General features: G+C 71.9%; 111 protein-coding genes and 2 tRNA genes (1 of these 113 cut by a window edge). 50 read left to right on the forward strand and 63 right to left on the reverse strand.

Annotation, left to right across the window (positions count from 1 at the left end; all coding sequences use genetic code 11):
- The 4 genes from ASG32_RS02995 to map all read right to left on the reverse strand — a co-directional run.
- Window positions 1–260, reverse strand: partial view of an alpha-E domain-containing protein gene (locus tag ASG32_RS02995; protein ID WP_056522445.1) — the start only. 688 nt of this gene lie to the left of the window's left edge; only the first 260 of its 948 coding nucleotides appear in the window; its start codon is at window positions 258–260; its stop codon lies off the left edge, out of view.
- A gap of 65 nt (window positions 261–325) precedes the next feature.
- Complete coding sequence (locus tag ASG32_RS03000; protein WP_020093520.1) at window positions 326–1759, reverse strand: circularly permuted type 2 ATP-grasp protein; 1434 nt, start codon at window positions 1757–1759, stop codon at window positions 326–328.
- A gap of 96 nt (window positions 1760–1855) precedes the next feature.
- Window positions 1856–2602, reverse strand: coding sequence for a DNA repair protein RadC (radC, locus tag ASG32_RS03005; RefSeq protein ID WP_020093519.1), 747 nt, complete (start codon window positions 2600–2602; stop codon window positions 1856–1858).
- Between the two features lie 6 nt (window positions 2603–2608).
- Window positions 2609–3436, reverse strand: a complete 828-nt coding sequence (gene map / locus ASG32_RS03010) for a type I methionyl aminopeptidase (protein WP_056522448.1) — start codon at window positions 3434–3436, stop codon at window positions 2609–2611.
- A 200-nt stretch (window positions 3437–3636) separates the two neighbouring features.
- Between map and ASG32_RS03015 the strand changes: the two genes are divergently transcribed.
- The 5 genes from ASG32_RS03015 (at window position 3637) to ASG32_RS03035 (ending at window position 5779) form a co-directional block, all read left to right on the forward strand.
- Window positions 3637–3894: a zinc-finger domain-containing protein gene (locus ASG32_RS03015; RefSeq protein ID WP_020093518.1), complete on the forward strand. Its 258-nt coding sequence runs from the start codon at window positions 3637–3639 to the stop codon at window positions 3892–3894.
- Window positions 3895–3906: 12 nt separating this feature from the next.
- Entirely contained in the window at window positions 3907–5100 is a 1194-nt protein-coding gene (locus ASG32_RS03020; protein WP_056522450.1) for an FAD-dependent monooxygenase, read from the forward strand.
- A 33-nt stretch (window positions 5101–5133) separates the two neighbouring features.
- Window positions 5134–5220, forward strand: a tRNA-Leu gene (locus ASG32_RS03025).
- A gap of 25 nt (window positions 5221–5245) precedes the next feature.
- Window positions 5246–5428, forward strand: a complete 183-nt coding sequence (locus ASG32_RS03030; RefSeq protein ID WP_020093516.1) for a hypothetical protein — start codon at window positions 5246–5248, stop codon at window positions 5426–5428.
- 102 nt (window positions 5429–5530) lie between these two features.
- Entirely contained in the window at window positions 5531–5779 is a 249-nt protein-coding gene (locus tag ASG32_RS03035) for a hypothetical protein (RefSeq protein ID WP_056522453.1), read from the forward strand.
- Here the strand turns inward: ASG32_RS03035 and ASG32_RS03040 are convergent.
- The 4 genes from ASG32_RS03040 to ASG32_RS03055 form a co-directional block, all read right to left on the reverse strand.
- Complete coding sequence (locus tag ASG32_RS03040) at window positions 5769–6467, reverse strand: YoaK family protein (protein ID WP_056522456.1); 699 nt, start codon at window positions 6465–6467, stop codon at window positions 5769–5771. The genes ASG32_RS03035 and ASG32_RS03040 overlap by 11 nt on opposite strands.
- Window positions 6468–6579: 112 nt before the next feature.
- A complete protein-coding gene (locus tag ASG32_RS03045; protein WP_056522459.1) occupies window positions 6580–6951 on the reverse strand; it encodes a hypothetical protein in 372 nt (123 codons plus the stop codon).
- Between the two features lie 107 nt (window positions 6952–7058).
- On the reverse strand, window positions 7059–7292 hold the full coding sequence (locus tag ASG32_RS03050) for a hypothetical protein (RefSeq protein ID WP_056522462.1): 234 nt from the start codon (window positions 7290–7292) through the stop codon (window positions 7059–7061).
- Between the two features lie 150 nt (window positions 7293–7442).
- The gene (locus ASG32_RS03055) at window positions 7443–8090 is read right to left on the reverse strand and encodes a hypothetical protein (protein WP_056522468.1); all 648 of its coding nucleotides are present in this window, start codon (window positions 8088–8090) and stop codon (window positions 7443–7445) included.
- Between the two features lie 185 nt (window positions 8091–8275).
- Here ASG32_RS03055 and hrpB point away from each other — a divergent pair, with 185 nt between their 5' ends.
- From hrpB to ASG32_RS03090, 7 genes are all read left to right on the forward strand, one after another.
- Window positions 8276–10741, forward strand: a complete 2466-nt coding sequence (gene hrpB, locus ASG32_RS03060) for an ATP-dependent helicase HrpB (RefSeq protein ID WP_056522471.1) — start codon at window positions 8276–8278, stop codon at window positions 10739–10741.
- A gap of 41 nt (window positions 10742–10782) precedes the next feature.
- Window positions 10783–11220, forward strand: coding sequence for a PaaI family thioesterase (locus tag ASG32_RS03065; RefSeq protein ID WP_056522474.1), 438 nt, complete (start codon window positions 10783–10785; stop codon window positions 11218–11220).
- A gap of 74 nt (window positions 11221–11294) precedes the next feature.
- On the forward strand, window positions 11295–12518 hold the full coding sequence (locus ASG32_RS03070; RefSeq protein WP_056522477.1) for an SMP-30/gluconolactonase/LRE family protein: 1224 nt from the start codon (window positions 11295–11297) through the stop codon (window positions 12516–12518).
- Window positions 12519–12608: 90 nt separating this feature from the next.
- Complete coding sequence (locus ASG32_RS03075; RefSeq protein ID WP_056522480.1) at window positions 12609–13193, forward strand: DUF1285 domain-containing protein; 585 nt, start codon at window positions 12609–12611, stop codon at window positions 13191–13193.
- The gene (locus ASG32_RS03080; RefSeq protein ID WP_056522483.1) at window positions 13190–13861 is read left to right on the forward strand and encodes a CoA pyrophosphatase; all 672 of its coding nucleotides are present in this window, start codon (window positions 13190–13192) and stop codon (window positions 13859–13861) included. The genes ASG32_RS03075 and ASG32_RS03080 overlap by 4 nt, the downstream gene beginning before the upstream one ends.
- Window positions 13862–13870: 9 nt before the next feature.
- A complete protein-coding gene (locus ASG32_RS03085; protein ID WP_056522486.1) occupies window positions 13871–14128 on the forward strand; it encodes a DUF6111 family protein in 258 nt (85 codons plus the stop codon).
- Window positions 14125–15363 carry a CCA tRNA nucleotidyltransferase gene (locus tag ASG32_RS03090; protein ID WP_056522488.1) on the forward strand — a complete coding sequence of 413 codons (1239 nt, stop codon included), beginning with the start codon at window positions 14125–14127 and terminating at the stop codon, window positions 15361–15363. The genes ASG32_RS03085 and ASG32_RS03090 overlap by 4 nt, the downstream gene beginning before the upstream one ends.
- Before the next feature lie 7 nt (window positions 15364–15370).
- Here ASG32_RS03090 and ASG32_RS03095 read toward each other — a convergent pair whose 3' ends face one another.
- The 7 genes from ASG32_RS03095 to ASG32_RS03125 all read right to left on the reverse strand — a co-directional run bounded on the left by ASG32_RS03095 (window position 15371) and on the right by ASG32_RS03125 (window position 22265).
- On the reverse strand, window positions 15371–15772 hold the full coding sequence (locus ASG32_RS03095; protein ID WP_020093503.1) for a F0F1 ATP synthase subunit epsilon: 402 nt from the start codon (window positions 15770–15772) through the stop codon (window positions 15371–15373).
- Window positions 15773–15912: 140 nt separating this feature from the next.
- A complete protein-coding gene (gene atpD, locus ASG32_RS03100; protein WP_020093502.1) occupies window positions 15913–17367 on the reverse strand; it encodes a F0F1 ATP synthase subunit beta in 1455 nt (484 codons plus the stop codon).
- A 42-nt stretch (window positions 17368–17409) separates the two neighbouring features.
- Window positions 17410–18300 (reverse strand): F0F1 ATP synthase subunit gamma, encoded by an 891-nt coding sequence (locus ASG32_RS03105; protein WP_056522491.1) that lies wholly within the window; start codon window positions 18298–18300, stop codon window positions 17410–17412.
- A 134-nt stretch (window positions 18301–18434) separates the two neighbouring features.
- A complete protein-coding gene (atpA, locus tag ASG32_RS03110) occupies window positions 18435–19967 on the reverse strand; it encodes a F0F1 ATP synthase subunit alpha (RefSeq protein ID WP_056522494.1) in 1533 nt (510 codons plus the stop codon).
- 54 nt (window positions 19968–20021) lie between these two features.
- A complete protein-coding gene (locus tag ASG32_RS03115) occupies window positions 20022–20594 on the reverse strand; it encodes a F0F1 ATP synthase subunit delta (RefSeq protein WP_020093499.1) in 573 nt (190 codons plus the stop codon).
- A 216-nt stretch (window positions 20595–20810) separates the two neighbouring features.
- A complete protein-coding gene (locus ASG32_RS03120) occupies window positions 20811–21509 on the reverse strand; it encodes a DsbA family protein (protein ID WP_056522497.1) in 699 nt (232 codons plus the stop codon).
- 129 nt (window positions 21510–21638) lie between these two features.
- Window positions 21639–22265: a 2-hydroxychromene-2-carboxylate isomerase gene (locus ASG32_RS03125; protein ID WP_056522500.1), complete on the reverse strand. Its 627-nt coding sequence runs from the start codon at window positions 22263–22265 to the stop codon at window positions 21639–21641.
- A 212-nt stretch (window positions 22266–22477) separates the two neighbouring features.
- Here ASG32_RS03125 and ASG32_RS03130 point away from each other — a divergent pair, with 212 nt between their 5' ends.
- Entirely contained in the window at window positions 22478–23716 is a 1239-nt protein-coding gene (locus tag ASG32_RS03130; protein ID WP_020093496.1) for an argininosuccinate synthase, read from the forward strand.
- A gap of 49 nt (window positions 23717–23765) precedes the next feature.
- On the opposite strand, the gene ASG32_RS03135 is transcribed toward ASG32_RS03130, so the two are convergent.
- On the reverse strand, window positions 23766–24410 hold the full coding sequence (locus tag ASG32_RS03135; protein WP_056522503.1) for a hypothetical protein: 645 nt from the start codon (window positions 24408–24410) through the stop codon (window positions 23766–23768).
- Window positions 24411–24472: 62 nt separating this feature from the next.
- Entirely contained in the window at window positions 24473–25123 is a 651-nt protein-coding gene (mtgA, locus tag ASG32_RS03140) for a monofunctional biosynthetic peptidoglycan transglycosylase (RefSeq protein WP_056522505.1), read from the reverse strand.
- Window positions 25124–25278: 155 nt separating this feature from the next.
- Here mtgA and ASG32_RS03145 point away from each other — a divergent pair, with 155 nt between their 5' ends.
- Window positions 25279–26250, forward strand: coding sequence for a polyprenyl synthetase family protein (locus ASG32_RS03145; protein WP_026604982.1), 972 nt, complete (start codon window positions 25279–25281; stop codon window positions 26248–26250).
- 211 nt (window positions 26251–26461) lie between these two features.
- On the opposite strand, the gene mmsB is transcribed toward ASG32_RS03145, so the two are convergent.
- From mmsB to ASG32_RS03165, 4 genes are all read right to left on the reverse strand, one after another.
- Window positions 26462–27679, reverse strand: coding sequence for a multiple monosaccharide ABC transporter permease (gene mmsB, locus ASG32_RS03150; protein WP_056522508.1), 1218 nt, complete (start codon window positions 27677–27679; stop codon window positions 26462–26464).
- The gene (mmsA, locus tag ASG32_RS03155; protein WP_056522510.1) at window positions 27676–29211 is read right to left on the reverse strand and encodes a multiple monosaccharide ABC transporter ATP-binding protein; all 1536 of its coding nucleotides are present in this window, start codon (window positions 29209–29211) and stop codon (window positions 27676–27678) included. The genes mmsB and mmsA overlap by 4 nt, the downstream gene beginning before the upstream one ends.
- A 99-nt stretch (window positions 29212–29310) precedes the next feature.
- Entirely contained in the window at window positions 29311–30384 is a 1074-nt protein-coding gene (chvE, locus tag ASG32_RS03160; RefSeq protein WP_107351914.1) for a multiple monosaccharide ABC transporter substrate-binding protein, read from the reverse strand.
- A 545-nt stretch (window positions 30385–30929) separates the two neighbouring features.
- On the reverse strand, window positions 30930–31679 hold the full coding sequence (locus ASG32_RS03165; protein ID WP_056522513.1) for an SDR family oxidoreductase: 750 nt from the start codon (window positions 31677–31679) through the stop codon (window positions 30930–30932).
- A 210-nt stretch (window positions 31680–31889) separates the two neighbouring features.
- Between ASG32_RS03165 and ASG32_RS03170 the strand changes: the two genes are divergently transcribed.
- The 5 genes from ASG32_RS03170 to mutS all read left to right on the forward strand — a co-directional run bounded on the left by ASG32_RS03170 (window position 31890) and on the right by mutS (window position 38288).
- Window positions 31890–33623 carry a patatin-like phospholipase family protein gene (locus tag ASG32_RS03170; RefSeq protein ID WP_056522516.1) on the forward strand — a complete coding sequence of 578 codons (1734 nt, stop codon included), beginning with the start codon at window positions 31890–31892 and terminating at the stop codon, window positions 33621–33623.
- 127 nt (window positions 33624–33750) lie between these two features.
- Window positions 33751–33954 carry a hypothetical protein gene (locus ASG32_RS03175; protein ID WP_020093487.1) on the forward strand — a complete coding sequence of 68 codons (204 nt, stop codon included), beginning with the start codon at window positions 33751–33753 and terminating at the stop codon, window positions 33952–33954.
- Between the two features lie 70 nt (window positions 33955–34024).
- Complete coding sequence (locus ASG32_RS03180) at window positions 34025–34882, forward strand: alpha/beta hydrolase (RefSeq protein ID WP_056522519.1); 858 nt, start codon at window positions 34025–34027, stop codon at window positions 34880–34882.
- Window positions 34883–35119: 237 nt separating this feature from the next.
- Window positions 35120–35428: a hypothetical protein gene (locus tag ASG32_RS03185; protein WP_026604979.1), complete on the forward strand. Its 309-nt coding sequence runs from the start codon at window positions 35120–35122 to the stop codon at window positions 35426–35428.
- A 142-nt stretch (window positions 35429–35570) separates the two neighbouring features.
- On the forward strand, window positions 35571–38288 hold the full coding sequence (gene mutS / locus ASG32_RS03190; RefSeq protein WP_056522522.1) for a DNA mismatch repair protein MutS: 2718 nt from the start codon (window positions 35571–35573) through the stop codon (window positions 38286–38288).
- A 40-nt stretch (window positions 38289–38328) separates the two neighbouring features.
- Here the strand turns inward: mutS and ASG32_RS03195 are convergent, their stop codons facing one another.
- Both ASG32_RS03195 and ASG32_RS03200 read right to left on the reverse strand, forming a co-directional pair.
- Window positions 38329–38766, reverse strand: a complete 438-nt coding sequence (locus ASG32_RS03195; RefSeq protein WP_056522525.1) for a response regulator — start codon at window positions 38764–38766, stop codon at window positions 38329–38331.
- Between the two features lie 57 nt (window positions 38767–38823).
- Window positions 38824–39900: a histidine kinase dimerization/phosphoacceptor domain -containing protein gene (locus ASG32_RS03200; RefSeq protein WP_082557723.1), complete on the reverse strand. Its 1077-nt coding sequence runs from the start codon at window positions 39898–39900 to the stop codon at window positions 38824–38826.
- Between the two features lie 203 nt (window positions 39901–40103).
- On the opposite strand from ASG32_RS03200, the gene ASG32_RS03205 reads away from it, so the two are divergent.
- The 3 genes from ASG32_RS03205 (at window position 40104) to ASG32_RS03215 (ending at window position 43195) form a co-directional block, all read left to right on the forward strand.
- Window positions 40104–41489 (forward strand): AmpG family muropeptide MFS transporter, encoded by a 1386-nt coding sequence (locus tag ASG32_RS03205; RefSeq protein WP_056522528.1) that lies wholly within the window; start codon window positions 40104–40106, stop codon window positions 41487–41489.
- A 25-nt stretch (window positions 41490–41514) separates the two neighbouring features.
- Window positions 41515–42453 carry an EcsC family protein gene (locus ASG32_RS03210; protein ID WP_082557724.1) on the forward strand — a complete coding sequence of 313 codons (939 nt, stop codon included), beginning with the start codon at window positions 41515–41517 and terminating at the stop codon, window positions 42451–42453.
- A gap of 82 nt (window positions 42454–42535) precedes the next feature.
- Entirely contained in the window at window positions 42536–43195 is a 660-nt protein-coding gene (locus tag ASG32_RS03215; protein WP_082557725.1) for an MgtC/SapB family protein, read from the forward strand.
- 34 nt (window positions 43196–43229) lie between these two features.
- Here the strand turns inward: ASG32_RS03215 and ilvA are convergent, their stop codons facing one another.
- The 5 genes from ilvA to ASG32_RS03240 form a co-directional block, all read right to left on the reverse strand.
- A complete protein-coding gene (gene ilvA / locus ASG32_RS03220; protein ID WP_348271881.1) occupies window positions 43230–44846 on the reverse strand; it encodes a threonine ammonia-lyase, biosynthetic in 1617 nt (538 codons plus the stop codon).
- Between the two features lies 1 nt (window position 44847).
- The gene (locus ASG32_RS03225) at window positions 44848–45195 is read right to left on the reverse strand and encodes a diacylglycerol kinase (RefSeq protein WP_020093477.1); all 348 of its coding nucleotides are present in this window, start codon (window positions 45193–45195) and stop codon (window positions 44848–44850) included.
- Window positions 45192–46250, reverse strand: a complete 1059-nt coding sequence (locus ASG32_RS03230) for an AbrB family transcriptional regulator (protein ID WP_056522537.1) — start codon at window positions 46248–46250, stop codon at window positions 45192–45194. Before ASG32_RS03230 ends, ASG32_RS03225 begins: the two co-directional genes overlap by 4 nt.
- Window positions 46251–46360: 110 nt before the next feature.
- Window positions 46361–47851, reverse strand: coding sequence for an argininosuccinate lyase (locus ASG32_RS03235; protein ID WP_056522539.1), 1491 nt, complete (start codon window positions 47849–47851; stop codon window positions 46361–46363).
- A gap of 90 nt (window positions 47852–47941) precedes the next feature.
- Window positions 47942–48877: a LysR substrate-binding domain-containing protein gene (locus ASG32_RS03240; RefSeq protein WP_056522542.1), complete on the reverse strand. Its 936-nt coding sequence runs from the start codon at window positions 48875–48877 to the stop codon at window positions 47942–47944.
- Window positions 48878–49013: 136 nt separating this feature from the next.
- On the opposite strand from ASG32_RS03240, the gene ASG32_RS03245 reads away from it, so the two are divergent.
- Window positions 49014–50603 (forward strand): catalase, encoded by a 1590-nt coding sequence (locus tag ASG32_RS03245; protein ID WP_056522549.1) that lies wholly within the window; start codon window positions 49014–49016, stop codon window positions 50601–50603.
- 85 nt (window positions 50604–50688) lie between these two features.
- Entirely contained in the window at window positions 50689–51165 is a 477-nt protein-coding gene (locus ASG32_RS03250) for a cupin domain-containing protein (RefSeq protein WP_056522552.1), read from the forward strand.
- Here ASG32_RS03250 and ASG32_RS03255 read toward each other — a convergent pair.
- The 11 genes from ASG32_RS03255 to ASG32_RS03305 form a co-directional block, all read right to left on the reverse strand.
- Window positions 51117–52361, reverse strand: a complete 1245-nt coding sequence (locus ASG32_RS03255; RefSeq protein ID WP_056522556.1) for an MFS transporter — start codon at window positions 52359–52361, stop codon at window positions 51117–51119. The two genes, ASG32_RS03250 and ASG32_RS03255, sit on opposite strands and share 49 nt — an antisense overlap.
- Window positions 52358–53989, reverse strand: coding sequence for an apolipoprotein N-acyltransferase (lnt, locus tag ASG32_RS03260; protein WP_244491784.1), 1632 nt, complete (start codon window positions 53987–53989; stop codon window positions 52358–52360). The genes ASG32_RS03255 and lnt overlap by 4 nt, the downstream gene beginning before the upstream one ends.
- Before the next feature lie 88 nt (window positions 53990–54077).
- Window positions 54078–55211, reverse strand: coding sequence for a hemolysin family protein (locus ASG32_RS03265; protein WP_056522559.1), 1134 nt, complete (start codon window positions 55209–55211; stop codon window positions 54078–54080).
- A 36-nt stretch (window positions 55212–55247) separates the two neighbouring features.
- A complete protein-coding gene (gene ybeY / locus ASG32_RS03270; protein WP_056522561.1) occupies window positions 55248–55727 on the reverse strand; it encodes an rRNA maturation RNase YbeY in 480 nt (159 codons plus the stop codon).
- Between the two features lie 2 nt (window positions 55728–55729).
- Window positions 55730–56746, reverse strand: a complete 1017-nt coding sequence (locus ASG32_RS03275) for a PhoH family protein (protein WP_244435166.1) — start codon at window positions 56744–56746, stop codon at window positions 55730–55732.
- A 127-nt stretch (window positions 56747–56873) separates the two neighbouring features.
- The gene (gene miaB / locus ASG32_RS03280; protein ID WP_020093466.1) at window positions 56874–58211 is read right to left on the reverse strand and encodes a tRNA (N6-isopentenyl adenosine(37)-C2)-methylthiotransferase MiaB; all 1338 of its coding nucleotides are present in this window, start codon (window positions 58209–58211) and stop codon (window positions 56874–56876) included.
- Between the two features lie 154 nt (window positions 58212–58365).
- A complete protein-coding gene (locus tag ASG32_RS03285; RefSeq protein ID WP_056522564.1) occupies window positions 58366–60102 on the reverse strand; it encodes an L-lactate permease in 1737 nt (578 codons plus the stop codon).
- Window positions 60103–60445: 343 nt separating this feature from the next.
- Window positions 60446–61312 (reverse strand): lysophospholipid acyltransferase family protein, encoded by an 867-nt coding sequence (locus ASG32_RS03290; RefSeq protein ID WP_056522567.1) that lies wholly within the window; start codon window positions 61310–61312, stop codon window positions 60446–60448.
- A gap of 4 nt (window positions 61313–61316) precedes the next feature.
- Window positions 61317–61832 carry a GNAT family N-acetyltransferase gene (locus tag ASG32_RS03295; protein WP_056522568.1) on the reverse strand — a complete coding sequence of 172 codons (516 nt, stop codon included), beginning with the start codon at window positions 61830–61832 and terminating at the stop codon, window positions 61317–61319.
- Window positions 61829–62503 (reverse strand): tRNA (adenosine(37)-N6)-threonylcarbamoyltransferase complex dimerization subunit type 1 TsaB, encoded by a 675-nt coding sequence (tsaB, locus tag ASG32_RS03300; protein ID WP_056522714.1) that lies wholly within the window; start codon window positions 62501–62503, stop codon window positions 61829–61831. The genes ASG32_RS03295 and tsaB overlap by 4 nt, the downstream gene beginning before the upstream one ends.
- Before the next feature lie 288 nt (window positions 62504–62791).
- A complete protein-coding gene (locus ASG32_RS03305) occupies window positions 62792–63358 on the reverse strand; it encodes a NifU family protein (RefSeq protein ID WP_056522571.1) in 567 nt (188 codons plus the stop codon).
- A gap of 190 nt (window positions 63359–63548) precedes the next feature.
- On the opposite strand from ASG32_RS03305, the gene ASG32_RS03310 reads away from it, so the two are divergent.
- The 4 genes from ASG32_RS03310 to ASG32_RS03325 all read left to right on the forward strand — a co-directional run bounded on the left by ASG32_RS03310 (window position 63549) and on the right by ASG32_RS03325 (window position 65767).
- Complete coding sequence (locus ASG32_RS03310) at window positions 63549–64016, forward strand: hypothetical protein (RefSeq protein WP_056522717.1); 468 nt, start codon at window positions 63549–63551, stop codon at window positions 64014–64016.
- Window positions 64017–64125: 109 nt separating this feature from the next.
- Window positions 64126–64551 (forward strand): DUF2934 domain-containing protein, encoded by a 426-nt coding sequence (locus ASG32_RS03315; protein ID WP_056522574.1) that lies wholly within the window; start codon window positions 64126–64128, stop codon window positions 64549–64551.
- A gap of 154 nt (window positions 64552–64705) precedes the next feature.
- Window positions 64706–65371, forward strand: a complete 666-nt coding sequence (locus ASG32_RS03320) for an HAD family hydrolase (RefSeq protein WP_056522577.1) — start codon at window positions 64706–64708, stop codon at window positions 65369–65371.
- Between the two features lie 189 nt (window positions 65372–65560).
- Window positions 65561–65767, forward strand: coding sequence for a hypothetical protein (locus ASG32_RS03325; RefSeq protein ID WP_056522580.1), 207 nt, complete (start codon window positions 65561–65563; stop codon window positions 65765–65767).
- Between the two features lie 15 nt (window positions 65768–65782).
- Here the strand turns inward: ASG32_RS03325 and ASG32_RS03330 are convergent, their stop codons facing one another.
- The 3 genes from ASG32_RS03330 to ASG32_RS03340 form a co-directional block, all read right to left on the reverse strand.
- A complete protein-coding gene (locus ASG32_RS03330; RefSeq protein WP_056522583.1) occupies window positions 65783–66070 on the reverse strand; it encodes a hypothetical protein in 288 nt (95 codons plus the stop codon).
- Between the two features lie 104 nt (window positions 66071–66174).
- On the reverse strand, window positions 66175–66480 hold the full coding sequence (locus ASG32_RS03335) for a hypothetical protein (protein WP_056522588.1): 306 nt from the start codon (window positions 66478–66480) through the stop codon (window positions 66175–66177).
- 171 nt (window positions 66481–66651) lie between these two features.
- Window positions 66652–67032, reverse strand: a complete 381-nt coding sequence (locus tag ASG32_RS03340) for a DUF6481 family protein (RefSeq protein ID WP_020093455.1) — start codon at window positions 67030–67032, stop codon at window positions 66652–66654.
- 767 nt (window positions 67033–67799) lie between these two features.
- Here ASG32_RS03340 and ASG32_RS03345 point away from each other — a divergent pair.
- The 9 genes from ASG32_RS03345 (at window position 67800) to ASG32_RS03385 (ending at window position 76999) form a co-directional block, all read left to right on the forward strand.
- Window positions 67800–67994: a DUF4089 domain-containing protein gene (locus tag ASG32_RS03345; RefSeq protein ID WP_020093454.1), complete on the forward strand. Its 195-nt coding sequence runs from the start codon at window positions 67800–67802 to the stop codon at window positions 67992–67994.
- Window positions 67991–69391, forward strand: a complete 1401-nt coding sequence (locus tag ASG32_RS03350) for an AtzE family amidohydrolase (RefSeq protein WP_056522591.1) — start codon at window positions 67991–67993, stop codon at window positions 69389–69391. The genes ASG32_RS03345 and ASG32_RS03350 overlap by 4 nt, the downstream gene beginning before the upstream one ends.
- Window positions 69388–69771, forward strand: a complete 384-nt coding sequence (hpxZ, locus tag ASG32_RS03355) for an oxalurate catabolism protein HpxZ (RefSeq protein ID WP_056522594.1) — start codon at window positions 69388–69390, stop codon at window positions 69769–69771. Before ASG32_RS03350 ends, hpxZ begins: the two co-directional genes overlap by 4 nt.
- A gap of 107 nt (window positions 69772–69878) precedes the next feature.
- Window positions 69879–71501, forward strand: coding sequence for an ABC transporter substrate-binding protein (locus ASG32_RS03360; RefSeq protein WP_056522598.1), 1623 nt, complete (start codon window positions 69879–69881; stop codon window positions 71499–71501).
- A gap of 160 nt (window positions 71502–71661) precedes the next feature.
- Complete coding sequence (locus ASG32_RS03365) at window positions 71662–72615, forward strand: ABC transporter permease (RefSeq protein WP_056522601.1); 954 nt, start codon at window positions 71662–71664, stop codon at window positions 72613–72615.
- Window positions 72616–72629: 14 nt separating this feature from the next.
- On the forward strand, window positions 72630–73565 hold the full coding sequence (locus tag ASG32_RS03370; RefSeq protein WP_056522605.1) for an ABC transporter permease: 936 nt from the start codon (window positions 72630–72632) through the stop codon (window positions 73563–73565).
- Window positions 73562–74617: an ABC transporter ATP-binding protein gene (locus ASG32_RS03375; RefSeq protein ID WP_056522610.1), complete on the forward strand. Its 1056-nt coding sequence runs from the start codon at window positions 73562–73564 to the stop codon at window positions 74615–74617. Before ASG32_RS03370 ends, ASG32_RS03375 begins: the two co-directional genes overlap by 4 nt.
- 8 nt (window positions 74618–74625) lie before the next feature.
- Window positions 74626–75651 carry an ABC transporter ATP-binding protein gene (locus ASG32_RS03380; protein WP_082557727.1) on the forward strand — a complete coding sequence of 342 codons (1026 nt, stop codon included), beginning with the start codon at window positions 74626–74628 and terminating at the stop codon, window positions 75649–75651.
- 88 nt (window positions 75652–75739) lie between these two features.
- Window positions 75740–76999 (forward strand): hypothetical protein, encoded by a 1260-nt coding sequence (locus ASG32_RS03385; RefSeq protein ID WP_056522614.1) that lies wholly within the window; start codon window positions 75740–75742, stop codon window positions 76997–76999.
- On the opposite strand, the gene ASG32_RS03390 is transcribed toward ASG32_RS03385, so the two are convergent.
- Entirely contained in the window at window positions 76971–78476 is a 1506-nt protein-coding gene (locus ASG32_RS03390; protein WP_056522617.1) for a PLP-dependent aminotransferase family protein, read from the reverse strand. The two genes, ASG32_RS03385 and ASG32_RS03390, sit on opposite strands and share 29 nt — an antisense overlap.
- A gap of 98 nt (window positions 78477–78574) precedes the next feature.
- Here ASG32_RS03390 and ASG32_RS03395 point away from each other — a divergent pair, with 98 nt between their 5' ends.
- Together ASG32_RS03395 and ASG32_RS03400 are read left to right on the forward strand one after the other, a co-directional pair.
- On the forward strand, window positions 78575–79201 hold the full coding sequence (locus tag ASG32_RS03395) for an FMN-binding negative transcriptional regulator (protein ID WP_056522620.1): 627 nt from the start codon (window positions 78575–78577) through the stop codon (window positions 79199–79201).
- Window positions 79198–79914: a GNAT family protein gene (locus tag ASG32_RS03400; RefSeq protein WP_056522622.1), complete on the forward strand. Its 717-nt coding sequence runs from the start codon at window positions 79198–79200 to the stop codon at window positions 79912–79914. Before ASG32_RS03395 ends, ASG32_RS03400 begins: the two co-directional genes overlap by 4 nt.
- A gap of 6 nt (window positions 79915–79920) precedes the next feature.
- Here ASG32_RS03400 and ASG32_RS03405 read toward each other — a convergent pair whose 3' ends face one another.
- Together ASG32_RS03405 and ASG32_RS03410 are read right to left on the reverse strand one after the other, a co-directional pair.
- Entirely contained in the window at window positions 79921–81468 is a 1548-nt protein-coding gene (locus tag ASG32_RS03405) for a GMC family oxidoreductase (protein ID WP_056522624.1), read from the reverse strand.
- Window positions 81465–82892, reverse strand: a complete 1428-nt coding sequence (locus ASG32_RS03410) for an alpha/beta hydrolase (protein ID WP_056522627.1) — start codon at window positions 82890–82892, stop codon at window positions 81465–81467. The genes ASG32_RS03405 and ASG32_RS03410 overlap by 4 nt, the downstream gene beginning before the upstream one ends.
- A 125-nt stretch (window positions 82893–83017) precedes the next feature.
- On the opposite strand from ASG32_RS03410, the gene ASG32_RS03415 reads away from it, so the two are divergent.
- The gene (locus ASG32_RS03415; RefSeq protein WP_056522630.1) at window positions 83018–83770 is read left to right on the forward strand and encodes a GNAT family N-acetyltransferase; all 753 of its coding nucleotides are present in this window, start codon (window positions 83018–83020) and stop codon (window positions 83768–83770) included.
- A 49-nt stretch (window positions 83771–83819) separates the two neighbouring features.
- On the opposite strand, the gene xseA is transcribed toward ASG32_RS03415, so the two are convergent.
- The 7 genes from xseA to ASG32_RS03450 all read right to left on the reverse strand — a co-directional run bounded on the left by xseA (window position 83820) and on the right by ASG32_RS03450 (window position 89881).
- The gene (gene xseA, locus ASG32_RS03420; RefSeq protein ID WP_056522633.1) at window positions 83820–85520 is read right to left on the reverse strand and encodes an exodeoxyribonuclease VII large subunit; all 1701 of its coding nucleotides are present in this window, start codon (window positions 85518–85520) and stop codon (window positions 83820–83822) included.
- Window positions 85521–85631: 111 nt separating this feature from the next.
- Complete coding sequence (locus ASG32_RS03425; RefSeq protein ID WP_020093438.1) at window positions 85632–87104, reverse strand: MDR family MFS transporter; 1473 nt, start codon at window positions 87102–87104, stop codon at window positions 85632–85634.
- Between the two features lie 182 nt (window positions 87105–87286).
- Window positions 87287–88603 carry an MFS transporter gene (locus ASG32_RS03430; protein ID WP_056522636.1) on the reverse strand — a complete coding sequence of 439 codons (1317 nt, stop codon included), beginning with the start codon at window positions 88601–88603 and terminating at the stop codon, window positions 87287–87289.
- Window positions 88603–88809, reverse strand: coding sequence for an Rmf/CrpP family protein (locus ASG32_RS03435; RefSeq protein WP_056522640.1), 207 nt, complete (start codon window positions 88807–88809; stop codon window positions 88603–88605). The genes ASG32_RS03430 and ASG32_RS03435 overlap by 1 nt, the downstream gene beginning before the upstream one ends.
- A 67-nt stretch (window positions 88810–88876) precedes the next feature.
- Window positions 88877–89134 (reverse strand): catalase, encoded by a 258-nt coding sequence (locus tag ASG32_RS03440; protein ID WP_020093435.1) that lies wholly within the window; start codon window positions 89132–89134, stop codon window positions 88877–88879.
- A 104-nt stretch (window positions 89135–89238) separates the two neighbouring features.
- Window positions 89239–89502, reverse strand: a complete 264-nt coding sequence (locus ASG32_RS03445) for a hypothetical protein (RefSeq protein ID WP_056522641.1) — start codon at window positions 89500–89502, stop codon at window positions 89239–89241.
- A 148-nt stretch (window positions 89503–89650) separates the two neighbouring features.
- On the reverse strand, window positions 89651–89881 hold the full coding sequence (locus ASG32_RS03450; protein WP_020093433.1) for a hypothetical protein: 231 nt from the start codon (window positions 89879–89881) through the stop codon (window positions 89651–89653).
- A 161-nt stretch (window positions 89882–90042) separates the two neighbouring features.
- On the opposite strand from ASG32_RS03450, the gene ASG32_RS03455 reads away from it, so the two are divergent.
- Together ASG32_RS03455 and ASG32_RS03460 are read left to right on the forward strand one after the other, a co-directional pair.
- Window positions 90043–91059 carry an NAD-dependent epimerase gene (locus tag ASG32_RS03455; protein WP_056522644.1) on the forward strand — a complete coding sequence of 339 codons (1017 nt, stop codon included), beginning with the start codon at window positions 90043–90045 and terminating at the stop codon, window positions 91057–91059.
- A 210-nt stretch (window positions 91060–91269) separates the two neighbouring features.
- The gene (locus tag ASG32_RS03460) at window positions 91270–91635 is read left to right on the forward strand and encodes a cytochrome c family protein (RefSeq protein WP_020093431.1); all 366 of its coding nucleotides are present in this window, start codon (window positions 91270–91272) and stop codon (window positions 91633–91635) included.
- A gap of 63 nt (window positions 91636–91698) precedes the next feature.
- On the opposite strand, the gene ASG32_RS03465 is transcribed toward ASG32_RS03460, so the two are convergent.
- The 3 genes from ASG32_RS03465 to ASG32_RS03475 all read right to left on the reverse strand — a co-directional run bounded on the left by ASG32_RS03465 (window position 91699) and on the right by ASG32_RS03475 (window position 93440).
- Window positions 91699–92217 carry a MarR family transcriptional regulator gene (locus ASG32_RS03465; RefSeq protein ID WP_199866071.1) on the reverse strand — a complete coding sequence of 173 codons (519 nt, stop codon included), beginning with the start codon at window positions 92215–92217 and terminating at the stop codon, window positions 91699–91701.
- A 129-nt stretch (window positions 92218–92346) separates the two neighbouring features.
- Entirely contained in the window at window positions 92347–93291 is a 945-nt protein-coding gene (locus ASG32_RS03470; RefSeq protein ID WP_056522647.1) for a site-specific tyrosine recombinase XerD, read from the reverse strand.
- Complete coding sequence (locus ASG32_RS03475; protein WP_012317685.1) at window positions 93288–93440, reverse strand: hypothetical protein; 153 nt, start codon at window positions 93438–93440, stop codon at window positions 93288–93290. The genes ASG32_RS03470 and ASG32_RS03475 overlap by 4 nt, the downstream gene beginning before the upstream one ends.
- A gap of 244 nt (window positions 93441–93684) precedes the next feature.
- Between ASG32_RS03475 and ASG32_RS03480 the strand changes: the two genes are divergently transcribed.
- From ASG32_RS03480 to ASG32_RS03515, 8 genes are all read left to right on the forward strand, one after another.
- Window positions 93685–94308 carry a shikimate kinase gene (locus tag ASG32_RS03480; protein WP_020093428.1) on the forward strand — a complete coding sequence of 208 codons (624 nt, stop codon included), beginning with the start codon at window positions 93685–93687 and terminating at the stop codon, window positions 94306–94308.
- A gap of 19 nt (window positions 94309–94327) precedes the next feature.
- Entirely contained in the window at window positions 94328–95467 is a 1140-nt protein-coding gene (aroB, locus tag ASG32_RS03485; protein WP_056522650.1) for a 3-dehydroquinate synthase, read from the forward strand.
- Window positions 95468–95576: 109 nt separating this feature from the next.
- Window positions 95577–95652 (forward strand) — tRNA-Thr (locus tag ASG32_RS03490).
- A gap of 59 nt (window positions 95653–95711) precedes the next feature.
- Window positions 95712–95969, forward strand: a complete 258-nt coding sequence (locus ASG32_RS03495) for a hypothetical protein (RefSeq protein WP_056522653.1) — start codon at window positions 95712–95714, stop codon at window positions 95967–95969.
- On the forward strand, window positions 95966–96172 hold the full coding sequence (locus ASG32_RS03500) for a hypothetical protein (RefSeq protein WP_056522657.1): 207 nt from the start codon (window positions 95966–95968) through the stop codon (window positions 96170–96172). The genes ASG32_RS03495 and ASG32_RS03500 overlap by 4 nt, the downstream gene beginning before the upstream one ends.
- 2 nt (window positions 96173–96174) lie before the next feature.
- Complete coding sequence (locus ASG32_RS03505; RefSeq protein ID WP_056522661.1) at window positions 96175–96360, forward strand: hypothetical protein; 186 nt, start codon at window positions 96175–96177, stop codon at window positions 96358–96360.
- A gap of 9 nt (window positions 96361–96369) precedes the next feature.
- Window positions 96370–96660 (forward strand): hypothetical protein, encoded by a 291-nt coding sequence (locus ASG32_RS03510; RefSeq protein ID WP_056522664.1) that lies wholly within the window; start codon window positions 96370–96372, stop codon window positions 96658–96660.
- Window positions 96657–96887 carry a hypothetical protein gene (locus ASG32_RS03515; protein WP_056522667.1) on the forward strand — a complete coding sequence of 77 codons (231 nt, stop codon included), beginning with the start codon at window positions 96657–96659 and terminating at the stop codon, window positions 96885–96887. The genes ASG32_RS03510 and ASG32_RS03515 overlap by 4 nt, the downstream gene beginning before the upstream one ends.
- Here ASG32_RS03515 and ASG32_RS03520 read toward each other — a convergent pair.
- The 8 genes from ASG32_RS03520 to ASG32_RS03550 form a co-directional block, all read right to left on the reverse strand.
- Window positions 96839–97207, reverse strand: coding sequence for a hypothetical protein (locus ASG32_RS03520; RefSeq protein WP_056522670.1), 369 nt, complete (start codon window positions 97205–97207; stop codon window positions 96839–96841). The two genes, ASG32_RS03515 and ASG32_RS03520, sit on opposite strands and share 49 nt — an antisense overlap.
- Window positions 97208–97333: 126 nt before the next feature.
- Window positions 97334–98575 carry an ATP-binding protein gene (locus tag ASG32_RS32090; RefSeq protein ID WP_199866072.1) on the reverse strand — a complete coding sequence of 414 codons (1242 nt, stop codon included), beginning with the start codon at window positions 98573–98575 and terminating at the stop codon, window positions 97334–97336.
- A gap of 209 nt (window positions 98576–98784) precedes the next feature.
- Entirely contained in the window at window positions 98785–99141 is a 357-nt protein-coding gene (locus tag ASG32_RS03525; protein WP_056522673.1) for a hypothetical protein, read from the reverse strand.
- Between the two features lie 50 nt (window positions 99142–99191).
- Entirely contained in the window at window positions 99192–99614 is a 423-nt protein-coding gene (locus ASG32_RS03530; RefSeq protein ID WP_056522676.1) for a hypothetical protein, read from the reverse strand.
- The gene (locus ASG32_RS03535; protein WP_024828275.1) at window positions 99614–99880 is read right to left on the reverse strand and encodes a hypothetical protein; all 267 of its coding nucleotides are present in this window, start codon (window positions 99878–99880) and stop codon (window positions 99614–99616) included. Before ASG32_RS03535 ends, ASG32_RS03530 begins: the two co-directional genes overlap by 1 nt.
- A 1-nt stretch (window position 99881) precedes the next feature.
- Window positions 99882–100577, reverse strand: coding sequence for a hypothetical protein (locus tag ASG32_RS03540; RefSeq protein ID WP_056522680.1), 696 nt, complete (start codon window positions 100575–100577; stop codon window positions 99882–99884).
- A gap of 13 nt (window positions 100578–100590) precedes the next feature.
- The gene (locus ASG32_RS03545) at window positions 100591–100938 is read right to left on the reverse strand and encodes a septal ring lytic transglycosylase RlpA family protein (protein WP_056522683.1); all 348 of its coding nucleotides are present in this window, start codon (window positions 100936–100938) and stop codon (window positions 100591–100593) included.
- 71 nt (window positions 100939–101009) lie between these two features.
- Window positions 101010–102392, reverse strand: a 1383-nt coding sequence (locus ASG32_RS03550) for a hypothetical protein (protein ID WP_199866073.1), incomplete at its 5' end; no start/stop codon positions are given.

Genomic DNA, 102392 nt, shown 5'->3' on the forward strand with positions numbered 1-102392 from the left:
CGGATCGAGGACGGGTTGTGCGGGCTGAAGGCCAGGAAGTCGCAGACCGTGTCGGCGTTGACGGCGCTGTAATGGGTCTTGAACGCGTCGGGGTCACCGGCCGAGGCGAGGGCCGATTCCCACTCGTTGCTCCCGCCGCCGCCGTAGCTCGTCGGCAGAGACGCGAATCGGTGCGCCGCGTCGAGGATGCGGGCGACGAAGTCGGCGCGCTCGACGTAGCGGGAGAGCCAGAAGAGGTTGTCGGCAGTCCTGGAGAGCATCGGTCTTCAGCCAAGTCGTGCGGACCACGGTGTCCGCGCCTCGGAACGTCCGGATATCGCGGAGCTCAGGCGTCGAGCACCCAGGTATCCTTGGTGCCACCGCCCTGGCTGGAATTGACCACCAGGGAGCCTTCCTTCAGCGCCACCCGGGTCAGGCCGCCCGGAACGATGCGGATCTTGTCGGCCCCGCACAGCACGAAGGGCCGCAGGTCGACGTGGCGGGGCGCGACGCCCGAGGCCACGAAGGTCGGGCAGGTGGAGAGCGACAGGGTCGGCTGGGCGATGAACCCGTCCGGGGCGTGCTTGAGCTTCTTGGCGAAGTCGTCGAGCTCGCGCTTGCTGGCATGCGGCCCGACCAGCATCCCGTAGCCGCCCGAGCCGTTGACCTCCTTCACCACCAGGTCGGACAGGTTGTCCATCACGTACGCGAACGCGTCCTTCTCGCGGCACCGATAGGTCGGCACGTTGTGCAGGATCGGCTCCTCGCCGGTGAAGAACTTCACGATCTCCGGCATGTAGCTGTAAACCGCCTTGTCGTCCGAGATGCCGGTCCCAACCGCGTTGGCGAGGGTGACCGAACCGCGCTCGTAGGCGTTCATCAGGCCGGGCACGCCGAGCACCGAGTCCGGGCGGAAGACCAGCGGGTCGAGGAAGTCGTCGTCGAGGCGGCGGTAGATGACGTCGACCTTCCGCGGCCCCTCGGTGGTGCGCATGTAGACGACGTCGTCCTTGGTGAAGAGGTCGGACGCCTCCACCAGCTCGACGCCGAGCTTGTCGGCCAGGAACGAGTGCTCGTAGAACGCGGAATTGTAGCGTCCGGGGGTCAGCAGTACGACGGTCGGGTCCCGGGTCGCCGAGCCCGGCGCGAGGCTGCGCAGGGTGGCGAGCAGGGCGTCCGGGTAGTTCTCCACCGGCGCGACCCGGTGCTTCGAGAACAGGTCCGGGAACAGGCGCAGCATCACCTCCCGGTTCTCCAGCATGTAGGAGACGCCCGACGGGATGCGGGCGTTGTCCTCCAGGACGAAGAAATCGTTCTCGCCGGTCCGGACGATGTCGATGCCGGCGATGTGCACGTAGAGGTCGTGCGGCACGCGGAAGGACCGCATCTCCATGCGGTAATGGGCGTTGCGGTAGACGAGGTCGGCCGGGATGATGCCGGCCTTGATGCATTCCTGGGCGCCGTAGATGTCCTTCAGGAACAGGTTGATGGCGGTGACCCGCTGCGTCAGCCCGCGCTCCAGGAAGGCCCATTCCGGCTTGGTGATCACCCGGGGGATGATGTCGAACGGGATCAGCCGCTCGGTCGACTCGTTGTCGCCGTAGACCGCGAAGGTGATGCCGATCCGGCGGAACAGCAGCTCGGCCTGGCTGCGGCGGGTGTTGAAATGCTCGGGCGGCGTGGAGTCGAGCCAGGCCTTGAGCTGGCCGTAGGCGTCGCGGACGGCCGCCGGATCGGCCGCGCCGATCCCGTTCATCTCGTCGAAGGCCGTCACCGCCATCTCGCTCCTCCCGTACGCTCCCGCTCTTGAGGCAAGAGGCGCGCCACCCGATCATGGCTATATCCGCGGGCGATAACGCTCAAGGCGGCCGGAGGATCAGATCAACTTCAGGCCTTTCAGGCTGGCGTGACCGTTTCGGCCGAGGATCACGTGGTCGTGGACCACGATCTTGAGCGGCGCCAGGACGGCCACGATCTCGCGGGTCATCGCCACGTCGGCCGCCGACGGGGCCGGGTCGCCGGACGGGTGGTTGTGGGCCAGGATGATGGCCGTCGCCGACAGTTCGAGCGCCCGGCGGGCGACCTCGCGCGGGTAGACCGGCGTGTGGTCGACGGTGCCGCGTCCCTGCACCTCGTCGGCGATGAGGTGGTTGCGCTTGTCGAGGAACAGGACGCGGAACTCCTCGCGCGGGGCGAACGCCATGGTGGCGCGCAGATACTCGTGCAGCGCGCTCCACGAGCCCAGGAGCGCGCGCTCGCGGATCGCGCCCCGGGCGAGCCGCCGCGCCGCGGCCTCGATCACCTTGAGGTCGGACGCAACCCCGGCGCTCACGCCCTCCACTTCCATGAGCCGCGCCGGCTCGGCGCTGACCACCTCGGCGAAGCTGCCGAACCGGGCGACCAGCGCCTTGGCGAGGGGCTTCACGTCGCGCCGGGGAATCGCCCGGAACAGGACGAGCTCCAGCAGCTCGTAATCGGGCAGCGCGTCGGGCCCCGCGGCGGAGAACTTCTCCCGCAGGCGGTCGCGATGGCCGTGGTAGTGCGGCGTCTCCTTCTCGACCGGCGACGGGGCGGCGCTGTCGGCGAACAGCCCCGCCTCACCGTCGTCCTGCCGCTCGGGCACGGTCGGTCAGGCGGCCGGGTTGACGGGCTGGTGCAGCCCCTTCGGCGAGATCGTGAAGATCTCGACGCCGGTCTCGGTGACACCGACCGTGTGCTCGAACTGGGCGGAGAGCGAGCGGTCGCGGGTCACGGCGGTCCAGCCGTCGCCCAGGACCTTCACGGCGGGCCGGCCCAGATTGATCATCGGCTCGATCGTGAAGAACTGGCCGGGTTTGAACGGCACGTCGTAGCTGGCCTCGACGTAGTGCAGGATCGTGGGCGCGTCGTGGTAGGTGCGCCCGAGGCCGTGGCCGCAGAAATCGCGCACCACCGAGCAACGCTCGCCCTCGGCGTAGGACTGGATCGCCCGGCCGATGTCGTTGGTCGATCCGCCGGGCTTCACAGCGGCGACGCCCCGCATCAGCGCCTCGTAGGTGATCTCGCACAGGCGCTGGGCCTTGCGCGGCACCTCGCCGACATAGGCCATCCGGCTCGAATCACCGTGCCAGCCGTCGAGGATCAGGCAGATGTCGAGGTTGACGATGTCGCCCTCGCGCAGCGGCTTGTCGTTGGGGATGCCGTGGCAGACCACGTGGTTGATCGAGGTGCAGATCGACTTCGGGTAGCCGCGATAGAGCAGCGACGCCGGATAGGCGCCGTGGTCCATGGCGAAGGTGTAGGCGAGCCTGTCGAGCTCCTCGGTGGTGACACCGGGCTGCGTCGCCTCCATCAGCAGGTCGAGGGCCTCGGCGGTGAGCCGCCCCGCCCGGCGCATGCCCTCGAAGCCCTCGGGACCGTGGATCGGCGGTTCCGGGGCGCGGCGCGCACCCTGCGCACTGGCCTGTTCCTGCTGCATGGTCGGGACTTTTTTCGCGGCGGCGTCAATCGGGCTTTGCCCTATGTACGGCGCGGGGCCCGCGAGTCCAAGCCGCATCGGTCGTAGGTCGGGCGAGGCTTGCGCCGGTCGCGGGGCTGGCGGCATAAGCGGCCGCGAGACGCCCGGGAGCGCGCTGGCAGATTCGCCGCGCGGTCAGTCGCGGGGCAGGCGAGGGCCGGATGGCAGGCAAGGCGGTACCGCACTTCCACAACGAGCCGGGCGTGCCGGTTATCACCGTGGGCGTGAAGGAGTTCATGTGCATCGGCGCGCTGCCGCCGTTCGACCACCCGCACGTGTTCCTCGACATGGGCGCCGACAGCGAGATCATCTGCCAGTACTGCTCGACGCTCTACCGCTACCGGGCCGGCCTGAAGGCCGACGAGGCGGAGCCGCAGGCCTGCGTGTGGCGGGACGACGCCAAGGTCGCGGCGGAGTAGGCGCCGCCCACCGTGCCTTCTGGCAGTCCATCACTGCGGATCGGGATCGTCGGGGCCGGGATCGGCGGCCTGACGGCGGCGCTGGCGCTGTCGGATGCCGGCCACGCCGTCACGGTGATCGAGCGCCGGACCGGCTTCAGCGAAGTCGGGGCCGGGATCCAGATCTCGCCCAACGCGAGCCGGGCTCTGGCGGGCCTCGGGCTCTCCGCGGCGCTGCGCCGGGCGGCGAGCGAGCCGCCCGCCGTCGAGGTGCGGGCCCTGGACAGCGGCCGCCGCATCGGCGGCGTGGCGCTCGGCGCGCAGGCGCAGAGCCGCTTCGGCGCGCCCTACTACGTGATCCACCGCGCCGACCTGCAGACGCTGCTGCTCGACGCGCTCCGGAGCCGCTCGACGATCCGCCTGCTGATGGGGCGCACCGTCACCGCCGTGTCCCAGACCGCGTCCGAGGCCGTCCTCACCGTCGAGGGCGCGAGCGGGGCCCAGCCGGTCGCCTTCGACCTCGCGATCGGCGCGGACGGGCTGAGGTCCCGGCTGCGCGCGCATCTCGATTCGGCGCCGCTCCGCCCGGGTCAGGCCGCGGCGTGGCGCGCGCTCATCCCGATGGAGGCGGTCCCGCAGGACCTGCGCGGCGGCGCCACCGGCCTGTGGCTCGGCCGCGGCCGGCACGTGGTGCATTACCCGGTGCGGGACGGCCAGTTCCTGAACGTGGTGGCGGTGGTGCCCGAGGCGGTGGGCGACGAGGGCTGGGGCCGGCTCGGGGAGCCGGCCGTGCTGCGCGGGCATCTGCGCGGCAGCGCCGCGCCGCTGCGCGACCTCCTGAGCCTGCCGGATTCCTGGCTGGTCTGGTCGCTCGCCGACCGGGCCGTGGCGCGCCCGCTCGCCCGCGACCGGCTCGCGCTGATCGGCGATGCCGGCCACCCGGTGCTGCCCTATCTCGCGCAGGGGGCCGCCCTGGCGATCGAGGACGCCGCAGTCCTCACGCGCGCCCTCGCGGACAACGCCGACGTTCCGGCCGCGCTCGCGGCGTATTCGGGCGCGCGGACCGCACGGGTGCGACGGGTTCAGAAAGCGGCGCGGAGCAACGGCCGAACCTACCACGCTGGCGGCGTGGTGGCGTTCCTGCGCAACGCCGTGATGGCCCGTCTCGGCCCAGACGGCATGCGCGACCGCTACGCCTGGCTGTATGGCTGGACGCCCCCCGCTTGATCGGACCCGCCGCCCCCGCTACCGAGGGTGCATGCGGACGTGGCGGAACCGGTAGACGCACGAGACTTAAAATCTTGCGGCCGCGAGGCCGTGCGGGTTCGAGTCCCGCCGTCCGCACCAGCACGCAGCGCGACGCCGGACCGGGATGCCGGAGGGGAATGGCGTGGTCTACGTGCTCATCATCATGCTCGCCGGCTCGGGCTCCGCGATCGGATCCGTCGAGTTCAACACGAAGCAGGCCTGCGAGGCGGCCGCGAAGCAGATCGCCGAGGCGGAACGGCCCTACGGCGGCGCCTCTCCGGTGACCGTGTGCGCGCCGAAGGGGTGAGGCGGACGCGGCGGCCGTCGCGCCGGATGGATCGCATTTGAGCGATCGCCGAAACCGGCCCTTGTCGTGTCCCTGCCAGAGTGGCGGCGGGGAGATTCCGGCATGATCGACGCCCTTCAGACCGCCGCGACCGGCATGACCCGGGCCACCAATCGGCTCGGGAAAGCGGCCGAGACCATCGCGGCGAGCGGCGCGCCCACCGGCGACACGGCCCTGCCGCCGGCCGCGCAGCTGGACCTGTCGGGCGCCGCGCTGGACCTGATCGGGTCGCGGTCGGCCTTCGCGCTAAACGCCGCGGTGGCGCGCTCCGCCGACCGCATGATGGGTCAGCTCCTCGACGTCACCGCCTGAGCGCCGGGAGGGCGAGGCCGGCCAGGATCGCGGCCGCCGCGAAGAGCAGGGCCACGCCGACGAGGCGGTAGGCCACGACCCCCACCACACCGCCCGCCAGGAAGGCGCCGACGGTCAGCAGGTACAGCCGCAGCCGCTCCGGATCGTGGGGCTTGAGTGGATCCGCGCCGGATGGGCCGCGGTCCAGCCAGCGCGCGAGCTCGATGCCGATGTCTGTGATCATGCCGGTCACGTGCGTGGTCCGCACCCGCGCCTCGGAGATCTTGGTCACGGCCGCGTTCTGAAGGCCCAGGACGAAGCTCAAGCCGAGCACCAGGGCGTGGCTCCGCGCCGGCTCCTCGAGCGGCAGCACGACCAAGCCGACGGCGACGAGGAGGATCGCCTCCGCGCAGACCCCGTAGGCGTAGGCGCCCGGTCGGTGCCCGCGGCGGCGGCGGCGGATCAGCAGCGTCGCGGTGGCGGCGCCGAGCACGAACAGGACGACGAGCAGCCCAGCCTGCGCGGCGAGGAGCAGGTCGCCCGTGCCGGTCCGGTCCGAGATGGCCGAGACGTTCCCGGTCATGTTCGAGGCGTAGAGGCCCACCGCGTAGAAGCCGGCGGTGTTCAGCGCGCCGGCCACCCCGGCGAGGGAGAGGGCGAGCGCCCTGTCGGCCTCCGGGGTGCGCGTCTCGCCTTCGTGGACCAGCATGGACCCGTCGATGACCCGTCGGTGGGGTGCCGGAAACCCGATTCGGTCGGCGCCGCCACCGTCTTAAGCCACGCGCCCGGGCGCCGTCACGGCGCCGGGCGCAACCCCCGGCTCACCAGCCGCGATAGCCGTAGCCGCCCTCGTAATCCCCGCCCCAGTGGCGGGCGGAGCCGTAGCCGACCGGGACCCGCTCGTAGGTCACGGTCCGGCGGGTGGCGTAGACCGGCGCGTCCTCCTCGTAGACGCGGTAGACCGGGGGCCCCCGCACAACCACGGGAGCCGGGGCGTAGCCGTAATCCGCGTATCCGTAGCCGTAGCCGGGCGACGCGTGGGCCTGGGTCGCGGCGCCGATCAGGGCGCCGGCCGCGAGGCCGCCGATGATGCCGGCCGCGATGGCGCCGCCGCCGCGGGCCTCGGCGGCGGTGGAGGCCAGGGTGCCCGCGCCGATCAGCGCGGCGGCCGAGAGCAGAGCGATGCGTGTCATGACCTGTCTCCGGTGGGTGCCGGGAGCGCCTGCGGCGCCCCGGATCACACGAGGGACAATGCCGCGCCCGCGCTGCACCGATGCTGAAGCCGGCCTGCAGCCACGGTTCAGCTTGCCGGTCCGGCCTCCATGTCGGGGGCGGTGCGGATGTAGCCTCGGGAGATCAGGCGACTGCGCTCGCGCGTGCGCCGCTCGGCCTCCATCAGGTCGGACAGGGCGTCGGCGATCGCGCAGCGCAGGGCGATCCCGGCATCGCCGCCCGCGAAGCCGAGATACGCGGTGCTGATCGCCTCGACGGGGCATACGTGATCGTCGCGCTGGGCCAGGACCTGGGTCAGCATCGGGTTCTCCTTCGTCGCGTCCGGGAACGAAAAGAGAACAAGCCATAAGGGTTAACGTTCCGTCAACGGCGGCCGGGCCGGCCGCGCGTGACCGGCCAAACCCTGTGGACAACGCGGTTTCCGCTGCCGGACGACTGTGGATAAGCCGGCTCACTCGGGCATGCGCGGCAGCGGCTTGCCGTCGGCGGGAATCGGGTAGCGGGCCGCATTCAGCTCCATCGCCAGGAACGTGTAATAGCCCGAGATCGCCGCCAGATCGACGACGCCGGGCTTGCCGAACCGGGCCTCGGCGCGGGCGAAGGTCGCGTCGGAGACGCGCTTCGTGTCCTGGAGCTCGGCGGTGAACTCGTACACGAGGGTCTCGTCGTCGCTCATCCTGGCCGGCCGGCGACCGTCGCGGATCGCCGCGATGATGTCGGCGGAGATGCCGGCCTTCTCGGCGATCGGCGCGTGGACGTACCACTCGTAGTCCTGCGTCCAGCGGCGGGCGGTCATCAGGATCACCAGCTCCGAGAGCGTGGTGCCGATCTTCGGCTTGAAGCGGAGGTAGTCGCCCATCGAGCGGGCGAGCGTCATCACCTCCGGCGAGTACATGAGCGGCTCGAACGGCCCGAAGGGCGGCTTGCCGCGCGCCTGCGCGAAGGCCTCGGCCGCCTGCTTCTGCTCGGGCGTGTAGTCCTGGGGCGGGATGGTCGGCAGCCGGTCCTGCGCCCGCGCCGCCACCGTCGCCAGCGGAGTCGCCAGCGGCAGGGCCAGGGCGAGGGCGGCCAGCGTCAGCGCGCGGCGGCGGAGGGTCATCGTTTCGCTCCCGTTGGATCTGTGCAGTCGCGCCGCACGATCGCGGCGGCGCCGCGCGGCCACCAGGGCCCGGGGCGGCAAGCCCGTGTCGAATCGCGCGCGGCGTCACGGGAATGCCGGACGCGTCGCGGTCCCGGGCCCGGCCCGGTTGCGCTCGGCGCCGCACCGCGCCATCAGCGGCCGCGATGGCCGGTCCCGCACCCGTGCTGCCGATCGAGGCGGCGCTCCCCGATCTGCGCCGCGCGCTCGCCGCGCGGAACGCCGCCGTCCTGGTGGCGCCCCCCGGCGCCGGCAAGACGACGCGCGTGCCCCTCGACCTGCTCGCGGCGCCCTGGCTCGACGGGCGCAAGATCGTCCTGCTGGAGCCGCGCCGCCTCGCGGCCCGGGCCGCCGCCGCGCGGATGGCCCAGACTTCGGGCGAACCGGTCGGCGGCACGGTCGGCCTGCGGGTCCGCCTCGGCTCGAAGATCTCGGGCCGCACGCGGATCGAGGTGGTCACCGAGGGTGTCTTCACCCGGATGATCCTGGACGATCCGGAACTCTCCGGGATCGGCGCCGTCCTGTTCGACGAGTTCCACGAGCGCTCCCTCGACGCCGATCTCGGCCTCGCGCTGGCGCTCGACGCGCAGGGCGGCCTGCGGGAAGACCTGCGGATCCTCGTCATGTCGGCGACCCTCGACGGCGCCCGGATCGCGCGGCTGATGGGCGACGCCCCGGTCGTGGCCTCCGAGGGCCGCGCCTTTCCGGTGGAGACCCGCTACGCTGAGCGCGATCCGAACCGGCGGATCGAGGACTCGGTCGCCGAGGTCACGCTGCGGGCCCTGCGGGCCGATCCGGGCTCGATCCTGGTGTTCCTGCCCGGGCAGGCGGAGATCCGCAGGACCGCGGATCTCCTGGCCGAGAAGGTCGGCCCCGAGGTGCAGCTCGCCCCCCTCTACGGCGCGCTGACGCCCGCCGAGCAGGACCGCGCCGTCGCGCCGGCCGCCGCCGGCACCCGGAAGGTCGTTCTCGCGACCAGCATCGCCGAGACCTCCCTGACCATCGAGGGCGTCCGGATCGTGGTCGATTCGGGGCTGGCGCGGGTCCCGGTCTACGAGCCGGGCCTCGGCCTGACCCGGCTGGTCACGGCCCGCGCCTCCCGCGCCTCGGTGGACCAGCGCCGGGGCCGCGCCGGCCGCACCGAGCCCGGCCTGTGCTGGCGGCTCTGGTCCGAGGCCGGCACCAACGCCCTGGAGCCGTTCACGCGGCCCGAGATCCTGTCGGCCGACCTCGCCGGGCTGCTCCTCGACTGCGCCGCCTGGGGCGTGACCGACCCGGGCGCGCTCGCCTTCCTCGACCCGCCGCCGGCGCCGGCCCTGGCGGAGGCCCGCGCCCTGCTGAGTGAGCTGGGCGCCCTCGACGCCGACGGCCGCCTGACGCCGGTCGGCGCGCGGCTGCGGGCGCTGCCGCTGCCGCCGCGGCTCGCCCGGATGGTGACGGTCGCGGCCGGTACCGGCCAGGCGCGGGCCGCGGCCGACCTCGCCGCCGTGCTGGTGGAGCGGGGCCTCGGGGGCGACGGGGTCGACCTCGACGACCGGGTCGAGCGCTTCCGCCGCGACCGGGGCGGGCGCGCCGCCGACATGCGCCGGCTCGCCGAGAACTGGGCCCGGAACGCCGGGGCCACCGGCCCCGCGAGCCCGGATGCCGGTCCGGCCGCCGCCGGGCCGCTCCTGGCGCTCGCCTATCCCGACCGGGTCGCCCGGGCGCGCGGCCGCGAGGGCGAGTTCGTGATGGCGAGCGGTCGGGCCGGGCGCCTCGACCCGGCGAGCCCGCTCGCCCGCGAGACCCATCTGGTGGTCGCCGACCTCGCCGGATCGGCCGGTAACGCCCGGATCCTGGCCGCGGCGGCGATCGGCACCGAGGCGATCGAGCGCCTCTTCGCCGACCGGATCGAGTCGCGCACCGAGATCGCCTTCGATCCGCAGGCGGCCGCCCTGCGGGCGCGGGCGGTCCGGCGGCTCGGCGCGGTCAGTCTCGGGTCACGGCCGCTGCCGGTGCCGCCCGATACGGACAGCGCCGCGATCCTGGCGCGCGGCATCGCCGATCTCGGGATCGACCGATTGCCGTGGACGCCGGCCCTGGCGCAGTGGCGGGCCCGGGTGACCTTCTTGCACGCCGCCGACGGCGCGGCCTGGCCCGACCTGTCGGACGACGCCCTGGCCCGCACGGCGGAGACGTGGCTGGCGCCCGCCGTGGTGGGGCGCGCCGCCCTGGCGTCGGTCACGGCGAGCGACCTCGCGGACGCCCTCCAGGCCCTGCTGCCCTGGGACCTGCGCGCCCGACTGGACGCGGAGGCGCCGACTCATGTCGAGGTGCCGACCGGCTCGCGCATCCCGGTCGATTACACGGCCGAGGAGCCGGCGCTGGCGGTCCGGGTGCAGGAGCTGTTCGGCCTCGACCGGCATCCCAGGGCCGGCGGGCGGCCGCTGGTCCTGCACCTGCTGTCGCCGGCGCAGCGACCGATCCAGATCACCCGGGACCTGCCGGGTTTCTGGCGAGGATCCTGGGCGGCCGTGCGGTCCGAGATGCGCGGGCGCTACCCGCGCCATCCCTGGCCGGAGGACCCGCTCAGCGAGGCCCCGACCCGCCGGGCCAAGCCCCGGGGAACCTGACAGCCGACCTCCGAGACCCCGACACGAACGGACCCGACGCGATGACGACCGACACGGATGCCCACGACCCCGCCGCCCACGACCCCGCCGAAGGCTGGACTCTGGTGGAGGACAAGGGCTTCATCGCCCATGTCGGGCCGCTGCGCGTCCGCGGCGCGGACGGCGCCTACGCGTTCCGGGCCGATCAGAAGCACGCCAACCTGATCGGCGTGGTCCATGGCGGCATGCTGATGAGCTTCGCCGACCGCGCCCTCGGCGAGACCGCGATGCGCGCCGCCGGGGGCGCCAACTGCGTGACCATCCAGCTGGAGATGAAGTTCATCGATGTCGGCCGACTCGGCGACTGGATCGAGATCCGGCCGCAGGTCGTCAAGCGCACGGGCTCCCTGGTGTTCATGCGCGGCGACGTCCGCGACGGCACCCGTCTCCTCGCCTCGGCGGACGGCGTCTGGAAGATCCTGAGGCGCCGTCCCGATTGACCCGCGCAGGACGACGGTCCTAACCTGCCCGGGCGCATCGCGGCGCAGAGGCCCGATGTGCGGGGGAGGATCGCATGCGACCGTCGCCGACCGACGCATCCGGGATCGCGGCTGAACGCGGGTCCGCCCCGCGATCCCGGCGCACGATCCTCGCGGGCCTGGGGGCCCTGGCCGTCACTGCCGGCGACGCGGCGGCCCGACCGGAACCGCCCAGCACGGTGACGAGCCCGCCGCGCGACTTCCGGCCTGGCGCCGCCCCGACCACCTACTTCACCGATCCGGACATCGTCACGGTCGACCCGGCGTTCGAGCCCTACATCGTGCCCAACAGTGCGATCCGCCGGCTCTGGACCGGCGCCCTCTGGGCGGAGGGACCGGCCTGGAACTCGGTCGGCCGTTACCTGGTCTGGAGCGACATCCCGAACAACCGGCAGATGCGCTGGCTGGAGGAGGACGGGCACGTCTCCACCTTCCGGATGCCGAGCAACAACTCCAACGGCAACAGCTTCGATCGCCAGGGGCGACAGCTTACCTGCGAGCACGCCACCGGGCGGGTCGTCCGCTACGAGCTCGACGGCTCGGCGACGGTCCTGGCCGATTCGTTCGAAGGCAAGCCGCTCAACTCGCCCAACGACGTCGTCCAGCACCCGGACGGCGCCTACTGGTTCTCCGATCCGCCCTACGGCGCGCTGCTCTACGAGGGCCTGTCCGACGTCGCCGGCGGCCCGAGCAACCGGCAGGGCCATCTCGATCCGCGGCTCGGCCAGCCCGCCGGGATCGTCCCGCGGCGACGCGTGCTCCCGAATGCCGTCTACCGCATCGACCCGTCCGGCCGGGTCGACCTGGTGCTCACCGACGACGAGGTGCCCGACCCCAACGGCCTGTGCTTCTCGCCCGATCACCGGACGCTCTACGTCTGCTCCACCGGCAAGGGTCCCGGGGATACCGGACCCGGCGGCAAGGGCGAGATCTACGCCTTCGACGTCGGGGCCGGGGCGGCGCTCTCGAACAAGCGCCTCTTCTCGGACTGCGTCGTGGACGGGGTGAAATGCGGGCCCGACGGCCTGCGGACCGACGTCGACGGCAATCTCTGGGTGTCGAGCAATGCCGGCCGGGCCGTGGGCTACAACGGCGTCACTGTCTGGACGCCCCAGGGCAAGCTCATCGGTCGGATCCGCCTGCCGGAAGTGTGCGGGAATCTCACCTTCGGCGGCCCCAAGCGCAACCGCCTGTTCATGGCGGCGAGCCAGTCGCTCTACGCCCTGACGGTGAATACCCAGGGCGCCGGGCCGGCCTAGGATCGCGCACCTGCGATCCGGGACGGAACCGGCGCCGATCCTCCTCTCGGCCATGGCTGACCGGGCATCGCGACGCTATCTGTCACGGGCATGAGCGAGGATCCCGCCCCCGACCCGACCTTGAGCCGCCTCAGCGCGGCCCTCGGGGATCTGCCGAAGCGCGGGCTGCCGCCGGTCGAGCGGTGGGACCCACCCTATTGCGGCGCCATCGACATCCGCATCGCCGCGGACGGGACGTGGTTCCACAACGGTTCGCCGATCCGACGGGACAAGCTGGTCAAGCTCTTCGCGACCATCCTGCGGCGCGAGCCGGACGGCCGGACCGTCCTGGTCACGCCGGTGGAGAGCGTAGGCATCACCGTGGACGACGCGGCCTTCGTGGCCGTCGAGATGGCGGTGGACGGGAGCGGGGCGGACCGGCGGGTCTCATTCCGGACCAACGTCGACGACCTGGTGAGCGTCGACGCCGAGCACGCCCTCCGCTTCGAGGAGGCGCCGGACGGGGCGCTGAAGCCCTACCTCCATGTCCGCCGCGGGCTGTGGGCGCTCGTGACCCGCGCGCTCACCTACGACCTCGTGGACCTCGCCGAGGAGCGTCTGGTCGACGGGAAGCCCTGGCTGGGCCTGTGGGCCGGCGGCGCCTTCCACACGATCGCGCCGGTCGCCGCCGCGTGAGCGACCCGCTCGCCGACTTCCTCGCCCGCGCCGCCGCCGGCCTGTCGCCGGACCCGCCCGGACCGGACGATCCGACCTCCAATCCCCGGGGCGACCACAGCCTCGATCCGGACGGGACGGCCGTGATCCCGCCGCCGCCGCACCGCCGGGCCGCCGTCCTCGTGCCGGTCGTGCCGCGCGCGGACGGTCCGACCCTGATCCTGACGATGCGGGCCGCCAACCTGCGCGACCATTCCGGGCAGGTGGCGCTGCCGGGCGGCAAGATCGATCCCTCCGATCCCGGGCCTGCGGACGCGGCCCTGCGGGAAGCCTACGAGGAGATCGGGCTACCGCCCGAGGCGGTGCGGTTCCTCGGCTATCTCGACCCGTACCTCTCGGGCACCGGCTTCCTCGTGACCCCGGTCATCGGCCTGGTCGATCCCGGCGCGGTCCTGACGCCGAACCCGGACGAGGTGGCCGACGTCTTCGAGGTGCCGCTCCCGTTCCTCATGGATCCGGAGCGCTACCGCCTGCGCTCCCGCGCGTGGCAGGGCCGCGAGCGCTGGTTCTACGCCCTGACCTTCGGCGAGCGGCTGATCTGGGGCGTCACGGCGGGGATCCTGAACAATCTGCGGGAACGGCTCTACCCGGAGGCGGCGCCGGGCGACGCCGACCGCGCGGCGCGTTAGGCTGACCGCATGCTCCGCCGCGTCCTCGAAGAGTTCGGCCTCTTCCTCATCCCCTTCGCGCTGTTCCTCGTCCACCTGCTGCTGTCCGGCCGCAATCCCCTGCGCCGGGTGCACTGGGACGCGCACCTGTTCCGCTTGGTCCTGGCCGGGCTGGCGGTGGTGATCGGCACCCTCGTCTACGAGGGCCTGTTCTCGGAGCGCCGTCCCGGGGGCTACGTGCCAACCCACATGGAGAACGGCCGCCTCGTACCCGGTGGCTTCCGGTGAGCCGCGCCCTCGATCCGGCGGGGCTGGCGGCCCTGCTCGAACGCCCGGGCGTGCGCCGCGTCCTCGCGGCCCTGGACGCGCCGGGCGCGGAGACCCGCCTGATCGGCGGCTGCGTCCGCGACGCCCTCCTCGGCGCGCCGACCGCCGACATCGACATGGCGACCACCCACCGGCCCGAGGCGGTGATGCGGGCGGCGCAGCGGGCGCCCGGCCTCAAGGCAGTGCCGACCGGCATCGAGCACGGCACCATCACGCTGGTGACCGAGGACGGGCCGATCGAGGTCACGACCCTGCGCGAGGACGTCGAGACCGACGGGCGTCACGCCGTCGTCCGCTTCGGCAGCGACTTCCTCCGCGACGCCGAGCGCCGCGACTTCACCGTCAACGCGCTCTCCCTCGGCGCCGACGGGAGCCTGCACGACCCGGTGGGCGGCCGGCCCGACCTCGCGGCCGGGCGGGTGCGCTTCATCGGCGACCCCGCGACCCGGATCCGCGAGGACGCGCTGCGGATCCTGCGCTTCTTCCGCTTCCACGCCCGGTTCGGCGCCGGCGCGCCCGACGCCGCGGCCCTGGCGGCCTGCGTGGCCGCGCGGGACAGCCTGGACCGGCTCTCTCGCGAGCGCGTACGCGCGGAATTCCTGAAGTTGCTCGCGGCCCCCGGCGGCGCGGCCATGGTGACGACGCTGAGCACGACCGGGCTGCTGCCGCGGATCACCGGCGGCGTCGGGGAGCTCGGGCGGCTGGAACGGGCCGCAGCCGCGGGCCTGCCTCCGGTGACGCGCCTCGCGGCCCTCGCCGTCGGCGCCCGGCACGACGCCGACCGGCTGCGCGACCGGCTACGCCTGTCGAAGAGCGAGCACGGGCAGCTGCTCGGCTACGCCGGGGCGCTGGCCGATCTCCACGGATGCGCGGTGCTGGACGCGGTCGCGGCGCCGGCCCTGGCGGCGGAGCACGGCCTGTCGTGCCTGGCCGACGCGCTGGCGATCCTGGCCGGAGAGCCGCGGCCCGCCGTGACGGAGGCGGCGCGGGCGGCCCTGCGGGCTCTGGAGGGGGAAGGGGCGTCGCCGGCCTTTCCCCTGGCGGGGGCGGATCTCGTCGCGGCCGGTGTGGCGCCGGGGCCCGGGATCGGGCGCGGGCTGGCCGCGGCGCGGAGGATCTGGCTGGAGCGGGGCTGCCCGACGGACGCGGCAGCGCGGGCCGACCTGCTGGCGCGGGCGCTGGAGAGCGCCCGCTGAACGAGGCTCAGAGCTTCAGGAGCGCCTTGGTCTCCTGGAGCTGGACGATCTGGCCGTTCAGCTCCTCGCGCTTCTGCAGGTCCTCGGTGGCGTCGCGCTGCATCTCGATCGCCTCGATGTCGCGGTCGAGGGATTCGTGCGTCAGCTCCTCGATCGGGGCGGCGCGCTCGGCCAGCACGGTCACGGCCGTCGGGCCGATATCGGCGAAGCCGCCGCGGACGTAGATCCGCTTGCCGCTGCCCTGGCTCTCGGTGATCACGATGACGCCGACCCGGAGGGAGGTCAGCACGGGCGCGTGGCCCGGCATCACGGTCATCTCGCCCTCGGTGCCGGGCAGCTGAACGGCGGTCACCTCGCCGGAATACAGCGTCCGCTCGGGGCCGACGAAATCGAAGTGGAAGGTGGCCATGGCCTGACGTGTTCCCGGATCGGCGGCGCGCGCCCCGCCAAGCGGGCGGAGCGTCTCGGAAAAAGGCTGCGCGGACGGCACCGGTCAGGGTCGCCCGCGCGGCCTCTGTCCCCTTCCCGCGCGGGGAAGGGGGTGTCGTCTTACGCGGCCTTGAGCTTCTTGGCCTTCTCCTGGGCCTCCTCGATGGTGCCGACCATGTAGAAGGCGGCCTCCGGGAGGTCGTCGTAGTCGCCGTTCACCAGGCCCTTGAAGCCCTTGATGGTGTCCTCGAGGGCGACCTGCTTGCCCGGCGAGCCGGTGAACACCTCGGCCACCGAGAAGGGCTGCGAGAAGAAGCGCTCGATCTTGCGGGCGCGGGCCACGGTCAGCTTGTCCTCCTCGGACAGCTCGTCCATGCCCAGGATCGCGATGATGTCCTGGAGCGCCTTGTAGCGCTGCAGGGTCTGCTGGACGCGGCGGGCGACGTCGTAGTGCTCCTCGCCGAGGATCGCCGGCGACAGCATGCGCGAGGTCGAGTCCAGCGGGTCCACCGCCGGGTAGATGCCCTTCTCGGCGATCGAGCGCGACAGCACGGTCGTGGCGTCGAGGTGGGCGAACGAGGCGGCGGGCGCCGGGTCGGTCAGGTCGTCGGCCGGAACGTAGATGGCCTGCACCGAGGTGATCGAGCCCTTGGTCGTGGTGGTGATGCGCTCCTGGAGGGCGCCCATGTCGGTGGCGAGCGTCGGCTGGTAGCCCACCGCCGAGGGGATACGGCCGAGGAGCGCCGACACCTCGGAGCCCGCCTGCGTGAAGCGGAAGATGTTGTCGACGAAGAACAGCACGTCCTGGCCGTCGTCGCGGAACTGCTCGGCGATCGTGAGGCCGGTCAGGGCGACGCGCGAGCGGGCGCCCGGCGACTCGTTCATCTGGCCGTAGACCAGGGCGCACTTCGAACCCTCGGCGGAGCCGTGCTCCTTCGGGTCGACGTTCACCTTGGACTCGATCATCTCGTGATAGAGGTCGTTGCCCTCGCGGGTGCGCTCACCCACGCCGGCGAACACCGAGTAGCCCGAGTGCACCTTGGCGATGTTGTTGATCAGCTCCATGATCAGCACGGTCTTGCCGACGCCGGCGCCGCCGAACAGGCCGATCTTGCCGCCCTTCGCGTAGGGGGCGAGCAGGTCCACCACCTTGATGCCGGTGACGAGGATCTGGGCCTCGGTCGACTGCTCGGCGTAGGAGGGGGCCGGCTGGTGGATGGCGCGGAACGTGTCGGCCTGGACCGGACCGGCCTCGTCGATCGGCTCGCCGATGACGTTCATGATGCGGCCGAGCGTGTTCATGCCGACCGGAACCTTGATCGGCTCGCCGGTGTCGGTGCACTCCTGGCCGCGGGTCAGGCCCTCGGACGTGTCCATGGCGATGCAGCGGACGGTGTTCTCGCCGAGCTGCTGGGCGACCTCGAGGACGAGGCGGGCGCCGTTGTTCTTGGTCTCCAGCGCGTTCAGGATCTCGGGCAGGTGGCCCTCGAACTGCACGTCGACCACGGGGCCGATGACCTGGGTGATCTTGCCGACCTTGTTGGAGCCGGTGCCGGGGAGTGCGGTGTTCGCCATCGTTAACCTACCCTTCAAGCTGTGCGGTCGGGTCGCGGTGCCTCAGAGGGCTTCCGCACCCGAGATGATCTCGATGAGTTCCTTGGTGATCATGGCCTGACGCGTCCGGTTGTAGATCAGCGTCTGCTTCTTGATCATCTCGCCCGCGTTGCGGGTCGCCGAGTCCATGGCGCTCATGCGCGCGCCCTGCTCGGAGGCGGCGTTCTCCAGGAGCGCCCGGTAGATCTGCACCGTCAGGTTCTTCGGCAGCAGCGTCTCGAGGATCGCCTCCTCGGACGGCTCGAATTCCAGGGCGGCGTTGCCGGCCGCCGCCTTCGCGGTCGTGTCGACCGCCGGCAGCTCCGCGGGGATCAGGCGCTGCGCGGTCGGGATCTGCGAGATGACCGAGCGGAACTCGGAGTAGAACAGGGTCGCGACGTCGAACTCGCCGTTCTCGAAGCGGGTCAGGATCTTGTCGGCGATCGAGGCGGCGAACTCGTAATCCACCGGGCGGTTGCCGCGAATGTCCATGCTCTCGACGATCTGGTCGCGGTACTGCCGGCGCAGCGCGTCGAGGCCCTTCTTGCCGACCGTCATGATCTTGACGGTCTTGCCCTCGGCGGCGAGCTTCTGGGCGTATTCGCGCACCGCGAGGCGAACGATCGACGAGTTGAACGCGCCGGCGAGGCCGCGGTCGCCCGTGCACACCACGAGCAGGTGCGTCTGCTCGGAGCCGGTCCCGGACAGGAGCCGCGGGGCGCCGACGCCGCCGACGAGGTTGCCCGCGAGGTTGCCGAGCACCGCCGACATCTTCTCGGCGTAGGGACGGCCCGCCTCGGCGGCCATCTGCGCCCGGCGCAGCTTGGCGGCGGCGACCATCTGCATGGCCTTGGTGATCTTCTGCGTCGCCTTCACCGAGGTGATGCGGTTGCGCAGGTCCTTCAAACTCGCCATCGGGTGAGGTCCAGGTCCGTTCTATGGGCCTCTCCTTCCCTCGGCGGGAAGGAGCCGGAAGTTCGGGCGGTGCGGCGGGGACCGGGATCCCCCCGCACCACCCAAGATCCCTCCCCGAGGGGAGGGGCCTCACATCAGCCGATCGACTTGGCGACGCTCTCGACGACGCCCTTCAGCTTGCCGGCATTCTCGTCCGACAGGTCCTTGGAGGCGGCAATCGAGTCGAGCAGGTCCTTGTGCTTGGACCGCAGATTGCTGAGCAGCGCGTCCTCGAAGGGACGGACCTTGCTGACCGGCATCTTGTCCAGGTAGCCGTTCACGCCGGCGTAGATCACCGCGACCTGCTCTTCCATCTTCAGTGGCGAGAACTGCGGCTGCTTCAGGAGCTCGGTGAGCCGCGAGCCGCGGTTCAGGAGTGCCTGGGTGGAGGCGTCGAGGTCCGAGCCGAACTGCGCGAAGGCGGCCATCTCGCGGTACTGCGCGAGCTCGCCCTTGATCTTGCCGGCGACCTTCTTCATCGCCTTGGTCTGCGCCGAGGAGCCCACCCGCGACACCGAGAGGCCGACGTTCACCGCCGGGCGGATGCCCTGGTAGAACAGGTCGGTCTCGAGGAAGATCTGGCCGTCGGTGATCGAGATCACGTTGGTCGGGATGTAGGCCGAGACGTCGTTGGCCTGGGTCTCGATGACCGGCAGCGCGGTCAGCGAGCCGTTGCCGGCGGCGTCGCCCATCTTGGCGGCGCGCTCGAGCAGGCGGCTGTGGAGGTAGAACACGTCGCCCGGATACGCCTCGCGGCCCGGCGGGCGGCGCAGCAGCAGCGACATCTGGCGGTAGGCCACGGCCTGCTTGGACAGATCGTCGTACACGATCACGGCGTGCATGCCGTTGTCGCGGAAGTACTCGCCCATGGCGCAGCCGGCGAACGGCGCGATGAACTGCATCGGGGCCGCGTCGGACGCCGTGGCGGCGATGACGATGGAGTACTCCAGCGCGCCCTGGTCCTCCAGGACCTTCACGAACTGGGCCACCGTCGAGCGCTTCTGGCCGATGGCGACGTAGATGCAGTAGAGCTTGGCCTTCTCGTCACCGCCGGCGGCGTGGCCCGGCTTCTGGTTCAGGATCGTGTCGAGGGCGATGGCGGTCTTGCCGGTCTGGCGATCGCCGATGATCAGCTCGCGCTGGCCGCGGCCGACCGGGATCAGGGCGTCGATCGCCTTCAGGCCCGTGGCCATCGGCTCGTGCACCGACTTGCGCGGGATGATGCCCGGGGCCTTGACGTCGACGCGGCGACGCTCGGTCGACTGGATCGGGCCCTTGCCGTCGATCGGGTTGCCGAGGGCGTCGACGACGCGGCCGAGCAGGCCCTTGCCGACCGGCACGTCCACGATGGCGCCAGTCCGCTTGACGGTCTGGCCTTCCTTGATCTCGCGGTCGGAGCCGAAGATCACGATGCCGACGTTGTCCTGCTCGAGGTTCAGGGCCATGCCGCGCACGCCCGACTCGAACTCGACCATCTCGCCGGCCTGGACGTTGTCGAGGCCGTAGGCGCGGGCGATGCCGTCGCCGACGGACAGGACCTGCCCGACCTCGGAGACCTCGGCCTCCTCGCCGAAGTTCTTGATCTGCTCTTTCAGGATCGCGGAGATCTCGGCGGCGCGGATGTCCATACTCGGGCCTCTGTCGCTGATGCGTCTATGCGTGTTCGGGTCGGATGGGGGCGCTTACCGCGCGGCCCGCATCGCGAGGCGGATACCGTTGAGCTTGGTCTTGAGGGAGGCGTCGACCATGCGCGAGCCCATCTTCACGACGAGGCCGCCGATCAGGCTGGGATCGACCACGAGGTCGACGGCGACATCGGCCTTGGCGATGTCGCGCAGCGACGCCTTGATCTCCTCGATCACCGCGTCGGAGGGCTTCTCGGCCACCCGGACCTGAGCGCGCACGATGCCCTTCGAGTCCTGGACCAGGGTCCGGAACGCGTCGATCATGTCGGGCAGGGCGAAGAGCCGGCGGTTCGAGGCCGCGAGGCGGATGAAATTGCCGGCGAGGCCACCGATGCCCGCCTTGTCGAGCACGGCGCCGATGGCGGCCGCCTGCTCCTCGGCGCTGAAGACCGGGCTGCGGACGAGGCGGCGGAGATCCGCGCTCTCCTTCAGCAGCGTGTCGAATTGATCGAGAGACTCGGCGACCGCGTCGACCTGGCGCTCGTCGCGCGCGAGCTCGAACAGGGCGGAAGCGTACCGGCCCGCCACGCCTGCGACCAGGGGACCAGCCTCGGAACCGTTCTGCGCCACCCGTCGCTCTCTTCTCTGGTTGCCCGTCCGCTCCGCGCGCTCCGGCTGGAGCGCGGTGCGAGACCGTTCGGGACGTGGGATCGCGCCGGCAACGGACAGGTCTAGAACTGTCCTCGCGGCGCGGCGACCGCCTAGCATGCCAGCATGGCCGCGCGCAACACGGCAGGCGCGCGTGGCTGCGCGTCAGGACGGCGGAAGTGTGACGCGGGTCCCGCCTCAGCAGGCGAGCCGGTCGCAGCGCCGCACGCTCGCGATCATCTTGGCCATGGCGCCGGCGCCGGGATGCCCGAGGATCCCGCTGTTGCCGATCACGTAGGACGGCGTCGCGTAGAGGCCGAGATCCGCGGCCATCCGCATCTGGCTCTTCAGCGCCGCGCGCACCTCCTCGCTGTCGGCGATCTCCTCGACCTCCGCCTGCGGGATCCCCATCGTGGCGGCGACGGCGAGCGCGCCGGGCCCGTCGATGCGGCCGGGCTTGCCCAGCAGCGTCTGGTAGAAGCGCCACGCGGCCTCGGAGCCGAGCTTGCGCTGCACCGCCAGCATCACCTTGGCGGCCTGGGCGGATTGCGGCGACAGGATCGGGTTGTGGACAAGCCCGATCCGCAGCTCCGGATCGCTGTCGTGCAGGGCGACCACGTCGGCGGCCGCCTTCCGGCAGTACGGGCAGTTGAAGTCGAAGAACTCGTAGAGCGTGGTCCCGGCATCCCGCGGCCCGACATAGGTCACGCCGCGCAGGGCCGGGATCTGCCCAGTGATCTCGCCCGGCAGGATCGAGTTCGCCACCGCGCGCCCGTCGTCGCCCGTCACCGCGACCCGCTGGCCGTAGGATTGCGCGGAGGCTCCGGTCAGGCCGGCACCGAAGGTGGCGGCTGCGGCGAGCAGGAGACGTCGCGAGACAGGCTTCGAAACAGGCATGGGACTCGTCCGGGGCATCGCTGTCCCGCTCCGGCCGCGCCGAAGCGGAGCCGGACCAGAACCAGGGGGTCGAGTCGGTTTCATGGCCGAGCGGCCGTGAACGCCGCGCTACCGCGGGGCGGGCGCGGCCTAGCGCAGCCCCTTCGGCCGGTCGCCGGTCGCCCAAGCCAGGGCCTGCTCGAGCCGGTCGTTGCCCCAGAACAGCTCGCCGTCGTCGACCAGGAAAGTCGGCGCCCCGTAGATCCCGCGGGAGCGCGCCTCCTCGACGCTGACCCGCAGCTTCGTCTTGTTGGCCTCGGCGGCGGCGGCCCGCACGGTCTGCGTGCCGTCGAGCCCGAGCGAATCGAGGATCTCCGCGACGGCCGCCGGTTCCGCGATCGAGCGGCCCTCGGCGAAGCTCGCGGTGAAGACCGCCTTCGAGAACGGCACCAGCCAGGGCTGGTCCTGGCCGAGGATCGCGACCCGCACCGCGCTGAGGCTGTTCTGCGGGAACTGGGCGGGGCGCGTCACCGGCGGCAGGCCGAGGCGCGCGGCCTCGCGCTCGACGTCGCGCCACATGTTCTTGCCCTTGGCCGCGTAGAGATTGAACGGCGAGGTGGTCCAGCCCTGCGCGGCGAAGAGCGGCCCGACCAGGAAGGGGCGCCACCGGATCGCCACGTCCGCCTCGGCGGCGGCGGCCTCGACGCGCATGGCCGCGAGGTAGGAGTAGGTGGAGGCGAATTCGTACCAGAACTCCAGAATTGGCTGGCGCGCCATAGACTTCGCTTCTCCGATGCACTCTCGCGGCGATGACGACCTGCAACGCCCGCGCCGTTTCTGACACAACCGCAAGGCCGTCGTGAGGCGAAACGCGGCCGATCCTCCGGCATCTCGGCTACGCGCGAGGCGGCGCGCCGGTTGCAGGCTGGTGACACCCGCGATAAGCCGCAAACGCCGAGCCAGATCCCTCGCCCAGTTCCGGAAGTCCCATGTCCGTCCCCGCGAAGAGCCCCGTGAAGAAGGTCGTGCTGGCCTATTCCGGCGGCCTCGACACATCGATCATCCTGAAGTGGCTGCAGACCACCTACGGCTGCGAGGTCGTCACCTTCACGGCCGATCTCGGCCAGGGCGAGGAGCTGGAGCCCGCGCGCCGCAAGGCGGAGCTGCTCGGCATCAAGCCCGAGAACATCTACATCGAGGACCTGCGCGAGGAATTCGTCCGCGACTACGTCTTCCCGATGTTCCGGGCGAACGCCGTCTACGAGGGCGTCTACCTGCTCGGCACCTCGATCGCCCGGCCGCTGATCGCCAAGAAGCAGATCGAGATCGCCGAGCGCGTCGGCGCCGACGCGGTCTGCCACGGCGCCACCGGCAAGGGGAACGATCAGGTCCGGTTCGAGCTCGGCTATTACGCGCTCAAGCCCGACGTCACGGTGATCGCGCCCTGGCGCGAGTGGGACCTGCGCTCGCGCGAGCAGCTCATCGCCTTCGCCGAGCAGCACCAGATCCCGATCGCCAAGGACAAGCGCGGCGAGAGCCCGTTCTCGGTGGACGCCAACCTCCTGCACGCCTCCTCGGAGGGCAAGGTGCTGGAGGATCCGGCCGTCGAGGTGCCGGACTACGTCTACTCGCGCACCCTCTCCCCCGAGGAGGCGCCCGACCAGCCGACGGTCATCACGATCGGGTTCGAACGCGGCGACGCCGTCTCGATCGACGGCGAGGCTCTGTCGCCCGCGAGCCTGCTGACCAAGCTCAACGAGCTCGGCCGCGCCAACGGCATCGGCCGGCTCGACCTGGTGGAGAACCGCTTCGTCGGCATGAAGAGCCGCGGCATGTACGAGACGCCCGGCGGCACGATCCTGCTGCCGGCGCACCGCGCCATCGAGTCGATCACGCTGGACCGGGGGGCCGCGCACCTCAAGGACCAGCTCATGCCGCAATACGCCGAGCTGATCTACAACGGCTTCTGGTTCTCGCCGGAGCGCGAGATGATCCAGGCCCTGATCGACAAGAGCCAGGAGAAGGTCACCGGCACGGTGCGGCTGAAGCTCTACAAGGGCGGCGTCCACGTGATCGGCCGCGAGAGTCCGCACTCGCTCTACGACCAGGACCTCGTGACCTTCGAGGAGGGCGCCGTCGCCTACGATCACCGCGACGCGGCGGGCTTCATCAAGCTCAACGCCCTGCGCCTGCGCACCCTGGCCCAGCGCAAGAAGCGCGAGGGCTGAGCCCGGTGCCGGTCGCCGCCGCGCGGGCGGCCGCGACCGGAGGTAGCCGTCAGGCGGGGAGCCAGCGCTCGACGGCCCGACGGAAGTCGCCGGGCCCGAGATCGGCGTAGCGCAGGAAGATCTGCAGGGCCGGCTGCAATTCGCGATGGAGGCGCACGAGCCGCGTCTCCGCGTCCTCGTCGTCGTTCGCGGCCGCGCCCGGCACGGCGGCGAGAAGGCGCTTCATCGCCGCGGTGTAGGCGCCGTCCGCGCCGTAGGGCCGCTCCGGGTCGACGCGCGGCACCCCCTGCTCGGCGTTCCACCCGATGTTCAGCTGCGGGATCAGCGCGAGGTGCTCGGGCGTCACCGCGAAGGTGATGACGTCCGGGGTCTCGCCGGTGGCCGCGTCCCGGAAGACGTCGCCCACGGCGCCCGGATCGAGCTTGGCCAGACCGTTGTGGTACTGGTACCGGCCCGGCTTCAGCTGCCCGTTCTGGACGAAGACGGCGAGGCCGTCCTCGAGCGACCGGTGCTCCTCCTCGGCGCCCTCGTCGTCGCCGGTGACGTTGGCGATGTCGCCGTCGCGGTCGAGGCTGCCATAGGGGGCGGCCGGGTGGATGGTCGGCGCCCCCGGCTCGGCGCCGTCCCAGGCGACGACCATCCGGCGGATCAGGGCGATGCGCTCCAGGCTCAGGTCGTAGACGGCATCGCTCATCGTGTATCGGTCCCGGCTCTCACGCTTGGAAGGCCCGTCTTACAGAGGCGAGTCGCCCCCTGCTACCGCCGCAAGCAGCCCGTGAGGCCGTCGATCTGTCCCATCATCGCCTGGATCCGCGCGGCCCGGCGGCGCACCCCGGGGGAGGGCCGGCCGGCGCTGCGGGTGATCGGGTTCGGCAGCACGGCGGCGAGCAGGGCGGCCTCGTTGCGGGTCAGCCGGCTCGCGTCCTTGCCGAACCAGTGTTGGCTCGCGGCCTGCGCGCCGTAGATCCCGTCGCCCCACTCGGCGACGTTGAGGTAGATCTCCATCATCCGGCGCTTGCCCCAGAGCGTGTCGAGCGCCAGCGCCAGCGGGATCTCGATGGCCTTCCGGATGTAGGAGCGGCCGGGCCACAGGAAGACGTTCTTCACCGTCTGCATGGCGATCGTGGAGGCGCCGCGGCTCGGGGAATCCTCGTCCTCGACCACGTCGCGGATCGCGCCGAAATCGACCCCGTGATCCAGGCAGAAGCGCTGATCCTCCGAGGCGATCACCGCCTGCGGCAGGACCGGCGCGATGGCGGAGAGCGGGACCGGATCCCGACTCACCGGCTGAAGCGTCAACCACCGTCCCAGCATCAGGGTCGACGGCGGCATCACCGCGCTATAGACGAGCGCCAACGTCAGCGCGAGGACGAACCCGACGGCGGGGAGCAGCAGCAGCGCTCCCACAAGCTGTCGGACGCGACGGGAACGGCGCGGGCGCGCGAGCGGGAGGTCGCGACCTGCCGTCTCCCGCCTGCGTCGAGCCCCGTCCACCGTGAGTCCGTCCCCGCCCAACTGACACCCGATTGGTTTTCGCAAGGCCAGGACCGGACGTAAGCCCGATGACCCCGACCCCCTCAACGCAGGCACCGACCGGTTCGGTCAAGGCAGTCACGCCGGCCGCCGATTTTACCCACAGGTTGACGGAGGTCGCCGGCACGGTCGAGACCTTCCTGGTCGAGCGGCTCGGCCCCGCGGTCGGCGCCGGCGAGATCGCCCGGCCGCCCCGCCTGATGGAGGCGATGCGGCACGCCGTGCTCGGCGGCGGCAAGCGTCTCCGGCCGTTCCTCGCCATCGAGACCGCCCGGATGCTCGGCGGCTCCGAGGCCGCCGCCCTCGCCGCCGGCGCCGGCGTCGAGCTGGTCCACTGCTACAGCCTCGTCCACGACGACCTGCCGGCGATGGACGACGACGACATGCGTCGCGGCAAGCCCACGGTCCACAAGGCCTACGACGAGGCCACCGCCATCCTCGTCGGCGACGCCCTGCAGACGCTGGCCTTCGAGATCGTGGCCGACCCGACCTGGCAGCCGGATGCGCGCATCCGCGCCGACCTCGTGCTCGGCCTCGCCCGGGCCTCGGGCCTCGGCGGCATGGTCGGCGGTCAGCTGCTCGACCTCACCGCCGAGGGCCGGTTCGGCGCGGCCAACATGGACGTGGACGACACCCTGCGGATGCAGGCGATGAAGACCGGCGCGATCCTGGCCTTCTCGGTGGAGGCCGGCGCGATCGTCGGCGGTGCCGACAAGGACCAGCAGGCCGCACTCCTGCGCTACGGCCTCGCCCTGGGGCAGGCCTTCCAGATCGCCGACGACATCCTCGACCGGGAGGCCTCGCCCGAGGCCATGGGCAAGGCCACCGGCAAGGACAAGGATGCCGGCAAGGCGACGCTCGTCGACCGTCTCGGCATCGACGGGGCCCGCGCCGAGTGCGACCGCCTCGTCGGCGTCTGCGAGGACGCGGTGTCGTCCTGGGGGGAGGGCGCCCGCGTCCTGCGCGACGCCGCCCGCTTCACGGTCGCCCGCAAGACCTGATCGCGCCGGGCGGGGGAAACCCGGCCGCCGCCTCGGGCGGCCGGGCCGGGCCCGGCGGCCCGACCTCCGCGAACACTGCGCCACGACCACGCGAAGCACGCCACAAGCGATCGCGGCACCGCCGGATCGACACCCTCCGCGAGGCGGACCCGCGCCGTCCCGATCGGGGCCATCCGAACCGGAGGCGGGGCCGCGGAGCGCGCGGCCCCGGTCAGAGCCGGTTGGTCTTGTTGTGGACGTCGAGACACACGGCGGCGAGCAGGACGACGCCCTTGATCACCTGCTGCCAGTCGACGCCGATCCCCAGGATCGACATGCCGTTGTTCATGATGCCGATGATGAAGGCGCCGATCACGACACCCGAGACCTTGCCGATGCCGCCCGCCGCCGAGGCGCCGCCGATGAAGCAGGCCGCGATCACGTCGAGCTCCATCCCGACGCCGGCCTTCGAGTTCGCGGTGTTGAGCCGGGCGACGAAGATCATGCCGGCGAGGCCCGCCAGCGCGCCCATGTTGGCGAAGGTCAGGAAGGTCAGCCGCTCGGTCTTGATCCCCGAGAGGCGCGCGGCCTTGATGTTCCCGCCCAGCGCGTAGATCCGGCGCCCGATCGTCGTCCGCGTCGTCACGAAGCCGTAGAGCGTCACCAGCGCCAGCAGCACGAGGAGCACGTTGGGCAGGCCCCGGTACGCGCTCATCTGCCAGGCGAAGGCCAGGATCAGGATGGCGGTCACGCCGTTGCGGCCGATGAACGCCGCCGGGGACTCGGCCGGGCTCCCGTTCCGCAGCCGCGCCTGCCGCCGTCGCCAGTTCAGCCCGGTCAGCGTCGCGACCAGCGCGGCGCCGATCAGGACGGCGGTCCAGGGTCCGGCGCCGTTGACGAGGAAGCCCTTGGCGAGGCGCTGGAACACCTCCGGGAACGGTCCGATGGAAGCCCCCTGCAGCAGCACCTGCGTCAGGCCGCGGAACACCATCATGCCGGCCAGGGTGACGATGAAGCTCGGGATGGCGAGGTAGGCCACGAAGTAGCCCTGCAGACCGCCGATGACCGCGCCCACCGCGAGGCACAGGACGGCCGCCGAGAACGGGTCGACGTGGAAGCGGACCATCAGCAGGGCGGCGAGCGCCCCCACGAAACCGACCACCGAGCCGACCGACAGGTCGATATGCCCGGCCACGATGACCAGCAGCATCCCGAGCGCCATCACGACGACGTAGCTGTTCTGGAGGATCAGGTTGGTCAGGTTCAGCGGCTGGAACAGGACGCCGCCCGTCGCGACCTCGAAGAACAGCGTGATCGCCGCCAGCGCGACGACGAGCCCGTAGGCGCGCAGCGGCGCCATCGGCAGGCGGCCGCGCCGGACCCCGGCCGCACCCGCCGGGACGATGTCGTGGCCGGGGCTCACGGACTTGCTCACTGTGACGTCGGTCATCCGTTCAGCCCCCTGGAGCGCATGATCGCGCGCATGATCGCTTCCTGGCTGGCCTCGGCGCGGTCGAATTCGCCCACGAAGCGCCCCTCGTTCATCACGTAGATGCGGTCGCAGAGGCCGAGCAGTTCCGGCATCTCCGAGGAGATCAGGAGGACGCCGCGGCCGTCCTCCGCCAGCTCGTTGATGATGCTGTAGATCTCGTACTTCGCGCCGACATCGATGCCGCGGGTCGGCTCGTCGAGGATCAGCACCTTGGGCCGGGTGAACAGCCACTTGCTCAGCACGACCTTCTGCTGGTTGCCGCCCGACAGGTTCACGGTCTGCTGCGTCACCCCGACGGAGCGGATGCGCATCTTGGTGCGGTAGCCGGTCGCGACCCGGTGCTCGGCCGCCTCGTCGATCACCGCGGCGGTGGAGATCCCGGGCAGGTTCGCCAGGGTGGTGTTCCGGGCGATGTCCTCGCCCAGCACGAGCCCGAGCTGCTTGCGGTCCTCGGTGACGTAGGCGAGGCCGGCCGCGATCGCCCGGTCGATCGTCGAGACGTCGACCGCGACGCCCTCGATCCGGACCGTGCCCCGGATGTCCCGGCCGTAGGACCGGCCGAAGAGGCTCATGGCGAGCTCGGTCCGGCCCGAGCCCATCAGGCCCGCGATCCCGACGATCTCGCCCCGGCGCAGGCTCAGATCGACGTCGCGCACCACCGCCCGGTCGGCGTGGACGGGGTGGTGGACCGTCCAGTCGCGCACCTCCATCAGCACCGCGCCGATCCGCGGCGTGCGGACCGGGTAGCGGCTCTCCAGCGTGCGGCCGACCATCGCCCGGATGATGCGGTCCTCGTCGATCGCGCCGCCGCGGCAGTCGAGGGTCTCGACGGTGCTGCCGTCGCGCAGGACCGTGATCCGGTCGGCCACCTTGGCGATCTCGTTCAGCTTGTGGGAGATCAGGATCGAGGCGATGCCCTGCGCCTTGAAGCGCAGCAGGAGCTGCAGCAGGGCCTCGCTGTCGGTCTCGCTCAACGACGCGGTCGGTTCGTCTAGGATCAGGAGCTTCACCTCCTTGGAGAGCGCCTTGGCGATCTCCACGAGCTGCTGCTTGCCGACCCCGAGATGGGTGACGAGGGTGTCGGGGCTCTCGTCGAGCCCCACCATCGCCATCAGCGCGCGGGCGCGGGCCTGGACACGATCCCGGTCGATGACCCCGAACCGGGCCGGCTCGTTGCCGAGGAAGATGTTCTCGGCGATCGACAGGTACGGCACCAGGGCGAGTTCCTGGTGGATGATCACGATGCCGAGGCGCTCGCTGTCCGTGATGTCCCGGAAGCGGCCCGGCCGCCCCTCGTAGGTGATGTCGCCCGTGTACGACCCGTAGGGATACACGCCGCTCAGCACCTTCATCAGCGTCGACTTCCCCGCGCCGTTCTCGCCGACCAGGGCGAGGATCTCGGCGGGCTCGACGGTCAGGTTGACGTCGGAGAGGGCCTTCACGCCGGGGAAGGTCTTGGTGATTCCCCGCATTTCGAGAACGGGCTGCATGCGGCGCCTACCAGCTCGGACTGCACGTTCGGCCCGCGCGACAGTCGTCGCGGCGGGGATCGGATCGGGCGGAGCGACCGGGCTCCGCCCCGGCATCGGTCACTTGAGCTGGTCGAGCGTGTAGTAGCCCGTGTCGATCAGGGCCGGCTTCCAGTTGGCCCGGGTGACGATCACCGGCGTGAGCAGGTAGGATGGGACGATCTTCTTGCCGTTGTCGTAGGTCTTCACGTCGTTGACCTCGGGCTGTCGGCCCGCCTCGATGGCGTCGATCATCGCCACCGTCACCTTGGCCAGGTCCCGGGTGTCCTTGAAGATCGTCGCCGTCTGCTCACCGGCGATGATCGACTTGACCGATTGCAGCTCGGCGTCCTGGCCGCTGATCACCGGCAGCTTCACGCCGCCCGACCCGTAGCCCACGCTCTTCACCGACGAGAGGATCGCCGTGGAGATGCCGTCGTAGGGCGAGAGCACGGCATCCAGATGGGCGTTGCCGTAATAGGCCGAGAGCAGGTTATCCATCCGCGCCTGGGCGGTCGCGGCGTCCCAGCGCAGGGTGGACACCTTGTCCATGCCGAACTGGCCCGAGCGCACAACGAGCCTCTTCGCGTCGATGTAGGGCTTCAGCACCGACAGGGCGCCGTCGTAGAAAAAGTATGCGTTATTGTCGTCGGGCGAACCGCCGAACAGCTCGATGTTGAAGGGCCCCTTCCCGTCCTTCAGGCCGAGGGCGTCGACGATGGATGTCGCCTGCTGAACGCCGACCTTGTAGTTGTCGAAGGTGGCGTAGTAATCGACGTTCGCCGTCCCCCGGATGAGCCGGTCGTAGGCGATGACCCTGACGCCGCGCTCGCTCGCTTTCGACAGCACATCGCTGAGGGTCGTGCCGTCGATGGAGGCGATCACCAGTATCTTCACGCCGGTGGTGAGCATGTTCTCGATCTTGGCGAGCTGGTTCGGGATGTCGTCGTCCGCGTATTGCAGATCCGGCTTGTAGCCCTTGGCCTTCAGAAGCCTGACGATGTTGTTGCCGTCGTCGATCCAGCGCTGCGACGACTTGGTCGGCATGGCGACCCCGATCGGATCCCCGCCGGCCGCCTGCGCGGATGTCGCGGCGGACACGCCGAGGAGCGACAGGCCCAGGATGTATTTGAGAACCGTCTGCCTGGCGATCATAATCCCCCCTATCGCTTCGCAGCCGGACTCCGACTTCAATAGAAGCGAGTCCATGCTTCCGTTATTGTCGATCGATTATTTCTTACAATTACAACTCGATGTTTTACTTACCTAGTCTATGGCCGACACCCATCCACTGCCCGACCGAATATCCCTGCGGGAGCCGATCCGGCAAACTTGGCCGGCTCGGCAGGCAGAGGCGCAATCCGGGCGCCGCCGGCAGCCTCTTCGAGGGCCAAGCCCGCACCTTGAGAAGCTCGGGCATTCGATTTGTATGAGTTATAGAGGAGGCCGTCAATCGGCACGCGCGGCGCCCCGTCTCGCGGCGCAGCCTCAGGTGTGTGTGGAGCGCGCCGCGGATTCAGGCCCGGATTCGATCGCCGGTCGGCGCGATGGGGTCGCGTGGGCCACGGGGCGCGGCCGGCCGATCGGCACGGCGGCGATGACCGGTCCGCTCGATCGGATCAGGGCAGGCCGGATCGCGTGTCCGCACCGCCAAGCCGTTCAGCGCGGCGTCGCCGCGCGGGCCCGGAAACCGCGTTGGTTCAGCCGCGGCCGACGAACGGCATCTTGGTGGCCATGATGGTCATGAACTGCACGTTGGCCTCCAGCGGCAGGCTCGCCATGGACAGCACGGCCTGACCGACATGGTCCGGATCCATTACCGCCTCGGCCCGCAGGGAGCCGTCCGCCTGCGGGACGCCGGCCTTCATCTTGCCGCCCATGGGCGTGTCGGCGTTGCCGATATCGATCTGGCCGCAGGCGATGTCGTAAGCCCGGCCGTCGAGGGAGGTCGCCTTGGTCAGCCCGGTCACGGCGTGCTTGGTCGCCGTGTAGGCGATGGAGTTCGGTCGGGGCGCGTGGGCCGAGATCGAGCCGTTGTTGATGATCCGGCCGCCCCGGGGATCCTGGTCGCGCATGATCCGGAAGGCGTGCTGCGTGCACAGGAACAGCGCCGTGAGGTTGGTGTCGACCACCTGCCGCCAGGTCTCCAGGGGCAGGTCCTCCAGCGGGACCGCCGGAGCGCCGATCCCGGCATTGTTGAACAGCAGGTCGAGCCGGCCGAACTCCGCCTTGGTGCGCGCGAACAGGGCGGCGATCGAGTCGGGATCGGTCACGTCGGTCGGGACCGCCACCGCCCCGTGACCGATCCGCGCGGCGACCTCCTCGAGGGGAGCCTGACGCCGCCCCGAGAGGACGACGCGCCATCCGGCGTCGGCGAGCGCCAGGGCGGCTGCCTTGCCGACACCCGTCCCGGCCCCGGTCACGATCGCGATCCGCTCAAGCCCCGACATGCGTTCCTCCCGGTTCCGGTGTTTCACCGCCTGTAGCGGATGGCCGCCGCCGCGCGAAGGCGTCGGCGTTTCAGATGCGGGCCGCGGTCACGGGGCGTACCGGCGGCCGCCATGCGCTATGGTGGTCGAAAGACACGGGGACGGGAACGGAACGATGGGGCAGGGTTCGTCGGCAGGCCTGCGCGGGACGAGCGACGCGGCGGTCCCGGCGTGAGCGCCCCCGAGATCCCGTTCCTCGCCGGCCTCGACGCGCCGGCAATCGCGGCCGTGCGGGCCCGGATGGAGCCTGTGGCGGTGCCGGGCGGCCGGACCCTGTTCGAGCAGGGCGAGACCGGGGACGCCCTGTACACGCTGGTCTCCGGCGCGGTCGGCGTCTCGGCCCGCGACCATGCCGGGCGGCCGACCCGGATCGCGCGCCTGCGGCCGCCCGAGACCTTCGGCGAGATGGCCCTGCTGTCGGACGCCCCGCGGGCGGCGACCGTTATGGCGCTGCGCGATTCGCACCTCCTGCAACTCACCCGCGACGCCTTCGAGGCGGTGATCGCCGAGCACCCGCACACGCTCCTCTACTTCGCCCGGATGCTCGCCGACCGCCTGCGGGCGATCTACGACGGCCACTCGGTCCACCACGCGCCGCGGATCTTCACGATCCTGGCCGTGACCGAGGGGCCCGATCCGGCGCGGGTGGCGCGGCAGCTCGCCTCCGCCTTCGACGCCCTGCTGCCCGGAAAGACCGGCTGCCTCACCGACTGGCCGGAGGGCGCCGACGAGGCGTGGTTCCAGGCCTTCGAGGGCGACCACGCGCGCACGATCTTCGCGGCGCACGACATCGATTGCCCCTGGTGCCGGCAGAGCCAGCGGCGGGGCGACCACGTCCTGCTCCTGGCCGAGCCCGGCGCGCCGCCGCGGCCGGGCGCGGCGGCCTATCTCGACCGGGTGCGCTCCGACTGGATCCGCATGGACCTCGTCGTGCGCCAGGACCCCGCGGCCCGGCGTCCAAAGGCGCTCCATCCGGAGGTCGCCGCGCTGCCCGCGGCGATGCGCATCCAGGTCCGGGACGGCGACCGGGGGGATCTGCATCGCCTCGCGCGGCTCGCCAGCGGGTCGGCGCGCGGCCTCGTCCTCGGCGGCGGCGGGGCGCGGGGGCTCGCCCATCTCGGAGTGCTCAAGGCCCTCGACGAGGTCTCCTGCGCGCCCGACTTCGTGGGCGGGACCAGCATGGGCGCGATCATCGCGGCGAGCCTCGCCATGGGCTGGAGCGTCGCGGAGATCCAGGCCCAGATCGAGGCGTTCTTCGCCACCAGCAACCCGATCAACGACTACACGCTGCCGCTGCACGCGCTGACCCGCGGCGCCAAGGTCGATGCCGGCCTCGCGGCGCGCTACGGCGGCGTGCGCATCGAGGACCTCTGGCTGCCGTTCTTCTGCGTCTCGTCGAACCTGACGACCGGCAACACCATGGTGCACCGCTCGGGCGACCTGCCGAAGGCCCTGCGCGCCAGCATCGCGATCCCCGGCCTCCTGCCGCCCGTGCTGTGCGACGAGGGCGTCCTGGTCGACGGCGGCATGATGAACAACCTGCCGGCCGACGTCGCCGCCGGGCTGGAGCGCGGCCCGGTCCTGGCCGTCGATGTCGGGACCGACCGGGCGTTCCAGGACATGCCGCGGCGCGGGTGGAGCGGACGGCTCATGCGCAGGCTGATCGGCTCGCCGCTGGCGATGCCGGGCCTGGCCCCGCTGCTCCTGCGCGCCGCCACCGTGTCGAGCGACGCGCAGAGCCTGATGGCGGCGGCCCACGCGACCGCCGTGCTGAAGCCGCAGCTCTCCGGCATCGACCTGCGGGCGTGGTCGCGCTTCCGGGAATCGGCGGAGCTCGGCTACCGGGAGACCCGCGCGGGCATCGCGACCGGGACCCTCGCGCGCTGGCTCGATCCGATGCGCTGAACGGGTGCGCTGACCCGGTGCGCTGAGATGTCCGCGTGCGGCGGCGCACGCGCGGCGCCCGCGGCCCTGTAACCCGGACCATCCGCCGACGATCTCCGGTGCAACACGTCATCGGGAGACCGGAACCATGACCCATCCTGCCAAGACCCCGACCGGCGCCGTGCCCGGTTCCGCGCCGGACCGGCGCGCCGCGGCCGACCATTCCGGGCCGCACGCCCTCCTGCACGGCGCCGCCTTCGTGCTGCTGTGCCTCTGGACGCGGACCGCGCCGGAGCGTCTGCGCGACCAGCTCTCCCCGGACGCCGGCGACGGCGCCGCGCTCGGCTTCTGAGCGGATCGGACCGGAGGACGCGCGCGTTCTCCGCCGCGGGGGAGCCGGACATGACGGAGCGCGCGCGAGGATGACCGTCGCGGGAGTGAGGTTTCGCCGGATCGCCCTGCCGGAGGTCGGCCTGCACGTGGCCGAGGCTGGCCCCGAGACGGGGCCGCCGACCATCCTGCTGCACGGCTTCCCGGAATCCTGGTACGGCTGGCGCCACCAGATCGGGCCGCTCGCCGAGGCGGGGCTGCGGATCATCGCGCCGGATCAGCGCGGCTACGGCCTCAGCGACAAGCCGGCGGAGATCGCCGCCTATCACCTGGACCGGCTGGCCGGCGACGTCCTGGCCCTGGCCGACGCCTACGGCGCGCCCACGGTGCGGCTCGTCGGCCACGACTGGGGTGGCCTCGTCGCGTGGTGGGTGGCGAGCCGCTACCCCGAGCGGATCGACCGGCTGGCGATCCTCAACGCGCCGCATCCCGCGATCGTCGGCACCTACATGCGCCGCCATCCCGGTCAGTGGCTGCGCAGCACCTATGTGGGCCTCTTCCAGCTCCCGAGCCTGCCCGAGCGGCTGCTCACGGCGGATCGCGGCCGGGCCCTGCGGCGCGCGCTGACGACCTCCAGCCGGCCGGGCACCTTCGCGCAGGCCGATCTCGACCATTACGTCGCGGCGTGGCTCCAGCCCGGCGCGATGACCGGCATGCTGAACTGGTACCGGGCCCTGGTGCAGCTGCCCCGGGCGCGGCCGCCGCGGGTGCGCGTGCCGGTGCTGATCCTCTGGGGGCGACGGGACACGGCGCTGCAGCCCGGCTTGGCGGAGGCGAGCCTCGCGTACTGCGACGCCGGCCGGCTCCGCTGGTACGAGCGGGCCAGCCACTGGCTCGCCCACGAGGAGCCCGAGGCGGTCAACGCCGACCTCGGCGCGTTCCTCCGCTAGCCGCCTTGCACCCGCGTGAAAGCGGGCCGGTCCACGCGGGCAAGTTGTAGAGCGATATTCAATGCACGGCCGGATCTCGCAAGTCTCCGCGCCGGCGCGTGCGGACGCGCGTCGGGCGGTGCGGTAATCCGTTCGCTTCTCGGAAGCCACGTACTATTTTTCGCTCGCCGCTCCGGAACATGACGAGCACTTGTCACTTGGTGGTGGCCCATGAGGGCTGATCGGAGCTACTCCACGATGTCTTTTCGTTCTTTCCTGACCGCGGGTGTGGTCTTCGGCGGCCTCCTGGCCGGAACCGTCGCGTCGCAGGCTGCGCCCGCGATCGCGCAGCCCGGCTTCGCCGGATCCGACATGGTCGAGACCGTGGCGATGCATCGCCACCACCGCATGCATCATCACCGGATGCACCGCCATCACTCGACCCGGCACGAGCGCCGGATGCGGCGCATGAACACGATGCGCCACGGCAACCCGAACGCCCGCAACCCGTCGCGCCCGGGCTACCAGCAGCAGCTCGGCAACACCACGGGCGGCCCGCGCTACTGACATCGCGACCGCGCCCGGATCCCGCGCAGGCTGTGGCGGATCCGGGCGCCATCCACCGGCGATGCGGCGTCCGGGCGCCTTCTCCCCAGGCGCATCGGTTCGCCCGGCCTGATTCGCCGGCGTCGCTCTGCTAAGAGGCGGCATGGCCAGAACCGCCGTCCGCCCCACCGCCGACTCGACGCCCACGCCCGGCCTGGACCCGGCCGGCGCGACGCCGATGATGGCGCAGTACATCGAGATCAAGGCCGCCAATCCGGACTGCCTGCTGTTCTACCGGATGGGCGACTTCTACGAGCTGTTCTTCGAGGACGCCGAGATCGCGTCCCGGGCCCTCGGCATCGTCCTGACGAAGCGCGGCAAGCACGCGGGCGGCGAGATCCCGATGTGCGGCGTGCCGGTCGACCGGTCCGACGACTATCTCAACCGACTCATCGCCCTCGGCCACCGCGTGGCGGTGTGCGAGCAGACCGAGGATCCGGCCGAGGCCAAGAAGCGCGGGCCGAAATCCGTCGTCCGCCGCGAGGTCGTGCGGCTCGTCACGCCCGGCACGATCACGGAGGACCGGCTCCTCGACCCGGCCCGGGCCAACCTCCTCCTGGCCATCGGGCGCCGGAAGACCGGGGAGGGGGCGGTCGCCTACGGCCTCGCCGCGGTGGACATCTCGACGGGCCGCTTCTCCCTCAGCGAGGTCGCGGGCGGCGACCTGTCCGGCGCCATCGCCCGGCACGACCCGCGGGAGATCGTCCTGTCGGAGGCGATCCACGCCGATCCGGCCCTCGCGCGGCTCTGGCAGGAGAGCCGCGCCGCCGTCGTGCCCCTCGCGCAGGCCGAACTCGAGCCCGCGGCCGCCGAGCGGCGCCTGCGCGAGCAGTACGGGGTCTCGACCCTGGAGGGGTTCGGCCAGTTCACCCGGGCCGAGATCGCGGCCGCCGGCGCGGCGCTGCTCTACATCGCCCGCACGCAGCTCGCGGCCCGTCCGCCCCTGGCGGTCCCGACCCGCGAGGATGGCGGCGCCACCCTGGCGATCGACGCGGCGACGCGGGCCAATCTCGAACTCACCCGCACCCTTTCGGGGGAGCGCGCCGGGAGCCTCCTCGCCACGATCGACCGGACCGTGACGGCGAACGGGGCGCGGCTGCTCGCCGAGCATCTCGCGGGCCCGTTGACCCATCTCGACGCCATCGCCCGGCGGCACGCCGCGGTGGCGTATCTGGTGGAGGACGCGCGCCTGCGCGGCTTCCTGCGCGACGCCCTGGCCCGCGCGCCCGACCTCGCGCGGGCGCTCTCGCGGACGGGGCTCGGTCGCGCGGGTCCTCGGGACCTCGCGGCCATCCGCGACGGCCTCGCGGTCGCGGCGGATCTCGGCGCGCGCCTCGCCACCATGAACGGCCTCCCGGCGGAACTCGCCCGGCTGGCCGAGCATCTGGCCGAGGCCGACCGGGCGCTCATCGCGACCCTGGCGGCGGCGCTCGCCGACGAGCTGCCCCTGAGCCGGCGCGACGGCGGCTTCGTCCGCACGGGCTACCACCCGGAGATCGACGAGGCGCGGACCCTCGGACAGGATTCCCGCAAGGTGATCGCGGCCCTTCAGGCGCGCTACGCCGAGCAGACCGGCTGCCGGACCCTGCGGATCAAGCACAATAACCTGCTGGGCTACTTCATCGAGGTCCCGCAATCGGTCGGCGAGGCCTGCCTGAAGGGCTTGCAGAGCGAGTTCGTCCATCGCCAGACCATGGTGGACGCGATGCGCTTCACCAGCGTCGAGCTGGGCGAGCTCGAATCGAAGATCTCGGGCGCCTCCGACCGGGCCCTGGCCCTGGAGGCCGCCGTCTTCGACGACCTCGCGGCCCGCGTGCTGGCCCAGGCCGAGCCCGTCGCCGAGGTGGCCGAGGCGCTGGCCGGGCTCGACGTAGCGGCGAGCCACGCGGAACTCGCCGTCGAGCTCGACTGGCGGCGTCCTGTGGTCGACGACTCGCTCAGCTTCGTCGTGGTCGGCGGCCGCCACCCGGTGGTCGAGGCGGCCCTGCGCCGGGCCGGCGAGCCGTTCATCGCCAACGACTGCGACCTGTCCGGCGACACGCGCGGCCGGATCCGGCTGATCACCGGCCCCAACATGGGCGGCAAGTCGACCTTCCTGCGCCAGAACGCGCTGATCGCGGTGCTCGCCCAGATCGGCGCCTTCGTGCCGGCCGCGGAGGCGCGGATCGGCCGGGTCGACCGGCTGTTCTCCCGCGTCGGCGCCGCCGACGATCTCGCCCGGGGGCAATCGACCTTCATGGTCGAGATGGTCGAGACCGCGGCGATCCTCAACCAGGCGACCCGGCGCTCCCTGGTGATCCTGGACGAGATCGGCCGCGGCACCGCGACCTTCGACGGCCTGTCGATCGCCTGGGCCTGCCTGGAGCACCTCCACGAGGTGAATGCCTGCCGGGCGCTGTTCGCTACGCATTTCCACGAGCTGACGGCGCTGGGCGACCGGCTGGCGCGATTGGAGAACGCCACCCTGAAGGTGGCCGAGCACCGGGACGGCGTCGTGTTCCTGCACGAGGTCGTGCCGGGCGTCGCCGAGCGCAGCTACGGGCTGCAGGTGGCACGGCTCGCCGGCCTCCCGGGCAGCGTCGTGACCCGGGCCGGGGCGATCCTCAAGAGCCTGGAGAAAGCCGAGCGGGGCCGTCCCGCCCGCGCCCGGATCGACGACCTGCCGCTCTTCGCGGCCCTCGCGCCACCCCCGCCGCCGGAGCCGCCGCCGGAGGATCCGCTGGGCGCGCTGCTCGACGGGATCGACCCGGACGCGCTGACGCCGCGCGAGGCGCTGGACGCGCTCTACCGGCTGAAGCGCGAGCGGGCGGCGCGGGGTTGAGACCCGTGGGCCGCGCGCCGGGGGCCTGACCCGAAGAATCTCAGACGGGCGCGGGCGAGAACCCGTCCGGGCAGGCCGGCCCGTCGCGGCCGGCCCGGCGATCGGCCACGTAGTCGAGGGTGCTGGCCACGACGCGCTCGGAATAAGGCTTGGCGATCACCCCGATCGCGCCTGCGAAATCGGCCGGGATGCGCTTGGCGTTGGCGGTCATGAACACCACGGTGGTGCGCCGGTCGGCCGACAGCGCCCGGGCCACGTCGATGCCGGTCGGGCCGTCGACGAGGTGGATGTCGACGAGGGCGACGTCGGGCGCCGTGGACCGGCCCATCGCGATGGCCTCCGTCGCGTTGCCGGCGACGCCGACGGTGACGTGCCCGAGATCGTCCAGCAGGCATTCCAGCTCGAGGGCGATCAGGGCCTCGTCCTCCACCACGAGGATGCGGAGGCCGGCGTCCGCGGCGGCGTTCCCGGTCCCCATGCGCTCTTCGTCCTCCGGCCCCGCGGCCGACGAGCTTGATGCCTCCACGTCGATTTCTCAAGCCGGCTGCTGGAGCGGGATGTCGATCTCGACGGTCGTGCCTGGGCCGGCATCCGCCCAGGCGATGGTCCCGCGCATCTGCCGGACGACCATCTCCACGAGATTGCGCCCGAACCCCGCCGGGTTCGGGGCCGCCGCGCCGACGCCGACGCCGTCGTCGCGGATCGTCATGTGCATCCCGCCCTCGGTGCGGCGGGCGACGATCGACACGCGCCCCTCGCGCTCGCCCGGGAAGGCGTGGCGCAGGGCGTTGGCCGTCAATTCGTGGATCATCAGCGCGAGCGGCGCCGCCATCGCGGCGGCCACCGCGATCGGCTCGACGTCGGCCTCCACCCGGCGTCGCTCCGGGTCCAGGCCGGCATTCATGTCGGCCAGGAACTCGGCCGCGAAGTCGCCGAGGTTGAAGTGCGTGCAGTCGCCCTCGGAGTAGAGCATCCGGTGCGCCGTCGAGAGGGCGCCGATCCGCTCCGCCATGCCCTGGAGTGCGTCGCGTGCCTCGCCCTCGGGCGTGCGCCGCGCCTTCAGGAGCATCAGCGACGAGATCACCTGGAGATTGTTCTTCACCCGGTGGTCGACCTCGTGGAGGAGGGCGGTCTTCTGCTCCAGCGCCGATGTCAGGTCCTGGGTCCGCGCCGCGACGAGGCGCTCCAGCTCGTCGTTGGTGCCGCGCATCGACACCTCCATCTGGTGGACATGGGTCATGTCCGCCTGGGCGGCGTAGAAGTAGGCGAGCCCCTCGGCGTCGCGCACCGGGGTGATGGTCATCGCGTTCCAGAAGGACGTCCCGTCCTTGCGATAGTTGAGCAGCTCCACCGAGATCGGCTCTTCGGCCTCCACGGCCGAGCGGATCCGCTGCACCGTCGACCGATCGGTGGCCGGCCCCTGCAGCATCCGGCAGTTGCGCCCGACGATCTCGTCCGCGGCGTAGCCCGTGGCGCTCAGGAACGCGTCGTTCGCCCAGGCGATCGGGTTGTCGGGCGCGCGGGCATCGGTGATGACCATCGGCGACGGGCTCGACGCGAACGCGTCGACGAGCGTCGCGAGGGGCGGACCGGTCTCGGATCGGGCACTCAACGCATCATTCCACAGTCAGGCGGTGGCCCCGTTCGTCCGGCGGCGCCACCATCGCGCTCCGACCGCGGGACGTGGACACCGCGTTAAGCAAGCTTCTACCAAGATTGGGGCGCAAGACAGCACGATCCAGCGGAGACAGGTGCGGCGTAAGGCTGCCACGATTTCGCGGGATCAAGGCCACGAACGCTCAGGAGTTCCATGCCATGGCGAACCAGCCACAGGCGACGCGTCGCTTCCGGCTCCGCGACATCGTCGAGGACCGGCGGATCGCGCTCATGCTGGCACTCGGATTCTCGTCCGGACTGCCGCTGCTCCTGGTGCTGGGGACGTTCACGCTCCGCCTCGCCTTCTCGGACATCGACGTCCGGGCGATCGGCCTGTTCAGCTACGTGGCGCTGCCCTACTCGCTGAAGTTTCTCTGGGCGCCCGCGATCGACCGCCTGAACGTGCCGGTGCTGAGCGCCCGGCTCGGGCGCCGCCGCGCCTGGATGGTGACGACGCAGGCCGCGGTCGCCCTGTGCCTGATCCTGATGGCCTTCTCGGACCCGAAGACCAACCTCGCGCTCCTCGGGCTCGGGGCCTTCCTGGTGGCGTTCTGCGCGGCCAGCCAGGACGTCGTGATCGACGGTTGGCGCATCGACGCCGCCGGCAGCGACTTCCAGGGCATCCTGGCGGCGACCTCGAACCTCGGCTACCGCCTCGGCCTGATCAGCGCCGGCGCGGGCGCGCTGTTCATCGCCTCCGCGGGGGGCTGGACGCTGGCCTACCTGATCATGGCCGCCCTCATGCTGGTCGGGATGATCGCTGCCCTGCTGGCCCCGGCCTTCGACAGACCGCGCGCGGCCCCCGCCGAGACGCCCGGCCGGTCGCGGTTCTGGTCGATGCGCCGCGCCATCCTGGAGCCGCTGACCGAGCTGCACGGCCGGTTCGGCGGCGCGCTCTGGGGCATCCTCCTGCTCGTGGCCCTGTTCCGGCTGCCCGACTTCCTGTCGGGCGTCATGGCGAGCCCGCTCTACCGGACGCTGGGCTTCGACCTGAAAGAGATCGCCACCGTCACCAAGCTCTACGGCATCTGGGTCGGCATCGCGGGCGGCTTCGCGGGCGGCTGGGCGCTGGCCCGGTTCGGCCTGTTCCCGACGCTGCTGCTGGGCGCCTTCCTGGCCGCCGCCTCCCACCTCGCCTTCGCGTGGCTGGCGGCCGGCGCGCCCGAGATCTGGCGCCTGACCGTGGCCATCTCGATCGAGAATTTCTGCGGCTCCTTCGCGGGGATCGTGCTGATCGCCTACATGTCGAGCCTCACCAGCCCGGCCTACGCGGCGACGCAGTACGCGCTGTTCTCCTCGCTCTACGCGCTGCCGGGCAAGCTGATCGCGGGCTCGTCGGGCTTCGTGGTCGCGGCGATCGGCTACCCGGCCTTCTTCGTCATGACCTCCCTCGTAGGAATCCCCGTCCTCGTGCTCTGCCTCGCGGTCGGGCGCCGGAGTGGTCGGGTGGAGGCCGCGGCCCCGGCGCGGGACGCCCAGGAGCCGGGGAACCGCATCCCGGGGCCCGAGCTTCCTACCACGGCGCGCGCCCCCGGGGCCGCGTGAGCGGGACAGATCCAGGGATCGACGGATGAGCACGAGCGACCTCACCCGCGCCGGCGAGATGCTGCCGGCCGAGACGCCAGAGATAGCGCTGAGCGACGCGGACCTCGCCGCCCTGCGCCGCGCCGTGCAGGTGCTGGAGCGTCCGAGCCTCGCGGCGCGGCTCTCCGCGGCGGCCGGCGCGCCCCTCGACATCATCGGCCGATCGCTGCCGGCCCCGGTCACCGAGGCCGTCAGCCGCAGCACCGAGGTGGCCATGCGGGGCGCGCTGCGCGTCGCGCTGGCGACGCTGCCGCGCAAGGAACTCGTCCCCGCCGAGGGCGAGGGTCTCGGCGGTGTGGCCGCGAAGGCCGAGAGCCGTCTCGCGCGGCTGCTCGGCTCGGGCGACGCCAAGCACAAGGCGATGGCGGCACTCTCGGGCGCGGTCGGCGGCGCGTTCGGCCTCGCGACGCTGGCGGTCGAGCTGCCGGTCTCGACCACGCTGATGCTGCGCTCGATCGCCGAGATCGCCCGGGAGGAGGGGGAGGATCTCGAGACCCCCGAGGGCGCGCTCGCCTGCGTGCAGGTCTTCGCCCTCGGCGGCCGGGCCATGGCGGAGACCGAGGCGGGCTCAGCGCTCACCGAGAGCGGCTACTTCGCGGTCCGCGCCGCGCTGGCCAAGACCCTGTCGGAGGCGGCCCGCTACGCCGGGAGCAAGACGCTCCTCGACCAGTCGGCCCCGGCGCTGATCCGCTTCACCGCGCAGATCGCCGCGCGCTTCGGGCTCGTGGTCTCCCAGAAGGTCGCCGCGCAGGCGGTGCCGATCCTCGGCGCCTTCGGCGGGGCGGCGGTCAACACCGCCTTCATGAACCACTTCCAGTCGACCGCGCGGGCACATTTCACCGTGCGCCGCCTGGAGCGCGCCTACGGCGCCGCCGCCGTGCGGGCCGCCTACGAGGTCGAGAAGGCGGGCCTCGGGATCGCTTGATCCGCCCGCAGTAAAGCCGCAAGGATCCGCGCCATCCGCACGGGGCGGAGGCACGGAGGCGGTCCTGATCGGCAACGGCGAGATGGTGGCCCGGCTGGCGCTGGCGGCCCTGTTCGGCAGCGTGGTCGGCCTGGAGCGCGAGCGGCTGCTCTGGGCGGCCGGCCTGCGGACGCACATGCTGGTCTGCGTCGGCTCCTGCCTGATCATGCTGGTCTCGGCCTTCGGCTTCGCCGACGTGCTGGGCGCCGAGCACGTGGTGCTCGATCCCTCCCGTATCGCCGCGCAGGTCGTCTCCGGCATCGGCTTCCTCGGCGCGGGGACGATCCTGCTGCGCGGCGAGGTGGTGAAGGGCCTCACCACGGCCGCGAGCCTCTGGGGTGTGGCGGCGATCGGGCTGGCGATCGGCAGCGGCCTCTACGTGCCGGCCCTCGCCGCGACGGCGCTCATCGTCGGCATCCTGGCCGGCGTGAAGCCCTTCGAGGAGCGCTGGCGCGACCGAATGCGCGCCCAGACGCTGCGGCTGACCGCCAAGCGCGGCACCATGTCGATCGACACCCTCCAGGCGGCGACCGGCGAGCGCGCCTCGCGCGTCCGGACCTTCACGGTCCATCCGGGCCCCGACCCGGACCACGACGAGGTCACCGTCACCTTCGTGCGCCTGTCGCGGACGAGCTTCGAGACCATCGCGGCGAAGCTGCGAGCGATGCCGGACGTCACCTCCGTCGACGTGGCGGAGAGCTGACGGCGGGTAATGCGGGGCGTGCCGCCGCCGGGGCTCAGAGCGCCCCGGCGCCCTCGCCGTCGAGGAACAGGCGGTAGGCCGGGTTCTCGGTCTCGTCGGTGGCCGGGTAGCCGAGCGCCTCGATGACGGCGTCGAAGCGGGCGCGCTCGGCCGGCGGCACCGCGATCCCGGCGAGCACCCGGCCGTAATCGGCGCCGTGGTTGCGGTAGTGGAACAGCGTGATGTCGAAGTCCGGGCCCAGCGCTTCGAGGAACTTCATCAGCGCGCCCGGCCGCTCCGGGAACTGGAAGCGGAACAGGCGCTCGTGCGCCACCCCCACGGCCCGGCCGCCGACCATGTAGCGGACATGGACCTTGGCCATCTCGTTGTCGCTCATGTCGAGGACGCGGTAGCCGGCGTCGCGCAGGGAGCTGATCAGCGCCTGCTTCTCGCGCTTGCCGCCGCCGACGTTGATGCCCACGAAGATCTGCGCCTCGGAGCCCGGGGAGTGGCGGTAGTTGAACTCGGTGACGGCGCGCGGGCCGAGCGCCTGAATGAAGGCGCGATAGGCGCCCGGACGTTCCGGGATGGTCACGCCGATCAGGACCTCGCGCTGCTCGCCGATCTCGGCGCGCTCGGCGATGTGGCGCAGGCGGTCGAAGTTCAGGTTCGCCCCCGACGAGATGGCGATCAGCGTGCCGTCGCCGCCCTCGCGCTCCGCGTAGAGCTTGGCGCCGGCGAGGCTCAGCGCCCCGGAGGGCTCGGACACCGCGCGGGTGTCGTCGAAGATGTCCTTGACCGCGGCGCACATGGCGTCGGTGTCCACGGTGATGACCTCGTCGAGATGCTCGCGGCAGAGCCGGAAGGTCTCCTCGCCGGCCTGCCGCACGGCGACACCGTCGGCGAACAGGCCGACGCTCGGCAGGCTGACCCGGGTGTCGGCCGCGAGCGCGGCGGCCATGCAGGCGGCGTCCTCGGGCTCGACGCCGATCACCTTGGTGCCGGGCCTCAGGTACTTCACGAAGGTGGCGATCCCGGCGGCCAGCCCGCCGCCGCCCACCGGCACGAAGATCGCCTCGATCGGGCCGGTATGCTGCTCCAGGATCTCCTTGCCGATGGTGCCCTGGCCGGCGATCACGTCCGGATCGTCGAAGGGGTGCAGGAAGGTCAGGCCCTGCTCGGCCTCGAGGATCTTGGCCTGCGCCAGGGCCTCGTCGAAAGCGTCGCCGTGCAGCACGACCTCGGCCCCGCGCGCCCGGCAGGCATCGACCTTGATCGAGGGGGTGGTGCGCGGCATCACGATGACGGCCCGCGCGCCGAGCTTGGCGGCGGCGAGGGCGACGCCCTGGGCGTGGTTGCCCGCCGAGGCGCAGACGACGCCGCGGGCGATCTGGTCGGGGCGCAGGCCCGACATCTTGTTGTAGGCGCCGCGCAGCTTGAACGAGAAAACCGGCTGGAGATCCTCGCGCTTGAGCAGGACCGGCCGGCCGAGCCGCTGCGTCAGGCGCGGCATCGGATCGAGGGGGCTCTCGATCGCGACGTCGTAGACGCGGGCGGTGAGGATCTTGCGGATGTAGTCCGTCACGGTGTGCAGTCTCGGCCGATGCGCGGGGCGATGCCGGCCAGATAGACCCTCCGGCCCGCGGATGCGAGCGCGCCCCGCGCGCGGCAGGTCAGCCGAGACGGTCCACCAGCGCCGCCACCCAGACGAGCAGCGCCGCCATCTGCGCCATGAAGGTGCCGGCGGAGGCGAGGTCCTTCACGGTCCCGATCATCGGGTGATGGCCCGGATGGACGTGGTCGCAGAGCTTCTCGACGGCGGTGTTCAGGAACTCCGCGGCCAGCATCAGCAGCAGGCTGACCATCAGGGCGACGCGCACCCAGAGCGTCGCGCCGAGGAACAGCGCGACCGGGATCCCGAGCGCCAGGAGCACGAGTTCCTGGCGCACGGCCCGCTCGGTTCGCGCGCCGTGGCGCAGGCCGCGCCAGGAATTGAGGAAGGCGAGGACCAGGGCGTTCATCGGATGGCGGCCTCCGGCACGGACCGGCTGATCCACTTGGCGAGCAGCGGGCCGGTGAGCAGCACCACGAACAGGCGCAGGGTCTGGACTGCCAGCACGAAGGAGACGTCCGCCTTCGAGCCGACCGCGATGATCGCCACCGAGTCGAGGCCGCCGGGGCTCGTGGCGAGGATGGCGGTCAGCAGGTCGATGGGCAGCAGGAGGGTCAGCCCCCAGCCCCACGCCGCGCAGAGGGCGATGACCGAGAAGGTCGCCACCAGGATGCCCGGCAGGGCGGTGACGGTCAGGCGCAGCGTCTCGCGGGTGAAGCGCAGGCCCACGTAGATGCCGATGCAGGCGTAGGCGAGTTCGAGGAGCGGCACCGGCAGCGCCATCCGGACGAGCCCGGTAGCGTGGAGCAGGCTGCCCAGCACCATCGGCCCGATCTGCGCGCCGGCCGGAACCCGCAGGGCGAGCGCCGCGCCCGCGCCGACGACGGCGACCGCGAGCGTCGCCAGCAGCGAGAGCGGACCGGTGACCTCGCCGGCGCCGGCCGACGCCCCCGGGACCGGGGCCTCCATCAGGAAGCGGGCGGCCAGCGAGGCCGAGAACACCACGGCGGCGACGCGCACGTACTGCATGAAGGCGACGAGGCGCGGATCGGCGCCGAAATCCTCGGCCATCGCCACCATGGCGGAGGCGCCGCCGGGGGACGATCCCCAGGCCGCGGTGGTCCCGGGGAGCACGCGCAGGCGGGTCAGGATCCAGCCGACGAGGCCGCTGACCGCGACGGTGACCAGCACGACGGCGACGATGAGCGGCCCGTCTTCCATCAGGGTCTGGGCGATCTGCCCGGTGACGGCGTGCGCGACGAGGCAGCCGATCGCCGCCTGGGAGGCCTGGAACGCGGTCCGCGGGACGCGCAGGCGCGAGCCGCCGACGCCGAAGGCGATGGCCGCGATCATCGGCCCGAGCAGCAAAGCGGCCGGGAACTGCGCCTGCATGAGGCCGTACGACACGGCCGCGGACGCGGCGGCGAGGGCGGCCCAGAGGCCGAGGGTGCGGAGAGGGGGCAAGGCGACCGATCGGGAGAGGCCCGCTTCAGCCGGCAGGCGTCAGGCGCGCGCTATACCGCAATATTGGCCCTCTCACGGCAGAGTTTCGGCACGGCGCCCCCGCGCGGAACTCAGGGCTCGCGCGTGAGGGCCGCGAAGGCGGCGTCGAGGCGCGCCCGGGCGTCGGCCAGGCCCTTCCGGCGGGCGTCGAGCCAGTCGCGGTCGGTCCGCAGCCGCGCCTGCGCGGCGCCCAGCATCCGCCGGACCTCCGCGGGCTGCGGGCCGCCGAGCCCCTTCGCGGCGTCGATCATGCCGCGGGCCGACAGCGCCGCCCGGAAGCGGGCCTCGTCGAGGGGCAGGTCCGGCTTCAGCCCCGACCCGGCCGCGGCCTCGGCGTAGATGCGCCGCACCTCCGGGAAGGGCAGGTCGGCCGGGCGCAGGTCGTGGCTGCGGCCGTAGCTCACGAGCTCGGACGCGAAGTGGTGGCCGAGCCGGAACGGCACGTCGGCCTCGCGCTGGAGCGTGTCGGCGAGCTCGGTGGTGGTGGAGTAGTCCGCCGCGACCTCGTCGGCGGCGCGCGCCCGGTCCACGACCAGCCCGTCGAGGACGCGCGTCCAGCGCCGGCACATCTCGGCGGCCTCGGCCAGGGTCCGCCCCGGCGGCTCGGCTTGGTTGCGCTTGTAGTCCGGCATGCCGGAATCGACGTTGTGCGCCATGATGACGAAGGCCTGGGCGGCCCCCACGACGTCGCTGGCCTTCATGCGCAGGCTGTAGAGCGCGACGGGGTTGCGCTTCTGCGGCATGATGCTGCTCGGCCCGGTGAGCGCGCCCTCCCGCAGCAGGATCCAGGGCCGGGTCTGGTGGTACTGCGCGTAGAGATCCTGCGCGAAGCTGCCGGCCGTGGTGGCGAGGTTCGCCGCGAGCCCGGTCAGCTCGAGCCCCATGTCCATGGGCGCGAGCTGGCCGGAATCGTAGCTGTTCTCCACCGGCGCGTCGAAGCCGAGCAGCGCCGCGAGCCGGTTTCGATCCACCGGGAAGCTCGACGTTCCCAGGGCGGCCGCGCCCAGGGGCGACAGGTTCAGCCGCGCCCAGCTCTCCCGAAGGCGATCAATGTCGCGGGCGAGGACGGATGCGTAGCCCAGATAGACGTGGCCGAGCGTCGTCGGCTGGGCCTGGACCCCGTTGGTGTAGGCCGGGACGATCGTGTCGGCCTCGCGCTCGGCCACCGCCAGCAGGGCCGCCCGGGCCTCGTCGAGGGCCTTCGCGAGGTTCAGGAGGCGGTCGCGCTGCTCGAGCTTCAGCACCGTCGGGATGATGTCCTGGCGGCTGCGCCCGGAATGCATCCGGGTGGCGTCGGCCCCCGCGATGGCGGTGATGAGCGGCTCGATCCGCAGGTAGTCGTCCGGCCGGTCGGCCCCCGGCTTGGCGGCGTCGGCGGCGACCTGGTCGAGGGCGCGGGCGACGGTCGCGCCGAGCGCCCGCGGCACGATTCCGATCTCGACCGTCATCACCAGGGAGGCGCGGTTGATCTGGTCGATCCGGGCGAAGCTGTCCTGCGGCGCGGCGCGCGCCCCCGCGGGCACCAGCAGCGCCAGTACGGCCCAGACCATCGTGCGCCGCATCGAGCCGCTCCCTGTCGTCACCGGCCCTGATAGACCGGTTGCGGCCCCTCTTCCTATTCACAACCGCTCAAGGCGGGCGTCCGCGGCGGCTCAGGCAACGGCCTCCCCGTCGCGGCAGGCGGCCGTGCCTGCGGGCGCGTGCGCCCGGAAGAAGGCGGCCAGGCTCGCGAGGCCGGCGGCCCGCGGATCGCTCGCGCGCCAGACCAGCGCGATGGTCCGCCCGGGACCGTCGACGTCGAAGGCGCGGGTGACCGTCAGGCCGCTGGGATCGGGGCTCGCCGGAACTGCCAGGGCCGGGAGCAGCGTGTAGCCGGCGCCCGCCGCCACCATCGAGCGGAGCGTCTCCAGGCTGGTGGCGTGGCGGCCGACCGACGAACCGGCGCCGCAGGCGGCGATCGTCTGGTCGCGCAGGCAGTTGCCCTCGTCGAGGAGCAGCAGGTCCGGCCCAGCAATCTCGTTGGCGGAGAGCGCGCCGCCCCGGGCGAGGGTGTGCTCGGCCGGGCAGGCGAGCCAGAACGGTTCGACGAACAGCGGCGAGACCGCGAGCCCGTGCGAGGGCAGCGGCAGCGAGACCAAGGCCGCGTCGATGCGGCCGTCGCGCAGACCCTCGACGATGTCGGCCGTGCGCGATTCGGACAGCGAGAGCATCAGCAGCGGGTACTGCTCGCGCAGGGGCCGCAGCACCAGCGGGAAGAAGTAGGGGCCGAGCGTCTGGATCGCCGCCAGCACGAGACGCCCGGTGAGCGGCGAGCCGCGCCCCTCGCTGGCCAGCGCCAGGAGCCGCTGCGCCTCCGCCAGGACGACCCGCGCCTGCCGGACAATGGCCTGCCCCGCCTCGGTGAGCAGGATCCGCCGGTTCGAGCGCTCGAACAAAGTCAGGCCGAGCGCGGTTTCCAGCTTACGGACCTGCACGCTCAGCGTCGGTTGGCTGACGTTGCAGCGCTCGGCAGCCCGGCCGAAATGCCCCTCGTCGGCGACGGCGACGACGTATTCGAGATCGCGGAGGGAGAGGCCGGCCAGATTCATAGGCTGCGTCTATCAGAACCTTTGTGACGATGCATTTGCCTCGGGGTCACGCCCCGGTCATAACCCTTCACCAGAACGGTTCCAGGCTGACTTCGCTGTCCACCGAGAGCCTTCGCAGTACGGAGAGACGGTACGCATGAGCGATCAACGCCCGATCCTGACCACCCGCCAGGGCCATCCGGTCCGCGACAACCAGAGCACCCGCACGGTCGGTGAGCGGGGCCCGGCCACGCTCGAGAACTACCAGTTCATCGAGAAGATCACGCATTTCGACCGCGAGCGGATCCCGGAGCGCGTCGTCCACGCCCGCGGCGCCGGCGCCCACGGGTGGTTCGAGGCCTACGGCAAGATCGGCGACGAGCCGGCCTCCAAGTACACCCGCGCCCGGGTGCTGAACGAGACCGGCGTGAAGACGCCGATGTTCGTGCGCTTCTCGACGGTCGCCGGCGCCAAGGAGAGCCCGGAGACCGAGCGCGATCCGCGCGGCTTCGCGGTCAAGTTCAAGACCGTCGACGGCAACTGGGACCTCGTGGGCAACAACCTCAAGGTCTTCTTCATCCGCGACGCGATCAAGTTCCCCGACATGATCCACGCGTTCAAGCCGGACCCGGTGACGAACCGGCAGGAGGCGTGGCGCTTCTTCGACTTCGTGGCCCAGCACCCCGAGTCGATCCACATGGTGACGCACCTGAAGTCGCCCTGGGGCATCCCGGCCAATTACCGCGAGATGGAAGGCTCGGGCGTCAACACCTACAAGCTGGTCAACGACCAGGGTGAGGCGGTGCTCTGCAAGTTCCACTGGGAGCCGAAGCAGGGCGTGCGCAACCTGACCTCGAGCCAAGCCTCCGAGATCCAGGCCAAGGATGTCGGCCACGCGACCCGCGACCTGTACGACAACATCAAGGCCGGGAATTTCCCCGAGTGGGAGTTCTGCGTCCAGATCATGCCGGACGGCCCGAACGACCACCTGTCGTTCGACCCGCTGGACGACACGAAGCTGTGGCCGGTGGACCAGTTCCCGCTGCTGCCGGTGGGCCGCATGGTGCTCGACCGCGTGCCGGACAACTTCTTCGCCGAGGTCGAGCAGTCGGCCTTCGGGACCGGCGTGCTGGTCGACGGCATCGACTTCTCGGACGACAAGATGCTGCAGGGGCGGACGCTGTCCTACTCGGACACGCAGCGCTACCGCGTCGGCGCCAACTACCTCCAGCTGCCGATCAACGCGCCGCAGCCCGGCGTGAAGGTCTACTCGAACCAGCGCGACGGTCAGATGGCCTACACGGTCGACGGCACCGGCCCGAACAAGCACATCAACTACGAGCCCTCGACGCTGGCCGAGGGCCTGCGCGAGGCGCCGAAGCCCGCCAAGGACTACCACCAGCCGGTGGAGGGCCGCCTCGGGCGCTACCAGACCTCGCGGACCGAGGACGACTACACCCAGGCCGGCGTCCGGTACCGCTCGTTCCAGGATTGGGAGCGCGACGACCTGATCGCCAACCTCGTGGCCGACATGAAGCAGTGCCCGGAGCCGATCCAGCTGCGGATGGTCTGGCACTTCTGGCACGCCGACGAGGATTACGGCCGCCGCGTCGCCGAGGGCGCCGGGATCGATCTGGAGAAGGCCAAGGCCCTGCCGCCGCTGCCGGGTCGCGCCGCCCCGGGCAAGCGCCTGCAGTCCGAGACCCTGACCGACGGCTCGCAGGCCCACCGGGTCGCCGCCGAGTAAGCCTCGCGCGCGCGCTCATCGACACAGCCCCGCGCGGTCACCCGGCCGCGCGGGGTTCTCGTTTGCGGGACGGACGGGGGCGAAGATGGCGAGTGTCGTGCACCGCGGGCCCGGCCCGAACGCCGTCATCGGCGGCATGCGGGTCTCCTATCTCGCGCGCAGCGACGAGACCGGCGACGGCCTCGGCATCTACCGCGTCGCGATGGATCCCCGGACGCCGGGCGCGGGACTGCACCGCCACGCCCGGCTGACCGAGACGTTCTCGGTCGAGGCCGGCCGGCTCGCCCTCCACGTCGACGGTGCGGATCACGACCTCGGACCGGGCGACTTCGCGCTGATCCCGCCCGGCGTCGCGCACGCCTTCGCCAATCGGGGCGACCGCCCGGTGCGCTTCACGCTGAGCTTCGCGCCGGCGCTCGGCCGCGAGGGCTTCTTCGAGGGTCTGGCCCGCCTCGCCGCGGAGGGACGGCTCGGCGACGCCGCCGCGATGACCGACCTGATGGCCCGCTACGATCAGGAACCGCTGGCCGGGTTCGCCGGCTGGAGTTCGGTCGGCGGCTGAGCGGCCGGATCCCGCGGCTCGGGTTCGGCCGCGCTGACCTTCCGGTCGCGTCCGGCGGCGAGCCCGATCAGGATCGCCGCGACGGTGATGCCGACGAACAGGGCGCCCGGCACGGCCCAGCCGCCGGTCGCCTCGTGGGCGAGACCGAAGACCAGCGGCCCCAGCGCGGCGCAGGTGTAGCCGATGCCCTGCGCCATGGCCGAGAGGCCGGCGGCGCTCGCCGCGTCCGCCGCGCGCAGCACGATCAGGGTCAGGCCCAGCCCGAAGCAGCCGCCGATCCCGAAGCCCAGCGCGCAGGCGGCGGGAATCCGCAGGGACTCCGCCCCGAAGGCGAGGACCACGAAGGCGGCGGCCGTCAGGCCGGGAATCACGACGATCCAGGCGCGCTGGTCGCGGGCGCGGGCCGCCAGCATGGCAACGAGCAGGGCGCCCGGCGCCTGAACCAGCGTCGCCAGCGAGGCGTAGAGCCCGGCATTCAGCGGCGTCAGCCCGCGGCCCTGCAGCAGCAGCGGCAGCCAGCCGAACAGGATGTAGGCGAGCGACGATTGCAGGCCCATGAAGCCCGTCACCCACCACGCCAGCGGGTTGCGGAGCAACCGCCCGGCCGAGGGCGCGGCGGTCGAGGCGGTGCGGCGGGCGAACGGGATCCACACGAAGGCCGCCACCAGCGCGGGCAGCGACCAGATCGCCAGGGCGGAGGGCCAGCCGCCCCCGAGGGCGTGCTCCACCGGCACCGAAGCCCCGGCGCCCGCGGCCGCGCCGAGGCACAGGGTCATCGTGTAGAGGCCGGTCATCAGGCCACCGTTGCCGGCGAAATCGCGCTTCACCAGCGCCGGCAGCAGGACGTTGTCGAGCCCGATCCCGATGGCCGCGAGCGCCGTGCCGGCGAAGAGCGGCACGAGGCCGCCGAGACCGCGGAGCGTCAGGCCGGCGACGAGGATGGTCGAGCCGGCGAGCACGGCGAGGTCGGGCCCGATCCGGCGGATCAACGGCGCGGCCAGCGCGCAGGCGATGCCGAGGCACAGGACCGGCAGCGTCGTGAGGATGGCGGCGCCGCCGGCGCCGAGCCCCGTGCCGTCCCGGATCGTCGCCAGCAGGGGGCCGACCGTGCTCAGCGCCGGGCGCAGGTTGAACGCGACCAGCATCAGCGCGAGGCCGAGCAGGAACCGGTTGGCGATCGCCCGGTCCGCGCTCACGGCCGCCGCCGCGCGATCACGGCTCCGCCCAGGCAGGCGGCCAGCATCAGCGCGAAGGCGGCGTCGCCGAACTGACCGTAGAGCGTGCCGCCGACGATGCGGGCGGGCAGGTCGGCGTCGAGCCAGGTCTCGGTGTCGAGCGCGGTGCGGGCGACGACGCGGCCGTGCGGGTCGATCACCGCGGAGATCCCGGTATTGGCGTCGCGCACGAGCGGCAGACCCTCCTCGACGGCGCGCAGGCGTGCCTGCGCTAGGTGCTGGCGCGGCCCCGGCGTGTCGCCGAACCACGCGTCGTTGGTGACGTTCAGGATCAGCCCCGGCGGCTGCGGGGACGGCGCGGCGTGCCCGGCGGGCAGGATCGCGCCCGGGAAGATCGCCTCGTAGCAGATCGTCGCCGCGACCGGCGGCAGGCCCGGCACCGTCAGGATCCGCTGCCCGGCGAGCGTCCCGGCCGAGAACCCGCCGGGAATCGCCACGAACTGGCGCAGCCCCACGGCCCGCAGGGCGGCGTCGAGGGGCGCGGGGAGGTACTCCCCGAACGGGACGAGGTGGACCTTATCGTAGCTGTCGGAGATCCGGCCGTCCGGGCCGATCACCAGGACCGCGTTGTAGAAGCGCAGGCGCTCGCCCGGTAGCGGCTCCTCGGCGCGGGCCGCCCCGGTGATCAGGTGCTGCCCGGGCTTGAGTCCGGCCGCCACCTTGGCCAGGGCGTCGGGGTCGCGCTGGATCAGGAACGGGAAGGCCGATTCCGGCCAGACGATGTGGGTCGGTTCCGGCGCGCCGGTCTCCGTCGGGCGCTGGCTCAGCTCGATGTAGCGGTCGACGATGTCGGCCCGGTTCTCGGGCCTGAACTTGGCGTCCTGGGGCAGGTTGGGCTGGACGAGCCGCAGCCGGACACCCGCGACCACCGGGTCGGGCGGACCGAGTCGCTCGGCCCCGTAGAGCGCCAGGCCGGCGAGCACGATCGCGGCGGCGGCGCTCGGCCCGAACCGGGCACGCGGATTCGCGCCGGTGGCGAGCGTCGCGGGCGCCGCGCAGACCAGCGCGGCCAGGATGCACAGGCCGTAGAGCCCGATCGCCGCCGCCCCCTGCATCAGCCAGAGGTTCTGGGCCAGCGCCATCCCGAGGGTGTTCCAGGGGAACCCCGTGAACAGGTGGCCGCGCAGCCAGTCGGCCGCGCCGAGCCCGAAGGCCAGGGCGGCGATCCGCGCCGCGCCGCGGCCCCAGAGCAGGCCCGCGGCGCCGAAACCGGCGCCGTAGAACAGGCCGAGGACGAAGGGCAGGCCGATCACGCCGAGCGGCAGGGCCCAGAGGAACTCGTCGGCCTCGACCAGGAAGGCCTGGCCCAGCCACCAGAGTCCGGCGGTGAGGTAGCCGAAGCCCCAGGCCCAGCCGATGAGGAAGCAGGGGGCGAATCGCCGGACCGTCGTCCGGCCGGCGGCCGCCCCGTCCTGCAGCCAGACCGCGACCGTCAGGGAGACCGCGAGCGCCGGCAGGAGCCCGTAGGGCGGCATGGCCATCGCGCCCAGGGCGCCGGCGAGCCACGCCAACCCGAGCCGGCGCCAGCCGGTCAGGCGCGCGATCGCCAGCACCGCGCCGGGCACGCGCGCCCGCTCCGGATCGGACATGGGGCCCGGCATCGGCCCGCGCATCGGTGCGCCGGCCGCCGCGGGCAACCGGGCGAAACCGTCCACCAGACCCGTCACGCCGCGACCGTCACGGGTGCGGCGTCTCGGCGACCGGGGCGTTCGCGGGCGGCGGCAGGGCGAGCGGCACGACATTGCCGATGCGCGCCGCGCCCTTGTGGAACCGGAGCCGCTTCAGGCGGCGCGGATCGGCGTCGAGCACCTCGAACTCGAGGTCCCCGGGGCCGGCGATCAGCTCGCCGCGCGACGGGACGCGGCCCGCCAGCGTCACGATCATGCCGCCCAGCGTGTCGATCTCCTCGGCCATCTCGCCGACGGCCGCGACGAGGTCGACGCCCGTCACTTCGGAGACCTCGGCCAGCGGCGTGCGCGCGTCGGCCACGAAGACCTCGCCCTCGCCCTCGACGCGCTGGACGTACTTGTCCTCGGCAACGTCGTGCTCGTCCTCGATATCGCCGACCACGACCTCGATCAGATCCTCGATGGAGATCAGCCCGTCGGTGCCGCCGTACTCGTCGATGACCAGCGCCATGTGGGTGCGGGTCGCCTGCATCCGCACCAGCAGGTCGATCGCCGGCATGGAGGGCGGCACGAACAGGACCGGCCGCTGGATGCGCGCCGCCGCCAGCGTGGTCGTCAGATCGACCTTGCCGAGGTCCAGGCCGCGCGGCAGGCGCGACGCCGGCCGGCGCGGGCGCGGCGCGGCCGGCGCGTCCGCCGCGCCGCCGACCGCGAGTTCGGCGGGCTTCGAGACGGCGGGCGCGCTGCGGCGGGCCGGCTCGGCCTTGGCGGCGATGTGGTCGACGAGGTCGCGGATGTGGACCATGCCGCGGGGATCGTCGAGGGTCTCGCCGTAGACCGGCAGCCGGGAATGGCCGGCCGTGCGGAACAGCTTGAGCAACTCGCCGAGGCTCGTGTCGTTCGAGACGGCGACGATGTCGGCCCGGGGGACCATCACGTCGTCGACGCGCACCTTGTGCAGGCCGAGGACGTTCTTGAGCATGACGCGCTCGAGCGGGGTGAGGCCGCTCTCGCCGGCGTCCGGCTCCGCCAGCGCCTCCTCAAGACCCTCGCGCAGCGAATCGCGCGGCTTGAGATGGAGCGCCTGGAGCAGGCGGTCGTACCAGGGCTCCCGGTGCTGGGACTCGCCCTCGGTGGAACTGGGCGCGGCCAGGGCCGCGCCGCGACTTCGATCGTTGCTCATGTCTCTCGGGTCTGGGGTCGCTCGGACGTCGCGCGCTCAGGCATAGGGATCCGGGATGCCGAGGGTCGCGAGTGCCGCGACCTCGAGGGCTTCCATGGCATCGGCCTCGGCCTCGCCGATCTCGTGGTCCTGACCGAGACAATGCAGGGTGCCATGGACGAGGAGGTGGGCGAGGTGATTCTGGAGCGGCTTCGACTGCTCGGCACTCTCGCGCACCAGGGTCTCGTACGCAAGGACCACGTCGCCGAGGGGCGCGGCGGTCCCGGCATGCCGCGGCTGCGGGGTGGCCGGGAAGGACAGGACGTTGGTAGGCTTGTCCTTGCCGCGCCAGGTCCGGTTGAGTTCCTGAACGGCGGCGTCGTCGGTCAGCAGGACGCTGACCTCGACGGGTCCGTCCGGCCTCTCGGGGGCGACGGCGAGCCCGGCCTCGACGGCGCGGGTGACGAGGGCCTCGAGGTCCGGAACCGCCGTCTCCCAGCGCGCGTCCTCGACGGCGAGGTCGATCTCGTGGGGCATGGTCACGCCAGGGGCCGGCGACGGGGATTCGGGTTGCGGTCGGCCTCCGCGCTGCCGTGGGCGGCGCGCTCGTAGGCGGTCACGATCCGGCGGACGAGGTCGTGGCGGACCACGTCGACGTCCTTGAACCGCACGTGCCCGATCCCCTCGACGTCCTCCAGCACGCTGACCGCTTCCACGAGGCCGGATTTCTGGCCCGGCGGCAGGTCGATCTGGCTCGGATCGCCGGTGATGATCATGCGCGAGCCCTCGCCCAGGCGGGTGAGGAACATCTTCATCTGCATGGAGGTGGTGTTCTGCGCCTCGTCGAGCAGCACCACCGCGTTGGTGAGGGTTCGGCCGCGCATGAAGGCGAGCGGCGCGATCTCGATCTGGCCGGTCTGGAGGCCGCGATCGACGTGGCGGGCCTCCATGAAGTCGTACAGGGCGTCGTAGATCGGGCGGAGGTAGGGGTCGACCTTCTCGCGCATGTCGCCCGGCAGGAAGCCCAGGCGCTCGCCGGCCTCGACCGCGGGCCTGGACAGGATCAGCCGCTCGGCATGGCCCTGCTCCAGGAGCGACACGGCGTGGCCGACGGCGAGCCAGGTCTTGCCGGTCCCGGCCGGGCCCTCGGCGAAGACCAGCTCGTTGGTGCGCAGGAGCTTGATGTAGGCGTCCTGCGCCGGGTTGCGCGCCCGCACGGCCCCACGCTTGCGGGTAGCGATCTGCTCGAAATGCGGCCTGTCGGCCTCGGCCGCGATGACCTCGGCCGGGAACAGGGTCGCCTGCGCCGTAGCCTCGCGGATGGCGCCGTCCACGTCGCCGAGGGTCAGCGTGCTGCCGCCGGTTCGCACCCGGGCGTAGAGCTTCTGGAACACCCGCCGCGCCGTCTCGGCGGCGTCGGCCGGCCCCTTGATGACGAGGTGGTTGCCGAGCGCGGTGGCGGTGACCTCCAGCCGGCGCTCGATATGGGCGACGTTCTGGTCGTACTGGCCGAAGACGAGGCTCGCGAGGCGGTTGTCGTCGAAGGTCAGCGGCACCTCGACCGCCTCGTCCGATCCGGCCGGCCGCGCCGCCGGGCCGCGCCCCTTGAGCGCGCCGCGCGCGCCCGCACCGTCCGACGCGCTCAAGCCGCCATCCTCGCCATCATCCCGACCGCTCCGCTCCTCACGCCGCCGCAGCCGCGGAGACGAGTTCCCCGAACAGGCTGTTGGACCCCGCCTCGGTGATCCGCACGGGCACGACCTGTCCGATATGGTGAGGCGCGGCGTCGAACTGGACGGCCAGCAGGTGCGGCGTCTTGCCCGCGACCTGACCGGGATGCCGCCCGGGCTTCTCGACCAGAACGTCGAAGACCCGGCCGACGGCCGCCCGCTGATAGGCGTGGCGCTGGCCGTCGAGGAGCGCCTGCAGCTCGGCGAGCCGGGCCGCCATCACGGCCTCCGGCACCTGATCGGTGCGGTCGGCGGCCGGCGTGCCGGGGCGCGGGCTGTACTTGAACGAGAAGGCGCTCTCGAAGCCGACGTCGCGAACGAGCCGCAGGGTCTCGGCGAAGTCCGCGTCAGTCTCGCCGGGGAAGCCGACGATGAAGTCGGAGGACAGGGCGATGTCGGGCCGCGCCGCGCGGATCCGGTCCATCAGCCGGCGGTACTGGTCGCCGGTATGCTTGCGGTTCATCGCGGCGAGGATCCGGTCGGAGCCCGACTGCACCGGGAGGTGCAGGTAGGGCATCAGGGCCGGCACCTCGGCGTGCGCCCGGATCAGGGCGTCGTCGAAGTCGTTCGGGTGGCTCGTCGTGTAGCGGATCCGCGCGATGCCGGGGATCTTCGCCACCGCGCGCACCAGGTCGGCGAGGCCCGCGGGCGCGCCGTCGGGGCCGTCGCCGTGATAGGCGTTGACGTTCTGGCCGATCAGCGTGATCTCGCGGACGCCGCCGTCGGCGAGCTTCTCGGCCTCGGCGAGCACCGCCGCCACGGAGCGCGAGACCTCCGCGCCCCGCGTGTAGGGCACCACGCAGAAGGCGCAGAACTTGTCGCAGCCCTCCTGAACGGTGAGGAAGGCCGACGAACCCAGCGTCCGCCGGCGGGGCAAGTGGTCGAACTTGTCCTCGACCGGGAACTCGGTGTCGACGACGCGGCGCTCGCGGGAGCGCGCCAGCAGGTCCGGCAGCCGGTGATAGCTCTGCGGGCCGACGACCACGTCGACGGCGGGCTGGCGCGCCTGGATCTCGGCGCCCTCGGCCTGGGCGACGCAGCCCGCGACCACGATGCGCGTGTCGAGGCCCTGCGCCTTCCGCTCACCCTTGAGCACGCGCAGGCGGCCGAGTTCGGAATAGACCTTCTCGGCGGCCTTCTCGCGGATGTGGCAGGTGTTGAGGACGACGACGTCCGCGTCCTCGACCGTGTCGGTCGCCGTGTAGCCCTCGGCGCCGAGGACGTCGGCCATGCGGGCCGCGTCGTAGGCGTTCATCTGGCAACCGTAGGATTTGACGAAAGCCTTCTTCAACGCGCGCCGTCCCGAACCGTCCGATGATCCTTGCACCCGCCCCGCGGGGCCCGGCACGCGGCCTGTAGCACGGATCGCGGGGGCCGTCGCGGCGCCCGAAACGCGACCGGCCGCCCGCGGGCGGCCGGTCAGAGGCTGGCCGGTCGAACCGGCCTCAGTGGGCGGCCGGCGCCGCCGCGGGCAGGTCGATGACCATCTGCTGGAAGAACGGCACGTAGGCCTGCAGCATCACGAACAGCCCGACGAGGCAGGCCAGCGCGATCGAGTGCCAGAACACGAAGCGCAGGATCTTGCCTTCCTGGCCGAAATAGCCGGTGGCCGTGGAGGCGACGACGATCGACTGGGCGTCGACCATCTTGCCCATCACGCCGCCCGACGAGTTCGCCGCCGCCATCAGCACGCCCGAGAGGCCGAGCTGCTCGGAGGTGATCCGCTGCAGGCCGCCGAACAGGACGTTCGAGGCCGTGTCCGAACCCGTGAGCGCCACGCCGAGCCAGCCGAGCAGCGTCCCGAAGAACGGGTACAGGATGCCGGTCCCCGCGAAGGCGAGGCCAAGCGTGGCGTCGACGCCCGCGTAGCGGGTGAGGACGCCGAGCGCGAGCATCGCCGCGATGGTGATGAGCGAGTAGCGCAGGGCCCAGATGGTCTCGAAGTAGGCGGTGACGAGGCGCAGCGGCGAGAACCGCATGATCAGGCCGGAGATGATCGCCGCGATCAGCACGCCCGTGCCGGTGTACGACATGTAGGTGAACAGGAAGACCGCGCCCTCCGGCACCGGCTTGGCCACCACCGGCGGCACCTTCATGATCACGTTGTGCAGGCCCGGCACCTCGTATTTCCAGGTGAAGAGCGGGTTGACGATGCCCTTGAACCAGCCGGTCCCCCAGATGGCCACGACGATCGACAGGATGATCCACGGCACCCAGGCCATCAGGATCTCGCCCTGCGAGGCGGTGCGGGCGCCGGTATGGACCGGGGGCGTGCCGGGCACGCCGGCGCCGAGCGCCACGGGCCGCGGACCGGCGACGGCGAGCGACGGATCGTGGCCGCGCAGGGCCGGCGACGACCAGATCTCCTTGGGCTGCCAGACCTTCAGGAACAGCACCAGCGCGAGCATCGAGGCGAGCGAGGCGCCGATATCGACGATCCACGGGTTGACGTAGTTCGAGATCAGGAACTGCGCGACCGCGAAGGAGGCGCCGCAGACCAGGATCGGCGGCCACACCCGGATCATGCCGCGGAAGCCCGCGAACACCCAGATCAGCCAGAACGGCACGATCAGCGAGAACAGCGGCAGCTGCCGGCCGATCATCGCGCCGAGGATCTCCGGCGGGTAGCCGGTCACCGAGGCGAGGCCCTGGATCGGCGCGCCGAGCGCCCCGAAGGCCACCGGCGCGGTGTTGGCGATCAGCGACAGGCCGGAGGCGGCCAATGGCGAGAAGCCGAGGCCGATCAGGATGGCGCCCGTGACGGCGACCGGCGTGCCGAAGCCGCCCGCGCCCTCGAAGAAGGCGCCGAACGCGAAGGCCACCAGGAGCAGCTGCAACCGCCGGTCGGCCGTGATGCCGGCCACGGACTGCTGCAGGATCGCGAACCAGCCCTTCTCCACCGTGAGCCGGTAGAGGAAGATGACGTTGAGGATGATCCAGCCGATCGGGAAGAAGCCCGTGACCATCCCGAGGATGGCGGCGCGGGTGGCGAGATCGGTCGGCATGCCGAAGCCGACGATGGCCACCAGCATAGCGAGGCCGAGGGCGATGACGGCCGCGATATGCGCCTTCACGCGCCCGCTGGCGATCATGGCGAGCAGTGCGATGACCGGCACTGAAGCGGCGAGCGTCGAGAGCCACGGGCTCCCGAACGGGTCGTAAACCTGGTTCCAGGTTTGCACCGGGCGTCCTCCAATAATTTCCGTCTGTTCCGGATTGCGGCCTAGCTAGCAGACGTGTTCCGGCCGCTCAATGCGTTGAATCATGTATTCTGACGGTGATTTCATCGGCTTACTCTCGCGCGGATCGGCGGATCCGTCCGGTCGAACAGCGACGAGCTGGTCTCGAAAGGATCAGACCCGTCCGGAACAGGCGTAAAGTCTGGAGCTGAGACAGGATTCCGTTCGCGTCCAGGAGCTTAGGCGTGGAGAAGCAGGTCGCGCGCGCCTCCCACGGTGCCGGGGTCGCGGGCACGCCGGCTCCGGATCCCGACGCGGGAGCAGCGTCCGGCGCAGCGCCGAGGGTTCAGACCGGCGCGATCTCCGGCCCCTGGAGACCGATCTCCGGGGCGGCCGGCCGCGCGTCGGGTGCCGGGGCCGTGCTGGCGCCCGTGCCGGCGCCCCGCAGGGCCGCGCGCACCTCGGCTTCGGCGGTCGCGGTGGCGACCTTCCGGTCGGTGGTCGCCTCGAAGGGGATCGGCGCGCCCCAGACCACGTGCACGTCGATGGGGCCGCCCTGCACGAAGGTCGCGAGGTGCGGCACCAGCTCCATGTCGCCGTACCACGCGATCTCCGCGCGCTCGGCGCGCGTGACCGGCAGGCCGTTGCGCCGTGGATAGGCGATGGCGAGCGGCTGGAGGCGCACCCGTCCGCGCCCGGCCTCGGCCTGCAGCGCCGCGCGGGCGGCGCCGACGAGGGAGGAGCGGAACGGCAGGAGCCGGGTCCCGTCGCCGGTCGTCCCCTCCGCGAACAGGACGACCAGCTCCCCCTCAGCCAGGCGGTGGCCCATGGCGGTGCTGACGCTCGCGGTCGCGCCGCGGCGCTGCCGGTCGATGTAGATCGTCCGCTGGAGCCCCGCGAGGACGCCGATCAGCGGCCAGCCGGCGATCTCGGACTTCGCCACGAAGGAGAGCGGCCGCAGCGAGCCCACCGCGATGATGTCGAGCCACGAGACGTGGTTGGCGAGCACCAGCGCCGCCTCGCCGGGGGCCGGGGGCGTCCCGCTCTGCGTGACCCGCACCCCGAACAGCCACAGGAAGACGCGGTGGAACAGGATCGGCGCCAGGGTCGCGCGGCGGCCGAGGAGCCGCAGGGCGATCCAGTGGGGCGGTCCCAGCACCGCGAAGGCGAGGGCGAGGGCCGCGACGCGCCAGGCGATGCCGAGGCGGCTCACGGCGTCACAGGTCGGCGCTCATCGTCAGCGCGGTCGCCCGGCTGCCGTCGGCCTTGAGATAGTAGCCGGTGCGCGAACCGACCTGCCGAAACCCGTGCCGGGCGTAGAGCCGCAGGGCGGGGGCGTTCCCCTCGTCGACCTCCAGATGCACCCGGGCGACGCCGTCGAGGGCGAGGCTCGCCAGGTGCTCGCGGAGCAGCTTGCGGCTGTGGCCGCCGCCGCGCAGAGCCGGGGACAGCACGACCGTCAGGATCTCGGCCTCGTCGGCGGCCCGGCGCGAGAGCACGAAGCCCTGGAGCACGCCCGCGCGCCAGAGGGCGTGCGCGTGGGTCGAGCGCTCGCAGAGCATCCGCTCGAACTCGTGCGCGTCCCAGGGCCGCGCGAAGGCGGTCGCGTGGAGGCGGGCGAGGGCAAGGGCCTGCGCGGCGTCGCGGAGCGGCGCGACGTAGGGCTCCGGGGTCAGCGCGTCCCACCACGCGAACCACCAGTCGAAGGGCCAGAAGGGCAGCGGGCGCGTCATCGCCGTGCGATCCGCGCGTGGTCCTGCGGCCGGGCATCCGGCCCCCGCAGGTAGAGGGGCCGCGCCAGGGCCTGCGCCGGGTCGGCGACGAGGCCGAGGGAGGCCACCGCCGCGATATCGGGACCGCCGACATGGGCGACGCGCGCCGCGACGCCGCGCGCGGCGAGCGCGGCAGCCAGCATCGGCGCGCCGGAGCCGGTCAGCACCACCGGGCCGTCGCCCAGCTGCTCGGCCGCCGCCTCGACGGCGAGATGCGCGGGCGCGAGGCCGTCGCTCGGCCCGAGGGCCTGCACGTAGACGGCGCCGTGGCGGGCGTCGATCACCGCGGCGATCGTGCCCGCGACGGTGTCGGCCAGGAGCGGCGCGAGGAGCGCCGAGAGGGTGCCGACGCCGACGACGGGCTTGCCGGTCGAGAGGCCGATGGCGCGGGCCGCCGACAGGCCGACCCGCAGCCCGGTGTAGCTGCCGGGCCCGACCGTCACGGCGACCCGGTCGATCGCCTCAAATCCGCCCTCGACCCGGGCGATCACCCGCTCGATCAGCGGCAGCAGGGATTCCGCGTGGCCGCGCGCCATGGGCAGCGACTCGGCGGCGAGGGGCGCCTCGGACTCCTCCGCCATGACGCAGGCGGCGCAGATGTCCAGCGCTGTGTCGATGGCCAGGATACGCACGCTCACTCCCACAGGCCGGTCCGCGCCGTCGGTTGCCTCCCTGCGCCGCGACGGGCGCGAAGAGCCTCCAGCGTTAGAGCAAAACCGCCGCCTCGTCAGCGGCGGGGCGCCCGCACCGGGCGGATCACCGGTGGAGTGTTGCCGGCTTGCCCCGGTGCGCGCCTGCGGCCTCGGACGGGTCCGGCGCACAGGCCCCCGGCTCCGCCGCGAAGGCGGGAGCCGGTGGGCAGCCGATGGCCGTTCCGGCCCTCCGGCGTGCCGCCCGCACCGCGGCGCGGGCGCAAATCCTCAGATCGCCTGGACCTCGCGGATCTCCGGCAGGAAGTGCCGGAACAGGTTCTGCACGCCGTGCCGCAGGGTCGCCGTGGAGGACGGGCAGCCTGAGCAGGCCCCCTTCATCTCCAGATAGACCACGCCCTCCTTGTAGCCGCGGAAGGTGATGTCGCCGCCGTCGCCCGCCACCGCCGGGCGCACCCGGGTCTCGAGCAGGTCCTTGATGGTCACGACGGTGTCGTGGTCCGCCTCGTCGTAGAACTCATCGCCCGGCTCGATCTCGCCGTGGCCGCCCTCGGCCATCACGGGCGCGCCGGACTGGAAGTGCTCCATGATCGCGCCGAGCATCGCCGGCTTGACCTGCGCCCAGTCCGAGCCGTCCTCGGCCTTGGTCACCGAGATGAAATCGTGGCCGAAATAGACGCCCGCCACGCCCGGGACGGTGAACAGCGCCGCGGCCAGGGGCGAGCGGGCGGCGGCCTCGGCGTCCCGCGCCTCGAAGGTCGATTCCGCCAGCACGACGCGGCCGGGCAGGAACTTCAGGGTGGCCGGGTTCGGCGTGGCTTCGGTCTGGATGAACATGGTGGCGATACTCCGCTGCGCCGGTTCAAAGCCGGCCGGGACAGGCGCCGCGAGGCGCCGCCTCCCATGTGGACCGGCGATCGGATTTTCTCAACCTGTCGCCCGGTCCCGCCGGCGCGCGAGAGTGGACATTCGGCCGACGGCGCGACAGGACGAACGCCGTCGAACGCCAGAGGAGCCGGCAGTGGACATGACCGCGGACCAGACCCTCGCGCAGGATTTGCTGAAGGATCTGCGCGAGGCCCAAGCCAAGCTGGACGCGGCGCGCGCGGAAGCGGCCTCGCTCAAGGTGCTGCTCGCGTTGCGCACGCATCAGCACGACCAGGCTTGGCAGGAGGGACAGCGCCTCGCCGCGGCGCTCGCGGAGGCGCAGACCCGCGCGGAGGCGGCCACGACCGCGCGGACCGAGACGCAGGTGGACGCGCAGGCGAACGCGGCCGCGTCCGAAGCCGCCGCGATGGCCGACGAGCGCACCGAGGCGGTCCGGATCGTCCTGGGCGCGGTCCTCGCCAGCATCGGACACCGGGCCCTCGACCGGCGGCGCTTCCAGGACCTGATCGCCCGGGCCGGCCGCGAGGCGCCGGATCAGGGTCCGGGCGCGGCCCGGCACGCCGTGCTGCTGACCGAGGCGCGGCGGGTGCTGGGGATCGCCCAGTAGGGCGGCCCGAAGCGCGCGCGCACCGCGACCGGTCGCCGGCGGCAGGGTTAACCGACGCTTAACCCGGCTCTCCCATCGTCGTCCCCGGGACGGACAGGAGATCGACCGCATGCTGATCAGCGAGCACCACGTGCGCGAGTGCGCCTACTACATCTGGGAGAACGAGGGCCGGATTCACGGGCACGCTGCGGCCCACTGGATCCGCGCCGAGTCCGAGCTGCGCGCGAACGCGATGCTCGCGGCCGCCGCGTCCGAGACGGTCGAGGCCGCCAAGCCCGTCGAGGCCGCCGCGAAGGCCGCGCCGGTGAAGACCGCCGCCAAGCCGGTCGCCAAGACCGCTGCCACCAAGACCGCCATTGCCAAGCCCGCCGCTGCCAAGCCCGCCGCGTCGAAGACCGCCGCTGCCAAGCCCGCGGCCGTGAAGGCCGCCGCGAAGCCGGCGGCCCCGAAGCCCGCCCGCGCCTCCAAGGCCGCGGTGACCGCCGGCCTCGCCGCCAAGGCGAAGCCTGCCCGGACCCCGGCCTCGATGCACTGAAGGGTCGGCGCCGCGGCGCCACCACGGCCTCTCCCGGAGCCCGCCCCTCGCGCAGGGGCGGGCTTCCGTCGTTCGTGGGCCCGGCGCGGAACAGGCCGGGCGCCGGCAGGTTGTCCGGCCTGATGCGGGCGCAGGGCTCCGCGACGGGGCTGCGATGCGCGCGGTGATCTTCGACATCGACGGGACGCTGCTCGACAGCGTCGACCTGCATGCCCGCGCCTGGGTGGAGGCCTTCGCGCATTTCGGCGTGCAGACCGGCTTCGCCGAAGTCCGCCGGCAGATCGGCAAGGGCGGCGACGAGCTGATGCCGGTCTTCCTGTCGGAGGAGCGGATCGCGCGGGAGGGCGAGACCATCGAGGCCTACCGCTCCGACTTGTTCAAACGGCGCTACCTGTCCGAGGTCCGGCCGTTCCCGGGTGTCCGGCCGCTGTTCGAGCACATCCGCTCCGCCGCGCTGAAGATCGCGCTCGCCTCGTCGGGCAAGCGCTCCGAGGTCGAGCACTACACCGAGATCCTAAAGATCGGAGACCTCGTCGACGTCGCCACGAGCTCGGACGACGCGGACCGGTCCAAGCCGCACCCCGACATCTTCGAGGCCGCCCTGGCGAAGCTCGACGGCGTCCCGCCCGACGCGATCATCGTCGTCGGCGACACCCCCTACGACGCCGAGGCCGCCGCGAAGGCGGGCCTGCGCACCGTCGGCCTCCTCTGCGGCGGCTTTCCGGAGGCGGACCTGAGGGCGGCCGGCTGCGCGGCGATCTATCGGGACCCCGAGGATCTGCTCCACCGATTCGCGGAGTCGCCGCTGGCGGGCGGCTGAGCGCCGGCCCGGCAAGCGGATTCCGCGGCGGGTCCGGCGTCGTCCACACATTCCCGCCACGCTGTTGCAGCGCGGTGACGCGGAGCGATGCCGGCTACGTATTCACGCGAAAAGGACTGGTGCCCGTCGATCGAAAGGCGTAGCGACCCGCCCGCCAATCTGGACTCCTTCGAAGGACGAGCGCCTCGCATGCCCCAGACTCACCAGGCCGGCCCGGCACCGCGCTTCGTACCGGTCGCCAAGTCGCTGCCGGAGCAGATCGCCGACGCGGTCGAGAGCCGGTCGACCCCGCTCAGCCAGCTGCTCCGCCTGATGGCCGCCCTCGATGCCGAAGGCGGGCACGAGGCCCTGCGGCTGCGGCTCCGCGCCCGGATCGGCGCGCCGCTCGACGCCTGACCCCCGCGTCGCGGGTCAATGCCGCCGGTGCCGATGGCGCCGGCCACCCCGCTTCGCCGCCGGTGCGGCCGCTTTCGCGACGCGGTCCATGCAGGCGAAGTAGATCCGGCGCCCGATCTCCTCGAGTTCGAGACCCTGCGGGTTGGGCGCCGAGAACACCTTCGCGCGGGCCTCGTTGCGGCAGGCCGCGTCCTCCGCGCTCCGGATCGGCGGCTCCGCGCGGGCGGCCCCGCCGGCCAGGGCCGAGACGATCCAGGTCGCTGCCACGATCGATACGCGCGTGCTTGCCAGGGTACTCGGCATACTGACGTTCGGACCTCACTAGCTCAGGACACAGATAGAGCGTCTCGATCACCCGTGAAGCTTGGTCAGAGTGCGGGCTCCGGCAATAATCGACAGCCTTCGCGTCAGGGCACGATCCAGCGGCACGGCCCCCCGCCGGCGACGGTCAGGCACTCGTAGGGCGCCCCGCCGATCAGGGCCCGCTGCTCCACGGTGCCGATGGCGCCGCGCGGGATCCGCCGACAGCCGGCCTCCGAGGGAGCGGGGCCACCGCTGCCCGAGGCCGCGTCGATCCGCCGGGCGGCGATCAGCGTCTCGCAGGCCATCACCGAGTCCGCCCCCTGTGCGCGGGCCGTCCGGGGCGCGACGGCGAAGGGCAGCGCGGCGAGGACGAGGACCACGGGGAGAACCAGTCGGGATCGGGACAGCATCGCGGCCTCGGCTGCCCGCGCCGGACGGGCGCGTCGCGGTTCGGCCGCCCTCAACGCGTTGCCGCGCGCGTTGGTTGCCGGGTGCGGACACGCTCCCCCGAACGCGACGACGCCCGCCTTGCGGGCGGGCGTCGTGGGCGTCCGAAGCTCGGGTGAGCCGACGGCCTGCGCTCAGCGCTTGGTCTTGACCTTCGCCTTGCGGGCCGCGTAGCGCGCGTCGCGCTGGGCCTTCTTGGCGGCCAGGTCGGCCGACTTGCGCTCCTGCGCGGCGGCCAGCTCGGCGGCCTCGCGGGCGATCTGGGCGGCGAGTTCCGCCTCCTCCCGCTGACGCTTCTCCTCGGCGGCCTTCCGCTCGGCGGCGATCCGGGCGGCCTCGCGCTCGCGGGAGCGCTCCTCGCGGGCCTTGGCGACCTCGGCGCGGGCCTTCGCCTTGGCGATCACCTCGGGGTCGTCGGACGGGGGGCGCGCCTTGAACTTGGCCAGCAGGGCGGCCTTGGCGTTCTGCGAGTTCTGGCGACGGTCGTCGAAATTCCTGTAGTCGAATGCGCTCATCTGACCTTTCTCAGTTGGGTACGTCTCGCGTGTCGCGGGGACATCCGGCGGGGCCGGGCACGTACGGAGTCTGCAGGTTCCGACGCCATCCCCGCGCCCCGGAACCGCACCGATCCACCGGCTGTACCGATGGTCCGACCCGAGCGTTCGGCCTGCGTCTGAACGCTCGGGTCGGACCATTGTTCGAAGATCGCAGAGCCCTTAATCAGAGCTTCACGCGAGATGCAATCGGCGAGACCTGCGCAGGCAGCCGGTCCGGCGACAATCCCGGCCCACTCTGTAAGAGTTTCGACCCGCGGTGCGGAAATACCTCAGGCCGGCAGCCGGCAGGGGCTTCGGTGCTCGACAGGTGGGCGCGCATCCATCCCCTGGACTTGCCTGCCAGCCCAAGATGGGTCGCGCGCCGGGCGAAGACAAGATTCGTGTTCGCCCGGCGCCCGTCGCGCAGCTGTACGCTGGACGGACCTATACTTCTATCACAAAGCAGACCTGCAAAATCGACAGCGTATTCGTTGCCGGACCTTCGATCCCGCGATGGGTCGCGATTCTGCTCCGGCGCGCGGGCGTGCCCAGAAACGGTCCTCCCGCCGCCGCCTAATTCTTGTGCACGCGGATCGGAGCGCATCGAATCCATCGCCAGCACGTCCCTGCCTGCCTATGATCTAGGCACGCAGGCGCGCCGGTTCGCGGCACTGCGCGCGGGCTCGCGGCACAGGGCCTGCTTGCCGCGATCGATCGCGTCCCGCGCGATCGGCCTGAGGAGTTCCATGTCCGAGACCCGCCCCCCGTACGATCCCGAGAGCTACGCCGCGGCCGCGGCGGCCCTCCTCGGCCTGACCCTCGACCCCGCGTGGATCGCCCCGGTGACCGCGAATCTGCGCGTCCTGGCCGCGGCGGCCGAGCTGGTGGAGGCCTTCCCGCTCGCCGACGAGATCGACGCGGCCCCGAGGTTCGAAGCGTGAGCGCGAGCGATCCCTCGACGGCAACGGCGATCGCCGCAGCGATCGCCGATGGCCGGACCACCGCGCGGCAGGCCGTCACGGCGGCGCTCGACCGGATCGGGCGCCTCGACGACAAGGTCGGCGCCTTCACCGACGTGCTGTCCGCCCGCGCCCTGGCCCGGGCCGACGCGCAGGACGCGGCGCGCCGCGACGGGGCGTCGCCGGGCCCGCTGGCCGGCGTGCCGTTCGCGGTGAAGAACCTGATCGACATCGACGGCCTGCCGACCCGCGCCGGATCGAAGATCAACCGGGAGCGGCCGCCGGCCGAGCGGGACGGCGCCCTGGTCCGGCGCCTGGAGGCCGCGGGGGCGATCCTCGTCGGCGCCCTCAACATGGGCGAGTACGCCTACGACTTCACCGGCGAGAACATCCACGACGGCGACGCCCACAACCCGCACGCCCTGGATCACATGACCGGCGGCTCGTCGGGCGGCTCGGGCGCGGCCGTCGCCGCCGGGATGGTGCCGCTCACGCTGGGCTCGGACACGAACGGCTCGATCCGCGTCCCCGCCGCGTTCTGCGGCTGCTACGGCCTCAAGCCGACCTACGGCCGGCTGACCCGCGCGGGGAGCTTTCCCTTCGTGGGCAGCCTCGACCACCTCGGGCCGATGGCCCGGAGCGTGACCGATCTCGCGCTCGCCTACGACGCCATGCAGGGCCCCGATCCGGACGATCCGGTGGCGACGCTCCGCCCGGCGGAGCCGGTCCTGCCGCGGCTCGAGGCTGGGATCGACGGCCTGCGCGTCGCGGTGGCCGGCGGCCATTTCGCCCGCAACGGCGATCCGGAAGCCTTCGCGGCGGTGGCGCGCGCCGCCGAGGCGCTCGGCGCGCGGCGCACCGTCGAGCTGCCGGAGGCTCACCGCGCCCGCGCGGCCGCCTACCTGATCACCGCCGCGGAGGGCGCCACGCTCCACCTCGACCGTCTCCGCACCCGGCCGCAGGATTTCGACCCGGCGGTGCGCGACCGGCTGATCGCCGGGGCGATGATCCCGGCGCCCCACGTGGAGCGGGCGCAGCGGTTCCGCCGCTGGTACCGGGCGCGGGTGCTGGAGCTGTTCGAGACCGTCGACGTGATCCTGGCCCCGGCCACGCCCTGCCGCGCGCCGAGGGGCGGCCAGACCCACTTCGTCCTCGACGGCGTGACGCTGCCGGTGCGCGCCAATATCGGGGTGTTCACGCAGCCGATCTCCTTCATCGGCCTCCCGGTCGTGGCGGCGCCGGTTCGGCTGGACGCCGGATTGCCGCTGGGGGTCCAGATCATCGCCGCCCCCTGGCGCGAGGATCTCGTCCTGCGCGCGGCGCGCTATCTCGAACGGACCGGCGTCAGCACGGCGCCCATCGCGGAGCTTGCCCGATGATCATCGACGATCCCGCCGTGAAGGCCGAGGTCGAGGCCGCGTTCCGGGCCTACGAGACGGCGCTCACCACCAACGACGTCCCGACCCTGGAGGCGCTGTTCCGGGACGATCCGCTGACCATCCGCTACGGGATCGGCGAGAACCTCTACGGCATGGACGCGATCCGCGCCTTCCGCCGGGCCCGCTCCCCGGTGGGCCTGGAGCGGACCCTGGCGCGGACGCAGATCACCACCTACGGGCGCGACTTCGCCACCGCGATGACGCTGTTCACCCGCGCCAGCGCGCCGGAGAAGATCGGTCGCCAGAGCCAGACCTGGGCGCGCTTTCCGGAGGGCTGGCGGGTGGTCGCAGCCCACGTGAGTCTGATCGACGCGGACTAGCCGCGGAGCGGCCCGCGCCCCGGCGGGGGCGTGTGGCCGCGGGCTTGCATACGGTCGAGCGTATTCCGCGCCGTCTGGCGCGGACCAACGCGAGTACCCGACCCAAGATGCTGTCCTGTCTGAGAAAACTCGGCGCCCGTGCCGCGCTGGCCGGCGCCCTGGCGCTCTCCGCGAGCACCGCTGCCCTCGCGCAGGGGACGCTGCGGATCGGCATGACCGCCTCCGACATCCCGCTGACCACCGGCCAGACCGACAACGGCGGCGAGGGTATGCGGTTCATGGGCTACACGGTCTATGACGGCCTCATCAACTGGGACCTGTCGAGCGCCGAGCTGGCCTCCGACCTCGTGCCGGGGCTCGCCACCAGCTGGGGCGTCGACGCCACCGACAAGACCAAGTGGACCTTCAAGCTCCGCCCGGGCGTGAAATTCCACGACGGCTCGGACTTCACCGCCGACGCGGTGGTCTGGAACCTCGACAAGCTCCTGAAGGCCGACGCGCCGCAATACGACCCGCGCCAGTCCGCGCAGGGCAAGACCCGCATCCCGGCGGTCGCGAGCTACCGGGTGGTCGACCCGCTGACCGTCGAGATCACCACCAAGGCCCCCGACGCGACGCTGCCCTACCAGATCGCCTGGATCATGATGTCGTCGCCGGCCCAGTGGGAGAAGCTCGGCAAGTCCTGGGACGCCTTCGCCAAGCAGCCCTCGGGCACCGGCCCGTGGAAGCTGACCCTGTTCGCCCCGCGCGAGCGCGCCGAGATGGTCCCCTTCAAGGAGTACTGGGACAAGGACCGCGTGCCGAAGCTCGACAAGCTCGTGCTGATCCCGCTGCCGGAGGCCAACGCCCGGACGGCCGCCCTGCGCTCCGGTCAGGTCGACTGGATCGAGGCGCCGGCGCCGGACGCCGTGGCCTCGCTCAAGAGCGCCGGCTTCACCATCGTCACCAACGCCTACCCGCATAACTGGACGTGGCACCTGTCGCGCGTCGAGGGCTCGCCCTGGAACGACATCCGCGTCCGCAAGGCCGCGAACCTCGCCATCGACCGCGAGGGCCTGAAGGAGCTGCTCGGCGGCCTCGCGATCCCCGCCAAGGGCTTCATGCCGCCCGGCCACCAGTGGTTCGGCCACCCGACCTTCGACATCAAGTACGACCCGGAGGCCGCCAAGAAGCTGCTGGCCGAGGCGGGTTACAGCGCGGCCAAGCCCCTGAAGCTCAAGGTCGCGATCTCGGCCTCGGGCTCGGGCCAGATGCAGCCGCTGCCGATGAACGAGTTCGTCCAGCAGAACCTCGCCGACGTGGGCATCCAGGTCGATTACGAGGTCGTGGAGTGGAACACGCTGATCAACATCTGGCGGGCCGGGGCCAAGGCCGACATCTCGCGCGGCGTCTCGGCGATCAACTACTCCTACTTCATCCAGGACCCCTTCACCGGCTTCATCCGGCACCTGCAGTGCAACTTCGCCCCGCCGAACGGTACGAACTGGGGCTATTACTGTGACCCGGCGATGGACAAGCTGTTCGATCAGGTCCGCAACACCTTCGACAAGGCCGAGCAGACGAAGGTCCTGGAGAAGGTCCACGAGAAGTACGTCGACGACGCGCTGTTCATCATGATCACGCACGACGTCAATCCGCGCGCGATGAGCCCCAAGGTGAAGGGCTTCGTCCAGGCGCAGAACTGGTTCCAGGACTTCTCGAAGATTACGATGGCGACCGCGGGGCGGTAGCGTAAAGGGGCGCCTCTCTCCTCCCCCTTGTGGGGAGGAGCCGGAGGTGGGGGTGGTGCAGGATAGGGCGTTGCGGTGCCTCCTGAACCACCCCCACCCCTGACCCCTCCCCACAAGGGGGAGGGGAATAGTCTCGGCTGAGTCGACAACAGGCCCTTGAATGCTGCTCTACATCCTCAAACGGCTGGTCTACGTGACGCCCGTGGCGTTCGGGGTCAGCGTCGTCTGCTTCCTCCTCGTCCACCTCGCGCCGGGCGATCCCCTGAGCGCGGTCCTGCCCGCCGACGCCACCCAGGCCACCATCGACGAGATGCGGGCCGCCTACGGCTTCGATAAGCCGCTGCCGGTCCAGTACCTGATCTGGCTCTGGCACGTGCTGCACGGCGATCTCGGCACCTCGATCGCCACCGGCCGGCCGGTGCTCGGCGAGGTCAGCCGCGCCGTGGTGAACTCGCTGATCCTGGCCTCGGTGGCGACCGTGATCGGCTTCACCTTCGGCACCCTGTTCGGCTTCGTGGCGGGCTATCACCGCAACTCCCTGGCCGACCGGGCCGCCTCGGCCGTGTCGGTCTTCGGCGTGAGCGTGCCGCACTACTGGCTCGGCATGGTCCTGGTGATCGTGTTCTCGGCCAATCTCGGCTGGCTGCCGCCCACCGGGGCCGGGCCCGACGGCTCCGGCAACTGGCGGCCCGACTTCGAGCACCTGCGCTACCTGATCCTGCCGGCCATCACGATGTCGGTGATCCCGATGGGCATCATCGCCCGCACGGTCCGGGCGCTGGTGGCCGACATCCTGTCCCAGGACTTCGTCGAGGCCCTGCGCGCAAAGGGCATGGACGAGCGCGGCGTGTTCCGCCACGTCGTGCGCAACGCCGCCCCGACCGCGCTCGCCATCATGGGCCTGCAGCTCGGCTACCTGCTCGGCGGCTCGATCCTGGTCGAGACCGTGTTCGCGTGGCCGGGCACCGGCTTCCTTCTCAACGCCGCGATCTTCCAGCGCGACCTGCCCCTGCTCCAAGGCTCGATCCTCGTGCTGGCGATGTTCTTCGTGCTCCTCAACCTGCTGGTGGACGTGATGCAGACCGCCCTCGACCCGCGCATCGAGCGCGCTTGAGCCGGAGCCCGACGATGACCGTTCCCGTCACCGCGGCCTCCGTGGCCCTCGACGGCGGCGTCCTCGCCGCCGAGGACGTGACCCACGGGCCCGAGGCCGCCTTCGCCCCGTCGCGGGGCTTCTGGGGCCATGTCGGCCACCGGCTCGTGCGCGACCCCGTCGCCATGGGCGCGGGCGCCGTGATCCTGATCGTCGTGCTGATCGCGATCCTCTCGCCCTGGATCACCCCGATGGACCCCTACAAGGGCTCCATGCTGCGCCGCCTCAGGCACGTCGGCGACGCCACCTACTGGCTCGGATCCGACGAGCTCGGCCGCGACATGATCAGCCGGCTGATGCTGGGCTCGCGGCTGTCGCTGTTCATCGGCGTCACGCCGGTGCTGATCGCCTTCGTGATCGGCTCCGCGATCGGGATCCTCGCCGGCTACGTCGGCGGCTGGACCAACACGATCCTGATGCGCACCATCGACGTGTTCTTCGCCTTCCCGTCGGTGCTGCTGGCGATCGCGCTGTCCGGGGCGCTCGGCGCCGGCATCTTCAACTCGATCGTGTCGCTGACCTGCGTGTTCGTGCCCCAGATCGCCCGCGTCGCCGAGAGCGTCACCACGGGCATCCGCAAGCGCGACTACATCGACGCCGCCAAGCTGTCGGGCGCCTCGGCCCTGACGATCATGCGCGTGCAGGTGCTCGGCAACGTCGTCGGGCCGATCTTCGTCTACGCGACCAGCCTGATCTCGGTCTCGATGATCCTGGCCTCCGGCCTCTCGTTCCTCGGCCTCGGCGTGCGCCCGCCCGAGCCCGAATGGGGCCTGATGCTCAACACCCTGCGCACCGCGATCTACGTCAATCCGGTCGTGGCCGCCCTCCCGGGCGTCTGCATCTTCCTCGTCTCGATCGCCTTCAACCTGTTCTCGGACGGGCTCCGGTCCGCCATGGAGATTCGCCAGTGAGCGTCATCCCGGACGCCCCCGACCCGTTCGCCCGCGACCGCGGCGGACCCGGCCAGCCGCTCCTGTCGGTCTCGGGCCTCGTCAAGCACTTCCCGGTCCGCAAGGCCGGGGGCAAGAAGCAGGTCGTCCGCGCGGTCGACGGCGTCGATTTCGACGTCCTGAAGGGCGAGACGCTCGGCATCGTCGGCGAGTCCGGCTGCGGGAAGTCGACGACCGCCAAGCTGCTCATGGGCCTGATCGAGCGCGATGCCGGCACGATGCTGTACGACGGCCAGCCGGTCGGCGAGCGCGCCATGCCGTGGAGGTCCTACCGGCGCCAGGCCCAGATGGTGTTCCAGGACAGCTACGCGTCCCTCAACCCGCGCATGACCGTCGAGCAGTCGATCGCCTTCGGCCCGAAGGTCAACGGCGTGCCCGCCCGCGAGGCGGTGGAGCGCGCCCGCGGGCTGCTCGCCCGGGTCGGGCTGGAGCCGAAGCGCTTCGCCGGCCGCTACCCGCACGAGATCTCCGGCGGCCAGCGCCAGCGGGTGAACATCGCCCGCTCGCTCGCCCTGGAGCCGCGGCTGGTGCTCCTCGACGAGGCGGTCTCGGCGCTGGACAAGTCGGTGGAGGCGCAGGTCCTGAACCTTCTCCTCGACCTCAAGGCCGAGTTCGGCCTGACCTACATCTTCATCAGCCACGACCTGAACGTCGTGCGCTTCATCTCCGACCGGGTGATGGTGATGTATCTCGGCCGGGTCTCCGAGATCGGCCCGTCCGACACGGTGCTCGACGCGCCGGCGCACCCCTACACCGAGGCGCTGCTCGCCTCGATGCCGTCGCTCGATCCCGACAACCGCACTCAGGCGGCGCTGCTCGCGGGCGACCCGCCGAACCCGATCGACCCGCCGTCGGGCTGTCGCTTCCACCCGCGCTGCGCCCTGGCGGAGGACGTCTGCGGCCGGACGGAGCCTCCGCTCGACACGATCCGGCCGCTGCACCGCGTCGCCTGCCTCGCCCGCCAGCCGGGTTCCGGCCATTCCGCGGCGCCCGCGGGCGCGCTGGCAGCATGAGCACCCCGATGTCCGGTTCAGAACCCGCGGTCGCCCTCAGGGACCTGCGCGTCGCCTTCGGCAAGGTGCAGGTCGTCGACGGCGTCGACCTGAGCCTGGAGCGCGGTCAGGCGCTGGCGCTCATCGGCGAGTCCGGCTCCGGCAAGAGCGTCACCCTGCGGGCGATCCTGCGGCTGTTCCCGGAGGGGCGCAGCCGGATCGAGGGCGGCATCCGGGCCGCCGGCAAGGACGTGCAGGCGCTGACCCGGCGCCAGCTCGCCGATTTCCGCGGCGGCGACGTCTCGATGATCTTCCAAGAGCCGCTGCTCGCCTTCGACCCGGTCTACACGGTCGGCCGGCAGATCACCGAGGCGATCCTGCGCCACGAGACGATCTCCAAGGACGCGGCGCGGAAGCGGGCGCTCGCCCTGTTCGAGCGGGTGCGGATCCCGAGCCCGGAGCGGCGGCTCGACAACTACCCGCACGAGATGTCGGGGGGCATGCGCCAGCGGGCCATGATCGCGCTGGCGCTGGCCTGCCGGCCGCAGGTCCTGCTCGCCGACGAGCCGACCACGGCGCTCGACGCCACGGTGCAGATCCAGGTGCTGCTGCTGCTCCGCGAGCTGCAGCGCGACCTCGGCCTGTCGATCGTGATCGTCACGCACGATCTCGGCGCGGCGGTCGAGGTCGCCGACCGGATCGCCGTGATGTACGCGGGCAAGATCGTCGAGACCGGCACGGCGCATCAGGTGGTGCTGAACCCGCACCACCCCTACACGATCGGCCTGCTGCGCAGCCGGGCCGAGGGGGCGCTGTCCAAGGGCTCCCGGCTCCAGACGATCCCCGGCAGCCCGCCCGACCTCGCCAACCGCCCGCCGGGCTGCCCGTTCGCGCCGCGCTGCTTCCTGGCCGAGGAAAGCTGCCGCCGGGAGATGCCGCCGGTCGTCGAGATCGCCCCCGGCCACCGCGTCGCCTGCTGGCGGACCGAGGAGGCCTCGGCGGCCTACCGGGCCGGCCCGACCCCGGTGCGCGCCGCCGAGCCGGTCCCGGCCTGACCTCGACGCCCCCGCGCCGAGGCTTTATCCGGCTCGGCGCGGTCCCGCGGCGGCGGACCGCGTCCGAACCGGCCGCGCGGGCGTCACGATGAGCCAAGTCCAATCCGGGCCAGTCCCGTCCGAGATCCTGCTCGTCCCCCGGGGCGAGGCCGGGCACTTCCTGCCGGCGGCCCTCGGATGGCTGGGCAAGCGGGTCACCGTCACCGCCCAACCCGGCCCGGCGAACCACGTCCTCTGCCTGCCGGTCCTCGATTTCGTGCGCCTGGGCTTCCCGGAGGCGAACGGGCGCCTCGACCTCCTCGAACCGGGGGACGCCGAGAACCTGCGCGCCGGGCGCGCCGCGCTGCTCCTCGACCTCTCGAACGAGGGGCCGGGCCTGCACGCGCCGACCTTCGAGGCTCTGCACCGAAACCTCGAAGACCGCGGGATCCCGCGCGAGCGGGTGATCCTGGTCACGCAGAACCGGCTGCTGCGGCTCGACTACGAGCGCCTCTACGGCGAGGGCCTGCGGTTCTGGACCTTCGAGTTCTTCCCGCTCCAGGTCGCCCTCTGGCTGGACGACGCCGAGGGTCCGCGGCTCTTCCCCCAGCACCCCCTCGACCGCACCGGCTACGCGCCCTTCGCCCGCGCCGCCGGCCCGGCCCGGTTCCTCTGCCAGAACGCGGCCCTGCGCTGGCACCGGGTGCTGCTCTACCGCTGGTTCCAGCTCAGCGGGCTGGACCGCGACGGGCTGATCTCCTTCCACGGCATCGGCGAGGACAACCCGAAGGCGGGCGGCATCGACGTCTTCCACGCCCCGCCGGAGATCGAGGCGGCCTTCGGGCCGCTGCTCGCCGATGTCGGCAGCTGGATCCCGCGCCGGGCGCGGCGGATCGATGCCGATAAGGGCACCGACATGGTCATGACCCTCGACACCCAGGCCTACGCGGCGTGCGACCTGACCGTCATCTCGGAGACCGACTTCTTCGAGCCGGGCGTCGAGCGGATCACCGAGAAGTCGATCAAGGCGGCGGCGACGGGCCTGCCCTTCGTGACGGTGGGCACGCCGCGCGCCGTCGCGCGGCTGTCCGAGCTGGGCTTCGAGACCTTCGGCGGCCTGATCGACCACCACTACGACCTCGTGTCCGACCCGGCCGAGCGGCTGCCGCTCGTGTTCCGGTCGATCGAGCGGGCCTGGGCCGCGTGCCGGGACGACCGGGCGCGCTGGCACCGCCTCGCCCGCGAGCAGGCCGAGGCCAACGTGGCCCACGCGCGGCGCGGATTGCTGCCGCAGTACGAGCGGGTGATGGTCGCGCCGCTGATCGAGCGGCTGAACCGGTTCATGGAGACGGGCGCGATCCTCCACTGACCGCCGCCCGCAGGACCTCCGCCATGCGCCGCACCGCCGGCTCGATCGCCCGCTCGGGCACGGCGGCGTAGCCGAGGAGCAGGCCCGGCTCCGCCGGTCCGGCGTGGTAGGCCGAGAGCGCGACCGCCGAGATCCCCGCGCGGCCGAGCGCCGCCGCGGCGGCCACGTCGGTGAGGGCCGAGCGCCAAGCCGGCACCGGCCGGGCGATGACGTGCATCCCACCCTCCATCGCGGCGATCGCCGCGACGTCCCCGGCGTGGCGGCGCGCGGCCTCGATCAGCGCCTCCTGGCGCAGGGCGTAGAGGCGGCGCGTCCGGCGCAGATGGCCGGCGAGGTGGCCGTCCTCGATGAAGCGCGCCAGCGCCCACTGGCCGATCCCGGGCGGGGCGGGACCGGTCTCGGCCAGCGCCTGATTGACCGGCGCGACGAGGCCGCGGGGCAGCACGAGGTAGCTCAGGCCGAGGGCGGGCAGCAGCAGCTTCGAGAAGCTGCCGACGTAAATCACGCGGCCGCCGCGATCGAGGGTGCGCAGCGGCGCGAGCGGGCGCCCGGCATAGCGATAGGCGCCGTCGTAATCGTCCTCCACGATCCAGCCCGAGACCGCCTCGGCCCAGGCCAGGAGGTCCAGGCGGTTCTCCAGGCTCATGGCGTGCCCGAGGGGGTAATGGTGGGCCGGCGTCACGACCGCGAGCCGCGCGCCGGGCGCCCCCGCGGCGGCCAGGGCCACCGACAGGCCCCCGGGACCGACCGGGACGGGGATCGGGTTCAGGCCGGCGCCGGCGAGGGCCTGCGCGATGCCGGGGAAACCGGGCTCCTCCACCAGGGCGCTCTCGCCGGGATCGAGGAGCAGTTCGGCGAGCAGGCGCAGGCTCTGGCGGATACCCGCGGTGACGATGACGTCGTCGGCCTCGCAGGCGACGCCGCGCGCCTGTGCCAGGTAGGCGGCGATGGCGCCGCGCAGGGCCGGCGAGCCGCGCGGGTCCGGCCGCTCGGTCGGGCCGTGGCGCCACTCGGCCTGGAGCAGGCGACCCCAGACCTCGAACGGGAAAGCGTCCTGCGCCGGCCGGCCGAGGGCGAAGGCGTCGGGCACGCCCGGACCCGCCATGTAGCGCCGGCTCGAAGCGGACACGAGGCGGGTGCCCCGACGGGACAGGGTCGGGGCCGGCTCGACGCCCGGGCGACGGAGCGGGCCGGGTGCGGGCAGCGCGTCGTCCGGCAGGGTCGCGGCGACGCGGGTCGCGGAGCCCGGCCGCGCCGTCAGGTAGCCCTCGGCGGTCAGCTGCTCCAGCGCCAGGACGACGGTCCCGCGCGCGCAGCCGAGGTCGGCGGCCAGGACCCGCGAGGCCGGGAGCCGGGCCCCGCGCGGCAGCCGGCGCTCGAGGATCGCCGCGCGCAGGCCCTCCCGGAGCTGCGCGTGCAGCGGCGCCGCGGCCGCGGTGTCGAGGGTGAGCGTCAGGGGCAGGGGAGCCCGGGCCACGGGGCAAACTGGTCCAGTCGCGGTTCGAGAATTGGACCTTTCGCCTGGACCGCCGAACGGTCAAGCCCGGATCCGCAACATCGCCGCAGGACAGGCCCATGTACCAGCCGCCCCACTTCCGGGACGATTCGCGCGCCGCGCAGCACGCGCTGATCCGCGCCAACCCCCTCGGCCTGCTGGTGACCGCCGGGACGGGTGGCCTGACAGCCAACCCGATCCCGTTCCTCCTGGACGACGACGGTCCCCACGGGGTGCTGCGGGCGCATCTCGCCCGCGCCAACCCGCAGGGTCAGGATCTCGCCGCGACGGAGGAGTGCCTGATCGTGTTCCAGGGGCCGCAGGGCTACGTCACGCCGAGCTGGTACGCGAGCAAGCGCGAGCACGGCCGGGTGGTCCCGACCTGGAACTACGCCACCGTCCACGCCTGGGGCCGGCCGCGGATGATCGAGGATGCGGACTGGCTCGGACGCCAGATCGCCGACCTCACCGCCCTGCGCGAGGCGTCTCGGGCCGAGCCGTGGGCGGTCGCGGACGCGCCGGCGCCGTTCGTCGCCGCGCAGGTCCGGGGCATCATCGGCATCGAGATTCCGATCACGCGGATCGAGGGGAAGTGGAAGATGAGCCAGAACAGGCCCGAGGCCGACCGGAACGGGGTCATCGCGGGGTTGCGCGCCGAGGGCGAGGCGGGTCTCGCCAGGCTGGTCGCCGAGCGGAGCGGGCTGTGAGCGCGCGCCTCAACGGCTTCGGCCAGCCCGTCGGCCCGGCCCTGCCGGACTGGAGCCCGCGCCCGCGGCCGCCGCGCACGCCCCTGGAGGGCCGCTTCTGCCGGCTCGTGCCGCTCGACGCCGCGGCGCACGCGGACGCACTCTACGCCACCTACAGGGCCGCCCCCGACACGCGCGGTTGGACCTATCTCGGCGACGAGATGCCGGAGAGCGCGGAGGCCTACCGGGCGCGCCTCGCGCGGCAGCAGACGAGCGAGGACCCGCTGTTCCACGCGATCCTAGATCCCGAGAGCGGCGACGCCCTCGGGATCGCCTCGTATCTCCGGATCGATCCCGCCAACGGCGTGATCGAGGTCGGCCACCTCCACTTCGGCCCCCGGCTGCAGCGGGCGCCCGCCGCCACGGAGGCCATGGCGCTGATGATGGCCCGGGCCTTCGACGAGCTCGGCTACCGGCGCTACGAGTGGAAATGCGACAGCCTCAATGCCCCGTCCCGGGCGGCGGCGCTGCGGCTCGGCTTCACCTTCGAGGGCATCTTCCGCAACGCCGTGGTGGTGAAGGGCCGCTCCCGCGACACGGCGTGGTTCTCCATCACCGATACCGAGTGGCCGCGAGTCCGCGCCGGCTTCGCGGCGTGGCTCGACCCGTCGAACTTCGACGGGGCGGGTCGCCAGCGGCGCGGGCTCGCGGACCTGCGCGCCGCCGCGGGCTGAGCCGGCTCAGGAGCCGCCGGCCAGGAACGCCTCCGCGCTGCGCAGGCTGAGCGCCATGATGGTCAGGGCCGGGTTCGCCGCGAGCGAGCTCGGGAAGGTCGAGCCGTCGCAGATCCACAGGTTATCGATGTCGAAGCTGCGGCCGTGCGGGTCGACGACGGCGCTCGTCCCGTCGCGGCCCATCCGGCAGGTCCCGAGCGTGTGGGCGACGCGCTCCAGCACCCAGACGTCGTCGGCCCCTGCCTCCTCCCAGAGATCGCGCATGACCTTCGTGGCGTGCGCGTTGAGGCGGTTCTCGTTGGTGCTGTAGCCGAAGCTGATATGGGCCTTGCGCATCCCGTGCGCGTCGGTCTCGTCGGCGAGGGTCAGCACGTTTGCGTCGCAGGGCAGCGTCTCGCCGTTAATGCCGATGCCGGCGAAGTGGTTGTAGCGGTCGAGGTAGTCGAGCAGCGGCTGCCCCCACAGGCCGCGCCCCCGCGCCGCCGAGTTGCCGAAGGTCACCGGCACCACGCCGAGGCTCTGGATCAGGTAGCCGCCGGCGAAGTCGGCACCGGCGCGGATGAAGTCCTCGGTGATCAGCGAGGACGGATAGCCCCGGTTCATGCGCACCTCGTGGTCGAAGGTGCCCCAGACCTGGGTCGCCACGTGCCCCATGTAGTTGCGCCCGATCTGGCCGCTGGAATTGGCCAGGCCCAGATGGAGCAGCAGGCGCGGCGTCTCGACCGCCCCGGCACAGAGGAAGACGGCGCCGCAGCGCTGCCGCCGCTCCGCGCCGTCCTGCCGGTAGACCACGCCGGTGATCCGGCCGTCGGCACCGCGCTCCAGGCCGTGGACGAAGGCCTCGGCCCGGATCTCGGCGCCGCGGGCGACCGCGTAGGGCAGGTAGGTGACGTCCATGCTGGCCTTGGCGCCCGTGCGGCAGCCCTGGTGGCAGAAGCCGCAATTGATGCAGGCGTTGCGGCGGGGCCCGTCCTCGGACTGGAAGTCCCGCGAGACCACGGCGGCGGGCGCGTCCGCCCACCGGATGCCGCGGGCCTCGCAGGCTCGAGCCATGATTTGCGCCGGCCCGTTCCGCGGGACCGGGGGCAGGGGATAGCGGCGGCCGGCATCCCACGGATAGCTCTGCGCGCCGGAGACGCCGAGGAAGCGCTCGACCCGCTCGTAGAACGGGAGCAGATCCTCGTAGGAGAGTGGCCAGTCGACCCCTTCGCCGCTCTCCGTGTACAGTCGGAGGTCGCGGGCGTCGGCCCGGGGCACGAAGGCGCCCCAGTGCAGCGTCGAGCCGCCGACGCCGGTCCCACTGTTGTTCGCCCCGAAGGCTTCCGGGGTCGAGCCGCCGCTCAGCCGCTCATCGGTCCAGTAGATCTCGTCGGCCAGCGTCTCGTCGAAGGCGAAGCGCTCCGGGGTGAAGTTCGGTCCGGCCTCCAGGGCCACGACCTTCAGCCCCGCCGCGGCGAGGCGCGCGAGGAGCGGCGCGCCGCCGGCACCGGTCCCCACCACGACCGCGTCGACGGCCTCGTCCGCGCGGTAGGTCCGCATCCCCGCGAGGTTCATCGTCCCGCCTCCGTCCGCAGCGCCCGCGGCTCCCAGGGTTCCGGCGCGTCGAGTCCGACGGCGTGGAAGCCCGGCAGGCCGTCAGCGATCTCGCCCGGCCGGTCGCCGCCGGCACCGATGCCCGAGAAGCCGATCTGCGCCAGGGCCGCCGGGTGGCCGAGCCAGAGGCGGACCGCGTCGGCGCGGAGATCCTCGAACCAGAACCGCATCCGGTCGGCGTCGAGGCGGCCGCCGAGGCTCTCCGGGACCTTCAGCGCGGCGCGCGCGCACAGGGTGAGCAGCCCGTCCTGCTCGGCCGCGTCGAGGGTCACGAACGGGCGGTCGCGGGCGATGCGGGCGGCAGCGTCGAGCGTCCGAACGGCGGCACGGTAGGCCTCCGCGTCCGGCGGCAGGGCCGAGAAGCGCCAGCCGTCCCCGTCGCCGGAGGCCAGCCGCCGGTCGAGGCGGGCGGCCAGATCGAGGTGCGGCACCGGCACGACGCGGGAGAGGGCGGCCCGCAGGATCGCGAGTTCCACCGGGTCGAGGGCCGCCGGCCGATAGGCGGGATCGTCCGGCGCGGCGCGCTCAGCGAGCGCCTCACGGAGGCGGCTGTTCACGCGCTCGGAGGCGATCAGCGCCGCGTAGTCCGGCGGCACCGCCGGGCCGGCCTCGACGGGCGGGCGGGGCCGGTCACCGAGATGGGCGCGCAGGTGGTCGGCCAGGGCCGCGGGCCGCTCCAGCGGCAGGAGGTGGCCGACGCCGTCGACGGTGACGAGACGGTGGTGCGCGAGGTGGGGCGCCGTGAGGGCCCGCTGCGCGTCCGGCCCGAGGTCTGCATCCTCGGACCCAGCGAGGATCAGCGCCGGGGTGCGCAGGACGCCGACCCGGCGGCACCAATCCTCGTTGGCGCCCTCCTCGAGCCAGGCTTTCCAGGCGGCCGGCTCGGCCCGCAGGACGTCGGCCACCGCCCGCGCCTCGGTCTCTGGATCCAGACCGTCGCCCACGTTGGCGCGCACGAAGGCCTCGGCCTCGCGGCGCCGGGTCTCGGGATCCGCGTCGATCCAGGCGAGCATGTCGGCGCGCCGGTCCTCCGGGATCGGCTCCGGGCTCGGCGGCGAGCCGGAGACCAGGACGAGGTCGGTGAGCCCCGCCAGCCCCGCCTCGCCATCCTCGGCCCGGCGCGCGAGCGCCAGCGCCACCTTGGCCCCCATGCTGTGCCCGGCGATCCCGTAGCGCGCCGGAGCCCGCGCGCGGATGGCCTCGGCCACGCGATCGGCCATGGCGGCGACGGAGTAGCCCGGCGTGCCGGCGGCATCGCCGAAGCCCGGCAAGTCTACGGGGACGCAAGTCAACGGCGTCCCCTCGAGGGCGCGCGCGAGACGCTCCCAGCTTCGGGCACTTCCGCCCAGAAAGTGCAGGCAGAACAGGACTTCGGGCTCGGACATCGGCGAGACATCGCGCGGCACCGGAATGCTTCAAGCGTACGCGACGCCGCATGGCCGAAGTCTTGTCCCGGACCCGTTGGCCCGGTCGTGGCCGCGTGCGATCAGGAGCATCGGAGGAGGCGGCGATGGCGGATCTCGAACTGGCCTGGCGCGTGGAGGAGGCCTGCCTCAACGCCTGGCCGAGCCCGCGCGAGCTCCTGGTCCACGGCTACCTGCTGCGCGCCGCCGGCGGCCGCTCGAAGCGGCAGAATTCCGTGAACCCCATGCGCGGGAGCGGCGCGCCCGGACCGGCCATCGCGGCGGCGCGCGCGATCTACGGCCGCCTGGGACAGCGCCCGATCTTCCGCGTGCCGGCCATCGCCCCGCAGATGGAGCCGCTCCTCGCCGGCAGCGATTACAGCGTGGTCGACGAGACCTGCACGCTGATCCGCGGTCTCGACGACCTGCCGACCGCGCCCGATCCGGCCGTCGCGGTCGCCGCGGCGCCCGGGCCGGACTGGCTGGCCCTGCGCGACGCGGTGAACCGCGCGGATGAAGCGGCCGCGCGGGTGTTCCGCGACACCGTCGCCGCCCTGGCCCTGCCGCGGGCCTTCGCGGCGGCCGCGGCCGAGGGCGGCATCGGCGCGATCGCCTTCGGGGTGCTCGACCGCGAGCTGATGGTCATCGAGGCGGTGGCGACGCCCGAACCGCTGCGCGGCCGCGGCCATGCCCGGCGCGCGGTCGGCGCGCTGCTGCGCTGGGGCCGCGGGGAGGGCGCCCGGGCCGCCTGCCTGCAGGTCGTGGCCGCGAACACGCCGGCGCGGGCGCTCTACAGCGCCCTCGGCTTCGAGCGCGAACTGTACCGCTATCACTACCGGGTCGGACCGGAGCCCGGCTGAGACGCCGGCGGGTCGCGGGCCGGTCCTCACATCCGGCCGGCGCGACCGTTCAGGCGTCGAACAGCGAGCCCTGCCGCGTCGGGGCGGGGCTCGCGCCGGTCCGCTTGCCGGCCGTCGCCGGCGCGGCCGCGCCGCCGCGCCGAGCGGGCTTCGCGGACGGGGATGGCGCGGCCGACAGGGACGGATCGGCCGTCCCGTCGGGCACGGCCGTCACGGTCCCGTCGGCGAATTGCAGGCTGAGGCGCTGGGCGGCCGCCGCCTCCGCGGCGCGGCGGACGGGCAGCCCCGCGGCGTCGCGCACCAGCACGTAGCCCCGGTCGAGCACCGCGCGGTAGCTGAGTGAGCCGAGCAGGCCCGCCAGACCGTCGAGCCGGTCGCGACGACGCTCGATCCCGCGCGCGCCCGCCTGGGTGAGGCGCTCCGACAGGGCGAGGAGCCGGTCGGTGCGGCGCGCCTGCAGCGCCCGGGCCCGTTCCAGGCTGGCCTCGCGCGCGACGACGAGGCGGCGCCCGAGCTGGACCAGAGCCTCGCCCTTGCGCTGGACGTCGTTGCGCAGGGCGTGGAGCGGCCGGTGGTCGATCCGCGCCAGCCGGGCGCGGGCGTTGGCGAGGGCCACGTCGGGCGAGCGGCGAGCCATCCGGTCGAGGAGCAGCTGGAGCCGCGCGCGGTGGCGGCTCGCGCCCGCCGCCAGCGCCGGGGCGAGGCGCGCCTCGGCGAGGTCGAGCCGCTGGCGCTTGGCCGCCAGCAGGGCGTCGGCGCTCGGCAGGGCCCGTCCGAGGGCGCGTAGGTCCGACCGGTCGCGGTCGATCCGGCGCCCGACCGCCCCGCGGCCGCGGGCCGACAGGTCCGCCACCGTGGCGATCAGGTCGGCGCGGACCGGCACCGCCATCTCGGCGGCGCCCGTCGGGGTCGGCGCGCGGCGGTCCGAGACGTAGTCGATCAGCGTGGTGTCGGTCTCGTGCCCCACCGCCGAGATCAGCGGGATCGCGCTCGCGAAGGCGGCGCGGACGACGCATTCCTCGTTGAAGGCCCAGAGATCCTCGATCGAGCCGCCGCCGCGGGCCACGATGAGCACGTCCGGGCGCGGGATCGCCCCCCCGGCCGGGAGGGCGTTGAAGCCGCGGATCGCGGCCGCGACCTCCTCGGCCGCGCCGTCGCCCTGGACCCGCACCGGCCAGACGAGGACCGGGCGGGGAAAGCGGTCCTCCAGCCGGTGGAGGATGTCGCGGATCACCGCGCCGGTCGGCGAGGTGACGACGCCGACGACCCGCGGCAGGTAGGGGATCGGCCGCTTGTGGTCCGGCGCGAAGAGGCCCTCGGCCGCGAGCTGCTTCTTGCGCTCCTCCAGGAGCGCCATCCAGGCGCCGAGCCCCGCGGGCTCCAGGCTCTCGATGACGATCTGGTACGAGGACTTGCCCGCGAAGGTCGTGATGCGGCCGGTGGCGACGACCTCCAACCCCTCCTGCGGCCGCTGGCGCAGGCGTCCGAACACGCCCTTCCAGACCACCGCATCGATCCGCGCCTGCCCGTCCTTCAGTGAGAAGTAGGCGTGGCCCGAGCCGTGCTGGCCGCGATACCCGGAGATCTCCCCGCGCAGCCGGACGTGCCCGAAGGCGTCCTCGAGGGTGCGCTTCAGGGCGCCCGCGAGCTCGCCGACCGACCATTCCGGCTGGTTGGCGTTGAGCACGCTGGTCGGCGGGATGTCCGCTGCTTGCTGGGCTGCGGGGCGCGGGGGCGGCACGAGGGGCATGAGCCGACGCTAGGGGCCTCCGGCGGGACAGTCAAAGGCCCGCTGTGGAGACGGGATCGCTCGGCCGGCGCCGCGCCTGCGGCGCCTCTCCCTCGGCGAATGCCGCTCCCTTCACTCGACGGCGAGCTCGCGCGGCCGGTCGGAGATCGCCACCGGCGGGACCAGCAGCGACAGGAGCAGGGTCAGCCCCGCCACGGCGAACACCGTCCAGAACGTGCCGTGCAGGGCGTGCTCCAAGCCGGCCCGGATCGCCTCGCCGCCGGCCCCGAGGCTTGCCGGATCGTCGAGCAGGCGCCGCAGCTGATCGGAGTTCACCGCCGGGCCGCTCGACGGGTTCGCGAGCCGGTAATTCAGCACCGCGCCGAGGACGGTCGCGCCGAGCGTCGAGCCGAGGTTGCGCGAGAAGATGTTGGAGGCCGTCGCCGCCCCGCGCTGCGCCCAGGCGACGCTGTCCTGGATGATCACGATGGCGGCCGTGGACAGGAAGCCCATGCCGAGCCCCATCACGACCGAGCCGCAGGCCGCCACCGCCGGGGAGGTGTCGGGCCCGAGGGCCACGAAGGCGACCGCGCCGAGGGGCAGGAGCGTCGCGCCGACCAGCAGGATCGGGCGCAGGCCGAACCGCACGAAGCTGCGCGCCGCCGTCGTGGCGCCGATCGGCCAGCCGAGCACCATCAGGGTCAGGGTCAGGCCGGCGATCAGGGGCGACTGCCGCATGACGCCCTGCACGTACATCGGCAGGAACGCCGTGAGCCCGATCACCGTCATGCCGGAGAGCAACGTCGCGGTGTTGGCGGTCGCGATGGGGCGCTGCAACCACAGGCGGATGTCGAGCATCGGGTCCGGCGCGCGCCGCTCTTGGACGACGAACAGGGTCGCGGCCACCACGAAGGCCACCGCCGGCCATAGGGCCGCTTCGGCCGACTCGCCCGCCTCGGTCAGCGCGATCATCAGCGCCGCGATGGCGGCGGTGAACAGGGCCGCACCGATCGCGTCGATCTGGCGCGGGCGGCGCTCGACGCCCTCGTGGAGGAAGCACAGGAACAGGCCGGCCGCGATCACGCCGATCGGCAGGTTGATCCAGAAGATCCAGGGCCAGCTCAGGTGGCCGATGATCAGGCCGCCGACCAGCGGGCCGGCGACCGACGAGATCCCCCAGACACTCGCGAGGTAGCCCTGGACCTTGCCGCGTTCCCGCACCGCGTAAAGGTCGCCGATGACGGTCAGGCTCACCGGCTGGATCGCCCCGGCGCCGACGCCCTGGATGAGGCGGAACAGGATCAGCGAGGGCATCGACCACGCGAGCCCGCACAGGAGGGAGCCCGCCAGGAACACCGCGATGCCGAACAGCAGGACTGGCCGGCGTCCGTAGAGGTCTGAGAGCTTGCCGAACACCACCGTGGTGGCCGTCTGCGTCAGCAGGAAGGACGCGAACACCCAGGCGTAGAGGTGAAGGTCGCCGAGATGACCGGCGATCTGCGGCATCGCCGTCGAGACGATCGTCGCCTCGATGGCGATCATGAACATCGACGCCATCACCGCGGCGAGGACCAGCGGGCGGCGCGTCTCGAGGGACTTGGGCATCGGGCCGATCTAGGCCCGCCGCGCCTGCACACCTAGCGTTGGCTCGGGCAACCGGCCTCTCCGCGGCGAGATCCGTGCGCGGGCGCACATCCGCTCGGCACCGGCCCCGCGATGGGCGCATGGATGACGCGCCCCGATGCAGCACGTGCATACATAATGCGAAACGCCTCGGCGCGACCGACTCAGGCCTCCGCGTCGGCGTCGAGGTCCCTCCCGCGGGTCTCGGGCAGCAGGAACGCGGCGATCGTCCCGACGAGGCTGAACGCGGCGAGGTAGTAGGCCGGCGCGAGCCGGTCGCCGGTCGCGGCGATCAGCCAGTTCACCACGTAGTTCGTGCTGCCGCCGAACACCGAGACGGAGACCGCGTAGACGATCGACAACCCGGCGCTGCGTACCGCCCGCGGCAGGGCCTCGGGAATGCCGACGATCACGGCCGCCGCGTTGAGGGACGACAGCGCCGAGAGCAGGAAGGTGACCGCGTAGACGCTGGCAGCGCTCGGCGCCCGCACCACCCAGGCGAAGGCCGGGACCGCCAGGATCAGGATCAGCGCCCGCGGCCAGATCATCACCGGTCGCCGCCCGTACCGGTCGGCCAGCCAGCCGCCGAGCAGCGGGAAGATCACCGAGGCGAGCCCGAGGGCGATCGGCACCGCCGTGGCGGCGGTCTCGCTCAGGCCGAGGGTCGCGCCCGCGAAGACCGGCATGTTGGTGCCGACCGCGTTCGACACGGTCGAGGCCGCGATGACCAGGAAGGTCAGGCCCAGCAGGCGGCCGTGCTCGCGCAGGAGCCGGCCGACCACCGCCATCGTCGAGGCCGCCGCGTGCGGATCCTCCTCGGCGCCGGCGGTCTCGGGCAGGTGGCTGCGGATAACGAGGCCGACCGGTACGACGCACAGGCCGAGGGCGAACATCAGCCGCCAGCCCCACTGCGCCATCGCCTGGTCGCCGACCACGAGCGCCAGGGCGGTCGCGATGATCCCGGCGAACAGGGCGGCGCAGCCCTGGCTGGCGATCTGCCAGCTCGTCACGAAGCCGCGCCGGTCCGGGGGCGCGGCCTCCAGCAGGAAGGCGGTCGAGGGACCAACCTCGCCGCCGAGGGCGAGGCCCTGCACGAGGCGTCCGGCGATGACGATGACCTGCGCCCAGCCGCCGATCGTCGCGTAGGAGGGGCAGGCGGCCAGCATGAGCATGCCGACGGCCATCAGCGCGATGGTGATCAGCATCGCGGGCTTGCGGCCGGCCCGGTCCGCGAAGGCGCCGATCAGCACACCGCCGATGGGCCGCATGACGTAGCCGATGCCGAACAGGGCGAGCGATGCCAGCAGGCTGTGGGTCGGGTCGTTCGCCGGGAAGAAGGCCTCGCCGATCGGCTTGGCGAAGAAGGCGTAGACGGTGAAGTCGTAGAATTCGAGGGCGTTGCCCAGGACGACGGCCCCGACCGACTTGCGGTCGAGAGTCGAATGATGCGCGCCGGGATGCGGTGCGGTCCGGGCGTCCATCAGCGGGCCGACCCGTCGACCGGGTGCTTGGCGAGACCGCCGGTCACGGGCGTCTCGCCCTCCGCCAGGGCCGCGTCGTAACCGGCCAGCCAGAGCGTGCGCGCCTCCGTCCCCTCCGCGTAGGGGCAGGCTTCCCGGGCGAGCCCTTTGGCGGGCGCGGCCCGGCCGAGGGCGCGGGCATCGAGGTCGTTCGGTGGCGTATCCATACGGGCGCAGCTCCGTTCCGGTGGGCTGCGGCGCGATGTAGGGCGCGGAGCGCGCGCGTCGCCGATCTCAGTGACGCGTCGGGTCCGCGTCGGCGGGCAGCGCCACGGCCTCGCTGAACGGGAATTCCAGCACGACCTCGCCGTCGTCGTCCGTGACCACGAGGCACGCCGTCATCAGCCGGGCCTGATCCTGCGGCTGGCGCAGGGCGGCGCGGATCGTCTCCCGCGCCGCCTCCCAGGCCGCGTCCGGATCCCGAAGCTCGATCCCGGTCGGGTCGGAGATGACGTCCTCGCCGATCTGCGTGTGGAAGAAGTAGCGCGGCATGGTCTTCACCGATTGCAGGGGTGCCGCCCCGGGCGGAGCGACCCACGACAGGTGGTGATGGCCGCGCGTCGGACCAGATGCGGCGCGCCCCCCTGTCTCGGCCCTCAGCCGTGCGCGGCGCGCGCGGCCGGCGCGGACGGGACCGGGCGCAGCGCCCGCACCTGGCCGCTGGAACCGCCCGCGCGGTGCTGCTTCTCCATCGCCATGAGCGGCCGCAGCTCGGGCTCGGCGAAATCGAGGAGCTTGGCGTTGCGCCAGCGCGGCTTGCCGGAGCCGCGGCCGAACCAGCGGGGGCGCTCCTCCTCGACCAGGAGCACCAGCCGCCCTGTCCAGGTCTTCCGGAACCAGAAACGCCCTGTCAGAGACATCGTCCCATCCTCGCCGTCGAGCCGCCCCCGGTCTGGCCGCCTCAATAGCGAACTTGGCTGTTCGCGTACTGATTGAGGACGCGAGCGAACAGGCGCACCACCGATATCCACAGCGTCACGCCGGGACTGCGGGGGACTCGGGGCACGATCAGTGCGCGATATGCCGGACCGACAGCGCCAGCACGACGAGCCAGACGAGCCCCGAGAGACCGAACACGAAGCCGCGGAGGATCGCCGCTTCCAGCGCCGCGTGTGCGGAGCGCGGCTCCGAAGCCCGCTCCCTCCGCGAAGGCTCGGGACGCGCCCGGACCGGGCGCTGCTCCGGCACGGTGAGCAGGCGGGTCAGGCTGTCGGGGAGCGGTCTCGGATCGGGCTGCACGGCAGCCGCGAGCCTAACGCGTCACGCGCCCGCGCGACAGGCCGCTCGCAGCGTCGGCAGGCTCATGTCGGCAGGCTCATGTCGGGCACCGATTTGTCGCGCCCATACCCCATGCTACAGCTCGACCCCCGGGCGGCCAGTCAGCCCGTCGGTCCGCGCGCATGCCCCTGCCACCTGTTCTGATCACCGGCGTGGCCGGCTTCATCGGGAACCAGCTCGCCCTGCGCCTCCTCGAGGACGGCCGGCAGGTCGTCGGCCTGGACAGCGTCAACGCCTATTACGACGTGCGCCTCAAGGAAGCCCGGCTGCAACGCCTCGCGGATTTCCCGGGCTACAGCTTCGCGCGCCTCGACCTCGCCGACCGCGGCGGCCTCGACGCGCTGTTCCACCGCCACGCGTTCCGCACGGTGATCCACCTCGCGGCCCAGGCCGGCGTGCGCTACTCGCTCACCGATCCGCACGCCTACGCGGCGAGCAACCTCGTCGGCTTCCTGAACATCCTCGAGGCCTGCCGCCACGGCGGCGTGGGACACCTCCTCTACGCGTCCTCCAGCTCCGTCTACGGCGGCGTCACCGCAATGCCGTTCTCGGTGCACCAGAACGTCGACCATCCGCTCAGCCTCTACGCCGCGACCAAGAAGGCGAACGAGCTGATGGCGCACAGCTACAGCCATCTCTACGGCCTGCCGACGACGGGCCTGCGCTTCTTCACCGTCTACGGCCCCTGGGGCCGGCCCGACATGGCGCTGTACCTGTTCACCCGCGCGATCCTGGCGGGCGAACCGATCCGCGTGTTCAACGAAGGGCGGATGCTCCGGGACTTCACCTACATCGACGACATCGTCGCGGGGATCCGGGCCCTGGCCGACCGGCCGGCCGCGCCCGACCCCGCGTGGAGCGGCGAGGCGCCGGATCCCGGGACCAGCTCCGCCCCTTACAGGATCTACAACATCGGCAACAACGAGCCGGTGGCGCTCCTGGAGATGATCGCGCTCCTTGAGAACGCCCTGGGCCGCAAGGCGGAGAAGATCCTCCTGCCGATGCAGCCCGGCGACGTCCCGGCGACCTACGCCGACATCGACGACCTCGTGCGGGACGCCGGCTTCCGGCCCGCCACGCCGCTGAAGACGGGGATCGGGCGCTTCGTCGACTGGTATCGGACCTATCACGGGATCTGAGGGAACGGCGCCGCGCGCCGTCGCACGGAGCCAATCCGTTCACGCGGTGTTGAGTGGGGCGGCGGCCCGCAGCATCCGCCAACCGGCCCCGGATGACGGCTATCCCAGACTGGGCCGTTGCGCGCGCCGGGCACATTCATTTAGAGCTGTTCCAGGCAGGCAAGCTCTGCCCGCATCGCTGCCCAAGCGGCGGCCAACAGGAGGAAATCCATGCGTTCACTCGTTTTCGGCGCCGTCCTTGCCGTCGTGATGCCTCTCGCCGCGCAGGCCCAGGACGCCGGCGACGCCGCGGCCGGCGAGAAGGCGTTCGCCCCCTGCAAGGCGTGCCACAACTTCCAGAAGAACGGCGTGGGTCCTGACCTGAAGGGCGTCGTCGGCCGCAAGGCGGGCACCTACGAGGGCTACAACTACTCCGCCGCCCTGAAGAACTCCGGCATCACCTGGGATGAGGCCAACCTGCACGAGTGGCTGAAGAACCCGAAGGCGAAGGTGCCCGGCACCAAGATGATCTTCCAGGGCTACCCGGACGACAAGAAGATCAACGACGTCATCGCCTACCTCAAGACGCAGTCCTGAGAGGCGAAGATCGGTACGAACCGGGAGCGGCCGCCCGGCCGCTCCCGGGGCTCCGGCCGCGCCCTAGTCGGGCGTGAGGCCGGCCTGCAGGCTCAGCCTGAGCGTGACGAGATTCTGAAGCAGGTCCTTGCGGCCCTGGATATCGAGACCGGTCATGCCCCCCGCCTCGTCGGGCAGGCAGGCGAGTTCCTCGCGCAGCGCCTCGCCGGCGGCGGTGAGGAAGATGCTGACCTGACGCTCATCGACCCTGTCGCGGGCGCGGCGCACGCGCCCGGAGGCTTCCAGGCGCTTCAGGAGCGGCGTCAGCGTCCCCGAATCCAAGAACAGGCGGTTCCCGATCTCCTTGACCGACAATCCGTCCTGCTCCCACAAGACCAGCAGGACGAGGTATTGCGGATAGGTCAGTTCGTGGCGCCCCAGGAGGTTGCGGTAGGCGCGGCCGAACGCGTGCGCGGCGGCGTAGACCGCGAAGCACAGCTGATTGTCGAGGCGCTGCCGCTCCCGCTGCGAAAGCTGGTCGGCACGCGTGTGCCCCGCTCGATCCGGCTCGATGCCGATCTGCGAGGCCGTGGGGCCTGACATAGGAAAACTCTCTCTGGTAAAGGCTGGCTCGCGTACCGGTATGGCGAGGGGCTACTTCTAGGCAGTTCGCTAAACGTATACAATTGGGGCGACCGACCGAGAGTTGCCACACCATCCGCCCGGCAGCGCTCAGCCATCCATCAACGGATGCAGATCGCGGACCATCGCCTTCAGGCGCTCGTCGAGGACGTGCGTGTAGATCTGCGTCGTCGAGATGTCGGCGTGGCCGAGCAGCTCCTGGACGATGCGCAGGTCGGCGCCGTTCTGCAGGAGGTGACTCGCGAAGGCGTGGCGGAGCACGTGGGGGCTCACCCGATCCGGGTGGAGCCCCGCCGCCGAGGCCAGCACCTTGAGATCGCGGGCGAAGGCCTGCCGGGTGAGATAGCCGCTGTCGCTGTCGGCGGGAAACAGCCACGGGTTGTCCTCCGGCACGGCCGGAAGATGCGCCGCCATCGCGGCGCGGGCCGCATCGGTCAGGGGCACGAGGCGCTCGCGGCCGCCCTTGCCCTTGACGATGAGGTAGCGCTCGCGCGTCGCGCCCGCCGCGCGGGGCAGGGCGACCAGTTCCGAGACGCGCAGGCCCGTGGCGTAGAGCAACTCGAGCAGGCACGCCATCCGGCGTGCCCGCCGGGCCGGGCCGGGGGCCTGATCGGCGGCGGCGGCCGCCTGCGCCGTGGCGAGCAGCCGGTCGACCTCCGCGATGGACAGCACCTTGGGGAGCGCGCGCCCGCGGCGCGGACCGGACACCGCGACGCTCGGATCGCTCTCGGCGCCGCCCTCGGCGTAGAGGAACTTGTGGAAACCGCGCACGCAGGACAGGCGCCGCGCCGCCGAGGACGCCTTCAGGCCCCGGGTCTCGAGGTCGATCAGGAAGGCCCGCAGCGTGCCGGCCTCCACGTCGCCGAGCGCCGTGCCCGAGCGCGCGAGATAGTCGAGGTAATCGTCCAGGTCCCGGCGGTAGGCGCTCAGGGTGTTCAGTCCGGCACCGCGCTCGGCGGCCAGCATGTCGAGATACTCGGCAACCTCGGGGCGCGGCGCCCGGGCGGCGTCGCCGCTGCCCTCCGGCCCGCTCAACGGTTGCCCGGCTGCAGCTTCGAGGCGGGGATGGTCACGCTCATCTCCCGCGGCGTCGGCTGGACGAAATGCGCGAGCGCGAACATGGCCGCGTAGACCAGACCCGCCAGGATCGCGAGGGTGGCAAAGAAACGGAACAGGGTCGGCACGTCGGTCGAACCTCGGGCAGACGGGCGCTGGCGGCGGGGAGGGGGAGGGCGAAGGCCTTCTCCGAGCCGCCGCCGATGCCCGGGTTCGACCACGTGAACGAGGCGCTGACAAGGCCCACGACGACACAGGGATGCGTTTCGCAGGCCGCTTGAATCGCGCTAAGAGCCTGCCGCAGGATGTGAGGCTGCCCGGGCGACAGGCGCGCGGGGGCCGGTGGAGAGGCGGGGACGCCGCACGGATGCGATGCAGGAGTCGATGCAGGAGGCCATGAGCGGGGAGGAGGCGGGGGAACCGATCGAGGCGCGACTGCGCCGCGCGCTCGGCCTGCGCTCGATCGTGCTCGTCGGCCTCATGGGAGCGGGCAAGAGCACCGTCGGCCGGCGTCTGGCGAGCCGCCTCGGCCTGATCTTCAAGGATGCCGACATCGAGATCGAGGCCGCGGCCGGCCTGACGATCCCCGACATCTTCGCGATCTACGGCGAGCCGAGCTTCCGCGACGGCGAGGAGCGGGTGATCTCGCGCTTGCTGCGGGCCGGCCCGCTGGTCCTGGCGACGGGCGGCGGCGCCTACCTGCGCGAGGCGACCCGCGCGCGCATCGCTGAATCGGCGGTCTCCGTCTGGCTGAAGGCCGATCTGGACGTGCTGATGCGGCGGGTCCGCAAGCGCGGCAACCGCCCGCTGCTGCAGACCGAGGATCCCGAGGCGACGATGCGCGACCTGATGGCCGTGCGCCACCCGGTCTACGCCGCAGCCGACGTGATGGTCATCTCGCGGGAGGTCTCGCATGACCGGGTCGTCCAGGACGTGCTGGAGGCGCTGGATGCCCATCTCAGCGGCGAAGGATCCATCCCCGTGGCCGCCCAGTGAGACCCGAGCGAACCGATCCATGACCGAGCCCCGTCCGGACCTCCTGACCGTCCACGTGCCCCTCGACGCCGGCCGCGCCTACGACATCCAGATCGGACGCGGGCTGATCGACACCGCCGGCACAGCGGTCGCCGCGCTCGGGGCCCGCCGGGCGGCGATCGTGACGGACGCGACGGTCGGCGCGCTCTACGCCGCGCGGCTGCGGACCAGCCTGGAGCGCGCCGGCCTCCAGGCGGGCGTGGTGACGGTGGCGCCGGGCGAGGCCTCCAAATCCTACGCGGGCTACGCGGCGGTCTGCGACGGTCTGCTCGCCCTCAAGGTCGAGCGCGGCGACCTCGTCGTGGCGCTGGGCGGCGGCGTGGTCGGCGACCTCGCGGGCTTCGCGGCCGCCACCCTGCGGCGCGGCGTGCGCTTCGTGCAGGTGCCGACGAGCCTGCTCGCGCAGGTCGATTCCTCGGTCGGCGGCAAGACCGGCATCAACGCGCCGCTGGGCAAGAACCTGATCGGCGCCTTCCACCAGCCGCGCCTCGTCCTGGCCGACACGGCCGCCCTCGACACCCTGTCCGAGCGCGAGATGCGCGCCGGCTACGCCGAGGTCGCCAAGTACGGGCTGATCGCCGATCCGGGCTTCTTCGACTGGTGCGAGGCGAACTGGCGCGGGATCTTCGCCGGCGGCCCGGAGCGCGAGCAGGCGGTCGCCGCCTGCTGCCGGGCCAAGGCCGCGGTGGTCACCCGCGACGAGCGGGAGGACGGCGAGCGGGCGCTGCTCAATCTCGGCCACACCTTCGGCCACGCCCTGGAGCGCCTGACCGGCTACGATTCCGCCCGCCTGGTCCACGGCGAGGGCGTGGCGATCGGGATGGCGCTGGCCTTCCGCTTCTCGTCACGCCTCGGGCTCTGCGCGGGACAGGATGCGGGCCGGGTCGCCAACCATCTCGCGCTCGCCGGCCTGCCGACCCGTCTGCAGGCCGTTCCGGGCGGGTGCGGCGACGCCGAGGCGCTCCTCGACGCGATGACCCAGGACAAGAAGGTCCGCGACGGCGCGCTGACCTTCATCCTCGCGCGGGGGATCGGCCAGAGCTTCATCGCCCCCGGCGTGGACCGGGCGGAGGTGGCGGCGTTCCTGCAGGATGAATTGGCGTCGGACCAAGCCGCTTGACGCCCGCGAGCGCCGGCTGTGGCCTTGCCTAACGCAGGCCGGGCCGCTATGAGCCTGCCACGTCCGGCGCCGGTCACCGCGCGCCGCTGACGGTCCCGTCGGGGCCAGAGCCGCAATAGCTCAGCTGGTAGAGCACCTCATTCGTAATGAGGGGGTCGGGGGTTCGAATCCCTCTTGCGGCACCACTACTTAGCTCTATGCTTGCTTACCGAAGAACCGGTCCGGTAAGCACATAGTAAGCAGCATGGCGAACAACCCGACCGTCTCCGAGCTTCGCAAGGCCGCCGAGGTCAGCGACCAGGAGATCGACGCCGCGGTCGATGCGGTGCTCGCGGATCTCGCCACCGAATCGTACCCGCTCGCGAAGGGTTGGACCCTCGACCTCGTCGAGACGCTCCGCACGAACACCCGCGCGGCCGAGGCGCTGACCACCGACAAGCCGGCCTGGAAGCGCAACATGGTCCGGACCGCGATCCTGTTGGCCCATCCGGTGAAGGGATGAGCGACGACGTCGGAGCGGCCCGAGAGCGCGCTGCAATCCAGCACATGATGCGACGGCTGGACGGATTCGCGCGTGGACTCGGCCTGGACGAGGCCGCCACGCGGGAGATCGTCGAGAGGATCGCTGCCGACATGCCGGAGCGGTCGGACGACGAGCGACTGGAGACGGCGCGCAACTGCCTGCTGGCGGCAGCGTCGGCGTAGCCATGTTGGTCGAGTTCGATCCAATGCTTGAGGCTGTCGAGGTGCTGATAGCGCTGGGTCACACCATCACGCCCGACGACGATTTCGAGCGCTGGCAGGTGGATGGTGGGGAATGGATGTCGCTGAGCGACCTGCTGGCACTCGCCCTGCGCCACGGCTTGGTGGATGGGCCGGGGCGGGCACAGTAGCGCGCCGCTATGACCTTCACCTGGCGCCGCACCTTCCCCGACACGCACCACGACTTCGTGGCCGAGGAGGCAGGCCAGCACGTCGGTCGCATCAAGCGGATTGATGGCGGTCCGCAGAACGGCTCGTGGACCTGGAGCTGCACGGGCTGTCAGCGCGGTCACGAGGCCGAGGGCGTGAGACCGCTCAACGGCATGGCCGACACCCGGGACGAGGCTATCGAGGCGCTGGCTGCCGCGTGGGCCCGGGCGAAGGCGTGGAGCGCCCGAACCGGGTTGCCGTTGGTGCATGGCAGATCATGACCGACGAGCAGAAGGGCTACCTGCAGGCGCTGTCCGACCTGCGCTCTTGGCACCGCTGGCAGATCGGCGCGTGCCATGGGGACCTGCGCTCCACGCAGGCTCACGAGGATGCCATCGCCTACCTCGACATGCTGATCGCCACGAAGAAGCTGCACGCGGCTCAGGATGAGGACGAACGTCAGCGAGCCCGCGCCGCGAACTCCCAGACCGGCGGCCCCCAGGTCTGACCTGGCTTGGTCCGGTAGCCGGAGAACCGGTCGAACACGATCCGGTCCCGCTCCACGTCGATCGCCGGACTGTCGTTGACCATCAGCGCGCCGGCATACTCGACGCGCAGGAAGCCGTACTCCGGATGGACGCCGAAGAGCTGCTCCGCGGTCCAGCCGAGCCGATGCGCCTCCGCGCCGTGCTGGTCGAGGAAGGCGAGCGCGTTCGCCCGCATCGCCGCCCATCGCGTCGGCGTCAGGTAGCGGCACGGCGAGGCGTGCTCGGACAGGCGCTCAATCTGGTCGCGCCAGGAGGCGACGGCGGGTGGGAGGTTTGACATGGCGGTCGGGGTAGGGGCGAATGGTTGCCGAAACTCAAAGGCCGCCTGAGGGCCACTATCAATTGCTTCTTCCAGGCGCTTCGAAGGAGCGGCACGCGTGCCGATCCAGTTAAACCCAATTCGAAATCAAGAAAAATCATTGGCAGGAGGGGACGGCGTTTCATTCTGTCTGCGGATGAAACTTGCCATCATCGGAACAGCGAACGAGTATTTGCCGTGTCTGTTTTTATAGATAACTCCGGAAGAATTGAGCGTTGACAACATCTGATTTACGTGGCTGCTTCCAAATCCCTTCATCGAAAGCACGTGGGATGCCTCAACTATTTCCTGAACTGTAAACTCACCATCCGCATTTTCAAGGTTGGCAATTACAAATAGAAGATCGCGCTGTCTGTCAGTTGCTCGGCCCCAGCGTCCTGCGAAGAAATCTGTATCGAGCTTCCGCATGATTTCATCAATTGGAATTGACGGATCTGCGCCAACAGCTAGACGCTGTATCCAAACATCATAGATTTCCCGGCATATAAACTGGATGAAGTAAGGGTATCCGCCAGAAGTAGTCGCGACAAGATCGACGGATGGCTCTGTAAATTTAACCGGACACTTCGCGTCCTCTACCGGCTTCTTGATGGCGTCTTTGCGATCCTTCATTTCCAACTGAGAGAGGGAAACTACTCTAAACATGCGCTCAGAGTAGGTTCTGGCCTCAACAAGTTTTGGAAACAGTGTCGGCAGGCCAACAAGGGCCAGCATAAAAGAAATGTTCTTGCGCTGAATTGATTGGAATGTGTCCAGCAGGACTGACAATGGATATTGGTCGCGCTGAGCGTGATCCGCGAGATTTTGCGCCTCGTCATAGGCGAAAATCATCCCTCTCTTTCCCAACTGCTGGACAATCGTCCATGCAAATTCGAGTACGGCCTTAAGCTTGTCGGTCGTCAGACCAGGCGTTTCCTCATAAAGCCGCATAAGATACTGATAGTTTATAGGCTGCAAAATAGGAGATGCACCTCCGGTAAACCCAGCCTCCTTCTGCTCGCCTACCGTAAGGGTGAGCGAGGACGTAACAAGCGACAAATCCGTTATGATGCGCGTCGCCAGATTAGCTTCGCTAACACTCGAAGTCTCAGAGAGATCGGTCCCAACCCAGATCCAGCCCTCTTGAATGGCGATGGGCTTGAATTTCTCTAGGAGAACAGTCTTTCCGAGGCCGCGAAGGCCAGTCAAGATTAAGTTCTCCAAGATGGTGTCCTGCGCGAGCAGTCTACGGAACTCAGCCTCCTCCGCCTCTCGGCCAGCGAGATAAGGCGGCATATGTCCAGCGCCCGGTCGGAAGGGGTTTTTGAACTCCGCCTTCGGATTAACCATTTGTAACGATCCAACATAAATTTAGCTTATGGACTAAATTAACACGCTGCGTGAGGCAGGTCAATTTTTAGACGTTCGATGGCCGTCCGCGCCGCTTCGAACGGCAACTTGGTGCGACAACGCGCGGATGGTTGCCCCCAGAAACGACGAAAGGCGCCCCGGCCGAAGCCAGGGCGCCCAGGGTGTTGACGGATGTCAACGGCCGCTAGTCAGTCGGGCGGCCGGTGCATGAAGGCCTTCAGCATCGCCTCGCGCGTCTCCTTCATCTCGCCCCGGACAGAGGTGACCATGTCGTCGATGCGCCGCTCCAGGCGCGTGATGACGTCGCCGGTCACGTAGGTCCGCGCCACCTCGATCTTGAAGGCGTTCAGCTTCTCCTCGAGGGATCGGATCTCGATCTTAGCCGCCGCCATGTCGATCGTGAGCGGCGAGACCGCGTCCCTGGTGCCGGTGCGCAGCTTCCCGACGACCCAGTCGACGCCCTTGCCGACCGAGAACAGGAACAACGCGAGCGCGATGAGCTGCGCCCAGGTGATCGGCCCGGGCGACAGGAAGGACGTGTCCATGGCGGCGGTCTTTCGCGGCCTACCCCTGCGGGGCAGGTGGAGGGTGAGGGCTATTTGCCGAAGGTGCGGCGGACCGTGGCGGCGATGCCGGCGACGCCGATCACGGCCATGACGATCGACCATTCCATCGCGTCGTACGGCGCCGGCAGCTTCGCGACCTGCCAGTTGAACCGGAAGGTGCTGTCGAGGACGATCGCGCCGAAGTGGATCATGCAGAGCCCGAACGCCGTCGGGATCATCCAGGCGGTCCACGGGGAGAGGTGCTGCGCCGCCCGCTCCTGCGCGGCCACCTTCCGCTCCTCGACGTAGGCGGTGAGCTGGGCCTGGGCGACCGTGACGTCGCCGGCCACGTTCTGGCCGTTCGTCAGCACGCCGTTGTCGGAGCGCTTGTTGAGGTAGGCCAGCACCGGCGCGACGATGCCGGAGCCGAGCAGCTTCACGAGGAAGCCACCGATCAGCGTCAGGAGCGCCATTAGCGCGGCCCTCCGGCGGGCGGCGGCCCGACCATGGCGAGGCGCCGGATCACGATGCCCAGCACGACGCGCGCGATGGCGAGAATGGAAGCGGACTTCGCGCCCCAGCCCGGCGGCAGCAGCACGGTGAAGTCGACACCGGCCAGCGCGTCGAGGATGTCGGGCACGGCCAGCACGAGGGCCAGCGCGTAGATCCGGTACCCGCGCGCGGCGGCGTACCAGCGCAGGATGCCGAGGCGGACCCGGCGGAAGCGAGCGCGGTGCATGTCAGGCCACCTTGGTCTTGCGGGAGAACAGGGCGTGGACGCGAGCCCAGAAGCCGGGATCGGCGGCCGGCGGCGTGATCACGGCCGGAGCCGCGGGCGCTGTCTTCACCGGCGCAGAGGTGGGAATCGCCGCGTAGCCGCCGGCAGTCAGGGCATCCACGAGGGTCGCGTGGTAGCCGGCGATCGTCGCGGCCTTGTCGGTGCCGTTAATGATGCGTCGGGCGCCGACCGCATCGTTCCGGCCCGGGCCGAAGTAGTCCGCCAGCTTCTTGCCGGTGAACCAGCCCTCGACCATGCCGTAGAACAGGATCGCGGCGGCCACGTCCGGGCGCATCGCCAGGGCGGGGGTCTTCACGAGGTCCTCGGCCGCAGTCAGCATGCCGAGCTTGCGCAGCGCGGCCGTGGCCTTGGCGTAGTTCGCCTCCCAGGTGAGCTGCACGAAGCCGCGCCCCCAGAAGCCGGTCGGCCCGTAGGTCCTGCCCTTGCCGCGCCCGTACTCCTCGATCGGCTGCATGGTCCGCGCCGTCTCGTGGAAGGTCGTGGCGAGGCAGTAGGCCAACGAGGCGAGCCCGAGCATGGCCGGGCAGGCGTCGAGGATCGCCTCGATGCCGGCGACCTGCGAGGCCGAGAGCCGGCCGCCGAAGGGCGCGGCGCGCACGCGGTCGAAGAACGCCGAGCGGTTGAGGCTCGCGGCCATGGTGGTCTCCGGGTCAGCCGAGGATGGCGAGGTGGACGCGGCCGACGCCCGACAGGCCGATGGCCCGGGCCGCGCCGCGCGAGAGGTCGATCGCCCGGCCGGCGACGAACGGGCCGCGATCCGTGATCCGGACGACGACGGACCGCCCTGTGGCGGCGCAGGTGACCCGCACGCGGGTTCCGAACCGCAGGGTCTTATGCGCGGCGGTGAGCGCATCCTGGTCGAAGCGCGAGCCGTCGGCCGCGCGGCGGCCATGGAAGCCCGGGCCGTACCAGGAGGCGGTCTCGGCCAGGGCGCACGGGACCGACCCCGCGAGCGCGAGGCACGCGAGGGCGGCCCGCGCCGGGAAGCGCAGGAGCATGACGGAGTCCTGAGAGGGGAGCTTAGGAGAGGAGCTTAGGAGGGGAGCTTAGGAGCTCGCCAGGTCACGGCTCACGGGAGTTCCTTGAAGGAGGCGATCCGGCCATCGACCTTGAGGGTGATCGAACCGGCCAGCGATCCGCCGCTGTAGGTCGCCGGGACCCGAGCCCCGACACGCACGGCCCCGGGCGTGGTCGTGGTATCGAACTGGAGTTCGACCGGAGCGGCGCCGGCGTCTTTCTGCGCCGCCACGGGGGTCGGCGCGGAGACGGTCGTGCCGTTGTGGATCATCAGCACGTCAGCGACGGAGTTCACCGCGCCGACATTCTGCATCAGCCCCTCGACCTCGACGCTGAGACGCAGGCCCCGATAGGGCGCCAGCGCGATCTCGTAGAACGGCACGAATGCGGCGGAGCTGGCGGGGGTCGGCAGGCTGATCGGCCGCTGCTCCGCGATGGCGATGCGGCCCGCGCCGGTCACGCGCTGGTCCGCGACCTTGGTTTTGCAACCGGCGCAGAGGAAGTCGCCGACCCGGACGTTGGTGGCCGGATCCTGGATCACGACGCCCTGCTGCAGGATGCGGAGCAGGCTCGTCCCCGGCAGCACGCTGATGTTGTCGCCSCCGGCGATGATGATGCCGTAGTTGGTATCGCGGGTGATCGGTGCGAGCCGCACGTTCTCGACGCCGGGATAGACGCCGATCGAACCCGTGACCTGCGCCATGATGCCGTAGTTGGTATCGCGGGTGATCGGTGCGAGCCGCACGTTCTCGACGCCGGGATAGACGCCGATCGAACCCGTGACCTGCGCCTCGATGCTGATGTTTCCGACCTTGCCGGTGGTGCCGCCCTCGATTCGCCCGAGTTTGATCGCCTCGCTCGAGCGCGGGTTCTCGAAGGAGTTGGACCCGTCGATCATCAGGTTCGAGGTACCGCCGCCGTCCGCGATGGCCAGCACGAAGCTGCGGTTGAACTGGAGCGTCTTAACGCCGACCAAGCGCAGGCCGCCCCCGCTCTCCTGCCGGATCGCCGTGTCTCCGATCGGATCGTCCGCGTAGAGGACGGAGTTGGCGATCACGCCATCGCCGCTGTCCGCGTGGAAGCCGTTGCGGACACGCATCGCGTACCGGGCCGCGTTGTGCAGATCGAGGTTATCCGCGGTCCAGAACTCGCCGGACTGGATATCGATCTGGTCTTGGAACCCCTCGGCCTTGATCCGCTCGACCATCTGCCCGCGCGGATTTGAGATACCGTCCGCCATCTGGACTGCAACGGCGGTCGTGGCCGTGATGGCGTTCCCGTTGAGATCCTTGTTCTTGAAGAATATGCCGGACACTGCTGCGGCGTCGCCCATCATTTTGACGGCCGGACCGGAGTTGTTGGTGTACCGCAGTTCCGTAGCAGCGAGCGCGCGCCCCACGCCGCGCAGCCTGCGCCCGTTGAGCTGGATCGTCCC

Origin of the sequence: Methylobacterium sp. Leaf361 (assembly GCF_001424445.1) — a bacterium.
GTDB lineage: Bacteria > Pseudomonadota > Alphaproteobacteria > Rhizobiales > Beijerinckiaceae > Methylobacterium.

Excerpts from the sequence above, each read along its gene's own strand:
- ASG32_RS03000 (WP_020093520.1), bottom strand. The coding sequence starts at position 1,759 with ATGGCGGTGACGGCCTTCGACGAGATGAACGGGATCGGCGCGGCCGAT.
- map (WP_056522448.1), bottom strand. The coding sequence starts at position 3,436 with ATGCAGCAGGAACAGGCCAGTGCGCAGGGTGCGCGCCGCGCCCCGGAA.
- ASG32_RS03015 (WP_020093518.1), top strand. The coding sequence starts at position 3,637 with ATGGCAGGCAAGGCGGTACCGCACTTCCACAACGAGCCGGGCGTGCCG.
- ASG32_RS03030 (WP_020093516.1), top strand. The coding sequence starts at position 5,246 with ATGCCGGAGGGGAATGGCGTGGTCTACGTGCTCATCATCATGCTCGCC.
- ASG32_RS03035 (WP_056522453.1), top strand. The coding sequence starts at position 5,531 with ATGATCGACGCCCTTCAGACCGCCGCGACCGGCATGACCCGGGCCACC.
- ASG32_RS03040 (WP_056522456.1), bottom strand. The coding sequence starts at position 6,467 with ATGCTGGTCCACGAAGGCGAGACGCGCACCCCGGAGGCCGACAGGGCG.
- ASG32_RS03045 (WP_056522459.1), bottom strand. The coding sequence starts at position 6,951 with ATGACACGCATCGCTCTGCTCTCGGCCGCCGCGCTGATCGGCGCGGGC.
- ASG32_RS03050 (WP_056522462.1), bottom strand. The coding sequence starts at position 7,292 with ATGCTGACCCAGGTCCTGGCCCAGCGCGACGATCACGTATGCCCCGTC.
- ASG32_RS03055 (WP_056522468.1), bottom strand. The coding sequence starts at position 8,090 with ATGACCCTCCGCCGCCGCGCGCTGACGCTGGCCGCCCTCGCCCTGGCC.
- hrpB (WP_056522471.1), top strand. The coding sequence starts at position 8,276 with ATGGCCGGTCCCGCACCCGTGCTGCCGATCGAGGCGGCGCTCCCCGAT.
- ASG32_RS03065 (WP_056522474.1), top strand. The coding sequence starts at position 10,783 with ATGACGACCGACACGGATGCCCACGACCCCGCCGCCCACGACCCCGCC.
- ASG32_RS03070 (WP_056522477.1), top strand. The coding sequence starts at position 11,295 with ATGCGACCGTCGCCGACCGACGCATCCGGGATCGCGGCTGAACGCGGG.
- ASG32_RS03075 (WP_056522480.1), top strand. The coding sequence starts at position 12,609 with ATGAGCGAGGATCCCGCCCCCGACCCGACCTTGAGCCGCCTCAGCGCG.
- ASG32_RS03085 (WP_056522486.1), top strand. The coding sequence starts at position 13,871 with ATGCTCCGCCGCGTCCTCGAAGAGTTCGGCCTCTTCCTCATCCCCTTC.
- ASG32_RS03095 (WP_020093503.1), bottom strand. The coding sequence starts at position 15,772 with ATGGCCACCTTCCACTTCGATTTCGTCGGCCCCGAGCGGACGCTGTAT.
- atpD (WP_020093502.1), bottom strand. The coding sequence starts at position 17,367 with ATGGCGAACACCGCACTCCCCGGCACCGGCTCCAACAAGGTCGGCAAG.
- ASG32_RS03105 (WP_056522491.1), bottom strand. The coding sequence starts at position 18,300 with ATGGCGAGTTTGAAGGACCTGCGCAACCGCATCACCTCGGTGAAGGCG.
- atpA (WP_056522494.1), bottom strand. The coding sequence starts at position 19,967 with ATGGACATCCGCGCCGCCGAGATCTCCGCGATCCTGAAAGAGCAGATC.
- ASG32_RS03120 (WP_056522497.1), bottom strand. The coding sequence starts at position 21,509 with ATGCCTGTTTCGAAGCCTGTCTCGCGACGTCTCCTGCTCGCCGCAGCC.
- ASG32_RS03125 (WP_056522500.1), bottom strand. The coding sequence starts at position 22,265 with ATGGCGCGCCAGCCAATTCTGGAGTTCTGGTACGAATTCGCCTCCACC.
- ASG32_RS03130 (WP_020093496.1), top strand. The coding sequence starts at position 22,478 with ATGTCCGTCCCCGCGAAGAGCCCCGTGAAGAAGGTCGTGCTGGCCTAT.
- ASG32_RS03135 (WP_056522503.1), bottom strand. The coding sequence starts at position 24,410 with ATGAGCGATGCCGTCTACGACCTGAGCCTGGAGCGCATCGCCCTGATC.
- ASG32_RS03145 (WP_026604982.1), top strand. The coding sequence starts at position 25,279 with ATGACCCCGACCCCCTCAACGCAGGCACCGACCGGTTCGGTCAAGGCA.
- mmsB (WP_056522508.1), bottom strand. The coding sequence starts at position 27,679 with ATGACCGACGTCACAGTGAGCAAGTCCGTGAGCCCCGGCCACGACATC.
- mmsA (WP_056522510.1), bottom strand. The coding sequence starts at position 29,211 with ATGCAGCCCGTTCTCGAAATGCGGGGAATCACCAAGACCTTCCCCGGC.
- chvE (WP_107351914.1), bottom strand. The coding sequence starts at position 30,384 with ATGATCGCCAGGCAGACGGTTCTCAAATACATCCTGGGCCTGTCGCTC.
- ASG32_RS03165 (WP_056522513.1), bottom strand. The coding sequence starts at position 31,679 with ATGTCGGGGCTTGAGCGGATCGCGATCGTGACCGGGGCCGGGACGGGT.
- ASG32_RS03175 (WP_020093487.1), top strand. The coding sequence starts at position 33,751 with ATGACCCATCCTGCCAAGACCCCGACCGGCGCCGTGCCCGGTTCCGCG.
- ASG32_RS03180 (WP_056522519.1), top strand. The coding sequence starts at position 34,025 with ATGACCGTCGCGGGAGTGAGGTTTCGCCGGATCGCCCTGCCGGAGGTC.
- ASG32_RS03185 (WP_026604979.1), top strand. The coding sequence starts at position 35,120 with ATGTCTTTTCGTTCTTTCCTGACCGCGGGTGTGGTCTTCGGCGGCCTC.
- mutS (WP_056522522.1), top strand. The coding sequence starts at position 35,571 with ATGGCCAGAACCGCCGTCCGCCCCACCGCCGACTCGACGCCCACGCCC.
- ASG32_RS03195 (WP_056522525.1), bottom strand. The coding sequence starts at position 38,766 with ATGGGGACCGGGAACGCCGCCGCGGACGCCGGCCTCCGCATCCTCGTG.
- ASG32_RS03205 (WP_056522528.1), top strand. The coding sequence starts at position 40,104 with ATGGCGAACCAGCCACAGGCGACGCGTCGCTTCCGGCTCCGCGACATC.
- ASG32_RS03210 (WP_082557724.1), top strand. The coding sequence starts at position 41,515 with ATGAGCACGAGCGACCTCACCCGCGCCGGCGAGATGCTGCCGGCCGAG.
- ASG32_RS03215 (WP_082557725.1), top strand. The coding sequence starts at position 42,536 with ATGGTGGCCCGGCTGGCGCTGGCGGCCCTGTTCGGCAGCGTGGTCGGC.
- ASG32_RS03225 (WP_020093477.1), bottom strand. The coding sequence starts at position 45,195 with ATGAACGCCCTGGTCCTCGCCTTCCTCAATTCCTGGCGCGGCCTGCGC.
- ASG32_RS03235 (WP_056522539.1), bottom strand. The coding sequence starts at position 47,851 with ATGCGGCGCACGATGGTCTGGGCCGTACTGGCGCTGCTGGTGCCCGCG.
- ASG32_RS03240 (WP_056522542.1), bottom strand. The coding sequence starts at position 48,877 with ATGAATCTGGCCGGCCTCTCCCTCCGCGATCTCGAATACGTCGTCGCC.
- ASG32_RS03245 (WP_056522549.1), top strand. The coding sequence starts at position 49,014 with ATGAGCGATCAACGCCCGATCCTGACCACCCGCCAGGGCCATCCGGTC.
- ASG32_RS03250 (WP_056522552.1), top strand. The coding sequence starts at position 50,689 with ATGGCGAGTGTCGTGCACCGCGGGCCCGGCCCGAACGCCGTCATCGGC.
- lnt (WP_244491784.1), bottom strand. The coding sequence starts at position 53,989 with ATGTCCGATCCGGAGCGGGCGCGCGTGCCCGGCGCGGTGCTGGCGATC.
- ASG32_RS03265 (WP_056522559.1), bottom strand. The coding sequence starts at position 55,211 with ATGAGCAACGATCGAAGTCGCGGCGCGGCCCTGGCCGCGCCCAGTTCC.
- ybeY (WP_056522561.1), bottom strand. The coding sequence starts at position 55,727 with ATGCCCCACGAGATCGACCTCGCCGTCGAGGACGCGCGCTGGGAGACG.
- ASG32_RS03295 (WP_056522568.1), bottom strand. The coding sequence starts at position 61,832 with ATGACGCGCCCGCTGCCCTTCTGGCCCTTCGACTGGTGGTTCGCGTGG.
- ASG32_RS03305 (WP_056522571.1), bottom strand. The coding sequence starts at position 63,358 with ATGTTCATCCAGACCGAAGCCACGCCGAACCCGGCCACCCTGAAGTTC.
- ASG32_RS03310 (WP_056522717.1), top strand. The coding sequence starts at position 63,549 with ATGACCGCGGACCAGACCCTCGCGCAGGATTTGCTGAAGGATCTGCGC.
- ASG32_RS03315 (WP_056522574.1), top strand. The coding sequence starts at position 64,126 with ATGCTGATCAGCGAGCACCACGTGCGCGAGTGCGCCTACTACATCTGG.
- ASG32_RS03320 (WP_056522577.1), top strand. The coding sequence starts at position 64,706 with ATGCGCGCGGTGATCTTCGACATCGACGGGACGCTGCTCGACAGCGTC.
- ASG32_RS03325 (WP_056522580.1), top strand. The coding sequence starts at position 65,561 with ATGCCCCAGACTCACCAGGCCGGCCCGGCACCGCGCTTCGTACCGGTC.
- ASG32_RS03330 (WP_056522583.1), bottom strand. The coding sequence starts at position 66,070 with ATGCCGAGTACCCTGGCAAGCACGCGCGTATCGATCGTGGCAGCGACC.
- ASG32_RS03335 (WP_056522588.1), bottom strand. The coding sequence starts at position 66,480 with ATGCTGTCCCGATCCCGACTGGTTCTCCCCGTGGTCCTCGTCCTCGCC.
- ASG32_RS03340 (WP_020093455.1), bottom strand. The coding sequence starts at position 67,032 with ATGAGCGCATTCGACTACAGGAATTTCGACGACCGTCGCCAGAACTCG.
- ASG32_RS03345 (WP_020093454.1), top strand. The coding sequence starts at position 67,800 with ATGTCCGAGACCCGCCCCCCGTACGATCCCGAGAGCTACGCCGCGGCC.
- hpxZ (WP_056522594.1), top strand. The coding sequence starts at position 69,388 with ATGATCATCGACGATCCCGCCGTGAAGGCCGAGGTCGAGGCCGCGTTC.
- ASG32_RS03360 (WP_056522598.1), top strand. The coding sequence starts at position 69,879 with ATGCTGTCCTGTCTGAGAAAACTCGGCGCCCGTGCCGCGCTGGCCGGC.
- ASG32_RS03365 (WP_056522601.1), top strand. The coding sequence starts at position 71,662 with ATGCTGCTCTACATCCTCAAACGGCTGGTCTACGTGACGCCCGTGGCG.
- ASG32_RS03370 (WP_056522605.1), top strand. The coding sequence starts at position 72,630 with ATGACCGTTCCCGTCACCGCGGCCTCCGTGGCCCTCGACGGCGGCGTC.
- ASG32_RS03380 (WP_082557727.1), top strand. The coding sequence starts at position 74,626 with ATGTCCGGTTCAGAACCCGCGGTCGCCCTCAGGGACCTGCGCGTCGCC.
- ASG32_RS03385 (WP_056522614.1), top strand. The coding sequence starts at position 75,740 with ATGAGCCAAGTCCAATCCGGGCCAGTCCCGTCCGAGATCCTGCTCGTC.
- ASG32_RS03395 (WP_056522620.1), top strand. The coding sequence starts at position 78,575 with ATGTACCAGCCGCCCCACTTCCGGGACGATTCGCGCGCCGCGCAGCAC.
- ASG32_RS03405 (WP_056522624.1), bottom strand. The coding sequence starts at position 81,468 with ATGAACCTCGCGGGGATGCGGACCTACCGCGCGGACGAGGCCGTCGAC.
- ASG32_RS03410 (WP_056522627.1), bottom strand. The coding sequence starts at position 82,892 with ATGTCCGAGCCCGAAGTCCTGTTCTGCCTGCACTTTCTGGGCGGAAGT.
- ASG32_RS03415 (WP_056522630.1), top strand. The coding sequence starts at position 83,018 with ATGGCGGATCTCGAACTGGCCTGGCGCGTGGAGGAGGCCTGCCTCAAC.
- xseA (WP_056522633.1), bottom strand. The coding sequence starts at position 85,520 with ATGCCCCTCGTGCCGCCCCCGCGCCCCGCAGCCCAGCAAGCAGCGGAC.
- ASG32_RS03425 (WP_020093438.1), bottom strand. The coding sequence starts at position 87,104 with ATGCCCAAGTCCCTCGAGACGCGCCGCCCGCTGGTCCTCGCCGCGGTG.
- ASG32_RS03430 (WP_056522636.1), bottom strand. The coding sequence starts at position 88,603 with ATGGACGCCCGGACCGCACCGCATCCCGGCGCGCATCATTCGACTCTC.
- ASG32_RS03435 (WP_056522640.1), bottom strand. The coding sequence starts at position 88,809 with ATGGATACGCCACCGAACGACCTCGATGCCCGCGCCCTCGGCCGGGCC.
- ASG32_RS03440 (WP_020093435.1), bottom strand. The coding sequence starts at position 89,134 with ATGCCGCGCTACTTCTTCCACACGCAGATCGGCGAGGACGTCATCTCC.
- ASG32_RS03445 (WP_056522641.1), bottom strand. The coding sequence starts at position 89,502 with ATGTCTCTGACAGGGCGTTTCTGGTTCCGGAAGACCTGGACAGGGCGG.
- ASG32_RS03455 (WP_056522644.1), top strand. The coding sequence starts at position 90,043 with ATGCCCCTGCCACCTGTTCTGATCACCGGCGTGGCCGGCTTCATCGGG.
- ASG32_RS03460 (WP_020093431.1), top strand. The coding sequence starts at position 91,270 with ATGCGTTCACTCGTTTTCGGCGCCGTCCTTGCCGTCGTGATGCCTCTC.
- ASG32_RS03465 (WP_199866071.1), bottom strand. The coding sequence starts at position 92,217 with ATGTCAGGCCCCACGGCCTCGCAGATCGGCATCGAGCCGGATCGAGCG.
- ASG32_RS03480 (WP_020093428.1), top strand. The coding sequence starts at position 93,685 with ATGCAGGAGTCGATGCAGGAGGCCATGAGCGGGGAGGAGGCGGGGGAA.
- aroB (WP_056522650.1), top strand. The coding sequence starts at position 94,328 with ATGACCGAGCCCCGTCCGGACCTCCTGACCGTCCACGTGCCCCTCGAC.
- ASG32_RS03495 (WP_056522653.1), top strand. The coding sequence starts at position 95,712 with ATGGCGAACAACCCGACCGTCTCCGAGCTTCGCAAGGCCGCCGAGGTC.
- ASG32_RS03500 (WP_056522657.1), top strand. The coding sequence starts at position 95,966 with ATGAGCGACGACGTCGGAGCGGCCCGAGAGCGCGCTGCAATCCAGCAC.
- ASG32_RS03505 (WP_056522661.1), top strand. The coding sequence starts at position 96,175 with ATGTTGGTCGAGTTCGATCCAATGCTTGAGGCTGTCGAGGTGCTGATA.
- ASG32_RS03510 (WP_056522664.1), top strand. The coding sequence starts at position 96,370 with ATGACCTTCACCTGGCGCCGCACCTTCCCCGACACGCACCACGACTTC.
- ASG32_RS03515 (WP_056522667.1), top strand. The coding sequence starts at position 96,657 with ATGACCGACGAGCAGAAGGGCTACCTGCAGGCGCTGTCCGACCTGCGC.
- ASG32_RS03520 (WP_056522670.1), bottom strand. The coding sequence starts at position 97,207 with ATGTCAAACCTCCCACCCGCCGTCGCCTCCTGGCGCGACCAGATTGAG.
- ASG32_RS32090 (WP_199866072.1), bottom strand. The coding sequence starts at position 98,575 with ATGGTTAATCCGAAGGCGGAGTTCAAAAACCCCTTCCGACCGGGCGCT.
- ASG32_RS03525 (WP_056522673.1), bottom strand. The coding sequence starts at position 99,141 with ATGGACACGTCCTTCCTGTCGCCCGGGCCGATCACCTGGGCGCAGCTC.
- ASG32_RS03530 (WP_056522676.1), bottom strand. The coding sequence starts at position 99,614 with ATGGCGCTCCTGACGCTGATCGGTGGCTTCCTCGTGAAGCTGCTCGGC.
- ASG32_RS03535 (WP_024828275.1), bottom strand. The coding sequence starts at position 99,880 with ATGCACCGCGCTCGCTTCCGCCGGGTCCGCCTCGGCATCCTGCGCTGG.
- ASG32_RS03540 (WP_056522680.1), bottom strand. The coding sequence starts at position 100,577 with ATGGCCGCGAGCCTCAACCGCTCGGCGTTCTTCGACCGCGTGCGCGCC.
- ASG32_RS03545 (WP_056522683.1), bottom strand. The coding sequence starts at position 100,938 with ATGCTCCTGCGCTTCCCGGCGCGGGCCGCCCTCGCGTGCCTCGCGCTC.